This window comes from Anaerolineales bacterium (assembly GCA_025808555.1).
Lineage (GTDB): Bacteria > Chloroflexota > Anaerolineae > Anaerolineales > UBA11579 > JAMCZK01.
Genome location: CP075526.1, coordinates 2,096,093 through 2,211,435, shown reverse-complemented (window position 1 = coordinate 2,211,435; position 115,343 = coordinate 2,096,093). Strand labels below are relative to the sequence as shown.

The 115,343-nt window shown below is 59.7% G+C and carries 104 protein-coding genes and 2 tRNA genes (2 of these 106 running past the window's edge); 59 read left to right on the top strand and 47 right to left on the bottom strand.

All coding sequences use genetic code 11. The features are described 5' to 3' along the window. The 10 genes from KIT08_11010 to KIT08_10965 form a co-directional block, all read right to left on the bottom strand. Positions 1-283, bottom strand: partial view of a SpoIIE family protein phosphatase gene (locus KIT08_11010; GenBank protein ID UYN89611.1) — the 5' portion only. 428 nt of this gene lie to the left of the window's left edge; the window shows 283 of its 711 coding nt (coding positions 1-283); its start codon is at positions 281-283; its stop codon lies beyond the left edge, outside the window. Positions 284-329: 46 nt separating this feature from the next. Beyond that, positions 330-1,004 carry a hypothetical protein gene (locus KIT08_11005; GenBank protein UYN89610.1) on the bottom strand — a complete coding sequence of 225 codons (675 nt, stop codon included), beginning with the start codon at positions 1,002-1,004 and terminating at the stop codon, positions 330-332. Next, a complete protein-coding gene (locus KIT08_11000; protein ID UYN89609.1) occupies positions 1,001-1,615 on the bottom strand; it encodes a class I SAM-dependent methyltransferase in 615 nt (204 codons plus the stop codon). Before KIT08_11000 ends, KIT08_11005 begins: the two co-directional genes overlap by 4 nt. 10 nt (positions 1,616-1,625) lie before the next feature. Next, positions 1,626-2,993: a magnesium transporter gene (gene mgtE / locus KIT08_10995; GenBank protein ID UYN89608.1), complete on the bottom strand. Its 1,368-nt coding sequence runs from the start codon at positions 2,991-2,993 to the stop codon at positions 1,626-1,628. A gap of 24 nt (positions 2,994-3,017) precedes the next feature. Beyond that, positions 3,018-3,248, bottom strand: a complete 231-nt coding sequence (locus KIT08_10990) for an NIL domain-containing protein (GenBank protein UYN89607.1) — start codon at positions 3,246-3,248, stop codon at positions 3,018-3,020. Between the two features lie 22 nt (positions 3,249-3,270). Further along, a complete protein-coding gene (gene rlmN / locus KIT08_10985) occupies positions 3,271-4,353 on the bottom strand; it encodes a 23S rRNA (adenine(2503)-C(2))-methyltransferase RlmN (protein UYN89606.1) in 1,083 nt (360 codons plus the stop codon). Positions 4,354-4,372: 19 nt separating this feature from the next. Next, positions 4,373-5,149, bottom strand: a complete 777-nt coding sequence (locus KIT08_10980) for an HAD-IIA family hydrolase (protein ID UYN89605.1) — start codon at positions 5,147-5,149, stop codon at positions 4,373-4,375. A gap of 137 nt (positions 5,150-5,286) precedes the next feature. After that, positions 5,287-5,940: an ATP-dependent Clp protease proteolytic subunit gene (locus KIT08_10975; protein ID UYN89604.1), complete on the bottom strand. Its 654-nt coding sequence runs from the start codon at positions 5,938-5,940 to the stop codon at positions 5,287-5,289. Beyond that, positions 5,933-7,426 (bottom strand): trigger factor, encoded by a 1,494-nt coding sequence (gene tig / locus KIT08_10970; GenBank protein UYN89603.1) that lies wholly within the window; start codon positions 7,424-7,426, stop codon positions 5,933-5,935. Before tig ends, KIT08_10975 begins: the two co-directional genes overlap by 8 nt. Positions 7,427-7,555: 129 nt before the next feature. Continuing rightward, positions 7,556-7,637: transfer RNA gene (locus KIT08_10965), tRNA-Leu, on the bottom strand. A gap of 75 nt (positions 7,638-7,712) precedes the next feature. On the opposite strand from KIT08_10965, the gene KIT08_10960 reads away from it, so the two are divergent. The 8 genes from KIT08_10960 (at position 7,713) to KIT08_10925 (ending at position 14,959) form a co-directional block, all read left to right on the top strand. Next, the gene (locus tag KIT08_10960; protein ID UYN89602.1) at positions 7,713-8,141 is read left to right on the top strand and encodes a hypothetical protein; all 429 of its coding nucleotides are present in this window, start codon (positions 7,713-7,715) and stop codon (positions 8,139-8,141) included. Further along, positions 8,116-8,811 (top strand): response regulator transcription factor, encoded by a 696-nt coding sequence (locus KIT08_10955; protein UYN89601.1) that lies wholly within the window; start codon positions 8,116-8,118, stop codon positions 8,809-8,811. The genes KIT08_10960 and KIT08_10955 overlap by 26 nt, the downstream gene beginning before the upstream one ends. Before the next feature lie 33 nt (positions 8,812-8,844). Continuing rightward, positions 8,845-10,083: a PAS domain-containing protein gene (locus KIT08_10950; protein ID UYN89600.1), complete on the top strand. Its 1,239-nt coding sequence runs from the start codon at positions 8,845-8,847 to the stop codon at positions 10,081-10,083. A gap of 124 nt (positions 10,084-10,207) precedes the next feature. Continuing rightward, positions 10,208-11,209: a PstS family phosphate ABC transporter substrate-binding protein gene (locus KIT08_10945; GenBank protein ID UYN89599.1), complete on the top strand. Its 1,002-nt coding sequence runs from the start codon at positions 10,208-10,210 to the stop codon at positions 11,207-11,209. A gap of 419 nt (positions 11,210-11,628) precedes the next feature. Beyond that, positions 11,629-12,492 (top strand): phosphate ABC transporter permease subunit PstC, encoded by an 864-nt coding sequence (gene pstC / locus KIT08_10940; GenBank protein ID UYN90811.1) that lies wholly within the window; start codon positions 11,629-11,631, stop codon positions 12,490-12,492. Further along, positions 12,489-13,706, top strand: coding sequence for a phosphate ABC transporter permease PstA (gene pstA, locus KIT08_10935; protein UYN89598.1), 1,218 nt, complete (start codon positions 12,489-12,491; stop codon positions 13,704-13,706). Before pstC ends, pstA begins: the two co-directional genes overlap by 4 nt. A 1-nt stretch (position 13,707) precedes the next feature. Continuing rightward, positions 13,708-14,505 carry a phosphate ABC transporter ATP-binding protein gene (pstB, locus tag KIT08_10930; GenBank protein UYN89597.1) on the top strand — a complete coding sequence of 266 codons (798 nt, stop codon included), beginning with the start codon at positions 13,708-13,710 and terminating at the stop codon, positions 14,503-14,505. Positions 14,506-14,521: 16 nt separating this feature from the next. Then, entirely contained in the window at positions 14,522-14,959 is a 438-nt protein-coding gene (locus KIT08_10925) for an arsenate reductase ArsC (GenBank protein ID UYN89596.1), read from the top strand. On the opposite strand, the gene treS is transcribed toward KIT08_10925, so the two are convergent. The 6 genes from treS to KIT08_10895 all read right to left on the bottom strand — a co-directional run bounded on the left by treS (position 14,946) and on the right by KIT08_10895 (position 22,876). Then, entirely contained in the window at positions 14,946-16,574 is a 1,629-nt protein-coding gene (treS, locus tag KIT08_10920; protein UYN89595.1) for a maltose alpha-D-glucosyltransferase, read from the bottom strand. The two genes, KIT08_10925 and treS, sit on opposite strands and share 14 nt — an antisense overlap. Positions 16,575-16,764: 190 nt before the next feature. Continuing rightward, on the bottom strand, positions 16,765-17,952 hold the full coding sequence (locus KIT08_10915; GenBank protein ID UYN89594.1) for a carbohydrate ABC transporter permease: 1,188 nt from the start codon (positions 17,950-17,952) through the stop codon (positions 16,765-16,767). Between the two features lie 14 nt (positions 17,953-17,966). Next, on the bottom strand, positions 17,967-18,926 hold the full coding sequence (locus KIT08_10910; protein ID UYN89593.1) for a sugar ABC transporter permease: 960 nt from the start codon (positions 18,924-18,926) through the stop codon (positions 17,967-17,969). A gap of 86 nt (positions 18,927-19,012) precedes the next feature. Beyond that, positions 19,013-20,344, bottom strand: coding sequence for a carbohydrate ABC transporter substrate-binding protein (locus KIT08_10905; protein ID UYN89592.1), 1,332 nt, complete (start codon positions 20,342-20,344; stop codon positions 19,013-19,015). 125 nt (positions 20,345-20,469) lie between these two features. Further along, positions 20,470-21,498: a LacI family DNA-binding transcriptional regulator gene (locus KIT08_10900; protein ID UYN89591.1), complete on the bottom strand. Its 1,029-nt coding sequence runs from the start codon at positions 21,496-21,498 to the stop codon at positions 20,470-20,472. Positions 21,499-21,592: 94 nt separating this feature from the next. Next, on the bottom strand, positions 21,593-22,876 hold the full coding sequence (locus KIT08_10895) for an HlyC/CorC family transporter (GenBank protein ID UYN89590.1): 1,284 nt from the start codon (positions 22,874-22,876) through the stop codon (positions 21,593-21,595). Between the two features lie 23 nt (positions 22,877-22,899). Here KIT08_10895 and KIT08_10890 point away from each other — a divergent pair, with 23 nt between their 5' ends. After that, complete coding sequence (locus tag KIT08_10890; GenBank protein UYN89589.1) at positions 22,900-24,243, top strand: GGDEF domain-containing protein; 1,344 nt, start codon at positions 22,900-22,902, stop codon at positions 24,241-24,243. Here the strand turns inward: KIT08_10890 and KIT08_10885 are convergent, their stop codons facing one another. After that, positions 24,244-25,242 carry a tyrosine-type recombinase/integrase gene (locus KIT08_10885; GenBank protein ID UYN89588.1) on the bottom strand — a complete coding sequence of 333 codons (999 nt, stop codon included), beginning with the start codon at positions 25,240-25,242 and terminating at the stop codon, positions 24,244-24,246. A gap of 431 nt (positions 25,243-25,673) precedes the next feature. On the opposite strand from KIT08_10885, the gene KIT08_10880 reads away from it, so the two are divergent. From KIT08_10880 to KIT08_10860, 5 genes are read left to right on the top strand one after another with little or no spacing between them, the layout of a single operon-like run. Then, the gene (locus KIT08_10880) at positions 25,674-26,480 is read left to right on the top strand and encodes a sulfite exporter TauE/SafE family protein (GenBank protein ID UYN89587.1); all 807 of its coding nucleotides are present in this window, start codon (positions 25,674-25,676) and stop codon (positions 26,478-26,480) included. A gap of 23 nt (positions 26,481-26,503) precedes the next feature. Next, positions 26,504-27,280, top strand: a complete 777-nt coding sequence (locus KIT08_10875) for a TerC family protein (GenBank protein ID UYN89586.1) — start codon at positions 26,504-26,506, stop codon at positions 27,278-27,280. Next, entirely contained in the window at positions 27,280-27,969 is a 690-nt protein-coding gene (locus KIT08_10870; protein UYN89585.1) for a 1-acyl-sn-glycerol-3-phosphate acyltransferase, read from the top strand. The genes KIT08_10875 and KIT08_10870 overlap by 1 nt, the downstream gene beginning before the upstream one ends. Before the next feature lie 59 nt (positions 27,970-28,028). Continuing rightward, positions 28,029-28,475 carry a carbon monoxide dehydrogenase subunit G gene (locus KIT08_10865; protein ID UYN89584.1) on the top strand — a complete coding sequence of 149 codons (447 nt, stop codon included), beginning with the start codon at positions 28,029-28,031 and terminating at the stop codon, positions 28,473-28,475. Between the two features lie 10 nt (positions 28,476-28,485). Further along, positions 28,486-29,469 (top strand): XdhC family protein, encoded by a 984-nt coding sequence (locus KIT08_10860; GenBank protein UYN89583.1) that lies wholly within the window; start codon positions 28,486-28,488, stop codon positions 29,467-29,469. Positions 29,470-29,485: 16 nt separating this feature from the next. Here the strand turns inward: KIT08_10860 and KIT08_10855 are convergent, their stop codons facing one another. Next, a complete protein-coding gene (locus KIT08_10855; protein ID UYN89582.1) occupies positions 29,486-30,628 on the bottom strand; it encodes a thiolase domain-containing protein in 1,143 nt (380 codons plus the stop codon). Between the two features lie 145 nt (positions 30,629-30,773). Here KIT08_10855 and KIT08_10850 point away from each other — a divergent pair, with 145 nt between their 5' ends. Genes KIT08_10850 through KIT08_10800 form a run of 11 tightly spaced genes read left to right on the top strand, consistent with a single transcriptional unit; the run spans position 30,774 to position 44,880 of the window. Beyond that, positions 30,774-31,655, top strand: coding sequence for a xanthine dehydrogenase family protein subunit M (locus KIT08_10850; GenBank protein ID UYN89581.1), 882 nt, complete (start codon positions 30,774-30,776; stop codon positions 31,653-31,655). Next, positions 31,652-32,140, top strand: a complete 489-nt coding sequence (locus tag KIT08_10845) for a (2Fe-2S)-binding protein (protein UYN89580.1) — start codon at positions 31,652-31,654, stop codon at positions 32,138-32,140. The genes KIT08_10850 and KIT08_10845 overlap by 4 nt, the downstream gene beginning before the upstream one ends. Then, entirely contained in the window at positions 32,141-33,418 is a 1,278-nt protein-coding gene (locus KIT08_10840; GenBank protein ID UYN89579.1) for an amidase, read from the top strand. 10 nt (positions 33,419-33,428) lie between these two features. Beyond that, positions 33,429-35,099 carry an acyl-CoA synthetase FdrA gene (fdrA, locus tag KIT08_10835; protein ID UYN89578.1) on the top strand — a complete coding sequence of 557 codons (1,671 nt, stop codon included), beginning with the start codon at positions 33,429-33,431 and terminating at the stop codon, positions 35,097-35,099. Between the two features lie 6 nt (positions 35,100-35,105). Continuing rightward, complete coding sequence (locus KIT08_10830; GenBank protein UYN89577.1) at positions 35,106-36,350, top strand: DUF1116 domain-containing protein; 1,245 nt, start codon at positions 35,106-35,108, stop codon at positions 36,348-36,350. 7 nt (positions 36,351-36,357) lie between these two features. Then, positions 36,358-37,146 (top strand): cyclase family protein, encoded by a 789-nt coding sequence (locus KIT08_10825; GenBank protein ID UYN89576.1) that lies wholly within the window; start codon positions 36,358-36,360, stop codon positions 37,144-37,146. 4 nt (positions 37,147-37,150) lie between these two features. Then, positions 37,151-39,502 carry a xanthine dehydrogenase family protein molybdopterin-binding subunit gene (locus KIT08_10820; GenBank protein ID UYN89575.1) on the top strand — a complete coding sequence of 784 codons (2,352 nt, stop codon included), beginning with the start codon at positions 37,151-37,153 and terminating at the stop codon, positions 39,500-39,502. A 1-nt stretch (position 39,503) separates the two neighbouring features. Further along, positions 39,504-41,954: a hypothetical protein gene (locus KIT08_10815; GenBank protein UYN89574.1), complete on the top strand. Its 2,451-nt coding sequence runs from the start codon at positions 39,504-39,506 to the stop codon at positions 41,952-41,954. A gap of 18 nt (positions 41,955-41,972) precedes the next feature. Beyond that, a complete protein-coding gene (locus KIT08_10810) occupies positions 41,973-43,175 on the top strand; it encodes an amidohydrolase family protein (protein ID UYN90810.1) in 1,203 nt (400 codons plus the stop codon). After that, positions 43,172-44,056: a DUF2877 domain-containing protein gene (locus KIT08_10805; protein ID UYN89573.1), complete on the top strand. Its 885-nt coding sequence runs from the start codon at positions 43,172-43,174 to the stop codon at positions 44,054-44,056. The genes KIT08_10810 and KIT08_10805 overlap by 4 nt, the downstream gene beginning before the upstream one ends. Then, a complete protein-coding gene (locus KIT08_10800) occupies positions 44,044-44,880 on the top strand; it encodes an NmrA family NAD(P)-binding protein (GenBank protein ID UYN89572.1) in 837 nt (278 codons plus the stop codon). Before KIT08_10805 ends, KIT08_10800 begins: the two co-directional genes overlap by 13 nt. Positions 44,881-44,930: 50 nt before the next feature. Here KIT08_10800 and KIT08_10795 read toward each other — a convergent pair whose 3' ends face one another. After that, complete coding sequence (locus KIT08_10795) at positions 44,931-46,355, bottom strand: xanthine permease (GenBank protein UYN89571.1); 1,425 nt, start codon at positions 46,353-46,355, stop codon at positions 44,931-44,933. A gap of 179 nt (positions 46,356-46,534) precedes the next feature. Here KIT08_10795 and KIT08_10790 point away from each other — a divergent pair, with 179 nt between their 5' ends. From KIT08_10790 to KIT08_10780, 3 genes are read left to right on the top strand one after another with little or no spacing between them, the layout of a single operon-like run. After that, positions 46,535-47,740 carry a CoA transferase gene (locus tag KIT08_10790; protein UYN89570.1) on the top strand — a complete coding sequence of 402 codons (1,206 nt, stop codon included), beginning with the start codon at positions 46,535-46,537 and terminating at the stop codon, positions 47,738-47,740. A gap of 37 nt (positions 47,741-47,777) precedes the next feature. Continuing rightward, positions 47,778-48,995 (top strand): DNA polymerase IV, encoded by a 1,218-nt coding sequence (gene dinB, locus KIT08_10785; protein UYN89569.1) that lies wholly within the window; start codon positions 47,778-47,780, stop codon positions 48,993-48,995. Beyond that, a complete protein-coding gene (locus KIT08_10780; GenBank protein UYN89568.1) occupies positions 48,992-49,687 on the top strand; it encodes a hypothetical protein in 696 nt (231 codons plus the stop codon). Before dinB ends, KIT08_10780 begins: the two co-directional genes overlap by 4 nt. Positions 49,688-49,730: 43 nt before the next feature. On the opposite strand, the gene KIT08_10775 is transcribed toward KIT08_10780, so the two are convergent. Together KIT08_10775 and hisS are read right to left on the bottom strand one after the other, a co-directional pair. Continuing rightward, positions 49,731-49,803: transfer RNA gene (locus KIT08_10775), tRNA-His, on the bottom strand. Between the two features lie 42 nt (positions 49,804-49,845). Continuing rightward, a complete protein-coding gene (gene hisS / locus KIT08_10770) occupies positions 49,846-51,111 on the bottom strand; it encodes a histidine--tRNA ligase (GenBank protein UYN89567.1) in 1,266 nt (421 codons plus the stop codon). A gap of 82 nt (positions 51,112-51,193) precedes the next feature. Here hisS and xth point away from each other — a divergent pair, with 82 nt between their 5' ends. Genes xth through KIT08_10755 form a run of 3 tightly spaced genes read left to right on the top strand, consistent with a single transcriptional unit; the run spans position 51,194 to position 53,776 of the window. After that, positions 51,194-51,961 carry an exodeoxyribonuclease III gene (gene xth, locus KIT08_10765; protein UYN89566.1) on the top strand — a complete coding sequence of 256 codons (768 nt, stop codon included), beginning with the start codon at positions 51,194-51,196 and terminating at the stop codon, positions 51,959-51,961. Continuing rightward, positions 51,958-52,380, top strand: coding sequence for an SRPBCC domain-containing protein (locus tag KIT08_10760; protein ID UYN89565.1), 423 nt, complete (start codon positions 51,958-51,960; stop codon positions 52,378-52,380). The genes xth and KIT08_10760 overlap by 4 nt, the downstream gene beginning before the upstream one ends. 52 nt (positions 52,381-52,432) lie before the next feature. Then, the gene (locus KIT08_10755; protein UYN89564.1) at positions 52,433-53,776 is read left to right on the top strand and encodes a cytochrome P450; all 1,344 of its coding nucleotides are present in this window, start codon (positions 52,433-52,435) and stop codon (positions 53,774-53,776) included. Positions 53,777-53,840: 64 nt separating this feature from the next. Here the strand turns inward: KIT08_10755 and KIT08_10750 are convergent, their stop codons facing one another. Together KIT08_10750 and glk are read right to left on the bottom strand one after the other, a co-directional pair. Further along, the gene (locus KIT08_10750; GenBank protein UYN89563.1) at positions 53,841-55,070 is read right to left on the bottom strand and encodes a sigma-70 family RNA polymerase sigma factor; all 1,230 of its coding nucleotides are present in this window, start codon (positions 55,068-55,070) and stop codon (positions 53,841-53,843) included. A gap of 236 nt (positions 55,071-55,306) precedes the next feature. After that, complete coding sequence (gene glk, locus KIT08_10745) at positions 55,307-56,317, bottom strand: glucokinase (GenBank protein UYN89562.1); 1,011 nt, start codon at positions 56,315-56,317, stop codon at positions 55,307-55,309. Positions 56,318-56,360: 43 nt separating this feature from the next. Here glk and KIT08_10740 point away from each other — a divergent pair, with 43 nt between their 5' ends. Then, positions 56,361-56,738: a hypothetical protein gene (locus tag KIT08_10740; GenBank protein UYN89561.1), complete on the top strand. Its 378-nt coding sequence runs from the start codon at positions 56,361-56,363 to the stop codon at positions 56,736-56,738. Positions 56,739-56,797: 59 nt separating this feature from the next. On the opposite strand, the gene KIT08_10735 is transcribed toward KIT08_10740, so the two are convergent. From KIT08_10735 to KIT08_10720, 4 genes are read right to left on the bottom strand one after another with little or no spacing between them, the layout of a single operon-like run. Further along, positions 56,798-58,318 (bottom strand): aldehyde dehydrogenase family protein, encoded by a 1,521-nt coding sequence (locus KIT08_10735; GenBank protein UYN89560.1) that lies wholly within the window; start codon positions 58,316-58,318, stop codon positions 56,798-56,800. A 25-nt stretch (positions 58,319-58,343) separates the two neighbouring features. Next, entirely contained in the window at positions 58,344-59,234 is an 891-nt protein-coding gene (locus KIT08_10730) for a hypothetical protein (GenBank protein UYN89559.1), read from the bottom strand. An 18-nt stretch (positions 59,235-59,252) separates the two neighbouring features. Beyond that, positions 59,253-61,856 carry a DNA ligase D gene (gene ligD / locus KIT08_10725; protein UYN89558.1) on the bottom strand — a complete coding sequence of 868 codons (2,604 nt, stop codon included), beginning with the start codon at positions 61,854-61,856 and terminating at the stop codon, positions 59,253-59,255. 14 nt (positions 61,857-61,870) lie between these two features. Continuing rightward, positions 61,871-62,704 (bottom strand): Ku protein, encoded by an 834-nt coding sequence (locus KIT08_10720; GenBank protein UYN89557.1) that lies wholly within the window; start codon positions 62,702-62,704, stop codon positions 61,871-61,873. A gap of 64 nt (positions 62,705-62,768) precedes the next feature. Between KIT08_10720 and KIT08_10715 the strand changes: the two genes are divergently transcribed. The 4 genes from KIT08_10715 to KIT08_10700 all read left to right on the top strand — a co-directional run bounded on the left by KIT08_10715 (position 62,769) and on the right by KIT08_10700 (position 66,925). After that, on the top strand, positions 62,769-63,809 hold the full coding sequence (locus KIT08_10715; protein ID UYN89556.1) for a histone deacetylase: 1,041 nt from the start codon (positions 62,769-62,771) through the stop codon (positions 63,807-63,809). 65 nt (positions 63,810-63,874) lie between these two features. Beyond that, positions 63,875-64,804, top strand: coding sequence for a TIGR03560 family F420-dependent LLM class oxidoreductase (locus tag KIT08_10710; protein UYN89555.1), 930 nt, complete (start codon positions 63,875-63,877; stop codon positions 64,802-64,804). Positions 64,805-64,841: 37 nt separating this feature from the next. After that, positions 64,842-66,413 (top strand): PD40 domain-containing protein, encoded by a 1,572-nt coding sequence (locus KIT08_10705; GenBank protein ID UYN89554.1) that lies wholly within the window; start codon positions 64,842-64,844, stop codon positions 66,411-66,413. Further along, positions 66,410-66,925, top strand: a complete 516-nt coding sequence (locus KIT08_10700; protein ID UYN89553.1) for a nitroreductase family protein — start codon at positions 66,410-66,412, stop codon at positions 66,923-66,925. Before KIT08_10705 ends, KIT08_10700 begins: the two co-directional genes overlap by 4 nt. On the opposite strand, the gene KIT08_10695 is transcribed toward KIT08_10700, so the two are convergent. Both KIT08_10695 and KIT08_10690 read right to left on the bottom strand, forming a co-directional pair. Continuing rightward, positions 66,922-67,452 carry a DUF1697 domain-containing protein gene (locus tag KIT08_10695; protein UYN89552.1) on the bottom strand — a complete coding sequence of 177 codons (531 nt, stop codon included), beginning with the start codon at positions 67,450-67,452 and terminating at the stop codon, positions 66,922-66,924. The genes KIT08_10700 and KIT08_10695 overlap by 4 nt on opposite strands. Before the next feature lie 5 nt (positions 67,453-67,457). Next, positions 67,458-68,207: a DUF4239 domain-containing protein gene (locus KIT08_10690; protein ID UYN89551.1), complete on the bottom strand. Its 750-nt coding sequence runs from the start codon at positions 68,205-68,207 to the stop codon at positions 67,458-67,460. 103 nt (positions 68,208-68,310) lie between these two features. Here KIT08_10690 and KIT08_10685 point away from each other — a divergent pair, with 103 nt between their 5' ends. Further along, complete coding sequence (locus tag KIT08_10685) at positions 68,311-69,981, top strand: SulP family inorganic anion transporter (GenBank protein ID UYN89550.1); 1,671 nt, start codon at positions 68,311-68,313, stop codon at positions 69,979-69,981. Positions 69,982-70,029: 48 nt separating this feature from the next. Here KIT08_10685 and KIT08_10680 read toward each other — a convergent pair whose 3' ends face one another. The 5 genes from KIT08_10680 to KIT08_10660 all read right to left on the bottom strand — a co-directional run bounded on the left by KIT08_10680 (position 70,030) and on the right by KIT08_10660 (position 74,472). Continuing rightward, a complete protein-coding gene (locus KIT08_10680; GenBank protein UYN89549.1) occupies positions 70,030-70,473 on the bottom strand; it encodes a CBS domain-containing protein in 444 nt (147 codons plus the stop codon). 156 nt (positions 70,474-70,629) lie between these two features. After that, complete coding sequence (locus KIT08_10675) at positions 70,630-71,223, bottom strand: iron-containing redox enzyme family protein (protein ID UYN89548.1); 594 nt, start codon at positions 71,221-71,223, stop codon at positions 70,630-70,632. A gap of 51 nt (positions 71,224-71,274) precedes the next feature. Further along, complete coding sequence (locus KIT08_10670) at positions 71,275-72,234, bottom strand: polyprenyl synthetase family protein (protein UYN89547.1); 960 nt, start codon at positions 72,232-72,234, stop codon at positions 71,275-71,277. Positions 72,235-72,236: 2 nt separating this feature from the next. Beyond that, positions 72,237-73,043, bottom strand: coding sequence for a TatD family hydrolase (locus KIT08_10665; GenBank protein ID UYN89546.1), 807 nt, complete (start codon positions 73,041-73,043; stop codon positions 72,237-72,239). Between the two features lie 4 nt (positions 73,044-73,047). Next, entirely contained in the window at positions 73,048-74,472 is a 1,425-nt protein-coding gene (locus KIT08_10660; protein UYN89545.1) for a phosphoglucomutase/phosphomannomutase family protein, read from the bottom strand. Between the two features lie 134 nt (positions 74,473-74,606). Here KIT08_10660 and KIT08_10655 point away from each other — a divergent pair, with 134 nt between their 5' ends. From KIT08_10655 to KIT08_10625, 7 genes are all read left to right on the top strand, one after another. Then, positions 74,607-76,634 (top strand): glycosyltransferase family 39 protein, encoded by a 2,028-nt coding sequence (locus tag KIT08_10655; GenBank protein UYN89544.1) that lies wholly within the window; start codon positions 74,607-74,609, stop codon positions 76,632-76,634. Between the two features lie 118 nt (positions 76,635-76,752). Beyond that, positions 76,753-77,958: a cysteine desulfurase gene (locus KIT08_10650; protein ID UYN89543.1), complete on the top strand. Its 1,206-nt coding sequence runs from the start codon at positions 76,753-76,755 to the stop codon at positions 77,956-77,958. Then, on the top strand, positions 77,955-79,085 hold the full coding sequence (gene mnmA, locus KIT08_10645) for a tRNA 2-thiouridine(34) synthase MnmA (GenBank protein ID UYN89542.1): 1,131 nt from the start codon (positions 77,955-77,957) through the stop codon (positions 79,083-79,085). The genes KIT08_10650 and mnmA overlap by 4 nt, the downstream gene beginning before the upstream one ends. A 44-nt stretch (positions 79,086-79,129) precedes the next feature. Then, a complete protein-coding gene (locus tag KIT08_10640) occupies positions 79,130-79,396 on the top strand; it encodes a hypothetical protein (GenBank protein UYN89541.1) in 267 nt (88 codons plus the stop codon). Beyond that, positions 79,389-80,186, top strand: a complete 798-nt coding sequence (locus KIT08_10635) for a tRNA (adenine-N1)-methyltransferase (GenBank protein UYN89540.1) — start codon at positions 79,389-79,391, stop codon at positions 80,184-80,186. Before KIT08_10640 ends, KIT08_10635 begins: the two co-directional genes overlap by 8 nt. Next, on the top strand, positions 80,186-80,782 hold the full coding sequence (locus tag KIT08_10630; protein ID UYN89539.1) for a hypothetical protein: 597 nt from the start codon (positions 80,186-80,188) through the stop codon (positions 80,780-80,782). Before KIT08_10635 ends, KIT08_10630 begins: the two co-directional genes overlap by 1 nt. Continuing rightward, positions 80,782-81,393, top strand: a complete 612-nt coding sequence (locus KIT08_10625) for a CoA pyrophosphatase (GenBank protein UYN89538.1) — start codon at positions 80,782-80,784, stop codon at positions 81,391-81,393. The genes KIT08_10630 and KIT08_10625 overlap by 1 nt, the downstream gene beginning before the upstream one ends. On the opposite strand, the gene zwf is transcribed toward KIT08_10625, so the two are convergent. The 8 genes from zwf to tkt all read right to left on the bottom strand — a co-directional run bounded on the left by zwf (position 81,390) and on the right by tkt (position 92,203). After that, positions 81,390-82,892 carry a glucose-6-phosphate dehydrogenase gene (gene zwf / locus KIT08_10620; protein ID UYN89537.1) on the bottom strand — a complete coding sequence of 501 codons (1,503 nt, stop codon included), beginning with the start codon at positions 82,890-82,892 and terminating at the stop codon, positions 81,390-81,392. The two genes, KIT08_10625 and zwf, sit on opposite strands and share 4 nt — an antisense overlap. Then, positions 82,889-83,800, bottom strand: a complete 912-nt coding sequence (gene gnd / locus KIT08_10615) for a decarboxylating 6-phosphogluconate dehydrogenase (protein ID UYN89536.1) — start codon at positions 83,798-83,800, stop codon at positions 82,889-82,891. Before gnd ends, zwf begins: the two co-directional genes overlap by 4 nt. Before the next feature lie 36 nt (positions 83,801-83,836). Next, complete coding sequence (locus KIT08_10610) at positions 83,837-84,259, bottom strand: hypothetical protein (GenBank protein ID UYN89535.1); 423 nt, start codon at positions 84,257-84,259, stop codon at positions 83,837-83,839. Between the two features lie 198 nt (positions 84,260-84,457). Next, the gene (locus KIT08_10605) at positions 84,458-85,213 is read right to left on the bottom strand and encodes an enoyl-CoA hydratase/isomerase family protein (protein ID UYN89534.1); all 756 of its coding nucleotides are present in this window, start codon (positions 85,211-85,213) and stop codon (positions 84,458-84,460) included. 71 nt (positions 85,214-85,284) lie between these two features. After that, positions 85,285-88,038 carry an SUMF1/EgtB/PvdO family nonheme iron enzyme gene (locus KIT08_10600; protein UYN89533.1) on the bottom strand — a complete coding sequence of 918 codons (2,754 nt, stop codon included), beginning with the start codon at positions 88,036-88,038 and terminating at the stop codon, positions 85,285-85,287. Positions 88,039-88,140: 102 nt separating this feature from the next. After that, entirely contained in the window at positions 88,141-89,262 is a 1,122-nt protein-coding gene (tal, locus tag KIT08_10595; protein UYN89532.1) for a transaldolase, read from the bottom strand. Between the two features lie 57 nt (positions 89,263-89,319). Then, complete coding sequence (locus tag KIT08_10590; GenBank protein UYN89531.1) at positions 89,320-90,237, bottom strand: site-specific DNA-methyltransferase; 918 nt, start codon at positions 90,235-90,237, stop codon at positions 89,320-89,322. After that, complete coding sequence (gene tkt / locus KIT08_10585) at positions 90,185-92,203, bottom strand: transketolase (GenBank protein ID UYN89530.1); 2,019 nt, start codon at positions 92,201-92,203, stop codon at positions 90,185-90,187. Before tkt ends, KIT08_10590 begins: the two co-directional genes overlap by 53 nt. 220 nt (positions 92,204-92,423) lie before the next feature. Between tkt and KIT08_10580 the strand changes: the two genes are divergently transcribed. After that, positions 92,424-93,218, top strand: a complete 795-nt coding sequence (locus KIT08_10580; GenBank protein UYN89529.1) for a hypothetical protein — start codon at positions 92,424-92,426, stop codon at positions 93,216-93,218. A 5-nt stretch (positions 93,219-93,223) separates the two neighbouring features. Beyond that, the gene (locus KIT08_10575) at positions 93,224-93,916 is read left to right on the top strand and encodes a peptidase E (GenBank protein UYN89528.1); all 693 of its coding nucleotides are present in this window, start codon (positions 93,224-93,226) and stop codon (positions 93,914-93,916) included. Positions 93,917-93,973: 57 nt separating this feature from the next. Here the strand turns inward: KIT08_10575 and KIT08_10570 are convergent, their stop codons facing one another. Then, positions 93,974-94,633, bottom strand: a complete 660-nt coding sequence (locus KIT08_10570) for a 50S ribosomal protein L25 (protein ID UYN89527.1) — start codon at positions 94,631-94,633, stop codon at positions 93,974-93,976. Positions 94,634-94,889: 256 nt separating this feature from the next. Here KIT08_10570 and KIT08_10565 point away from each other — a divergent pair, with 256 nt between their 5' ends. From KIT08_10565 to erpA, 7 genes are all read left to right on the top strand, one after another. Then, entirely contained in the window at positions 94,890-95,219 is a 330-nt protein-coding gene (locus tag KIT08_10565) for a hypothetical protein (GenBank protein ID UYN89526.1), read from the top strand. A 24-nt stretch (positions 95,220-95,243) separates the two neighbouring features. Further along, positions 95,244-100,367: a tetratricopeptide repeat protein gene (locus tag KIT08_10560; protein ID UYN89525.1), complete on the top strand. Its 5,124-nt coding sequence runs from the start codon at positions 95,244-95,246 to the stop codon at positions 100,365-100,367. Continuing rightward, positions 100,364-103,432 carry a hypothetical protein gene (locus tag KIT08_10555; GenBank protein ID UYN89524.1) on the top strand — a complete coding sequence of 1,023 codons (3,069 nt, stop codon included), beginning with the start codon at positions 100,364-100,366 and terminating at the stop codon, positions 103,430-103,432. The genes KIT08_10560 and KIT08_10555 overlap by 4 nt, the downstream gene beginning before the upstream one ends. 332 nt (positions 103,433-103,764) lie before the next feature. After that, positions 103,765-104,217, top strand: coding sequence for an SsrA-binding protein SmpB (smpB, locus tag KIT08_10550; GenBank protein ID UYN89523.1), 453 nt, complete (start codon positions 103,765-103,767; stop codon positions 104,215-104,217). A gap of 15 nt (positions 104,218-104,232) precedes the next feature. After that, the gene (locus KIT08_10545) at positions 104,233-105,768 is read left to right on the top strand and encodes a histidine ammonia-lyase (GenBank protein ID UYN89522.1); all 1,536 of its coding nucleotides are present in this window, start codon (positions 104,233-104,235) and stop codon (positions 105,766-105,768) included. 16 nt (positions 105,769-105,784) lie between these two features. Beyond that, positions 105,785-106,315, top strand: a complete 531-nt coding sequence (locus KIT08_10540) for a hypothetical protein (GenBank protein UYN89521.1) — start codon at positions 105,785-105,787, stop codon at positions 106,313-106,315. Between the two features lie 71 nt (positions 106,316-106,386). Beyond that, complete coding sequence (gene erpA, locus KIT08_10535) at positions 106,387-106,875, top strand: iron-sulfur cluster insertion protein ErpA (GenBank protein ID UYN89520.1); 489 nt, start codon at positions 106,387-106,389, stop codon at positions 106,873-106,875. 69 nt (positions 106,876-106,944) lie between these two features. Here the strand turns inward: erpA and KIT08_10530 are convergent, their stop codons facing one another. Next, complete coding sequence (locus KIT08_10530) at positions 106,945-107,256, bottom strand: hypothetical protein (protein ID UYN89519.1); 312 nt, start codon at positions 107,254-107,256, stop codon at positions 106,945-106,947. A 30-nt stretch (positions 107,257-107,286) separates the two neighbouring features. Continuing rightward, positions 107,287-107,922 (bottom strand): SH3 domain-containing protein, encoded by a 636-nt coding sequence (locus KIT08_10525; GenBank protein ID UYN89518.1) that lies wholly within the window; start codon positions 107,920-107,922, stop codon positions 107,287-107,289. Positions 107,923-107,962: 40 nt separating this feature from the next. On the opposite strand from KIT08_10525, the gene KIT08_10520 reads away from it, so the two are divergent. Beyond that, positions 107,963-108,559 carry a zinc ribbon domain-containing protein gene (locus KIT08_10520; GenBank protein ID UYN89517.1) on the top strand — a complete coding sequence of 199 codons (597 nt, stop codon included), beginning with the start codon at positions 107,963-107,965 and terminating at the stop codon, positions 108,557-108,559. A gap of 57 nt (positions 108,560-108,616) precedes the next feature. Here KIT08_10520 and rsmD read toward each other — a convergent pair whose 3' ends face one another. Both rsmD and KIT08_10510 read right to left on the bottom strand, forming a co-directional pair. Then, the gene (gene rsmD, locus KIT08_10515; protein ID UYN89516.1) at positions 108,617-109,201 is read right to left on the bottom strand and encodes a 16S rRNA (guanine(966)-N(2))-methyltransferase RsmD; all 585 of its coding nucleotides are present in this window, start codon (positions 109,199-109,201) and stop codon (positions 108,617-108,619) included. Next, entirely contained in the window at positions 109,198-109,710 is a 513-nt protein-coding gene (locus KIT08_10510; protein UYN89515.1) for an acyl-CoA thioesterase, read from the bottom strand. The genes rsmD and KIT08_10510 overlap by 4 nt, the downstream gene beginning before the upstream one ends. A 413-nt stretch (positions 109,711-110,123) precedes the next feature. Here KIT08_10510 and KIT08_10505 point away from each other — a divergent pair, with 413 nt between their 5' ends. The 5 genes from KIT08_10505 to murA all read left to right on the top strand — a co-directional run. Next, a complete protein-coding gene (locus KIT08_10505; protein ID UYN89514.1) occupies positions 110,124-110,513 on the top strand; it encodes a hypothetical protein in 390 nt (129 codons plus the stop codon). Beyond that, entirely contained in the window at positions 110,510-111,022 is a 513-nt protein-coding gene (locus KIT08_10500; protein ID UYN89513.1) for a hypothetical protein, read from the top strand. The genes KIT08_10505 and KIT08_10500 overlap by 4 nt, the downstream gene beginning before the upstream one ends. 489 nt (positions 111,023-111,511) lie before the next feature. Continuing rightward, entirely contained in the window at positions 111,512-112,219 is a 708-nt protein-coding gene (locus tag KIT08_10495) for a hypothetical protein (GenBank protein UYN89512.1), read from the top strand. Positions 112,220-112,248: 29 nt separating this feature from the next. Further along, on the top strand, positions 112,249-114,129 hold the full coding sequence (locus KIT08_10490) for a VanW family protein (protein ID UYN89511.1): 1,881 nt from the start codon (positions 112,249-112,251) through the stop codon (positions 114,127-114,129). Beyond that, positions 114,129-115,343 carry the 5' portion of a UDP-N-acetylglucosamine 1-carboxyvinyltransferase gene (gene murA / locus KIT08_10485; GenBank protein UYN89510.1) on the top strand. It continues 84 nt past the right edge of the window, so 1,215 of the gene's 1,299 nt are visible here — the first part of the coding sequence; its start codon is at positions 114,129-114,131; its stop codon lies off the right edge, out of view. Before KIT08_10490 ends, murA begins: the two co-directional genes overlap by 1 nt.

Sequence of the window (115,343 nt, the reverse complement as noted above, 5' to 3'; positions counted from 1 at the left end):
TCGAGACGATGTTGAGCGTGGACTGCACCTGGCCGTTGCGATGGGTATAGAGGTAGTCGGAAGCGGCGCGCGCCGCTGCGCCGTCACGCACGCCCTCGGCCAGCAGGGCAATGACCTTGCGCACCACCATGGTGGAGATGAACTTGGCGCTTTTGCCGGAACGCTGGCCGTCGGCCAACACTACCGACATGCCGCCCGCCGGGCGCTCTACAACTTCGAGCGTGTCCCCGCTTTCGGACATGGCGTATTTGTTGATCTTGGCAACGCCGATCTGGATTTCCATTGGGGCGGATTGTAAATGATTCCGGTGGGTAGCGATGCCGAGCAGGCTAATCGCCAGATTGCAATTGGCGCAGTGCAGACTGCAAGTCACGCGGAACGGCGTGCCGTGCTATTGGATTTAGCCACAGCGCTTGGACGCCGGATTGATAGAGCACAATCCCGCTCAGGCGTGGATAGCGTTTGACGAACTCGGCTGCGCTGGCGAAGCCGCGGTTCTGGAAGTAGCCATCTTCCTTGCTCTCAGCCGCCTGGCGCAGTTGCACATGGGTGGCGGCCAGCTCCGCCTCGCCGAGGGCGTCGGCGGCTGCCAGCCATACCAGGTTGATGCTGCTGGGCGGCAACTGGCCGACCTTTTCGCAAACGATGGCGGCCAGCTTTTGCGGCCCAACGGCGACCCGCCGCACCTCGACATTGAATAGCGTGCGGGATCTGAACGTGACCGTAAAGTCTGGGCCGCGTTGCTTGGCTGCGGCGTAGTGGTCGTATTCGAGAGCGAAGTGGGGTGGCCTGAGGAACGTTGCCGCAGCCTGCAGCTCGGCGTATAGATCTTCCTGGCTGCCCGGGTGCTTGGCGTTGTTCAGCTTGGCGCGGATCTTGTTGCGATACGCATGGGCAAAGTCTCGGAAGCGGCGCGAGCTACGGAGCCAGCCTTCAAATTCGGCATAGAAATTGGGTTGCTTGTTGCCAAAGATCGCCTGAAGCAGGTCGCTGACCGCGCTCATTGCGGCTTGCAAACCAGCAGCATAACTTCTGAGCCGGGCGACGTAATGCGTTTCTCTTGCACGCTGAAGCCTTGCTGACGAATGGTCGCGCTGAAGCTGATGTTCCATTCACCTGCCTGGCCAGTGACGCGAAACAGCCAAGCTGCGGCGCGGCTAAGCCAATCGCCGCCTGTGATCCAGGCTGCTGGCAGCAGCACCAGGCTGCCGCCAGCAGCCAGTGTGCGTCGTGCCTCTGCCAGCGTACTGGCTTGGACTATATATTCGGTGGGGAAGGTGGCAACGACGTGCTGAAACGCGCGGGGAGCGAAAGGCAGCCTGCGTCCATCAGCGCGTACCAGCAGCGGGCGGTAGCGGGCTGCCTGCATGCGGCGAGCGGCCAGCTTGCCCATCTGCGCACTGAGGTCAATGCCGAACGGCGTTTGGCCTGCATTGCGCATAGCCACTTGCAAATGGCCGGGGCCATGGCCTAGCTCCAGAATGCGTCCTGACCCGAGTTCGGTCAGCACGCTATTCACCCAGCTGCGCCAGCGGCCCAGAGACACCAGCCAGGCCACCGCGTCATAGCTCCACGCCATCGGCTGGTAGAGCAGGTAGAAAAAGACGCGCAGCAAGGACTGCATGCTAGAGCTGTGGCAAGATCCAGGCCGCCAGCGTGAAGTAGATGATCAAGCCGGTGGCATCGATCAGTGTAGACATGAATGGGCCGGAGATGATGGTGGGGTCGATGCCCAGCTTGTCGGCCAGCATGGGGATCGTGGCGGCAACCGAGTTGGCCCATACGCAGATGATGGCGATGGTGAGCGCCACGGTAACCGCCAGGTGCCAATCCACGCCCCACAACAGGGCGCGCGCATAGCCTACAATGCCCAGCAAAACGCCGAGGGCAATCCCGGTGCGGAACTCCTTCCACAGCACCCACAGCAGCTCGCTGCGTTTGACCTCGCCCAGGGCCATGCCGCGAATGATGGTGGCCACAGTTTGTGAGCCGGCGTTGCCGCCTGTGCCGATCAGCAGCGGCACGAAGAATGCCAAAGAGACGACGGTCTTGATCTCTTCGTCGTAATGGCGCATCACCGTACCCGTCAGGGTCTCGGCGATGAAAAGCGTCAGCAGCCATGTAAAGCGCGAGCGCACCACCTGCGATATTTTCTGTGACCAATATGGCACATCCAGCAACGGGCCAGGCTCCACACCACCCAGCTGCAGAATGTCCTCGCCGGCTTCTTCTTTTAGCACATCGATCACGTCATCCAGGGTGATGACGCCCAGCATCTCGCCATTGTCGTTCACTACGGGAATGGCCGAGAGATTGTTATTGCTCATCGTGCGGGCCACATCTTCCTGATCCGTGCCTGCAGTGACAAAGATGACTTCGGGGTCCATCAGGTCTTCGACCAGCTTAGTGGGTGAGGCCACCACAAGCTCACGCATGCCCACTACGCCACACAGGCGGCGCTCCCGGTCGATCACGAAGACGTAGTACGGCACCTCGTGGTCAGGATGGATCTGGCGCAGGAAGTCGATGGCTTGCGTAGCGGTGGTGTGGCGGCGCATGGCGATGTACTCAGTGGTCATACGGCCGCCGGCCGTCTCGTCCGGATAGCCCAGCAGGGGGATGACGTCTTCCGGGTCCTCCATCTGCTGGAGGGCTTCGTTGGCCTGCTCTGGGGGCAGGTCACCCAGAATGTCTGCAACCTGGTCAGGCTGCATTTCATCAAGAATTTCGGAGAGCGTTTCGGTGGATAAGTGCTCGGCGGCGTCAACTGCTTGGGCATCGCTCAGGCGGTTGAACAGCTCAGCGACATCCTCCGGCGGCAGGAGGCTCACAAACTCCTCCTGATGCTCTTCGGATAGCTGGTTGTATGCCTCGATCTGGTCACCGAGGTTGAGGCCCTTAAACACTTCGAGTGCCTCTGTTATCTTCTCGTCTCGTAATAGCTCCTGGATGCGCTCCAGTTCGAGTTCGAAATCAGGCACTCGGTCGTTCATGGCAACCTCGAAAGATAGATGGATCTAATGCCCCAAGACTTGCACCTCAATTCCCTGCGACCTCAGCCAATCGATCGAAGACTCGATGATGGCCGAGCTGCCCACCAGCTGCACTTCAAGCCAGCCTTGGGTGGGGTTCACCTGGGCCTGCAGGATGTTGACAGTCAGCCCAACAAAATTGCGAATCAACTGAGTCACAACTGGGGTATTGACCGCTGCAGGCGGATAGATAAGGCGCACGACTTGTTCAGTCATCAGTGCGCTGATTGTACACCGTTTAGTTGCTGATTTGAATAGGCTGCTGCGCCTGAGATTCGGCCAGCTGGCCGCAGCCTGCCTGGATATCAATGCCGCGGCGCACGCGCACAGTGCAGGAGATGCCAGCGGCCTCCAGGATGCTACGGAACTCGGCGACGCGCTCGCGGGTCGAACGCTGGCCAGGGTAGCCGCGCGTGGGATTGAGCGGAATGACGTTGACGTGGCAGTTCAAGCCCTGCAGCAGCGCGGCCAGCTTGCGGGCTTGCTCAGGCGTGTCATTGACGCCATTGATCAGCGCCCACTCGAATGTGATGCGCCGCCCGGTACCTTGCACATAGTCGCGGCAGGCCTGGATAAGATCCTTGATGGGGTAGCGATTATTGACCGGCAGCATGCTGGCGCGCAGCTCGTCATCTGCAGCGTGCAGCGAGATGGCCAGGCCCATTTGATGCTTCTCGCTGGTGTAGCGCTTGATGGCGGGGATCAGGCCCACCGTCGAGATGGTGAAGTGCCGGCTCCCCAGGCCGAAACCATCCGGATCGTTCAGGCGGGCGATGGCAGCCAGGCTGGCATCGTAGTTGTGGAATGGTTCGCCCATGCCCATAAGCACCACGTTTGTCACGCGCTGGCCATCGCTTTTTAGCTGGCGGGCAAAGTACAGCACCTGCTCAACGATCTCGCCGCTGGTGAGGTTGCGGCGAAAGCCCATTTGGCCGGTTGCGCAGAATACGCAACCCATGGCGCAGCCCGCCTGCGTGCTGATGCATAGCGTGCGGCGGCCCTGGCTACCGTCACGATCGTCATAGCGCATGAGCACGGTTTCGATGGCGTTGCCATCCGGCAGTTTGAACAGCGTCTTGTGGGTCTGCTTGTCTGTAGAGTGCAGGGTGACGCTGGGCTGCAGATGGCTGAAACTGAAATGCTCGCCCAGCTTGGCGCGCAGGTCTTTGGAGAGGTTGGTGAAGTCCTCAGGCTTGGACCAGAGTTGTTTGTACAGCCCATCCCAGATCTGGGCAGCGCGGTAGGCAGGTTGGCCCCAGGCGCGCAACTGCTCGGCCAGGTCTTGCTGGCTTAGGTCGTAGATAAGCGGACGAGTGTCCATCTGCACTAGGGTACTGTGTTTAAGGCAGTTGTGCCAAAAGAGTTGCCAGGTCAGGCGCGATGAGATCGGGCGCCGGCTGCCAAGCGCGTGCCTCGGCTTCGCTGGTGATGCCGCTCAGCACCAGCCCGGTGCGGCAGCCAGCCGCCTGGGCGCCGGCAATGTCGGTGTCCACGCGGTCGCCGATCATCATGGTTTCCTGCGGAGCCACGCCCAGCGCGTCCATAGCAGCCAGGAAGCCGACGGTGCCGGGCTTGCCGATCACGGTGGGCTGCACGCCGGTGGCTGCCTGCAGGGCGGCCAAGATGCTGCCTGCGCCGGGCACCGGACCGGCGGGCGAGGGTAGCGTGCGGTCAGGATTGGTGCCGATGAAGACGGCACCTTGGGCGATCAGTAGGGTAGCGGTGCGCAGCTTCTCGTACGTCAGTTCGCGGTCGAGGCCAACGATGACGGCAATGGAGTCAGCGTCGCTGATGGTGAAGCCGCGCGACTCGACCGCTTGGCGCAGCCCAGTCTCGCCAATGACGTAGACATTGCCGCCCTGCGGGTACTGCATGTGCAGGTAGTGCGCAGCCGAATTGGCTGAAGTGTGGATCTGCTCTGGCTGCACATGTGCGCCAAACTTTTTGAACTTCTCAAGATATTGCTCGACTGTGAGCGTGGCGTTGTTGGTGACGAAGGCGGCCTTGAGCCCTTTGGCGGCGATGGCGGCCAGGTTGTCCGGCACGCTGCCGATGGCCTCAGTGCCGCGCCACAGCACGCCGTCCATATCCAGGAGCAGGGCTTTGAGGGGAGTCATAAGGATGGGATTATACGCAACTTCAGATTGTTACCTCACTTAGTGGCTAAACGGCTTCGCAATGACGGATAAAAACAAGAGCCGGGGCATCGCCTCGGCTCTTGTTTCAGTTTTTGTCAGCAAGTGCTGTGTATGCGTTACTTCTCAGTTAGTTGCTTCAGTTCGCGGGGCTGCAGCACCTGGTCCACCAGGCCGTACTCCACCGCTTCCTGGGCGGTCATGTAGGTGTCGCGGTCGGTGTCCTTCTCGATCTCAGCCAGGGTGCGGCCGGTGCGCTCCACCAGAATTTCGTTGAGGCGGGCGCGCTGGCGCAGGATCTCTTTCGCCTGGATCTCGATGTCGCTGGCCTGGCCGCCGCCGCCTTGCTGCCACGGCTGGTGCATGTGGATGGTGGCGTTGGGCAGCGCATAGCGGTGGCCCTTGGCGCCAGCGGTCAGCAAGATCGTGCCGAACGAGGCGGTGAAGCCCACGGCTACCGTGCTGATCTGGTTAGGGATCATCTGCATGGTGTCGTAGATGCCCATGCCGGCGTAGATGGAACCGCCGGGGGACGAGATATACATCTGGATCGCCGAATCCGGATCCTCATTGCTCAAGTAAATGAGCTGGGCGACTGCCAGATTGGCGGTCTGATCGTCAATGGGCGTGCTGATCAGGATGATGCGGTTCTTCAGCAACAGCGAGTAGATGTCAAACGCGCGCTCGCCGCGGCCGGTGGACTCGATCACCATGGGGATGACGGATTGCGGGGTGAAACCGGACTGACCGGTAATGCTATTAGGCTTATTCATTGTTATTTTCCTTTCCTGTATCTTCAACTGCGGGCTGGCTGGCCTGAGCCGGCGCGGCTTCCACAGCTTCGGGCTCCGCATCGGCCGCGGGTGCGGCTGCAGCCTCATCGGTACTGACGCTGGCAGCGGCAGTTTCCTTTCGGTGCTCGTCGCCCTTGCCGCGGCCAATGGCGTTAAGGCGGGCGAGGGTGCGGCGAATGACTTCTTCGCTCATGGTGCGGCTGACCAGGCTCTGGATATTGTCCCGGTTGTTGAGGAACTTGCGCATGTCTTGGGCTGAGACCATTTGCTGCAGCTGGGCCAGCTTAAGCTGGACAATGCCTTGCATCTCAGTTTCAGGAACTTCAATGTTCTCCTGGCGAGAGGCTTCCATGATCACCAGTGACTTCTTCAGGCGCTCTTCCACAACTGGCTCGACCTCTTTTTCAAGATCGTCCATGGTCATTTGGCGGCTGCCCAGGTAGGCGTCCATGTCCATGCCGCGGGCATTGAGGTCAGGCACCATATCCTCAATGTAATGGTGCACCTCGTGGTGCAGCATCTGGGGCGGGAACTTGATCTCGCTCTCGGCGATCATTTGCGTGACGATCTTGTCATCGTACTCATCACGTGCCTGGCGGTTCAAATTCTCGGTGAGCTGGCGCACGATCTCAGTTCGTAGCTCGTCCACGGTTTTGTATTCGCCTACGCTTTGCGCCAGGGTGTCATCCAGCTCAGGCAATTCGCGTGCTTTGATCTCTTCAACCTTGACTGCAAAGTTGGCCGTCTTGCCGCGCAGGTCTTCAAATTCAGAATCTTCGCCGAACGTGTGCGGGAAGCTTTTTTCTTCGCCCGGTTTTAACCCAATAAGCGTGCGAGAGAAGGCTGGGAAAGGCCATTCATTTTTGGTGTCTACATCCGTCTTCTCGACCACAACTGGGTAACTGCGCTCTGGCAACAGCTCGGGATCGCCCTCGGCTGCGTCCTGACGTGTGGCACTGAGCTGGATATAGACGATATCGCCTTCCTGCGCGGGGCGGTCGGCGGGGGAGAGCACTGCGTTCTGCTCACGCAGGTTGGTGAAGACTTTCTGGATATCCTCTTCGCTAGGCTGTTTTTCTTCAAACGCCATGCGGATTTTGTCGTAGTCGCCCAGCTTGACAACAGGTGACAGCGGCACGCGAAACTCGTAGACCGGCGGCGTCTTGTCTTCGTCGATCTTCTCCAGGGTGCCGGGGCCGTAAGGCTTCACGCCAGTTTCTTCGATCAGCTTGGGGTAGACATCATCCAGCATGATGTCAATGGCCTCGTCTCGAATGGCGGCTTCGCCCACCTGTTTTTCCACTACGTTGTAGGGGGCTTTACCGGGGCGAAAGCCAGGGATCTTGACCTGCTTTGCAATTTTGCGAGCCGCTTTTTGCTTGGCGCTCTGCATGGTCTCAGCTTCGATCTCAACCGTCAGATGCAGCTGATGGTCATCAGAGGTGGTTTGATTGGTGATCTTCAAGTCAATGCTTCCTTAAGGAATTTAGAACGAACGGGCGAGATTATAGCATGCGGGGATTTGCGAGACTATCAGAGTAATGTAAGCAAAACAAGAACCCCGGCAAAGCCGGGGTTCTTGTTTTACTTGTAATGGGGAAGGAGGGAGTCGAACCCTCACGCCTTGCGGCACATGATCCTAAGTCATGCTTGTCTGCCAGTTCCAACACTTCCCCGTGTGGAGCTGTGCGATTATAGCAATGCTTGCCGCTACCCGCGCGTTTCTGTGCGACGTGGATTATTATTGCGATATGTCTCGTGTGATCAAAACTGAGAACGTTGCCACAGACCGCACGCGCCTGATGAAGGCCATGGCAATTGCCATGCGCGAGCTGATTGCCAGGCAGGGCTTTGACAGCCAAGCGCGCGATCTGGCCGCGTTCATGGTGTTTGCCCTGGACGGCGTGACGCAGAGTGTGGAGCGCAGCGTGGGGCCGTGGGAGAAGCGCGGCTACTGGGTGAAGGCTGACCGCTTTCGTATGGATTGGGCCTGGACTGAGCCTACTGCCAAGAAACTGCGCCAGGCGCTGATAGCGGATGACATGGGCGGCATTGCCGAGGGGATAGCCAGCCTGGCTCAACGCCTGCAGGATATTGAAGTGCCTGCCAAGCATCGCCTGGGCACACCGTGGGTTGGGGCGTGGGAGAAATTGAATGCCGCAAAAAGTCCTGGTGGTTGAAGATGACGCCGCCATTCGTGAAGCGCTTACGTATAACCTGACCCGCGAAGGCTACGAAGTTCAAGCCGTAGGCGATGGCGCCGCCGCCGTGGCTGCCGTGCGCAAGGCCGAACCCAATCTTGTGGTGCTCGACCTCATGCTGCCTGAGATGGATGGCTTTGATGTCACCCGCGCACTGCGCGCAGACAGCAAAGTGCCGATCCTGATGCTGACCGCGCGTGATGATGAGATCGACCGCGTGCTGGGCCTGGAGCTGGGGGCGGATGACTACCTGACCAAGCCATTTTCCATGCGCGAGCTGCTAGCCCGCGTCAAAGCCATGCTGCGCCGCGTGCAGATGGAGCACAGCGAAGCTGAGCCGGCGGCTGGCGAGCAAGTCGTGAGCGGCAACCTGGCCATCAACATCACCCGCCATGAGGTCAAACAGGACGGCAAAGTGCTGGACCTCAAGCCTAAGGAATTTGAGCTGCTCATGTTCCTGATGCAAAACCGCGGCCGCGCCTACACGCGTGAGCAACTGCTGGAGAAAGTGTGGGGATGGGAATTCAGCGGGGGCAGCCGTACCGTGGATGTGCATGTGCGCTGGCTTCGCTCGCGCATCGAAGCTGACCCAGAAAACCCACAGCGCATCATTACTGTCCGCGGCGTCGGCTACCGCTTCGAGGGCTGACCTATGGGCCTGCGCGGCATAAACCTTGGCCGCATGCTGCTTGCGTTGGCCTTGCAGGCCGCGTTGCTTGTATTCTTGTATTCGCAAATAAAACCATTAGTCACTGACCCTGATGCCGTGTTGATGCTTAACCGCGGCTTTTGGTTTGCCGGGGTGCTGTGCGCATTGGTTAGCATCGCTCTGGCCTGGTCTCCGCAAGTTGAGCATGACTTTGATGTAGGGCGAGCAGAGTCTAGCGAATTGCGCCAGCAGCGCCAGTACCTTGAGGCTGTGCTGAATGGCAGCCCGGCCGGCATTGTGGTAGCCAGGGATGATGGCAAAGTGCTGCTGAGCAGCCAACGCATGCAGAGCCTGTTCGCCCTAAGCGATGATGAGATGCGTGCCGGCTCGCTGACCCATTTGCTGCGCCAGTATCAGTTCGTGGAGCTGTGGCAGGAGGCAGTGCGCACACGGGCCGCCCAAACCATAGTGTCTGAAGTGCCGCAGAGCCGGCGCATGTTACGTGCGGCTGTGCACCCCCTGGCGAATGGGCTTGATGGACACAGTTTGCTGGCGTTCGAAGATGTAACCGAGCTGCATCGCCTGGAGACTGTGCGCAAGGATTTTGTCAGCAATGTATCGCACGAACTGCGCACACCGCTCACATCGCTGCGCCTGCTAACCGAAAGCCTGCGAGGCGGAGCGATCAACGAACCGGCTACCGCAGACCGCTTTCTGACCCTCATGGAAACCGAAGTGGATGCGCTCACGGCCCTTGTCAGCGAATTGCTGGAGTTGGCGCGCACCGAATCCAAAGACGTAAAACTTGAGTTGACGTCAGTTGATCCCTGCGCATTGCTGAACGCGGCGGCTGCCCGCCTGCGCATGCAGGCCGAGCGCGCTGGGCTGCAGTTGACGGTGGAATGTGCAGACGACCTGCCTGCCGCGCTAGCGGACCTGCCGCGAGTCGAGCAAGTGCTGGTCAACTTGATCCACAATGCCATCAAGTTCACGCCTCGCGGCGGCCACATCACAGCTTCGGCTGCGGCTCGCCAGGGGGTGATGGAGTTTGCCGTGCAGGATACGGGGATAGGCATCGCCGCGGATGACCAGGCGCGCATCTTTGAACGCTTCTATAAAATCGACCCGGCCCGCAACCGCACTGGCACAGGCTTGGGGTTGGCCATCGCCCGCCACGTGGTGGAAGCGCATGGCGGCCACATTGGCGTAACCAGCCAGGAGGGTAGGGGTAGCCGTTTTTTCTTTACCCTGCCGTTGGCCTCAGCCAGTTAGCTGTTTCCTAGTTAACACATTCATAACAATCCCTTTAATCCGTTGCGCGGGGGGCTTAACCCTCGATTGATACCATGCGACTGTGTTCAAAACCCTGTTTCAGTTCCCTAAGGAGGAACTATCCATGAATCGTAAGCTCTACTTAGGCCTCTCCGCGCTGGTGATCGCAGGCGTGCTGCTGGCCGCCTGCGGCGCACCTGCACCTGCAGCCACCGAGGCTCCGAGCCAGGCTACGGCCGCACCTGCTGAGGCAACGGCACCTGCAATGGACCCGTTTAGTCCACTGGCTGTTTCGGGCGCCATCATCACTGCTGGCAGCTCCACGGTGTTCCCGCTCACTGAGCGCATGGCTGAGCGCTTCAGCGATGAAGGCTTCAGCGGCAGCATCACCATCGATAGCATTGGCTCTGGCGCCGGCATCGAACGCTTCTGCGTTGCCGGTGACACGGATGTTGCCAACTCCAGCCGCGCCATCCGCGAGTCTGAAGTTGCTTCCTGCCAGTCCATTGGCCGTGAGCCAATCGAGTTCCGCGTCGGCACGGATGCGCTCTCTGTTGTTGTGAGCCAGGCGAATGACTTCGTCACCGATGTGACCACGGAAGAGTTGGCCCTGATTTTTGGCGAGGCCACCAACTGGTCTGATGTTCGCCCCGAGTGGCCGAATGAGCCCATCCAGCGCTTTATCCCTGGCACGGACTCCGGCACCTTCGACTACTTTGTTGAGCATGTGTATGGCAATGACCCCAGTACCATTCTGGCGGCTAGCAACACCCAGCTAAGCGAGGATGACAACGTGTTGGTGCAGGGCATCCAGGGCAGCCCGTACGCGGTTGCCTTCTTCGGGTATGCGTACTATGCCGAGAATGCCAGCACCCTGAAGATTCTGAGCCTGGATGGCGTGCAGCCGGATGACGTCACTGTCGAAGACGGCAGTTACGGACTGGCTCGCCCGCTGTTCCTGTACACCACCGCAGACATCCTGAACGGCAAGCCCCAGGTGGCAGCCTTCCTTCACTTCTACCTCGCTTTTGTAAATGAGGAGATCGTCGAAGTGGGTTACTTCCCGGCCAGCGAGTCTGCTCTGCAGGCCGCACTGGATGCTTTCGACGCTGCTGTGGGCAACTAGCTTAGGCTAGCGTCACTTCTCCTTTCGCAAGATTGGGGCGGCCAGGCAGTCTGCTGGCCGCCCCAATCGCCTGAGTTGGGACAGTTATAATGAAATTCCATTTTCAAACTGCAGCGACCCCTAGCCCCATGGCTCCCACTCGCACCTCTGACCTTGTTTCCCTGAAGCGCAAGCCGCGCCTGCGCGAGCTCGTGATCCAGAGCCTGCTGTTCGTTTGCGGTTTGCTCTCCATTTTCGTAACCGCTGGAATTATTTATGAGCTGGGTAAAGAATCCCTGCTCTTTTTTGGGCGCACACAGTGGCAGCTGACCAATAAACCCATCGTTGTCAACATTGCCCCAACAGATACCCGCATCGAGGTTGGCCCGATTGGCACTCCCCTGCGCGAGGGCGACACTCTGCGCCTCGACCAGGAAGTAATGCACCTGATTGCTATCGAAGACAGCATCTATGTTGTGGAGCGTGGCGCGCAGGATACGCCGCCCGCCGCGCATGCCGCCGGCGCTGTAATACATAAAGGCGTTGACCCCAGCCTGGCTGAATTTTTTACCGGCACCACCTGGGCGCCGCACGCTGGGCAGTTTGGCGTACTTCCGTTACTGAACGCCACGCTGATGGTCTCCGGCATCGCCATCCTTGTGGCCCTGCCACTGGGGCTGGCAACCGCCATCTATCTCAGTGAATACGCCTCCCCACGGGCGCGCAATACGCTAAAGCCCATTCTTGAGATCCTGGCTGGCGTACCTACAGTGGTATACGGCTACTTTGCGCTTACCTTTATGACGCCATTGTTGCGAACTATTTTTGGGCAGAACGTCGTGCAGATCTACAACACCGCCTCCGCCGGCATCGTTATAGGTATCCTGATCCTGCCCCTGGTGAGCACCATCAGCGAAGACGCCCTCAACGCCGTGCCGCGCTCGCTGCGTGAAGCTGCCTACGGATTGGGCGCTACCAAGCTGGAAACCGCCGTGCGCATCGTACTGCCGGCCGCCTTCTCTGGCATTGCGGCCGCGGCCATCCTGGCCATCTCCCGCGCTGTGGGCGAGACCATGGTGGTGGCCCTTGCGGCTGGCGCCGGGCCAGCTTTCACCTTCAATCCATTCCAGGCCGCTGAGACGATGACCGGGCATATCGTGCGCATCAGCGGCGGTGACCTGAGTTACGACTCACTGGATTACAACAGCATCTTCGCCATTGGTCTCATGCTTTTTGTGATGACTCTGGCACTCAACATTTTTAGCCAGTACATTGTGCGCCGCTTCCGTGAGGTGTACGAGTGAGCGACTCTAATCTGCTGCAGCGCCACCGTCGGGGGCGCGTCTGGCTGGTGGTGTTTCAGGTTGCATTGCTGGTGGGCATCGTGGCGCTAGGTGCACTGCTCTTCAACATCCTTAACGGCTCATTTGGTTATGTGGCCGTAGAAGACACCATTCCTCCGCAGGACTTGGCTGTGAATGGCGTGCCCCTGGAAGAGCAGGACAAAGAAACCCTGATCCAGGTACTGCAAGCGCACATTTCAGCTGGCTTGTTCGCTCGCTACGAATTTGAGAAACCCTTTGCCGAGCGCTCAGCGGGGGAGGTGTACGACCTGATCCTGGAGCGTGTGATTGAGCCAAAGTTCGTGGCGCAGTGGTCGCTGTTCGAGACCCTTACCGATGGTGACGCCATTCGCCAAACGGCTGCTCAGGAATTTCCCAATGCCCGCCTGGAGTTTCGCAGCTGGCTGAACGGCCACTTCCTGCGCGCTCCGCAGTCGAGCTATCCCGAGATAGCCGGTGTGCGCACCGCGGTGCTTGGCTCGTTGTGGACCATTGCGATCGCGGTGCTGTTTGCCTTCCCGGTAGGGGTGGCTGCGGCAGTCTACTTACAGGAATATGCGCCCGACAATCTAATCAATCGCATTATCCAGACCAATATAACCAACCTGGCGGGCGTGCCATCCATCATCTATGGCATTTTGGGCTTGGCCATTTTTGTGCGTGCATTGGGGCACTTCACCAGCGGGGTGGCCTTTGGCGCCAGCGATCCGAGCACTGCCAACGGACGCACCATTCTTTCTGCGGGGCTGACGCTGGGCATGCTGGTACTGCCGCTCATCATCATCAACGCTCAGGAGGCGATCAAGGCGGTTCCCAGCTCGCTGCGCCAGGCCAGCTTTGGCCTGGGCGCAACCCGCTTGGAGACGGTCTGGCACCACGTGCTTCCCAATGCCATCTCGGGCATTATGACCGGCACCATCCTGGCCATCTCGCGTGCCATTGGCGAGACCGCTCCGCTGGTCGTGATCGGCGCGTCCACCTTCATCCAGGTGGATCCCGAAGGTCCATTCTCCAACTTCACAACGCTGCCCATTCAGATCTACCAATGGACGGCCCGCCCGCAATCCGTGTTCCGCAATCTGGCTGGCGGCGCAAGCCTGGTGCTGCTGGGCCTGCTGCTCACACTGAACGCCACTGCCATTATTTTGCGTAATCGCTATCGCAGGAGCCTGTAGCATGACCGATACTGCAACAGCGGCCGTCACAACCGCAGCCATTGATACCAAAGACCTGAGCATTTACTACGGCAGTTTTCAGGCTGTACGTGATGTGAGTATGGATATTCAACCTAACCGCATCACCGCCATCATTGGCCCTTCAGGCTGCGGCAAGAGCACTGTTTTACGTGCCTTCAACCGCATGAACGAGCTGATCCCGAACGTCAACACGACCGGTGAGGTGCTCTTCCGCGGCCAGAACATCTACAAAGCCGATGTTGACCCGGTGGAGGTGCGCCGTCACATCGGCATGGTGTTCCAGAAGCCTAACCCGTTCCCCAAGTCGGTCTACGAGAATGTAGCCTGGGGCGCACGCATCAACGGTTTCAAAGGCAATATGGATGAACTGGTGCACAGCAGCCTGCAGGCCGCCGCACTGTGGGACGAAGTCAAGGACAAGCTGGACCAGAGCGGCCTTTCGCTCTCCGGCGGCCAGCAGCAGCGCCTGTGCATTGCCCGCGCCATCGCCGTGCGGCCAGATATCATCCTGATGGACGAACCCTGCTCCGCATTGGACCCGATCGCCACCTTGCGCATTGAAGAGTTGATGCGCGATCTGGCCACCGCCTACACCATTATCATCGTGACCCACAATATGCAGCAGGCTGCCCGCGTGTCTGACCGCACGGCGTTCTTCTCATTGTCTGAGGATGGCAAGCGGGCTGGCATGCTGATGGAATATGGCGATACTAAGACTATGTTTACGCGCCCTGAACAAAAAATTACTGAGGATTACATTACCGGCCGGTTTGGCTAAACCGGTGTGATGCAAAATGCAGCGAAGAAAAGTTCTGTTCCTGTGCACAGGCAATACCTGCCGCTCGCAAATGGCAGAAGCGATTGTGAACGCGCGGCTCAGTGACCAGTGGCAGGCCTTTAGCGCTGGTGTTCAACCCGCAGCAGAGATAAATCCGTACACCGGCAAAGCTTTAGCCGAAGTCGGGATCGTGCATCTTGGGCAACCCAAGCACCCTGACGTATTCAAGGATCAGGCTTTCGACCTGGTGGTGACCTTGTGTGATGACGCGGCCGAGAATTGCCCGGTATGGCTTGGCCCCGGCCGCAAGCAGCACCTCGGCTTCCCTGACCCCGCAACTGCCCGCGGCAGCGAGGAGCAGGTGCTGCCGATTTATCGCCAGGTGCTCAAGGACATCACTGCCAAGGTGCCTGCGCTGCTGGTGCGGGAGTTCCCGCAGCCTACGTCAGCTTAAGCCATTCGTAGCCGTGGCCGGCCAGCTTCAGGCTTAGGCGGCCATCGACAAGCTCGCCCGTGGCGCGACCCGTGAACAGATTGGGCGGCGGGAAGAACAGCGGCCGATCCGGGATCTCTACCCACAAGTCAATTTCCTGACTGCTCAAGTTGTTGAGGATCAGTAGCTCTTCGCCTTCATGGCGGCGGTAATACGCGGCCACTTGGGTGGGGTGCGAAGTGTTGGCCCATTCAAAGCTGCCCCAGCCAAAGGCGCGGTGGGTTTTGCGCATCGCAATCATGTTTTTTGTCACGTAGTAAAGCGAGGCTAAATCACTCATTTGGTCTTCAACGTTCACATGCGTCGGATCATAAGGAGCAGAATCGATTACCGGCGAATATGCCGTGGCGCTGGGGCTGAAACCAGCTTGGTTACCCTTGCTCCATTGCATTGGAGTGCGAACGCCATTGCGATCCTCTAGCCAAATGTCATCGCCCATGCCAATCTCGTCACCGTAGTACAATATTGGCGAGCCGGGCAACGTAAAAAGTAGGGAGTTCGCAAGGGTGATCTTCCTGAAATCGTTGTCCAGTAGCGGTGCGAGGCGCCTGCGGATGCCAAGATTGAGGCGCATGCGTGGTTCTGGTGCGTATTGCTCCCACATCCACTGACGCTCCTCTTCAGTGACCATCTCCAGAGTGAGTTCGTCGTGGTTGCGTAGGAACGTGCACCATTGGGCATTTGGCGGGATCTCGGGTGTACGTTCCAGGATCTCTCGAATAGGCGTGGTGTCTTCCCTGCGCATAGCCATAAAGAGCCTTGGCATGATCGGAAAATGAAAGGCCATGTGCATCTCGTCCCCTTCGCCGAAGTATTCGCGCACATCTTCCGGCCATTGATTGGCTTCCGACAGCAGAATACTGTCAGGAAAATTTTCGTCCACAAACTGGCGTAGCTTTTTAAGATATAGATGGGTCTCTGGCAGATTCTCGCAGTTGGTACCCTCACGCTCAATCAAATAGGGGATTGCATCACAGCGGAACCCATCGACGCCTAGATCAAGCCAAAACTTGGCCACATGCATCATTGCATCCTGAACTTCCGGGTTGTCGTAGTTCAGATCGGGCTGTGAAGAGTAGAAACGGTGCCAGTAGTAGCGCTTGGCTTCTTCGTCCCAGCTCCAGTTGGAATCCTCGGTGTCTAAAAAGATGATTCGTGCGTCTTGGTATTTGTCCTGGGTATCGCTCCAGACATAATAGTCGTGCTTGGGATTGTCTGGCCCTTTGCGCGCCTCCTGGAACCACGGGTGCTGGTCAGAGGTGTGGTTAAGCACCAGGTCAGCTATTACGCGAATGCTGCGCTTGTGCGCCTCGTCCACCAGCTCTTTGAAATCGTGCAGAGTGCCGTAGTCAGGATGGATGTTGTAGAAGTCGGCTACATCGTAGCCATCATCCTTGAGGGGGGAGGGGAACATCGGCAACAGCCAAATACAGTTGATGCCCAGGTCTTGAAGATAGTCCAGTTTTTCTATCACGCCACGGATGTCACCGTGGCCATCGCCATCGCTGTCCTTGAAAGCCCGGATGTAGAGCTCGTAGAAGATGGCGTCTTTGTACCAAAGGGGTGTGGGTTGCATGAGACAGGTTACTCCGGAGTCCAAATACTCAGATGCATTGAGATAGTCTTTGCGAGCGATGCACTGCAATGCAGTGGAAGCGAAGCAATCCCCAAGCTTTTCCATTCAGCTCGGGGATTGCTTCTGCGCCGCTTCGCGGCGCCTCGCAAAGACGTAGGGACAGAATTCTAAATCAGCTGGCTGTTGCTTCCTATCCCTTGACCGCGCCGGCCAGCAGGCCGCGCACGAAGAAGCGCTGGAAGCCGAAGAAGACGATCATCGGCAGCAGCATTGAGAGGAAGGCCGAGGCGGTCAGCAAGTGCCAGCCGCCGCCCAGGGATTGCACAAGCCCGTTGATCTGGTAGGTCAGCACCGGCTGGCGGCCAGAGAGGAACACTAGCGCTACCAGCAGATCGTTCCATACCCACAGAAACTGGAAAATAGCCAATGATGCCAACGCCGGCAGCGAAAGCGGCAGCGCCAGGCGTGTGAAGGCAGTCCAGTGGCTTGCGCCGTCCAGGTAGGCGGACTCGAACAGATCGCGCGGCAGCGAGCCGATGAAGTTGCGCATCAGGAAGATGGCATACGGCAGGCCAAAGCCCGTGTGGAATAGCCACACGCCCAGGAAGGTGCTACCGAGCCCAAGTTGCTGATACAGCTTGGATATCGGCACCAGGGTCATCTGAAGTGGCACGATCTGCAGACCAACCAGCAACGCGAACAGCCACATGCGCCCGGGGAAATGCAGCCACGAGAAGGCATAGGCTGCTAGGGCGGCGAAGATCAGCGGCAAGATGGTGGCCGGGATGGTGACGATGAGCGTATTGACGAAAGCCCGAGCCATGCCACGGCTGTTGCCCAGGTCGGTTGCGAAATCGCAGGTCAGATCGGTGGATTGTGTGCCTGCAGCGCAGTCCTCAGCATAGCTGGTGCGCCCGCGGTAGCCCACCAGCGCATCCACATAGTTGTTCAAGGTGAAGCGCGGGCGCTCTTCCACGCCGGCAAAGCCGCGTATCTGGGTCAAGATGTCGGCGAGCTGTTGTGTAGTGGGGCGCTCGTCCTCGGGCACATGGATGCTGCCATCCGGCAACGTGTTGTTGAAGGTGGCGGCCAGCTGCACCGAGCGGCGAAACAGCGCCACGTACTCCGGATCGCTAAAATCCGCGCTCGGAATCGCGTCGCCTTCTGGCCCATGGCAGCCGGCGCAGAATTCCGTGTACTCGGCGCCAGCCTTGGGGGCCGAGAATGCGGTCCACCACCCGCTGGTGTTGGCGTCTTGCACAGGGCGGAATGAGGTGACCAGCAGGCCAAGGGTGGGCAGCAGCCAGAGCACCACCATGCCGATCACAATGACATGCAAGGGCAGGCTGGCCAGGAAGCGTTTCATGCGTTCGCTCATGGTGTCTCTATGCGCTAGCGCATAGCCTCCTGTTCTCTGAAGCGTTTGATGTTGAGATACATAAAGGGAATAATCGCCAGAACCAGCACCATCGCCACGGCGGTGCCGCGCCCGGTTTGCTGGTTGACGTACATCTCTGCATACATGCGGTTGGCGATCACATCCGTGCTGTAGTTGCCGCCGGTCATCACGAATACGACGTCAAAGATCTTGAGCGTATTGATCACCATCGTAGTGATGACCACTACGATGGTCGGCAGGATGACGGGGACCGTGATCTTCCAGAAGGCGGTCCACTCGGTGGCGCCGTCCATGCGGGCGGCTTCCAGCAGTTCGGACGGCACGCTCTTGATGGCTGCCGAGAGGATGACCATGCAGAAGCCCGCCCACATCCAGATGCCTACAACGATCAGCATGAAGGTGTTGAGCGGGATGCGCGTCATGAACGAGATGGGTTCGCCGCCCAGCCCGCGCACGATCGCATTCAGCAGCCCGATCTGGGTATTGTCGGTGCCGAAGTGGTAGACGAACTTCCAGATCACGCCCGCGCCCACGAACGAGATCGCCATTGGCAGGAAAATGACCGATTTGGCCAATGACTCGTACTTCACCTTGTCCGAGAGCACGGCCATCAGCAGGCCAAGCGCAACTGCGCCGGTGACGAGGCCAAGGATCCATTTGAGATTATTGCCAAAGGATGAGATCCAGAACGTACGCCATATCGTGGCGGCACTGGTCGTATCTAATTCGCTGGTCAAGGCGTAGCGATAGTTCTCAAAAATGCCCCAGCAGGGGCGGCCCTGTACACAGGCGCTGGATGCCCAGTTCAGCGAATCTTTGTCCAGCAGGCTGAGGTAGAAAGTATTGAACGCTGGATAAACAATGTAAACCAGAATAATGATAAGAGCTGGCGCCAGATACAACCATGGCGCTATGCGGCCTTGCCGCATGATGTTGGGAATGCGCTCACTCACAAGAGGTCTCCTCTCCGCTTGCAGCCTGGCGCCGCCAGGTGCCAAAGGCCCCAGGGCATCTGCCCTGGGGCCTTTGTTGTGTTGCGCTAGTTGCCCTGGTCGGCAGCCTGAGCTTCAGCTGCACCCGCCAGTGCGGCGTCAATGCTGGAAGCGCCGCTCACCACGTCCACGATGGCGCGCCACTCAGCCGAGCCGAAGCTGGGCTGGATGGAGTCGCCGATGTCAGGCGTGGCAGCGCTGGCGCCAGCCAGCACATCAGCCAAAGCAGCGTTGATCGGGTCAGCATAGTTGCCGGCCGAGCCGCTGTTGGGGGACAGGCCAAAGCCAGTGGCGGCCCAGTGGGCGCCGCCCTCGGCGCTGGTCAGGTACGCCACAATGGCGCGCACCGCCGGCGTGTCGGCAAAGGCCATCATCCAGTCCGCACCGCCCTGCACGCCATCGGCGCCGGGGAAGTGGAAGAAGCTGAAGTCAGTGCCGAATTCAAGCTCGGGGTACTGGTCAGCAACTACGCCGCCAGCAAAGCCAGACTGCTTGACCATCATCGCCTCGGGCGGATCGCCGAAGGGCTTGATGATCGCATCCAGGAAGCCGGTGCTCAGCGAGCCCTCGGCGCCGCCAACGGCGTAAGCCGGGTCAGTCGCCCAGCCGCTGTAGATCTCATACGCAGCGGCAACCCCGGCGTCATTGTAGGCGATCGAGCCATCCAGGATGCCATTCACATACGCGCTGCCTTGGGTGGCCAGCAGAATGTCCTGGATGAAGTCGGATGCGGTCCAGCCGGTGGCATCACCGCTTTCAAAGCCCATGGAGAACGGAACATTGCCGTCGGCAACCATCTGGTCAGCCAGGGCGACAAAGTCATCCCACGTGGTGGGAACGCTGTAGCCAAACGCGTCAAAGTTAACCGGGCTGTACCACACGATGGACTTGGGGTCGGCCTTGACCGCTACACCCAGCCAGCCGCTACCCGAAGTGGCCATCCAGGCGGGGGCGTAGTTGCCTGCATCCGCACCCAGGCTGTCCAGAGCGACCAGTTGGTCGCCATAGGAGCCGATCGGGCCAACGGTGGGCCAGAACACCAGATCCCATGCGTCACCTGATTCGATGCGGGTTTCCAGCAGAGCCTGATCACGTGAAGACTCGGGGACGATGGTCAAACCACAGGCCTCCACGATCGGGGCAATGGCAGCGTGGAAGCTCTCTTCCTCGGCGCCAGACCATTGGTAGAGAATGGTGACCTCATCGCCAGGGGCTGCGCCGTAGCACATGTCGTCCATAGGCTCGTCCGGCGCATCAGTGGAGGGGGCCATCGTCGGCTCAGCAGGGGCTTCTGTGGGGGCGGGCGCACCGGCGCCGCAGGCAGCCAGGATCAGGCTGAACACGGTCAGTGCAAGAAAAAACTTCAAATGCTTGGACATACTTACTTCTCCTTCCGGATAGTGACTCAATGAAGCACGCGCCTTATAGCTTAGACGCATTCAGTTTCGGTTTCTAGCGACAGTACCTCCTTTTTTGTGAAGTGGCATGCTTTCAAAAATCAGGATTATGACGTGGCGATGCTTGATGAACGAACGACGAGGTCTGTTTCGAATAGATAGCCAGGCTGATCCAATTTGCCCCATTTCAGCAAGTGGAGTAAACGCTCACACGCCATCATGCCCAGCTTGTAGCCCGGCAGGCGCACGGTGGTGAGCGGGGGGTCGTAGAACTCGGCCAATGCGATGTCGTCAAAGCCGACGAATGCCATGTCCTGCGGAATGCGCAGGCCGGCGTTCTTGGCCGCCAGCATGGCCCCCAGGGCCACAACATCGCTTGCCACGAATACTGCTGTGGGCGGGGTGGGCAGGGTGAGCAATTCGTTCATGGCTGCCAGGCCGCTGCCGGGGGTGTAATTGCCTTCTTTGACATAGCTCTCATCCACTTGCAGCCCGGCTTGTTCCAAAGCGTTCTGGTAGCCAAGGCGGCGCTGCCGGGCAGATGTGTAGCTCAGGTTGGCGTTGGTGATGATGGCAATGCGTGTGTGGCCCAATTGCACCAGGTGGCGTACTGCCTGCTCCGCACTGCGCGTAGCGTCAATATCCACGAAGGGGATGAGGCTGCCGGGCATCTGGCCCAGCAGCATGATGTGCACGCCATCCTGCATCAGGCGCAAGAGATCAGGGTCGTCCTGGCGCGGACCAGACAGAATGATGCCGTCCACGTGGTTCTCGCTGACCAGGTGGCTATAGCCAACCGGGTCAGCTGGATCAACCTGCTTCAGTAGCACGTGGTATCCATGTTTCATCGCGGCTTGCTCTATGCCGAACATAACTCGTGTGAGAAAAGCGTCTGCATATACCTGTTCAGGTGACTGGCGCAGCACCAGGCCAATGGTGTTGGATTTGCCGCTGGCTAGCTTGCGGCCGGCAGAGTTTGGTGAGTAATTGAGCCGCTTGGCGACATCGCGCACTCGTTGGCGGGTTGCCTCGCTGATGGCGATACCCGACAGGTTATTAAGCACAACAGAAACAGTAGCCCGGGAGACACCCGCAGCTTTAGCAACGTCGTGGCTGGTAACTCTGTTATTGGTCAAAGCTAAAGCGTGTTAGTTACGCGTGTTAGTAAATATAATCGATTGTAAATGAATGTCAAGGCAAGCTAAAAGCGGGCGGGCTAGAAAAATCGCTTTATTGCTGAATTGGCAGCACGCGCTGGACAAGCAACAGCTCGATCCGCATTTTGTTCATTTGGCGCACGGTGAAGCTGAGGTTCTCGTATTGCACTACTTCGCCCACATTAGGAATCCGGCCAAGCAGGGCCATCACTAGACCGGCGGCCGTGTTGTAGGCTTCGTCTTCTTCGATCTGCACGCCAATCACATCACTGAGCTCGTCCACTGGTGTAGCGCCTGCTACCAACCAGGTCCCTTTACCCAACGGGTTGATGTCGCCGCGGCTGACTTGGTACTCGTCGTTGATTTCGCCAACTATAACTTCGAGCACATCTTCCAGAGTTAGTAAACCCGCAGTGCCTCCATGTTCATCGAGCACGATTGCCATTTGCGAACGCTCGGTGGTCAGGCGCTTATAGATATCAGGCAGAGTAGCACTTTCTGGCACCAATACCACTTGCCGCGCAAGGTCCTTGATCGCAATGGTATCGTCCCCCCAGATGAGATCTTTGATATGCGCATAGCCAATTACGTTGTCTAGATTGCCTTCATATAACGGATAGCGGGAGAAACCGCGTTCCGCGGCCTGGTTGAGCGCTTCTCTTGGGCTCAGCGAGGCATCAAGCGCGGCAACTTCTGTGCGCGAGGTCATCACATCATGGGCCTGGCGGTCACCGTACTCAAAAACACCGCTTACAAATACTGCTTCGCTCAGTTGGAATACGCCTTCAGCTCGGCCTTGTTGCAGCAGCTGCTCGATCTCTTCTGAGCTTGTGCTTGGGGAGTTCGCGCTGCGGGGCAACAGCCGCAGAATGGCGTCTGTTGAGATGGACAGCAGTTTCACCAGAGGAGAAGTTAGTTTTTCCAGCCACTTCAGCGGGCGATACAGACGTGTGGCCATGCGCTCAGGATTGCGCAAAGCAAGCTGCTTGGGCACCAGCTCGCCGATAATCAACGTGACATACGTAATCATCAGCACCAACAGCAACAAGGCCAATTGCTGCGCATACGCCTGCAAAGCCGGCACTCGTGCAAACCATGTCGCGAGGATCGGCGCGATGGAAGCTCCACCATATGCCGATGCCAAAGAGGTGACCAGGCTGATGCCCACCTGCACCGTGGCCAGGATATGGCCAGGGCGTTCTTTGACCTTGATAACTTCAGTTGCAGCTTTGTCGCCCTGGTCGGCGATGATTTTAAGGCGATGCTTGCGAGAGGTGACCAAGGCCAGTTCGGCTGCGGCAAAATAGCCGTTCACTAGGATAAGGATGACAATAACAATGAGCTCGGTTGTTACCAAAAGCGGTATGCTCCAAAACTAATATGCGCATAGCCATATCAGTTTATCTGTACAAAACAAAGAATTTTCACGATAATAGCACAAGCCCTACCCAAGTTAGTTTTTCTGGTCTGATGGAAAACTTATTAAACGCTAGACATACACAGGGGGGGCGGCTACGCAAGTGGTTGGTAGCTGTATTGGTATTACTTCTCTATCTTCCCGTTGTTCCAATCTTGTATGGCTATGTCGGTACAGTAGGCCTGGCAGTGGGGCTGGTGCCCTGTATTTTTTGGGGTATTTGGCTTGGCCCATACCCTGGTGCATTTACCGCGTTCATGCTCGCCGTGCCTCACTACCTGATTTTGCTGGATCTGGGCCAGTCAATGCATCCCCAGGCGCGGTTGGAATTGGTGGCTACCCATATCGTCATGGCCACGGTCACCTACTTTCTTGCCAACGGATTCCATCTCCGTAACAAACTCGCGGCACAACTGGCCGAATCCGAGATTGCTAGGGCGCGCTTTAGAGGCTTGTTTGACCGAACCACGGATATGGTTTTCATTACGGATCTGGATCTCATCATCCTGGATGTGAATGATGAAGCCCTTCTCCTGCTGGGATATAAACGTAAAGAGCTCATTAACGCCTCATACCGCAAAGTAGTTGTGCCAGAAGAGCAAGACGACCTCACCACCCGGGTGACCAATGCCGTTAGCAACAGGGCGCGTCTGCCAATCTATGAGCGCACTTACCTCACGAAAGAGGGGCAGCGCATTCCAGCTGAGGTTGACGCGGGCGTGTTTTCCAATAGCCAAGGAATTCCCTTGCATTACCAGGCCATTGGACGAGATATCCGTGTTCGCAAGGCCACGGAAGTGGAGCTATATCACAAGGCCACTCACGATGAGTTGACCGGGCTCTACAACCGCTCCATGTTTCCAGAGGCTTTGTGGCGTGCGCTCGAACGCGCCAAACGAAGCAATCGAAAGCTGGCGGTGCTTTTTGTTGATCTTGACGGCTTCAAGAAAGTCAACGACATGCATGGCCATGCCATGGGTGATCTATTGTTAAAAGCGGTTGCCAAACGGCTTCGCGAAACACTTCGCACTACTGACACTCTGGCGCGCCTGGGTGGCGATGAATTCGGCATTATTTTGGAAGACTTGATCGTGCGCAACGAAGCACAAAAAGTGGCTACTGCGATCGAAGCCACACTAAGCCAGCCATTCATCATTAGCAAGCAACCAGTGCAGATCGGGGCCAGCTGCGGTGTGGCCGTTTTCCCCGACGACGAAACTGACCCTGACAAACTGGTGAGCCTGGCGGACATGAAAATGTACAAGCTCAAAGGTAAAAAGTATGCCAATAAGGCAGCCAGGGCTTAGCTAGTCGCTGCGATTATCCGAATTTTCAAAGACTTCATAATAGCCACGGTCCAACTCATCATCACTTAGATGAGCGTAGCGCTGCGTGACCTGGATGTTCTTGTGGCGCGCCAATTCCTGCGCCATCTTGAGGTTGCCGCCAGTGCCGCGCAGCACCGCAGTTACAAAATAATGGCGGAAACTGTGTGGCGAGATTGTTCCTTTGGCCTCGTCTCCCAGCGCCAAGGCCACATGGCGGGCAATGATATTACGCCCGGTGCTGGGCGTGATGGCTTTGACCTTCTTGCTGCCGGCGCCTTTGTCATGGCGGGCAAAGAGGGGCAGGCTGCCCAGCTGGCGGCCGCTGGCGCTGTCCAGGCTGCCACGGGCCTGCAGATAGCTGCGGATGGCGCCGATCGCCCGGCGCGAAAAGCGCACCATCGCCTCCTGGTTGCCTTTGCCGATCACGATGGCTTTGCCTTCCTGCATCTGCATGTCGCCACGGGTCAGCTTGCACGCCTCATGCACGCGTAAGCCCGTCTCGCCAAGTGTCAGGATGAAAGCTTTGTCGCGCTTATTGCGCAGTGCCTCAATTTCATCCTTGGCAGGCAACCGGTCAAGCGTATCCGCATAGTCCAACATTTGTTCTATTGCTTCACGTGGAAACTGCGGCAGGCGGGGGCCAGGGCGCCGGCCGCGCTGGCGGATCAGCATGCGTACGCGCGGCAAGTTGGGTTCCGCCAGGCGTTCAGCAGCCAGGAACTCATAGAAGCCAGCCGCAGCCTGCAGGCGTAGGCGCTCGGTCGCTGGTGACTTATTCTTTGAATAGGCTGCAAAGTGGGCCACCGCATCCTCGTTTAGAGTAGATAAAGGAGCATCTGCAGCCAGACCCTCGGCCCGCATACAATCCAGGAAGGCCTGCATGGACTTCTTGTAGGTCAGCAGCGTGTTATGGCTCCGGGCCAGTTTTACGCTGTCCAGATATCGTTCCACAGCATCTTGAATGGTCAGGGTGGGCATCAGTTTTGGCCTCGTTTTGTGGTTGCGGTGCGCTTTTCGTCGAACTATAGTGTTTCTGTATCAAGTTTCGGCGCGCTACGAGCGAATAGGCTTGTTGGCTCAAGCCATAAACCCAATCCAGCTCTCTCTCCCCAGTATAGCATAATTTGCGATAATAATACTTATCGAAACCAAAAGGCTGGCTGTGCAGCTTTTTGCATATGACTGGCCTGCTCTACTGAACATAGAAACCTTGACATCGAACACTGCTTTTGTATCTTTCTCGGCTCAGGTGCTGTAAGTTTGTATCAAACTGCTACAAAAGTTTTAACTTTTAACAGTCTTGTTGCCACCCTCCCCCGCAAGCATGATGATTATTAAAACTTTTGCTCCATTCAAGAAACTTAGGGCATTAGGGGATAGCGAGACGGCAGGACTATAATTTCACTCTTATGGACCAGATCCCTCAATACTCCCTTGTACTATTGGCTGGTGTGGTGGCCGGTGTGATCAATACATTAGCCGGCAGCGGCTCACTAATAACCCTACCGGCCTTGATCTTCCTTGGCTTGCCTGCCAACGTGGCCAACGGCACCAACCGGGTAGGCGTGGTGCTGCAGAACATCGTGGCCGGCGCCACCTTCAAGCGCAGCGGCTCACTCGATCTGCGCGGGGCCATGTTGCTGAGCATCCCCAGCGTCATCGGCTCCATCATAGGCGCCCAGATCGCCGTCAATCTGGATGAGCGCCTGATGCGCCAAGTGATTGGCGCAGTCATGGTGGTCATGCTGATCGTGATGGTGTTACGCCCCGAACGCTGGCTTCAGGGCACCCTGCAAAGCCTGCCTAAAAGCGGCTTCACCTGGATGCAAGGCCTAAGCATGTTCGTGATCGGTTTGTATGGAGGGTTCATTCAAGCCGGAGTTGGCATCTTCCTGCTGGCGGCACTGGTGCTCTCGATTGGCTACGATCTGGTACGAGCCAATGCCGTCAAGATCGTGGTCATTCTTGTGTTCACCTTCAGCTCGCTGCTGGTCTTCGCCAACAACGCTCAGGTGGACTGGGTGGCTGGACTAGTGCTGGGTATGGGCAACATGATCGGCGCTGGCTGGGCCGCCCGTAAGGCCGTCACCAAGGGCGCCAGCTGGGTGCGCTGGGTGGTGCTAGCTACTGTAGCCCTATCAGCCATCTACCTCCTCGTCCCTCAGGAAACTGTGGACGCGGCTCTTAACAGCATGCTCTCCGGGCTCGTACGTTAGCTTTTGGCCTTATAATCCGCGCTATGGACTTGCTAGCGACCCCCGAAGCATGGATCGCACTGCTCACCCTGACCGCACTCGAGATCGTGCTGGGCATTGACAATCTGGTTTTCATTTCAATTCTTGCCGCCAAGCTACCCAAAGAACAGCAGCACCGCGCCGAGCGCATCGGCCTGGGCCTGGCTATGTTCATGCGCATCGCCCTGCTGCTTTCCATCAACTGGATCATTGGGCTTACCGCTCCATTGTTCACCATCGCCGGGTTCACCATCTCTGGCCGCGATTTGATTCTGCTGGCCGGCGGTCTGTTCCTGATCGCCAAGAGTACCTTCGAGATCCACGACAAACTGGAAGGCGAAGAGGAGCACAAGACCGCTAAGGGCGGCCGCGGGGTCACATTCTCCAGTGTCGTGATCCAGATCCTACTCCTTGACGCGGTCTTCTCGATCGACTCTGTCATCACTGCCGTTGGCATGGCCGACTCGATCTATGTGATGATCACCGCGGTGGTGCTCGCGGTCATCACCATGGTGCTTACCGTTGGCTTCATTAGCGATTTCGTGCAGCGCCATCCCACCGTCAAAATTCTGGCGCTCTCTTTCCTCATCCTGATCGGCTTCTCTTTGGTAGTTGAAGGCCTGCATCAGCACATTCCAAAGGGTTACATTTACTTCGCCATGGGCTTCTCCATCTTTGTTGAGTTTCTCAATCTGCGTTTGCGCTCACGCAAGCAGAAGCCTGTGCAGCTGCGCGCAACGCCTACACCTGTTAAAACCGGAAAGAAAAAGAAAACCGCCTGATGCTGAAGTCGTTCAAGTTTCATTTTGTCCGCACTGTGATCGTGTTTGCATTGCGGCTATTGACTTCAACGCGGCTATATAACCTGAACAACATCAACCAGGCCGAAGGTGGCAAAGCCATAGTGGCTGCCAACCACCTGGGCATGCTGGATGCCGCCTACGCTTTCCGCATGGTAAACCGCAAGGACCTCATCATGGTCGTTGCGGAAAAGTACAAGAAATATGGTTTCTTCCGCTGGCTGGTCAAGACGCTCAATCTCCTATGGCTTGAGCGCTATGAAGCTGATTTCGGGACTCTTAAGGAAACACTACGTCGTTTGAATCGCGGGGGTATCCTGTTCATTGCTCCGGAGGGAACCCGCAGTAAGACTGAAGCGCTGCAGAATGCAAAGCCCGGTGTAGCCTACCTGGCTTCAAAGAGCGGCGCACCCGTAATTCCTGTGGCGCTTTGGGGCACAGAAGACCGCGTGGTTGGCCAGAACCTAAAAAAGCTCAAGCGGTCAGAGATCGTGCTCAGTGCTGGCAAGCCTTTTGTTATTCCTCCCCTGCCGAAAGAGAACCGCGCCGAGTTCCTGCAAGCGCAAACTGATGAGATCATGGCGCAAATTGCCGCCTTACTGCCGGAGAAATACCGCGGCGTATATGCAGATTCACCCCGCGTGGCTGAGCTACTTCAAAGTAACAAATAAGTTTTTGTTCGCTAGAATTGATTTGGCTATGCGCATTTCAATTCTTGCCTGGAGACGACATGCAAGTAAAAGGATCCACTACCATCGCTGCCCCTCAGGAAAAAGTTTTTACCTATCTGACCAACCCTGAGTTTGTTTCAAAATGTGCCCCCGGACTTGAAAGCCTGGAAGTGATCGAGGAAGGCAGAAAGTTCAAGGGCACCGTCTCCGTTGGGCTTGGCAATTTGAAAGTGCGCTTCAGTGGTGACCTTGAATTCACTGAGATCGTGGCGCCCTCAAAAGCTACATTGAAAGCCCATGGCGCAGCCCCCGGCAGCGCAGTGGACGCCACCGCCACGATGCTGCTGAGTGACGCCGGCAATGGCGTAACTCAGCTGGATTGGACGGCCGACATCAGCGTGCTGGGCACCATTGCTGCTCTCGCCTCGCGCATGATGGGCAGCGTAACCCAGAAGCTCAGCGGCGAATTCTTCGACTGCGCCAAGAAGCAGATCGAAGCCAGCTAGCGGAGTTGCCGTGCGCGAACTGCTGCCCGATGTGGAGCACTGGCTGGCCCAGGGTGAGCGCGTTGCCCTGTGCACGGTCATCTCCACCTGGGGCTCCGCGCCGCGCCAGGCTGGCGCGGTCATGGCCGTCAGCGAGAGCGGTGGCCTGGTCGGCTCAGTGAGCGGCGGCTGCGTAGAAGGCGCAGTACTGACGACTTCCAAGGAAGTGATTGCAACCGGCCAAGCGCAGTTGCTGCACTTTGGCGTGCAAGATGACACTGCCTGGGAAGTGGGCCTTGCCTGCGGCGGCGAGATCGACGTCTTCGTACAGCCACTTGACACACAACTGTTCGCTCTTCTATTGCCTCGCCTCAAAGCAGACGAGCCGATGACCCTCGCCACCATCATCAAGGGCGACGGGATCGGCGGCCAAACTCTGGCAGACGAAGCCGGCCAGGTGCTCGCCCACAGTGGCAGCGGCCCGGCAGCGCGCACTGCGCGCATACCCAGCCTGGAAAATGACGGTACAGTTTTTGTCACTCCGCTGGTCGCCTCCCCCACTCTGATCCTGGTGGGGGCTTCTCATATAGCTGCCGCCTTGGTGAACATTGCTCACATGATGGAATTCCGCGTCGTGGTGATCGATCCACGCAAAGCCTTCATGAGCGAAGAGCGCTTCGCCAACGCAGACAAGCTGGTACCGGTGTGGCCGCAGCTTGCCTTCGATGACCTTGGCATCACCAACACAACCGCCATCGCTTTGCTGAGCCACGACCCCAAGATCGATGAGCCGGCGCTGATGCTGGCACTGCGCAGCCCAGCCTTCTACGTGGGCGCGCTGGGCAGCCGCCGCGTGCAAGCCCAGCGCCGCGAACGCCTGCTGAAAGCAGGGCTCACTGAGCAAGAGCTGGCCCGGCTGCATGCGCCCATTGGGCTTGCCATTCAAGCCAAAACGCCGGAGGAGATCGCTCTCTCCATCATGGCCGAGGTCATCAAAAACTATCGGGCTGAGTAACTCAGCCCGATAGTTTTTAGTTTCCCAGAATGTGCGTCACCACCGTTGACGCAACCCCGCCAATCGATTGCATCATGCCAACCTTAGGCCGGCGTACCTGGTTCTTGCCAGCCCGCCCGGTGAGCTGCAGCACCAGTTCGCAGGTCTGATACAGCGCCGTGGCGCCAATCGGATGACCGCGCGCTTTCAGCCCGCCCATCGTTGTGATCGGGATCTTGCCCTTGAGGCCGATCTTGTCCTCGTGCGCTAGGCGCCAGCCGCGGCCGGGGGCGGCAAAACCAGCCGCCTCCAGCTGCAAAGCAGACATGATGGTGAAGGCATCATGCACTTCGAACAGGCTGATGTCTTCGTGCTTCACGTTGGCCGCCTTGAAAGCTTTCTCGGCAGAGATCTGCGCTGCACGCAGTTGGAGCGGGCTTGGGCGGTCCTCTAGCCTGAAGTAGTCTGTGGCAACGCTTGAAGCTAACATTTGCACTGGCGTCTCAGTGAAGGCGCGTGCCTGGCTCGTGGGGGCAAGGATCACAGCCGCCGCGCCATCACAGATCGGCGCACTGTCGTACAAGCGCAACGGCGCATAGATCACTCGCGACCCGCGCACGGTTGCCGCGGAGACCGGCTTGCGGAACATGGCGTAGGGGTTGCTCTTGGCATTCCTGTGAGCATTGACCGCAAAATTAACGAAGCCATTCTTTGGAACCTTGTAGCGCTCAATGTACATACGCATTAGCTCGGCATTGCGGTTGATCATATTGGCGCCCAGCGGCACTTCCAGCTTGGCGTCCAACGCTTTGGCCAGGGCCGGCACAGCACTGCCTTCGCTCATCTTTTCTGCGCCTACAACCATCGCCAGGTCTACATCCCCGCTAGCGACTGCCAGATAGGCCACTCGCAGCGCGGCGGCCCCGCCCGCCGTGGCCGCGCCGATTCGCAGAGCCTCAACCCCATGCAGGCCAGCTTCATCGGCGAACAAGGCGCCAAGATGCTTCTGATTCTGCAGCTCATCCGCCAGCATGTTGCCGACATAAAGCGCCTCGACGCCGATCACTCCGGCGCTCTGCATGGCGTCTCTCATGACAGAGGATGCCATTTGGCTCAGGCTGTCCGGATTTGCCTTCACCACTGGCAACTGAGAAGCGGCGACAATGCTTACAGGTCTCATATGTGCCATGATGACAAAGAATAGAGCAACAAGCAAGGGACAAACGACCTTTGCTACCATCAGGCATTCGTTGAGTTAAGCAGTTTGTAGTACGATTAATATTCCAGTCGTGTTCACTTTTTTCTAAGAATGGCGAAACGAACGCATGAAACCTGCTCCCTTTGAGTACCATGCACCCACTACTCTGGAAGCCGCGCTTGAACTCAAAGCCGAGCACGGAGATGACGGAAAGCCATTGGCGGGCGGCCAAAGCCTGATCCCAGCCATGAACTTTCGGGTGGCACAGCCCAGCCTATTGATCGACCTGAACCACGTGCCTGAACTGCGCCATATCTCCAAACCCAACGGCGCAGTACACATTGGCAGCATGACTCTGCAATCTACGGCGGAGCGCGACCCGCTGGTGGCAGAGCACGCGCCGCTGCTGCACGAAGCCATCCCCAACATTGCCCATCCCCAGATCCGCAACCGGGGCACCATCGGCGGCAGCCTGGCACATGCCGACCCGGCCTCAGAGCTGCCTGTGGTAGCGCTGGCCCTGGGCGCCCGCTTCCGGGCGCAGAGTAAAGCCGGCGAGCGCTGGATCGAAGCCAAAGACTTCTTCGCTGGCCTGTTCGCCACGACTTTGCAGCCCGACGAGTTGCTGGTCGAGATCGCTTTCCCGACAAAAATGGCACGCACGGGGTACTGTTTCACCGAGGTGGCCCGGCGGCACGGGGACTATGCCATGGCGGGACTGGCCGCAGTAGTGACTCTGGGCGCAGACGACAAGGTCAGTGAGGCCCGTCTGGTGTATTTAAACGTGGGCGATGGCCCGCTGGACGCCGCCAACGCGGCATCCAGCCTGGCCGGCGAGGCGCCAAATGCGGCCGCCTTCAAAGAAGCCGGCCGTATTGCCAGCCAGGAAGATATGTCGCCTTACGGGAACATCCATGCTACGCCAGAATACCAGCGCCATCTTTCAGCTGTACTGACTGAACGCGCACTGCATACCGCCACCGAACGAGCAAAGGCCGCCCACGCATGAGCCCTACTCACCCTATTCAGGTAAGCATCAACGGCAAGACGATAGAGAAACGGGTTGAGCCGCGTTTGTTATTGGCTGACTTTATTCGTCATGAAGCCGGGCTCACCGGCACACATGTGGGCTGCGAGCATGGTGTATGCGGCGCGTGCACCATCTTGTTTGATGGCAAGCCCGTGCGCAGCTGCATCATGCTGGCGGTGCAAGCCAACGGCCACGACATCACCACCGTAGAAGGCCTGGCTGTGAGTGAAGACAAGCTGCACCCCATCCAGAACGCCTTCTGGGAAGCGCACGGTCTGCAGTGCGGCTTCTGCACTCCAGGCATTCTGATGACACTGGTGCCTTTCCTGCAGGAGAATAAGAACCCCAGCGAAGCTGAAGCGCGCGAAGCGATCAGCGGCAACCTGTGCCGCTGTACGGGCTATCAGCACATTGTGGACGCTACCCTGTTGGCTGCCAAGAAGCTCAGAGAGGCGGAGAGCTAGATGAAGACCAAGCCCGGCAGCCGCCAGGCGGTTGATGCTTTGCTCAGCCGCCTCCATGCATTTGAAAACTTGTATTCCGAGCGCGAGCCTCGGGTGCACGCTTTTGTCAGCGAAGATAGTCGGTTTAAGCGCCTGCAGCGTCAAGGCACCGCGCTTGCGAAGAGATACAAACAACCTGAGAAACGGCCTTCCCTTTATGGGATGCTTCTTGGTGTAAAAGACATCTTCCATGTGGATGACTTCGCAACCAAAGCGGGCAGCCACTTGCCGGCGCGTGCTTTGGGAGGCAAAGAATCCATTGCAGTCAGCGCGCTGAAGCGGGCCGGTGCCTTGGTGGCGGGCAAGACCGTTACGACCGAGTTCGCCTACTTCACGCCCGGCCCCACGCGCAACCCACACAACCCTGACCACACACCCGGCGGCAGCAGCAGCGGCTCGGCCGCGGCTGTCGCCGCGGGCCTGGTGGATATTGCCCTCGGGACACAAACGATCGGCTCAATCATTCGCCCTGCCTCGTTCTGCGGCGTGGTGGGCTACAAGCCCAGCCACGGCCGCATCTCGACTGAGGGGGTTATCCCGCTGGCGCCTTCTCTGGACCACGTCGGCCTGTTCGCCCAAGAGGTTCCGTTCATTAAGCAGGCCGCCAAAGTAGTCATCCAAAATTGGACCGACGCTCCGCGCCAGGACAAACTCAGCATCGCGATCCCCACCGGGGAGTACCTTTCCCATGCCTCCAAAGAGATGCTGGCGCATCTTGAAAATGTGGCTGAGCGCTTACGCCAGGCGGGTTATCACGTCAAACGTGTCAATGCTCTGAATGAATTCGCACCCGTTGTGCAGCGCCATCGTCTCATCCTGGCCGCTGAGGCCGCCCAGACCCACGCACTCTGGTTCGGGCGTTATTCTCATCTATATAGTCCCAAACTGGCCGAGTTGGTCAAAGAAGGCCTGGCAACTCGTGCGGCTGACTTGGACAATGCGTTAGATGCCGCTCGCGGCCTGCGCCACGACCTGGGCGCGCTGATGAACTTGCACGGCTTTGACCTCTGGCTGACGCCTTCTGCCGTAGGCTCCGCCCCCTTAGGTCTGGCCAGCACAGGTGACCCGGTGATGAACCTGCCCTGGACGCAAGCCGGCATGCCAGCCCTCAGCCTGCCAACCGGGTGGGACACAGCCGGTCTTCCGCTAGGCACACAGCTCATTGCGCCATACGGCCGGGATGAACAGTTGCTGGCTTGGGGGGCCGAAATCGAAACTGCCCTGGCGGAGAGCAAGTGAGCTGCTCATTATGAGTACAACTAAAAGTGAAGTTCGCCCCGGCGCATATTACGACTCGGTCGTATTGATGCAGCTGCAGCGCAAGCTGGCTGCCCTGCCGGGGGTAGAAGATGCCGGTGTGGTGATGGCCACGCCAGCCAATCTGGAGCTGCTGGCTGACAGCAATCTACTGGAAGCAGCCGGCAAAGCTGCCCGTCCGGAAGACTTGCTCATTGTGGTGCGCGCCGCCAGCGAAACCGAGGCCAGCACCGCCCTCTCACAAGTAGATGAACTGCTCAAGCAGCGCAGCAGCGGTGGCGGCAATCAAAGCTACCGCCCACGCAGCCTGGATGCTGGCGTGCGCAACCTGCCTGCCGCTGAATGGGTGCTGATCTCGGTGCCCGGTCGCTACGCGGCCAAGGTTGCGCATGAGGCGCTGGACCACGGCAAGCATGTGTTCCTGTACAGCGACAATGTTGAACTCAGCGATGAGATCGCACTCAAGCAGCGCGCCGCTGAGCTTGGCCTGTTGGTCATGGGGCCAGACTGCGGCACAGCCATCATCAACGGGGTTGGGCTGGGCTTTGCCAACCGCGTGCGCCGCGGCCCGGTGGGCCTGGTAGGCGCATCCGGCACTGGCCTGCAAGCGCTCACCGTTGGCATCCACAACTACGGCGGCGGCGTCTCGCAAGCCATCGGCACCGGCGGGCGTGATCTCAAAGCGGAGGTTGGCGCGGCTAGCATGCTGCAAGGCCTGCGCTACCTGGCCGCTGACGAGAGCACCAAAGTCATCGTGCTGGTCAGCAAGCCACCGGATGAGCAGACTTCCGCGCGGCTGCTGACTGTGGCGCAGTCAGCTGGGAAGCCTGTAGTTGTGGCTTTCATTGGCTTTGCCGCCCCCGCCGAGCAGATCGGCAATGTGCACTTCGCAACCGGGCTAGACTCTGCCGCGCGGATTGCCGTAGCCCTGAGCGAGGATGCAATAAGCCCCACCGCGGTCGAACCGCGCACGGGTTACTTGCGCGGCCTGTTCGCTGGCGGTACGCTGGCCTATGAAGCCCTTAATGGGCTGCAGAATTTCCTGCATCCTCTATATTCGAATGTGGCTATACGCAATTCGCAGAAACTGGCTGACCCTTTGCACAGTCAAGCCCACACGATCATTGACCTGGGCGAGGATGTGTTCACGGTTGGCCGCCTGCACCCGATGATGGATAACGACCTGCGCCTGCGCCGCCTCAAACAGGAATCTGAAGGCCCTGAGATTGGGCTTATCTTGCTTGACATTGTGCTCGGTGAAGGCGCACACGCTGACCCCGCCAGCGAGCTGGCTCCAGCAATTGAAGCGCACTGCAAAGCGCGCCCAGACCTGGAGTTTGTGGCACTCGTAGTGGGCACAGATGATGATCCGCAACATACCAGCGAACAGATCGCCAAGCTGGAGGCTGCCGGCGCACGCATCTTCCGCGAAACCTCGCAAGCCGTAGATTATGTAGCTGCTCGCCTGGCCGTTGCTCCATCTTCGGCCGCCAAGCCATTGCAGCCATTCGGCGAGCCGCTGGCAGCCATCAACGTGGGCGTGGAAAGCTTCTACGACAGTTTGCAGGCCCAAGGTGCGCACGCCGTACAAGTAGATTGGCGCCCGCCCGCTGGAGGAAACGAGAGCCTAGCAAGTATTCTTGAGAAGATGAAGGGCAAATAGGTAGAGATGGTAGACATCAGCAAAGCAAATCAGCAAGCGGTTTCCAAAATGATGGAGGCGCGCCCCATCCTTAAGGGTGTGGCGCTGGCAAAAGACGTCATTCCAGACATGAAGCCGAATCTTCTGCTGCACGCCGGCCCTCCCATCAGCTGGGAGCGCATGTCTGGGCCGCTGCGGGGGGCGGTCATTGGCGCGCTGATCTTTGAAGGCCTCGCCAGGAACGAAGCTGAAGCTGTGGCATTGGTGGAAAAAGGCGAGATCGAATTCGACCCTTGCCACCACCACGACACAGTCGGGCCGATGGCCGGCGTCACATCGTCCTCTATGATGGTCTACATCATTGAGAACGAGACTCACGGCAACAAAGCGTACTCCAACCTCAACGAAGGCTATGGCAAAGTGCTGCGCTATGGGGCCTTTAGCGAAGAAGTGATCGCCAAGCTGCGTTGGATGAATGACAGCATGGGTCCCTTGCTCGCCAAAGCCATCGAAGCCAGCGGCGGCATTGATATCCGCGCCCTATTGGCCGAGAGCCTGCACATGGGCGACGAAGGCCACAACCGCAACAAGGCCGGCTCCATCATCTACACTGCCAAGCTCGCCCCCTGGATCGCCAAGGTGGCGGCGGACAACGAAGTCGAGTCCGAAGTGCTCAAGGCGCTGGGCGACAATGCGCTCAGCGTGCTGAACCCGGTCATGGCGGCCTGCAAGGCGATGTCTGCCAGCGCTCACGGGGTAGAAGGCAGCACCATGGTCACCACCATGGCGCGCAACGGCACCGACTTTGGCATGCGCGTTAGCGGCCTGGGCGAGCAGTGGTTCACCGCCCCTGCCGAAATACCGGATGGCCTGTACTTCCCCAGCTTCACCAGCAAGGACGCTAACCCAGATATCGGTGACAGCACCATTACCGAGACGGCCGGCATCGGCGCGTTTGCCATGGCGGCTGCACCTGCCATCGTGACCTTCGTGAGCGGCACGCCGCAGGACGCGCTCAACGCCACATTGGAAATGTACGAGATCACCATTGCCGAACACAGCCACTTCACCATCCCACAGCTCGAATTCCGCGGCACCCCCACCGGCATCGACATCCGCAAAGTCGTCGAACTGGGCATCACGCCGCGCGTCAACACCGGCATTGCCCATCGCGAAGCCGGCGTGGGCCAGGTGGGCGCGGGCCTGGTGCGCCCCCCGATGAAGATCTTTGAAGATGCGCTGGTAGCGTACGCCCAGCAATACAACCTTTAGGAGAATGATGAAAATCCACGATCTGTCCCAACCCTTGAACCAAGACGCCTCGTTCTGGCCGTTCTATCCCCCGTTCGAGGTCAAGTACATCAAGCGCAAGAGCGAGCATGGCGTCAACGCTCAGTACATCATGACCAGCAATCACATGGGCACGCATCTGGACGCGCCCAAGCACTTCGTCACTAACGGCAAAACGATCGACCAGCTGCCTTTGGACTGGTTGTACGGCGAAGGTGTCATCGTTGACCTCAGCAAAGAGCTGGACGATCTGGATGTGTTCACGCCCGAGATGATCGAGAAGAAAGCCGAGATTAAGAACGGCGACATCCTGTTCATTCACACCGGCTGGCACAAGTACTCCTTCTATAGCCCTGAGGGTGACGAGGAGCGTTACATCCAGCGCCATCCCGGTCCGCACCACAGCATCTGTGAATGGCTGCTCGACAAAAAGATCCACCTCTGGGGCGTGGACATGATCTCCACTGACCACCCCATGAACCTGCCCATCGGCCGCTTCCTCGGCAAGGGCGGGCTGGAGCACTGGGCCAAGGTACGTAAGCTGGTTGAGAAGAAGCTAGGCAGCTCCGAGAAAGTCGACGAGATGTTTCCTGCTGAGGCCTACCAGCTCACTCACAACGCACTCTTCCCGCATGACTGCTTCCATGTCGAGAACCTCGGCGGCGAGATCGGCAATCCCGCCTTGCACAACAAGCGCTTGATCCTCGGCGCCTTCCCGTGGAAGTTCCAGGGTGGCGAAGCCGCCTTCTGCCGCGCCGTAGCCTTCACCCAAGAATAGGCCAATGACGACGCGTTACTTCGGCCAACGGATAAAACGCAACGAAGACCCCCGCCTGCTCACCGGGCGGGCGCTCTTCGTTGACGATGTGGACTTGCCTGGCATGGCGCACGTTGCCTTCGTGCGCAGCCCCTATGCGCACGCCCGTATCAAATCCATCGACGCCGAAGCGGCGCGCCAGCACCCCGGCGTGATCGCCGTCTACACCGCTACCGACCTGGGTAGCTTCTGGCGCACCGGCGTGCTGAACGTAGGCCTGCCGCCTATCAAAGACGCCTACCTCAACGAACGCATGCATCCAATCCTGGCCAAGGACAAGGTGCGCCACGTAGGCGAAGTCGTTGTGTGCATCGTGGCCGAGTCTCGCTACATTGCCGAGGATGCCGCCGGCCTCGTGATGGTGGACTATGAGCCGCTGCCCGTGCACATTGACCCGCGCAAGGCGCTGGAGGATGGTTCAGCGCTCATCCACGATGATCTGGAAAACAACATCGCCGCCCATGTTGTGCAGGAAAAAGGCAACTACGAGAAGGCCAAAGCCAAAGCTGACCTGGTCATCAAGCGCGAATTCTTCTATGACCGCGGCACCGCCGCGGCCATGGAGAACCGCGGCATCGTCGCCGCCTGGGACGCCAAGGCCGGCAAGCTCACCATGTGGGATACCACCCAGGCGCCGGTCATCATCCGCAACGGCATCGCCGGCATGCTCGGCCTCTCCGAGCACCAGGTGCGCCTGATCGCGCCGTTCATCGGCGGCGGTTTTGGCCCCAAGATCCTCATGTTCTATCCGGAGGAAATGCTGCTGCCATGGATCAGCATGCAGCTCAATCTGCCGGTGAAATGGATCGAAGACCGCGCGGAGAACTTCTACTCCACCACTCAAGAGCGCGGCCAATTCCACGAGTCAGAGATGGCGCTTGCCAAAGATGGCACCATCCTCGGCGTGAAAGACGTTTTCTGGCACGACAATGGCGCCTACGACCCCTATGGACTGACCGTGCCCATCAACACGCAGTGCACCCTGCTCAACATGTACAAGGTGCCGGATTATTACAGCGAGTTCACCGCGGTCTTCACCAACAAGCCTATTGTCAGCCCTTACCGCGGGGCGGGCCGCCAGCATGGCGTCTTCGTGATGGAGCGCCTGCTGGATGCCGCTGCCAAAGAGCTGGGCATCGACAAAGTGGCTATCCGGCGCAAGAACCTCATCCCGCCGGAGGATTTCCCCGTCAAGCACCAGATCATCTATCAGGATTTCAGCGAGCTGACCTACGACAGCGGAAACTACGAGCCGGTGCTGGACAAGGCGCTCAAGATGATCGAGTACGACAAGTTCTACAATGAGCTCAAGCCCGCGGCCGAGAAGGCTGGCAAGAAGCTCGGCTTGGGCATCGTCTGCTATGTGGAGGGCACCGGTATCGGCCCTTATGAGGGCGCCCGCATTCAGGTACAAGCCAACGGCCGCGTCAGCGTGGCCACCGGTATCGGCACGCAAGGTCAGGGCCACTACACCAGCTATGCCCAGATCGTGGCCGAGCAGTTGGGGGTGCTCGTAGATCAGATTGACCTGGTGACTGGTGACACTGACCAGTTCCATTGGGGCGTCGGCACCTTCGCCAGCCGCGGCGCGGTGGTGGCTGGCAATGCCATCCACGCCGCCGCCAAGCGCGTGCGCGAGAAGATCATCGCCAAAGCCATCGAGGAGTTTGAAGGCGAAGTCACTGCTGACAAACTGGAGCTGGTCGACGGCAAGGTGCAGATCCTTGGTGCGCCGGAAACCGCCATTCCTCTCGGCCTGCTGGCCCAGAAGGCGAACCCGATGCGCGGTGCGGTGAAGCCCGGCACCGAGCCCGGCCTGGAGGCCACCGACTACTTCGGCCCCGAGATGGGCACCACTGCCTACGGCGTGCACGCCATGATTGTAGAAGTGGACCCTGACACAATGATGATCGACATCCAAAAGTACGCCGTGGTTCACGACTGCGGCGAAGTCATAAACCCACTCATCTTGGACGGCCAGATCCACGGTGGCGTTGCACAAGGATTAGGCAACGCCTTCTACGAGCAGTTGGTCTTCGACGAGATGGGCCAGATCCTCAATGCTTCGTTCATGGACTACCTGCTCCCTGCCGCACAAGATGTGCCGCGTATGGAGACTGACCACACAACCACTCCCTCCCCACTCAACCCCATGGGTGTCAAAGGCGCGGGCGAAGCCGGCGCCATCCCGGTTGGCCCACTGGTAGCCCAAGCGCTGGAAGACGCGCTGAACATGCCCGGTTTCGAGATCCGCGAGATTCCCCTAAGCCCGCTGCGGCTATGGGAGCTGGCGCGCGAGCACACAGCAAACCAATAGCATGCCAATCTTCGCGGTTGCTTGTGCAATACTGCTTGTAGCCGTCAGCTGGCTAGTGCTACGCCACTCTGTCAGTCATCTGTCAGGCAATCAGCGTCTCTCCTTTCTTGAAGAGTTATTCCCTACTAAGCCTACTGCGCACTACTTCATAGGGGCGCTTTTAGGGGCATTGATAGCATGCAGTCTGTCAGCCCACTATTCGCTTTTCTGGCTGCGCACACCCCTCGCTAGAGTCGCTATTCTGCTAACCATCTTCCCAGTTTTTACAGCACTTTTAGGAGCATTTTTTCAAAGAGCTAGCAAAGCCTTCAAGCCAACTCCTCCAGCAAAGATTCTAGGATTGTGGGCCTTTGCTTTTATCTTCCTGGCAGCCTTCCTATCCACCCTCACCACATGGCAATCAGTGCTACCGCCTGGGATTGCCAACCCACACTACGAGTTGCAATTCTCAAGACCTCCAGGAATATCTACACAGTCCGAGCCTATTGAACTTGTTGAAGTAAAACTCTATTCCGCTCTTGGCCCAGCTCAGAAGCTGCCTTACGGTGCTTGCCGCGGTGATCAGGCTCAAGGCTGGACGGGAACTGAATTAGCCTCAGCAGACAGTACCCAAGATCAGTCTCTCCTGATTTGTCACTTTGTGGCACAGCCGGGTGACTATCTTGAAGTTTTACTGAGCTCATTGGGCACCGAACAACAGGCTGTAGACATCTGGGTCAACGGGCTGCATTACACACAAATCAGCCTGGATGGAAGTCTGCGGTTTTTGCCCATCACACTTCCAACCACCCCACATTCAATTGCTGCAACCGTTATCGATAACTCGGCAAGACTGGCTCTCCCGGGACTTGCCCTCTTTATACTATTCAGCCTTGCGATCCACAGGAACTGGCTCACATTCCCAGCACTTGCGCTGGCAGTATTCGGCCTTGCGTCAAGCATTGTGTTTTTGCGCAATGCCTGGGTAGTTGAAGATCAGTTCATCACAATGCGAGTGGTCGAGAATCTGGTCCATGGGTACGGCCCAAATTTCAACGTCGGGTATCGTGTACAAGCATTTACTCATCCTCTATGGATGCTGTTGCTCTCGGCTATATACCTCCTTGCCAATCAAATTTCGCCAGCCGCAGATTTCCTCTCCCTGTATTACATAACTGCCATAACCAGTCTCGCTTTAGCAGCCCTTTCCCTAGCCCTGATCTTTCGGATTGGCAATTACAGGGATCCGCTCGTTGCATTTATTGGAGCTTCTCTGCTCTTGCTCTCAAAGAGTTTTGTGGACTACTCGCTCTCCGGCTTGGAGAATGCCTTGGTTAATGTCCTACTGCTCAGCTTTATATTGCAGCTCTACTTGGACAGCCGCAATGAACAAAAACTTTTCTGGCCATTCTTTACCGCAAGCTGTGCGGTTATCACTCGGCAAGATACTCTTCTTCTCCTCCTGCCCTCACTCGTATATTTGTTATGGAAACACCGCCATAAACTGCAAGACTGGTCTGGCGCAGTATTGGGCCTGTTCCCTGTTTTTGTCTGGCACGCCTTTTCAATTGTTTACTACGGCTTCCTAGTTCCAAACACCGCGTTTGCAAAACTAAACACCGGAATCCCGCGCATCGAGCTGATCGAGCAGGGGCTGGCCTTTTTTGCCAATGCGGTGCAGTGGGATTTAGTTGCGTTACTCGCAATGGCTTTTGCTTTGGCCATAGCAGCTTTTCAACGCGAGCCGCGGCGAGGCGTCATTGCAGTGGGCATCCTGACCTACCTGCTATACATTATGTGGATAGGTGGTGACTTCATGAGTGGCCGCTTTCTGGTGGCCCCACTGGTCATGTCTGTGGGAATCCTAATCACCTACCCTTATCAAAGGGTAACCCTGGCCGCAATGGTTGCGATCGCGTTAGTTGGATTGTTCAACGAGCGCTCGCCACTGTATGCCAATCTAAATTATGGGCAGACTATCCCGGTAGAAGCTTATTATGACGAACAAATAGCTGATGAGCGTGCTGTATTCTTTGCACAAACATCTCTCTTGCGCAATTTCTCTGGCCAGGAGTTGGCCAGGAGTCATTGGTTGGATTGGCGCACAACTCCAGACTTGGCGAGGGATGTGCTAGTGCTGGATAGCATCGGATTGGCGGGATATAGACTTGGCCCAAACTATGTTCTGATCGATGAATACGCCCTGGCTGACCCGCTGCTCTCAAAACTCCCCGCGAACTTTACGGAGAATTGGCGTATTGGGCACTTTGAGCGACGCGTCCCCAATGGATACAGACAGACCCTCTTACTAAACAAGAATCAGATTGAGAACCCACACCTTGCCGCTTTTTGGGAAAGACTTTCTCTGCTGGTGCAGGGCGATATTTGGTCGTTGCAACGCTTTACGGTTATATGGAAAATGAACACTGGTGAGTACCAACATTTGCTAGACTCATATATTGATTCCCAATAGCAGGAGCCTGTGATGCCATTGCCTAAGATTCTTATCACCAACGCCCAGCTTCGCAACCGGCCAGCCGGCGAAACCTTCTCGCTGCTTGTGCAAGATGGCCGCATCGCCGCTATCGACAAGGTCATCAAAGGCAGCGCCGATATAGAACTAGATGCTGGCGGCAATCTGGTGACCGAATCCTTCGTCAACGCCCATTTGCATCTCGACAAGGTCTATACCCTCGACCGCATGGATGAGCTGGCCCTGCAAAGCTACCAGGGCGCCGGCATGGGCAAGGCCATGAACGCCATCGAACTCGCTAGCCGGGTCAAGGCCGAATACGACGAGAGCTGGATCCTGCCCAACGTAAGAAAAGCGCTCAAGCTTGCAGCGAAGAATGGCAACACGCATATCCGCGCCTTTGCAGATGTAGACACCAAGGCCAAACTAATCGGCGTAAAAGCGCTCATCAAAGCCCGCGAAGAATTCAAGGGCATCGTAGATGTGCAAGTCGTCGCCTTCCCGCAAGACGGCGTGGGCCGCGAGCCCGGCACCGAGGAATTGATCCGCGAGGCGATGAGGCACGGCGCCGATGTGGTCGGCGGAATTCCATGGATCGAATTCACCGATGCCGACGCGCAACATCATGTAGATGCCATGTTCGTCATCGCCAAGGAGTTCGATAAGCCTGTCTCCATGCTTGTGGATGATGCTGGCGACGCTGGCCTGCGCACGCTGGAGATGATGGCGCTGGCCGCGATCAAACAAGGTTGGCAAGGCCGCGTGCTGGCCCACCATGCGCGTGCCATGGCACTATATCCAGTGCCGTATTTGCAAAAAGTAATCGCGTTGCTCAAGCAGGCACGCATGTACGTGGTGAGCGATCCGCAAACCGGTCCGCTGCATGCGCGTGTCAAAGAGTTACTGGAAGAGAATGCCTACGTCTGCCTTGGGCAAGACGATATTTCCGATGCGTATTATCCTTATGGCCACAACAACATGCTGGAGGTTGCCTTCCTGGCCTCACACCTGCTGTGGATGACATCACGCACCGAGATGGAGACACTCTACAGCCTGGTCACCACCGAAGCGGCCAAAGCAATTGGCTTGCAAGACTTTGAGATCAAAGTTGGCGCACCGGCAAACCTGGTGGTGCTTGACGCTCCCAACGTGCGCGAAGCATTGCGCTACCACCACGCGCCTGTCCACGTAATCAGCCACGGCGCGCTGATCCAGCAATGAGCGCAACGCCTGATCGGCGTCTGCGTGCAATCTCCATTGCCCCCGCTGCCCGCCGCTGGTTGGAGAGTACCCAACACGCCCGTGTACTCTACGCCTTCGAAAGCGTCGTCAACTTGGTCAACGAGGATGCCCATGTGCTCTCGCTGGTCAGCGCAGACCTGGGGGATGGACCGTTCTCCATTGTTCTTGAAGATTTTCCTTCGGATGTTCAGGCGGACGCCAGCCTGCTGGTTTTCGAAAATGGCTTGTGGCTGCAGGACTGGCTCATCGATGCCGAAGAGGCGCCGCTGTGGCAACCGACGCCAAACTGGCAAACCCTGGGTTCGCAGCCCGCGCTCCTTGCGCCAGCCGCTCGCCAGATCGCGGAGTTGTTGGCCAAGCATTCACCTGAAGACAGCCTGGCCCGCCTGGTGTTGAACCCGCTGGCCAGCTCATCGCTGCCAGTACGCATTCTGCAGGCCGCCGAGCAGAACATCCCGCTGCTATTCGCGGCTCTAAAGCAGCCAGACGGCGCCAAGTTGCGCGAGGCTGCCAAAAAGCTGGCCGGGCTCGGCCCGGGCCTCACGCCAGCCGGTGACGATCTGCTGCTGGGCGCGATGTACGGCCTGTGGGCCACCCAGCCGCCGATCGCCGCCGAGCAAACCGCCCAGGAGATCGCTGCCATCGCAACCGAACGCACTCATGCCCTCTCTGCCGCCTGGCTGGCGGCCGGCGCCCGCGGCGAGGCCGCCGCGCCTTGGCACCAGCTCATCGATGCGATTGCTGCGCAGAACCCTAAGGCGATAGAGATAGCTGTGATGAGAATTCTGCCCACCGGGCACACCTCTGGCGCCGACGCGTTGGCCGGTTTCCTTGGCGTGCTGGAAGGATGGCAACCGTGATCCTGGTGACAGGCGCAGGCGGCAAGACCGGCCGCGCCGTGCTTGCTGCACTGCACGCCCGCGGCGCAAGCACACGTGCCCTGCTGCGCAAGATTGCTGAGGTTCCTGCCAGCGAAGTAATGCTGGGCAACCTGGCAGAAAGTTCAACCATTGCGGCTGCACTGCAAGGCGTTCAGGCCGTTTATTTCATCGCTCCGAATGTGTATCCAGACGAAGCTAGTCTGGGAGCGGCTTGGATTGCCGCGGCTAGGGCTGCCGGCGTACGTAGGTTCGTGTATCACTCGGTGCTTTATCCCCAGATCGAAGCCATGCCCCACCATTGGCAGAAACTACGCGTGGAAGAAGCACTGATTCAATCTGGTCTGGATTTCACTATCCTGCAGCCCGCCAGCTACATGCAAAACATCCTGCCCTATCTGGAAGATATGCGGGCGCACGGGGAATACAGCGTGCCTTATTCGCCCCATGCCTTGTTTACTCCGGTGGACCTGCACGACGTGGCTGCGGTAGCCGCACACGTTTTGCTTGAGCCCGGCCATAGCGGTGCAATGTATCCGTTGGCCGGACCGGAAGCCCTAAGCTCAGTCCAGATGGCCAGGCAAGTTGCGGGGCTCATCCAAAGAAGCGTGGCTGCTGTGCAGCAACCACTATCGGAGTGGCTGGCTGCCAACCAGCATTTGCCCGCCTATGCGCGCGATACTTTAGCAGCCATGTTCGCCTGGTACGATCAGCACGGTTTTGCCGCCAGCGCCACTACCCTGGCATCTCTGCTCAGGCGCCCGCCCACTCGGTTTGCCAGCTTTCTGCAGCGTGAGTTGAAATAAAAGAGCAGCGCAATGCGCTGCTCTTTTTTTGATTCAGTGAAACCAAACTACTAGCGGCGGCTCTTGGAGCGAGCAGCCTTCTTGACGGCCTTCTTCTTGCTAGCCGTAGCACGGCTTTCCCCACCAGGGGAAAAGATCAGGAAGATGGCGTTGAGCAAAATACCCAACACGGCCGCAGTGGCGATCGCCGGCAGGCCGCTGGGGAAGATGCCCTGCAGGAACGGGATGGGCAGGAAGCCACCATCGTAACCAATGTTGCCGCCGATGCCCACCACCATGATGATGGCGCCAACGGCCAGGTTGCGCGGGTCGAACATGCTCACCTTGTGCTCCTGCATCAGGGCGATACCCTGCATGCCGATCACACCGAACAGGTAGATGGCCAAGCCACCGCTCACAGCCAGGGGCACAGCGCTCACCAGCGCGGCCAGCTTGCCAACGAAGGCCAGCAGGATGGACAGCGCGCCAGCGGCGATCAGAGCCGGGCCGGAGTAGTTGCGCGTGATGGCCATCAGCGAGTTGTTCTCGCCGTAGTTGGTGCCAGCGGTGGCGCCCAACAGGCCATTCACCGCGTCACCCACACCATCCAGGATCAGGTTGAAGCCAATGTGCTTGTCCAGTTCATACTTCTTGGCCTTGCGCTCCTCAGCGAAGCGGTCAACGTAGAGGCTGATCTGGTACAGGTGCGCAGTGGATTCGGGGATGGTTGCAATCGCCATGATGGCAATGCTGAACACCGCCGTCGCCACGAACGCGCCGCCGAAGGCGGGGAAGGTGAAGTGCGGCAGCTGGAACAGAGGGGCCGAGGCCACGCCGGCAAAGTTCACCGAGCCCGGAGCTAGCACGCCAGAGAGAGCGATACCAGCCACCGCTCCGAGAAGCACAGGCAGCATGCCCAGGAAGCCACGGTTCTGCAAGTAGACCGAGAACAGAATGGTCACCAACAACGTAGCCAGGGAAACGCCCCAGTTGGCAGCAGCCATGCCCAGAGCGGCGAAGGCCAGACCGAAACCGATGATGGCGGCCACGGAGCCAGTCACCACTGGAGGCAGCACCTTGTCGAGCGCGCTCTTGCCAACTGCGCGGATGATGAAACCAAGCACGATGTTGAGCAAACCGGTGACGATGATGCCGGCCTGCATGGTGCTGATCACCTCATCCGGAGCGGGCACACCAAAGGCCGGCGCAGCGCCGGTCATGGCGGTCACCACCGCTACGTAAGCGGCGATGTAGCTGAAGCTCGAGCCATAGAACAGCGGGATGAACTTGCCGATGCCCATCTTGGACAGGATCAGGGCCACGATGGTGGATACACCGGAAGCGAACAGCACGGTGTTGACATGGAAGCCACACAAAGCAGCCACCAAAACGGTGGCCGGGAACATGGTGATGACGTGCTGGAAGCCCAAAAGAATAAGCTGACCCATGGGCGGGGTCTCATTGGGCAAATAGCCCATGCGCTGATTAGCAGCCATATACTCTCCTCAAAAATAGTGAATAAAAGCGGGACCTACTGTAGGAAGAAACAGTATGCAAGACGCCCCCACGCACCTCCTTCGGTTGAAAGATGTTCAACATACTGCAAGTTTACAACCCACAGAAACATCAAAAGCTACGCCGAAAGATAATAGAATATATGAACTATAATCAGCCTATGACCGCTAAAATGACTGGGATGCTGGACGGAATTCGTGTGCTTGACCTGACGCGGGTGTTGGCTGGCCCCTACTGCACCATGCTGCTGGGCGATATGGGCGCCGATGTCATCAAAGTTGAGGCGCCCGGCAAAGGCGATGACACCCGCCAATGGGGCCCGCCGTTTACCGAAGGCGGCATCTCCGCCTATTTCATCTCCGCCAACCGCAATAAACGCAGCCTGACCCTGAACCTGAAGAGCCCCAAAGGCCTCGAGATCCTGCGCCAGCTGATCGCCGCCAGCGATGTTCTGGTAGAGAATTTCAAGCCCGGCACGCTGGAACGCCTAGGCCTGGGCTATCCGGAGCTGCAAGCGCTGCGCAAAGACATTATCTATTGCACGATCAGTGGCTACGGCTACAGCGGGCCTGATAGCCACAAGCCCGGCTATGACTTCATCGCCCAGGCGCGCGGCGGCCTGATGAGCATTACCGGCCCGGCTGATGGCGAACCTGTCCGCGTCGGTCTGGCCATTGCCGACCTGCTTTCGGGGATTTATGCGTGCAATGCGATCACTGCCGCGCTTTTCGCACGCGAGCGCCAGAAAACGGGGCAGCGAATCGATATTTCGCTGTTCGACGCCCAAGTGGGCACATTGTCCTATGTGGCCAGCAACTATCTGATTTCGGGCAAACCCCCGCGCCGCTATGGCAACGGCCACCCCAATATCGTGCCCTACCAGTCCTTCAAAGCCAGCGATGGCTACTTCGCCTTCGCCAGCGGCAACGACGGGCAATGGACCAAGTTCTGCGCGGCCGCTGGCCGCCCTGAATTGGCGCAAGACGAGCGCTTCGCTACCAATCCCAAGCGGGTCGAGAACCGCGAGGTGCTCATCCCTGTGCTCGAGGAGCTCTTCGCCACTCGGCCAGTGGCCGAGTGGCTGGCGATGTGCGAACAGGCAGGTGTGCCTGCCGGCTCCATCAACACAGTTGACCAGGTCTTCACCGATCCGCAAGTGTTGGCCCGTGAGATGGTGCTGCACGGCCAGCTAAGCAATGGCGAGGCGATCAACATGCTGGCCTCGCCGCTCAAAGTGCCCACTAGTCCCATGCAACTTCGCTATCCACCGCCAGCGTTGGGCGAGCACACTGCCGACATCCTGCAGCACGAGCTAGGCATGGATGTGGCTGCCATCGAGCAGTTTAAAGAGCAGGCTGTGATCTAGAGCCCATCCAGAGTGTGGCTATACGCAATCCGGTCTTATGCACGCCGAGATACACTCGCCTCCGCGCACTATCATCCACCTAGATCTGGATGCCTTCTTCTGCGCAGTGGAAGAACTGCGCGATCCCAGCCTGCGCGGCATTGCGTTCGCGGTAGGCGGCAGCCCCGAGGGCCGCGGGGTAGTGGCCACATGCTCGTACGCCGCTCGTAAGTTCGGCATTCACTCCGCCATGCCCATGGCCCGCGCCCTGCGCCTGTGCCCTGAGCTCAAGATCGTCCGCCATCACTTTCGAGATTACACAGACATGTCACACAAGGTGATGGATCTCTTGGGCAGCTATTCAGACTTGGTGCAACCCATCTCGATCGATGAAGCTTTTATCGACATCAGCCACTTGCCTGAGCCAGGCTTGGTGTACGCCAAACAATTGCAAACCCAGATCCGCGATCACCTGCACTTGCCTGCCTCGCTAGGCGTTGCCAGCAATAAGTTAGTAGCCAAAATTGCCACCAACGTGGGCAAGGCCAGCGTAAAAACTGGCAACTACCCATTTGCCATTCAGGTGGTGCCCCACGGGCAGGAAGCCGCTTTCCTCGACCCGCTGCCAACTGATGCTCTATGGGGCATCGGGCCAAAGACTGCCGAACGCCTGGCTGCGCTGGGTATGCGCACGGTTGGCGATATTGCCCGCTACCCGCTTCAGGACATGGTGCGCCTGCTTGGCCAAACCGGTTCAGCGCTGCACTTTCGCGCTCAGGGCATTGACGAAAGCCCGGTGCATGTAAGCCACGAGACCAAGTCTGTCAGCCATGAAGAGACCTTTGCGCGCGATATCAATGACGAAGCCGAGCTGTTGCAGGTTCTCAGTCATCAATGTGTTTCCATCAGCAAGCAGCTGCGCAAGCTCAACCTGCACTGCAATACAGTCGCCATCAAAATCCGCTGGCCAGACTTCAGCAAGATCACCCGCCAACTCACCCTGCCTGACCCAACCTCGGATGCCAAGCTTATCGAAGAAGCCGCCCGCAAGCTTTGGGCCGCCCACTGGAGAGGCCGCAAAGTCAGGCTGCTGGGTGTGCGTGCCAGCAATCTCACTCCGCCCAGCTTTCAGCCCAAACTATGGGACTGGAACCCGAAAGAGTTTGAAAAACAAGAGCGCCTGGACACTGCCCTCAAGAGCCTGCAGGACCGCTTTGGGGCTGGCAGCCTGGTGGCCGCCAGCGGCCTGAGGAAAGAGAAGGGCGAGCGCCAATGATGCAGCCCGGCACGCACATTGGCACCCTGACCGAGCAAAGCTTGCACGCGGGGCTGAAACGCTGGTTGGCGAAGCCGGGCGACGCATTTGAGCAGCGCGTGGACGGCTACCAGATCGACATTGTGCGTGGCAGCCTCCTCATCGAGATCCAGACCGCCAACTTTAGCGCGCTCAAGACCAAGCTCGGCCGCCTGCTGGAGAATCACAAAGTAGTGCTAGTGCACCCAATTGCTCAGGACAAATGGATCGTGCGCAAGAACAAGCGCGGCAAACAACTCAGCCGCCGTAAATCGCCCAAGCATGGGCGCATTGAAAATTTGTTTGATGAGCTGCTGTATATCCCCCACTTGGCGGCGCACCCTAACTTCTCTTGCATGGCGGTATTTACGCAGCAGGAGGAGATCTGGCAGGATGATGGCGCTGGCAGCTGGCGGCGCAAGCACTGGAGCATTGCAGACCGCCGCTTACTTGAGGTCACTGGCAGCCATCGCTTCCGCAACTTGAAGGACTACCTGCGCCTGCTGCCACGCGAGCTGCAAAGCCCATTTACACACAAGCAGATGGCGCAAGCCATGGGCATTCCGATATGGCAAAGCACGCGGCTCAGCTACTGCATGCGCAAAATGGGCGCGTTGGAGAACGTAGGCAAGCAAGGCCAGGCGCTGCTGTTAGCGCCACGCAGCCTTTCCTAGCTTAAATCACAAATCGGCCTAGGGGCCGATTTGTTTTCGCCAGGGTGGATGACGGGAGTTGAACCCGCAACCACCGCATCCACAATGCGGTGCTCTGCCGATTGAGCTACATCCACCAAGAAGACGCTATTTTATCATGGAGACTGTTGGTTTGCGGGCTAGGCCAGCAACTTGCCCAGCTCAGCCGCCAGGTCAGCACGAGCCATACTGCGCTGGTCACCAGTCAGCAAGTCTTTTACGCTTACAGTTTTCTGTGCAAGCTCGTCTGGGCCAAGCACCAGCACCACCCGCGCCCCGCTGCGGTCAGCCTGCTTGAACTGCTTTTGCAACTTGTCAGCCTGCAGGTGGCTCGTCACCTTGAGTCCGGCGGCACGCAGCTCACTCGCCAATGTCAGGGAGGCTGCCAGTCCATCCGCGTCGAACACGGTGACATAAATCGGCGCCCGCCCGCTGACATCCGGCGCGTGGCCTAGCGCCTGCAACAGCAGGCTGATGACCACATTGCCCACAGCAAAGCCAACCGCCGGCACCGGGTCACCGCCTACGGCATTCACCAGATCGTTATAGCGTCCGCCGCCGAAGATGGCGCGGAACTCGCCGGCGGTATCCCAGGCTTCGAAGACTGTGCCGGTGTAATAGTCCAACCCGCGAATAATATGAGGCGCGTAGCGCACATAGTCAGCCGCACCCTGCGCTTCTACAGCCTTGAAGAAACGCTGCATTGATTCGGACTTTTGCCAAAGCTCCAGATTCCCCAGCAGCTTCTCTAAGCCCAACATCTGGGCCGCATCCAAGCCCAGCTCTTTGCCGCGCTCCTGCCAGGCTTCGGCACTCAGCTTGTCCTTACGGTCGATCAGGCCAAAGACTTCGCTGCGCAGGTCCCCGGCAATCCCCAGGGCTTCAAGCTCGGCCTGCATGAGCTGACGATTATTGACCAGGATCTGCGTCTCATTGGCGTTGAGCCCGATCGCCTTCAGGAACGTAGCTGCGATCGTGGCCAGTTCGGCATCGGCTTCGGGCGAGTCTTCGCCCACCATGTCGATGTTCCACTGGAAGAACTCGCGCGTGCGCCCTTTCTGAGGCTTCTCGTATCGCCAGAACGGGCCAAAAGACCACCAGCGCAGCGGGTAGGTAAGCTGGCGCTGACGCGTGGCTACCATGCGCGCCAAGGTTGGCGTCAATTCCGGGCGCAGGGTGATGCGTTCGCCGCCGCGGTCCTCGAAAACGTAAGACTGCTTCTCAACCAGCTCAGCGCCAGACTTTGCCGCGTACAGCTCAAAACGCTCAAGGAACGGGCCGTCATACTCCTGATACCCGAAAGATTCAGAGACCTGACGCATCTTGGCGTACAGCCAGGAGCGTACCGCCATGTCTTCCGGGTAGTAGTCTTGTGTGCCGCGTACAGCCTGGATAATGTTCGCCATGATGTGGCATTTTAGCATGCGCACTCGCCCGCTGCTCCGCCGCAAGCACCTCAGGTAGAATCAGCACCACGCAGGAGGCTGCATGAAACTGATTAGCTGGAACGTAAACGGGCTGCGCGCCCATCTCAAGAAAGATGGCTGGAAGTGGATCCTGAAGCAGAAGCCGGATGTGATCTGCCTTCAAGAGATCAAGAGCAAACCTGAGCAGCTTACCGATGCCCAGATGGAAACCTTCAAAGGCTACACCGTAGCCTGGAACCCGGCTGAGCGCCCTGGTTACAGCGGTGTGGCCACTATGGTGGCCAAAAAGAGCAAGGAAGACATCATTGGTTTTGGCGTGCCCAAGTTTGACATCGAGGGCCGCGTTATTCAAACCCGCTTTGACGACTTCACCCTGCTGAACGTTTACTTCCCCAGCGGCACCACCGGCATGGAACGCGTCAAATTCAAGCTGGAGTTTTACGATGCGCTGCTCAAGCACATCAAGAAGTTGCACAAGGCGGGCGAGAATCTGATCCTTACGGGTGACTTCAATACCGCTCACAACGAGATCGATCTCGCCCGCCCAAAGGAGAACCAGAGAACCTCAGGCTTCATGCCGGAAGAGCGTGCCGCCCTGGGCCTGTTCTTTGATGCGGGGCTGGTGGACACGTTCCGTGAGTTGTATCCCAATAAGCAGCAATTCAGCTGGTGGACGGCGCGCTTTCCCAGCGCTCGCCAGAACAACATCGGCTGGCGCTTGGACTACTTTCTGGTCTCCAAGCCTTTGCTCAAGAAGGTCAATGACATCACCATCTTTGACAAAGTAACCGGGTCAGACCATTGCCCGGTCATGCTGGAACTGAAATGAGCGGTAACACCATCGCCATCACACAGTACATCCCCAACGCCAGCCCACAACAGGTCTACGCGGCCCTCACGACGGTCGAGGGCTTGGCGCGCTGGTGGTGGCCGCACATCAGCGACACCTCCTATCGCATTGATGCCTGCGTAGGCGGCGAATATGACATCCGCTCGGTTGCCGCTGGCATCGGTGCGCGCGGGCGCTTCACCGCCCTCGATCCCAATAGCAATCTGCGCTTCACCTGGAACTGGATGAATGACGGCATCAGCACTGTTGAGGAAGAAGTTGAGATACATATCCAACCCGCCGACAACGGCGTGACGCTTAGTCTCACCCACTGCCTTGCCCCGCAAGCCGGTGACGGCGCTGACCTGCGCCAGGGCTGGAGTGATGTGCTGGCACGTCTGGCTATCTTGTGGGAATAGCCGTTAACCCAATGTTTAAGTGACAATGTTCACAAAGGCGTATACTGCCTTCATGATCAATACCGAAACAGTCAGCACTCCTTCCAAACTGCCCACCCCGCCCATGCTCAGTGGCGGATTGCCTTACATTGGCCATGCCATCGAGTTTTATCGCGACCAGGAAGCGTTCTTCCGCCGCGGCTACAACAAGCATGGCAATGTTTTTGGCATCAAGCTGCTCGGCCAACCCATGGCCATCCTTGTCGGGCCTCAAGAACAATCTTTCTTCTTCAAGAGCACTGACAAAGAATTGAGCATGGAGAAGCCATACCAGTTCCTGGCCGCCATGTTCGGGCGCATTGCCTTCCTCGGCTCGCACGAAACTTACAAGTTGCACCGCCCGATCCTGCACAGTCTCTTTACTCGTGAGCAGATGGCCAGCTACCTGCCCGTTATGAGCCAAGTGGTGAATGAATGGCTGGGGCGCTTGGGCGACAGTGGTGAAATCGAACTGACTGAAGAAATGACGCACATCGTCAAAGAAGTGGCTGGCCGCTGCTTCCTGGGCGAAGATGTTCACCGCCGCCTGGAAGCCGAGGGTTTCTGGGAGCAGTACGATGCATTGAGCGAATCGCTCGACCCACTGCTCTACAACTTGCCCCTGCCCAAGTTCAAGCGCCGCGATGCCGCCAAGGAGAAGATCAGCGCCATCCTGCAGCCACTCATCGAAGAGCGTCGCAAGCAGCCTGTAGCCGACGGCTTCCAGTATCTGCTGGAACAGCCTGATAACTCCGGCGAGCCGCTGCCGGATGAGATCGTGGCCAACTTCTTCGCCGCCCTCATGTTCGCCGGGCATGAGACCACTGCAGGCCAGGCCGCCTGGCCCATCATCCACCTCATCAACGATTCACAGCACTGCGCCCGCGTGCAGGAGGAAGTGCAACGCGTCCTCGGCACCTCAGCCGAAGTGAACCACGTTCATATGCGCGAGATTGCCCAGATCAACGCCGCCGTTCAGGAAACCGGGCGCCTGCGCCCGTCTGCCGAGACGCTGATCCGCGAAGTGCAGGAAGACATCACTTTGAACGGCTATCGCATCCCCGCCGGCTGGTTTGTGATGACCTCCACCGCGGCGGCCCACTTCATCCCCGAGTACTTCACGGAGCCTTACGCCTACGACCCCGCCCGCTTTACCGAGCGCGGCGAGGGCCGCGGCTTTGAGCTCATCACCTTCGGCGGCGGCCTCCACAAATGCACGGGCATGAACTTCGCCCGCACCGAAATGTCCATCATCCTGGCGCTGCTGTTCCGAAAGTACGACCTCGAACTGGTAACCCCGTTCGAGTCGATCGGCGTGAACCGGGGCGGCTCCAGCAAGCCCACCTCCACGCTTGTACGCTATAAAAAACGTAGCTAGACAGCAAGCCACCAAAAAAGCCGCCGCACATACGTGCGGCGGCTTTTTACTACAACGTCAACGTTTAGTTGACGTAATCCTTTAGACGGGAGCGTACACGCGGGTCACGCAGCTTGCGCAGAGCCTGGGCCTCGATCTGGCGCACACGTTCACGCGTGACACCCAGCTTGCGGCCCACATCGCTCAGGCTATGCACCTTGCCGTCATCCAAGCCGAAGCGCAAGCGCAGAATGCGCGCCTCACGCAGCGGCAGGGTTTCGTCAATGGTGCGAGCCAGGTCCTGCTCCAGAAGGGACTGGGCGGTGCTTTCCTCTGGCGAGGGGGCAGTCTCATCTTCGATGAGCTCGCCCAGCACTGAGTCCTCGTCGCTGCCTATCGGGGTCTCCAGCGAGTGCGGCTGGTAGCCGGCGGTGGTGATCAGCTCGATCTCCTCAGCGCTTACTTCCAGCGCCTCGGCCAGCTCAGCCAGCGTGGCCTCACGCTTCAGCTCCTGTTTCAGCGTGTTTTTCATGCGCATCATCTTGGCGATCTTGTCGCCCATGTGCGCAGGAATGCGGATGGTGCGCGACTTGTTGGAGATCGCCCGCGTGATCGCCTGGCGGATCCACCAAGTAGCATAGGTACTGAACTTGAAACCACGGCGGTAGTCAAACTTCTTGGCCGCGCGCATCAGACCAATGTTTCCTTCTTGGATGAGGTCGATGAGCGGCAGGCCACGGTTCATGTTCTTCTTGGCGATGCTGATCACCAGGCGGCTATTTGCCACGATGATGTGCTGGCGGGCATCCCAGCCCACCTGCACCGCCTCTTGCAACTCAGCCCGCTTGGCCGCGCTCAGGCCTTTCTGGGCCAGTTGAGTGCGGGCCTTGTTGCCGCGCTCCATCTTTTTGGCCAGATCCACTTCCTCGGCGGCTGTCAACAGGGGCACACTGGCCGCTTCGTTGAAGTACAGGCGCACAAGGTCCCCGGTCTCGGCCTCGGCCAGCGGGTCATCCGGCGCGTAGATCTTGCTGCGCTCGTTGGTCGGCTCTTCGTCTTCGACGTCTTCATCAGCCTCGGAGAGCTCAATGCTGTCGGTATCCTCATCCTCCACGAGGGGGATGCCTTCGTTCAGCAAAGCCTCAAAGATCTCCTCCAAGTGCTCAGACTGGCGCTGCTCGCCCGGCACGAGTTGCAGCACATTGTCAATGCTTACAAAGCCCTGCTTGCGTCCAAGCCGGATCAAACGCTCCAGAGCCTCATCTTCATTCAGCGAGATTGCCTCGTTTTCAAATGCTTCGATCGTATTGCTCATTCGATACTATGCCTCCGTATTCTTCAGAGTCTTCCAGTTCACGAAACCTTACATTTGTGCTAACGGCACAGACGCCAACAAAGTGACACAACCCATAGCCGAAAAAAGGGCCTACACAGCCCTTCTCACTGAGTATTCAGTTTTTTAGGCTATTTGGCGTATAGGGGCGATTCCACTACGCACATCATTGTGCGGGTGGCGTATTAATGAAATGTTTGCCGTAGATTAGTGTAAGCTTAGGAAGGCGAGCCTGCCTGCTGCCGTGCATAAGCCGCCGCACCCAGCAAAGCAGCCGTGGGCTGCAGGATCATGTGGACGGGGAAACGAGAAAGATACTCCTCATAACCCACCTTGCCCAGAAAGAACTTCATAAAGTCATAACGCTGCAGCGCCGGCAGAATGCGCGGCGGGATGCCTCCACCCACATACACGCCGCCGGTTGCGCCCATCCCCAGGGCCAAGTTGCCGCTGGTGGCTCCCAGGATCTCCACAAACAGCTTCAGCGTCATCTGGCAGATCTCGCTGCCTGGAGTCTGCTCCAGGGCGTGCTTGACGATGATCGCATTGTTGTCATCACCCTCCGCCGCTAGTTCCCTGGCCAGCCATTCGGGTTCGCTGGCATGCCCGCTAGCTTTGAGGAAGCCATATAGATTTGGAAAGCCTACCCCCGCACACACATGCTCAATAGCCACTTGCCCAAACTGAGGCCGCAGCCACTGCAGCAACTCATGCTGCAAGTCCGTCTCCGGAGCAAAACTGGCGTGGCCGCCTTCGGTGGCATAGGCAGTGTAGCGCCCGCCGGCCCAGGTGAGATAGCCAATACCCAAGCCGGTGCCCGGAGCGATCACAGCAATGCTGCCGCCCTGCTCCGGCACGCCAGCCTGGAAGGTGTGCATCTCAGCGGGCTGCAGAAAAGGCACTGCATTGGCCAATGCCTTGAGGTCGTTGATCAACCAGGCAGACTGCCAACCAAACTCAGCGCACAGTTCAGCGCCGTCTACTTCCCAATCCAGATTGATCATGCGTACATGGTTATCGATCACAGGGCCGGCCACGCCAAAACACGCTGTACGAATGTTTATTGATTTATCGCCAAGATACTTGCGCACAATGGCGTGCAGGCCATCATGCTCCGCATTCAGATAAGACTCGGTGAACTGAGGCCCGGCCTGCAGATTGCTGCTTTCAAAAAGGGCAATGTTCGTCTTGGTAGCGCCGAGGTCACCGGCGAGAATGTAGTCCGTCATACGGGCGGCATTATAATCCCGCGTAAGTCTCCACAACCCTGCGATGAACCCAGTTACTCACGGCCTGCTCCAGAAGCTTGACGACCCGCACCTTACCGCCTTCGCCACAGACTGGGACACAGTCACTGAATTGATCATTGAGATCTATCAGCAGAAATCGCTCACGGTCGAACAGCAGCAGATCTTCTTCGAAGCGCAGGAGCGCTTGCAAGCCGCCTACCCAATTCTCGCGGCCGAGCTTGAGCCGCACTGGCGCGCCGCCCGCATCAAAGGCGAGCTTGTGGTCGGCGATCCATTCCTCGCCGTATTGAGCAAGCGTTCAGCCAAAGAGTTTGTCGAGAACTGGGACGCGATGCGCACGCTGCCCGCCGCACGCGAGGCCCTGAACATGCTGCTGATGGCACGCATAGAAAGCAGATAAAGGAACAAAAAGAGACGGCCGGTCGGCCGTCTCTTTTTGTTCTTCACTTAGCGTATCCGCTAGTCTGCAAACTTGATCCCCTGAGCCAACGGTAACTCTTTGCCCCAGTTGATCGTATTCGTCTGGCGGCGCATATAGGCCCGCCATGAATCGGAGCCGCTTTCGCGGCCGCCGCCGGTTTCCTTCTCGCCGCCAAACGCGCCGCCGATCTCGGCGCCGGAGGTGCCGATATTGACATTGGCAATGCCGCAGTCGCTGCCGCCAGAGGAGAGAAAACGCTCGACCGTCTGCATGCTGTCGGTGAAAATAGCGCTACTCAAACCCTGCGGCACGTCATTATGGATCTGCAGGGCTTCGTCCACGTTCTCATAGTCAAGGACATAGAGCACGGGCGCAAAGGTTTCTTCTTTCACCACGTCCGTCTGTTTGGGCATGCGCACGATCGTAGGTTCAACATAGTTACCTGGGCGCTCCATGCGCTTGCCGCCGGTCAGCACTGTGCCGCCAGCCTCGTTGGCGCGCTGTAGCGCGGCCTCCATCTTCTCCACCGCGGCCGGCGTCACCAGCGGCCCCATCAAGGTGCCTTCGTCCAACGGATCACCAATGCTGACCTGGCCATAGGCCTTCACCAGACGTTGGGTCAGTTCATCCACAATGCTCTCGTGCGCGATGATGCGGCGCGTGCTGGTGCAGCGCTGGCCTGCAGTGCCCACTGCGCCAAACAGGATCGCGCGCACGGCCAGATCCAAGTTGGCGTCCTCGGCCACGATGATGGCATTGTTGCCGCCCAGCTCCAGCAGGGTCTTGCCAAAGCGGCCGGCCACCGTCTGGTTGACGTGGCGGCCCACTTTTGTCGAACCCGTGAATGAGACCAGCGGAATGCGCGGGTCGTTGATCATCAACTCGCCCACTTCCTGGCCGGTGCCGATCACCAGGCTAAAGATGCCGTTCAGCCCATGGTCAGCCATAACGCGGTTGCAAATATGCTGGGTGGCGATCGCGCTCAGCGGCACCAGTTCCGAGGGTTTCCAGATGACTGTGTCGCCGCAAACGCTTGCCAGCGTGGAGTTCCACGACCATACTGCGATGGGGAAGTTAAATGCGCTGATGACGCCCACCGGGCCGAGCGGATGCCACTGTTCGTACATGCGATGGTTGGGCCGCTCGCTGTGCATGGTCAGGCCGTACAACTGGCGGCTTAACCCCAGCGCGAACTCACAGATATCGATCATCTCCTGCACTTCGCCCAGCCCCTCGGCGCGGATCTTGCCCATTTCCAGCGAAACGAGTTCGCCCAAAGGCTCCTTGAGCTCGCGCACGGCTTCGCCCAGATCGCGCACCAGCTGCCCACGCTTGGGGGCTGGCACATTGCGCCAGCCTTCGAACGCCTGTTGGGATGCCTTGACCACCTGGTCATAGGCCGCGGGCGTAGCTTGAATCACCTTAGCGATCGGCTCCCCAGTGGATGGGTTATATGAAATGAGTTCGGTGCCCGCTTTATCGTCGATCCATTGGCCTTCTCCAAACGAGGCCCCGGAATTGACGTCTTGAAGGTTGAGTTTTTGAAGGATTGATTTCATAGCCAGAATTTAACCACACTTGCTTTCACAGCACCAAGCGGTACTCGACGGATGGAGTTGTCTTCTCATCGCCACATGAAGCATGCACAGGCGCACCTTCGGCCCGCTCCACCAGCAATTCGCGCTCATCGCTGTCAGTTGCGAATTGCACTCTCCAGCGGTTTGCGCCCTCTGGCCGGCTGGCCAGCAGTCTCAAGCCGCCCTCTCGCTGCATGCTGAGTTGCTCGCGCAAGATGAGTTCTGCGGCCTGGGCAGGCTCTGCCCAGGCGGTATAGCCGCGACAATACCTCACAGGCACATTGCCTTCGGCAATGGCCTGCGCCACACCCAGCGCATTGTCAGCTCGCAAGCGGCCGTAGGAACGGCCGCTGGGGAACGCCAGCAGATTGGCGGCAAAGCGGTGGCCGCCGTGGTGACTGCTCTCCCACACAGCATTGCCAAACTGAGCATGCAATGTGTTGTACACGGCGATCCCGTGCAGCACGCAGCAAGCATCTCGCTGGCCGTTGGTACATACCAGCAAAATCTGCTCGTTGGTACGATTGGCTTGGTATTGCTCAGCCCCGGCAACGATCGAGCTCAGATCCAACTCAGCCAGCTCTTCGTAACTGGCAAACTCAAACTTGTACAGAACAGGTTGCTCGCCAAGCCCCGCGGCAAAGAATCGCAAGCGCTCAGCGTGGTCCTTTTGCTTGATCAGTAGCAGGCGCGCACCCGGGATCTGTTTGAGCTGCTCATCCACTTCTTGACGAATACCAGGGTCAATGCTGCTCTCCTCCCACGCCTTGTTGCCCCAGCGTGGCGTATATTCCAGCATGAACCAGACCTGGGCCTTGGGCGCAGTGCCAGCCATGGGCTCATTGGCATTCAGCGAAACAAGTGAACAAGGAAGGTTATTGACGGGTGCAATGCTCATAGGTAGATTCTAAATCACCTACGCTTTAAGTACTTGCTCGATCAGTCCAAAATCTGGCAGCGCAGTGCGGGCCGCAAAGAAGCCCGCCCACGGATCGCCGTCATTTGAAAGTCGCTGCATGATGTTGCTGACGTTGAACTTGTCTGCTCGGAAGCTGGGGTCCTCAAGCTCCTCCCAAGCCAGGGGCGCCGCCAGCGGCGCCCCTGGTTTGGCGCGCAGCGAATATGGCGCTATCCCCGTCTGGGCATAGCGGTTGCGCAAATAGTCCAAGAATATGCGCCCTTTACGCTTGTCTTTGCGGATCTGTGTTGTGAATTTGGGATCGCGCCGCTCTAGCGTGGTGCACACGGCCTTGGCGAACAACAGCACGGTATCAAAGTTGTGCTGCGGCACCAGCGGCACACACACGTGCAGGCCGCGTGAACCGGTAGCCATCACAAAGGATGGCAGCCCCATTTCCGTCAGCATACGGCGCATGTCCCGCGCCCCGCTCACCACAGCATCCCAGCTGTCGTCAGTGGATGGGTCAAGATCGAAGACAATCTTGTCAGGCTGATCCAACAGCGGCGCCTGGCTGGTCCAGATATGGATGACGAACGAAGCCAGTTGCGCCAGATATACCAGCGTGGCCGCGTTGTTGATCATGACCTGCAATTGCGTCTCGGCCGCGCTGGCACTGGTGCGCACTTCAACCAGGCTAACGAACTTGGGAAAATACTCCGGCGCCTCTTTATGAAAGAAACCTTGTGCGCGGATTCCATCGGGAAAGCGCTGCATGCTGATCGGCCGGTTGGCCACATGCGGCAGCATCACCGGGGCGATCTGTTCATAATAGTCGATGACGCGGGCCTTGTTCACATCCGGAAAGAGCATTTTGCCCGGGTTGGTGATCTTGATCTTCTGCCCCTCCACTTCGCGGGTCTCATCCCCCGCCGCCCGCGGCTCCTCGGCGGGTACTGGCTGCGCTGCTGGCTGGGCAGGCTCTGCAGTCGTCGCCTCACGACGGACGCTGCGTGCATCCTTGTCTGTGCGAAGGCCCAGATAACGCGGGTGGCGGATCTTGGTCAGCTTGGTCCATTCTCCAAAGCCCACTTGAACCACCAACTCGGGCCGCACCCATTGAACATCTTGTAAGGGCAGCAGATCATCTGGCATGAACGGGTTGTCATTTGTTGCCAGCGAATCAAGCTTCCGGCGGATATCGCGAATGGCCTCGTCTGAATAGCCGGTGCCCACCCCACCTACAAATTGCAGCTTGTCGCCGCCTTCGGAGTAATAGCCCACCAGCAGCGCGCCGAAGCCGCGCATACCGCCGGCGGGCAACGTAAAGCCGCCGACCACAAATTCCTGTTGCCGTACACACTTCCACTTCAGCCAGCTCTTAGAGCGGCTGCGCTGGTAAGGCGCGTTGCTGTCTTTGGCGATCACACCTTCCTGCCCACTGGCACAGGCTTGCTGAAATAGCTCAAGCCCGCCGCCTTCCTGGTACTCCATATAACGCAGAGGATCGTTGTATTCCACCAGGCCGCGCAGCAGTTGCTTGCGCTCCAGTTGGCTCAAGCGCGTAGTGTCATAGCCTTCATAGTAGGTAACGTCGAACAGATACATGAAGACCGGGGCGTCTTCGATCAGCTCCTTGCTCGGTCTTTGCACATGCATGCGCTTTTGCATCTGCTCAAAACTGGCGCGTTGCCCTTCAAAGGAGACAATCTCGGCATCGGCCACAAAGTCGCCGCGGCCATGCTGCTTTAGTGCTGCGGCCAGTTCGGGGTATTGCTCAGTGATGATGAGCTTGTTGCGCGAGAGCATCTGCACCTGCCCACCCTTGCGATAAATGATGGCTCGTTGCCCGTCGAGCTTAGGCTCGTAGATCCAGTTTGCCCGCTCAGTTGGCCGGTCTTCAGGCGATGCCAGCATCGGCTCCTTCCACCCTGGAAAGCTGTCAGGCACAAGTTTGTCCAGCGTTTCAGGCTGTAGGCTGCGCAGCGCGGCAGGCAGCTGCGCACGGCTGCCTTCCTCCTCAAGCTCCTCGATGCTCTTACCGCTCTTTACTGAAAGGGGCAGATCAGCCACGATGTCGTACTCAGGGTTGGCGAAGGAATCCTTCATCTTCACCATCAGCCAGTTTTCTTGCTTGCCTTCGTACTTGGTACGCACGAGAGCAAATTCGCCTTTAACCTTTTCCCCTTCCAAGCGGACTTCCACCAGCCCGGCATCAAGCGACTCTTTCATGCTGAACGGCTTGCGCTTCGTGCCACGAATATTTGTATACACCCCCTGATCCCACAAAATGATGGGGCCGGCGCCATACTCTCCCTTGGGGATCACGCCTTCAAAATCCAGATACTCCATGGGGTGATCTTCGGTGCGCACGGCCAGGCGCTTGACGACGGGGTCATACGAAGGGCCTTGCGGCACAGCCCACGACACCAGCACGCCCTCGATCTCAAGGCGCACATCGTAGTGCAGGCGCGTAGCATCATGCTTTTGGATGCAAAAACGCGCCTGGTGCGGGCCAAGTGATACGGCGCCGGACGCAGCGTCACTTGGCCGGGGTTCGCTGGTTTTGGAGAAATCGCGCTTATTGCGATACTCCTGAAGGCTTTGTTGTGGGTCTACCACGCCTAACCTGTGCGCTAGGCGTCTACACGAGCCTTGCTGGCTTCAATGCTGGCACGCAGCGAGGCAAGCAAGTCATCATCCTTGGTCTGCTCCGGTGCTACGCCAACCACCTCAGGCGTCATACCCTGCGCCTTTTGCTCAATGATGCGCTTGATCTCAGCCGTGAAAGTATCCTGATATTTCTCGGGCTCAAAGGGTTGCGTAAGTTGGTTTACCAGATTCAGCGCCAGGTCCAGCTCATTCTCTTTCACTTCGTCAGCACCAGGCAGGTTGAGCCCCTCAGACTCGCGCACTTCTGATTGGTAGCGGATCTGGTTAAGGATCAGGGCGTCGCCTTCCGGCTTGAGAATCGCCAGGTTTTCCTTGGTGCGCAGAATGAACTTGGCGACGGCCACCTTCTTAGAGCGTGTCAGCGCCTCGCGCAGCAGGCTGTACGCCCGCGCCGCGTTCTTGTCTGGGCCCAGGTAATATGGCTTGTCAAAATACACGCTGTCGATCTCGTCTTCATTTGCAAATGACAGGATCTCAATACTCGAAGTCTTCTTTGGGCTGGCGTTCTTGATATCTTCATCTTCGATCACAACATAGCGACCGTCTTCCACCTCAAACCCTTTGACGATCTGGTCATATGGCACTTCCTGCCCATCGGCCGCGGCCACACGTAAGTACTTGATACGCGAGTGATCGCTCTTGCGCAATTGGTTGAAAGAAAGCTCGTTCTCACGCGTGGCGGAGAACAGCTTTACCGGAATATTGATGAGCCCAAAAGCGATAGCGCCGGACCAAATAGCCCGTGCGCCAGCAGCTGCCTTCTTGCTTTTCTCTTCTGTTGGATTTCCTTCTGTCATGGCGAAACTCCTTTATTTGGGAGGTAAAACAATTTTAGCCTATCAAACATTCTATAATCACTGCATGAGCGCTCCCATCGCCTACTTTTACCCTGAGGGCCACAGTGCCCATTCGCAACCCAACCACCCGGAGCGTCCCCAGCGCGTTGAGACCATCCGCCTGGCCTTGGAAGAAGCCGGGTTGTGGCAGCTAGGCGCCGAAGTGCCGGCTGAGTCACTGGCCGCCGATGTTCTTGCCGCAGTCCACAGCGCCGATATGCTGCAGACGATCCAACAGCATGCTGCCGAACAGCGCAATCTAGACGCAGACACCTTCACCACCCGCCACAGCTGGCCGCTCGCGCAAAATGCCGCCGCCGGAGCCGTGGCGGTCGCACGCGCGGTCTGGCGTGGCGAGGCCCAAACCGGTTTCGCCCTATCTCGCCCACCCGGGCACCATGCCACCCGCACGCAGCCCATGGGGTTCTGCCTGCTCAACAACGTGGCGTTGGCCGCTCAGCATTTATTGCAACGCGAGGGCGCAGCCCGCCTTGCCATTCTGGATATGGACGTCCACCACGGCAATGGCACGCAGGACATCTTTTACGATCGGGCGGATGTGCTCTTCTGCAACACGCAGCAGTTGCCGCTGTGGCCAGGCACCGGCCGCCTCGAAGAGCGCGGCACCGGTGCCGGCCTGGGCTTCACCGCCAATCTGCCGCTGCCGCCCGGCAGCGGCGATGCTGCCTTTGACGCCGCCTACGGCGAGCTGTTCCCCGCCTTGCTGGATAGCTTCAAGCCTGAAATGCTGCTGGTGAGCTTTGGCTTCGATTCGCACTGGAAGGACCCGCTGGCCAATTTGCAGGTCAGCGCCGCCGGCTACGGCCGCGCTGTCGCATCCCTGCGCAACTGGGCGCAGGAGAACTGTGAGGGCAAGATCGCCCTCATTCTCGAAGGCGGGTATGACCTGGAAGCGGCGGCCGCCTGCGGGCAGGTTGCCGCGCAAGCCCTCCTGGGCCAACCGATCACCGATGGAATTGGCCTTTCAACAGATGCCGAAGGCGAAGAATGGAAGCCAGTATTCGATAAGGCCAGAAACCTATTCCTGGCTACCCAAGAGCGCTGATAGGTAGAATTTCTTATCTGCGTCTGTCTGCGCTCATCCGCTGCTAAGCTAAGCAAGGAGACAACATGGAACTTTCAATTATGATCGAAGGCCAAGACGGGCTCACCTGGCAGCGCTGGCAGCGCCTGGCGCAGGCCGCCGAGGATCTTGGCTACGCCGGGCTCTATCGCAGCGACCACTACACCAACATGAACCCGCCTGAAAAGGATTCGCTGGAGCTATGGGTTTCGCTGACCTGGCTGGCCAGCCACACCCAGCGCATCCACTTCGGCCCGCTGGTGGCACCATTCTCTTTTCGCCACCCCAGCATGACCGCCCGCATGGCCGCCGCCGTGGATGACCTTAGCGGCGGCCGTCTGGTACTCGGCCTCGGCGCCGGCTGGCAGGAGCGCGAGCATCACATGTTCGGGCTGGACCTTATGGAAATCCCCGAACGTATGCGCCGCTTTGAAGAAGGGCTGGAAGTCGTTACCCACCTGCTGACCAGCGACGCGCCCGTCGATTTTGACGGCACGCACTACCAGCTCAAAGAAGCGATCCTGCTGCCGCGGCCACAGCGGCCGGGCGGCCCGCCCATCCTTGTCGGCGGCAACGGCAAGCACCGCACGCTCAAGCTTGCCGCCCGTTACGCCAAAGAATGGAACGGCACCAGCCAAACCCCGCAAAGCTTCGCCGAACGCATGCCCCTGCTGGACAAGTATCTGGCGGAGCAAGACCGCAAGCCCAGCGATGTCAAGCGTAGCATGATGACTCGCGTCGTCTACGCCACCAACCAAGTCGAGCTGGACAAGAAGCTGGCGGGCACGCCGTTCAGCGCCGAAGAATGGCGCGCCCGCGGTGCACTGGTCGGCGAAGCCGGCCAGCTGCTGGAGCAACTGGCGGCGCTGGCCGCGGCCGGCTGCCAGCAGGTGATGCTGCAATGGCTGGATCAAGACGATATTGCCGGGCTGGAATCGCTGGCGGAGCGCGTGCTTCCGCAGGCAGGCGCTCTATAGCTCATGCCAGCCTAAGACGGATGGTCTAGGCTTAGCTATGCGCATACTACGCTGGGCTCCACTGCTAACAGCGGCCTGCTTGCTGGCAGCCTGCACTGCCGCGCCCCAGGCAACGATAGCGGTCAGCTCGCCCAGCCCTACTCCCACTATATCTACGGATGAAGAACCGCAACTGGCTGCCGCCGAAGATGTGCTCGCCGCGCTCAGCTGGCGAGAGGCAAGCGAATTTCCAGCGCAGGTACTGAGCGGCTGGTCGTTCGGCTTCCGTGAGCATGACTATTGCCTTACTGGGCCTTATCGCTGGCTGGATAGCGAGCATCTTCTCGTGCTGCCAGTTGTGGCGCAGCCGCAGTATCCTGACGGCACGTACTCGCAATGGGCACACCCTATGGTTGTAAGCACAGCCAGCCACCATGTCTGGCCGCTGGCCGAAGCGCAGCAATACTGCCTGCTGCCGGTTTGGTCTGCTGCATTGCAACGCGTGATTGAAATCGCCGGGGATGTGGTGCAGCTGCGCGATGTGGATGGCAACATCACCGCCAGCTTTGCGGGCCGCGCGCCGCTCAGCCTGGCGCCCAGCGGATTGCGTTTGCTGGCGGGCGACGCGTGGATCGACCTGGAGACGGGCGCGAGCGTGCCGCTTTCTGACGCCTGGATGGCGGTAATCCACTCCAAGCCGGCCTGGTCTGCAGATGAACAGCGCATCTTCGGTTGCTGTTTTCAATATGCTGACGTGCAGACAGGCGATGCCTGGCAGCAAGACAGCTTTGACGGCTTCTTTGTTGTGGGACGCGGCAGTGGGCCTGGCGAAGAACTGTATTCCCGGGCATCTTGGGCGCCAGGTGAGCGCCAGGCCTTTATTGAAGAAGTGGCGCTTTGGTTCCTGCAACTGCCCGAATCAAAACAAGCCATCCCCATCTTCGATCCTGCCGAACAAAATTACATCAGCCTAATAGACGAGCTGGATATTGACTTACCGCCATACTGCTCCGCGCTGTCCTCGGCCGGTGCCGCTTACCTGTGGATTCGCTGCTTCACGCAAGAGCGCAATGAGATTTCAGCGCATACGGAAGCGTACGTGGTCGCCCTGCCCAGCCTGGCGGTAACCGCGGTTGCCGGGCAGCCAGAGTTGCTAGCTTGGTCAGCAAACGAAGCCTACGCGGTGTACACGCGCAACGCAGGAGTCGCCGCGGCAGAGGTCTGGCTGCTGAACGCAGCCAGCGGTGAGAACACGCGCCTGCTGCTGCAGCCTTCAAAGTCTGTGGCCTGGCATCCAAGCCAGCCAAGTGGCGTCTTGTACACAACCCGCAAGGCTGTGCTGGGTGTCTTCAACCAAGATACTGGCGCCAGCCGCCAGATCCAGCTTGACTTTGCGGTTGAGCATGTAGCTTGGCAGCCAGAAGGCAGCGCAGTGGCTTTTATAGCGGCTGACGGCAGCCTGTGGTGGCTGGCAGATGCCCTTGACCCTGCTACTATGCCTCAGCAACTCACCCCACCTCTGCCAGATGTTCATACGCTACGCTGGTCGCCGGATGGACGGCGGCTTGCGTTCGTCAGCGGCAACGAACTTCACGTTCTAACTCTCATCGAAGGAGAAGTTCAACCATGAAAGTATCTGAAGCCATCCGCCGTAAGCGCGCCATTCGCGACTTCACAGATGAGCCGTTGCCTGACGAGGTAGTGCTGGCCATCCTGAAGGCGGGCCGTCGTTCTCAGTCATCCAAGAATCGCCAAGCCTGGCGCTTCCTCGCCATTCGCCAGCGCGAGACGCTGCGCCAGGTCAGCAAACTGGGCCAGTTCGCCGGCCACCTGGCGGGCGCGGCCCTGGGTGTGCTCATCCTCACGCCCCCACCCGAGAAGTTCTACGGTGCTCTATTCGACGCGGGTCAGGCTGCTGCCTATATGCAGCTGGCCGCCACCGAATTGGGCGTGGGCTCATGCCTGGCCACGCTCTACGACAGCGACAAGGTCGCCGCGCTGCTTGGCATCCCCGAAGACTGGCAAGCGTTGATGGCTATCTCCTTCGGTTATCCGGCTGAGAAAGAGAAGCTGCGTCTGGCCAAGCTTCTCAAAGGCCGCAAAGACTTTGATGAACTCGTGAAATGGGAGAAGTGGTCCTAGCCGGTCATCTTGCGCAAGATACGCTCGATCGTCAACGGCGTGCGCGAGGTGATTTCTTTGCCATAACGGCGCTCGATCCAGCCGCCAGGGTCCATGGGCATGCTGGTGTCAGTGATGCTGCATAGCGCCTTCTCGGCATAGTGCACAAAACGGAACGGCTTACCCTCTGGCTGGAACGGTAAGTCAAAACCCAATTTTGGGCGGTGCTTAAAAAAGGTGATCAGCAAGTAAGACCTTTCGCCATGCAAAGTGCCTGCGAAAGGCTGAGCTGCCAGAAGCCTGGTCAGCTCTTTCTCGCTCTTGATGATCGTCGTCGACTTATAGCCCAGCCTGGGCCAAGCGGCCTCCAGTTGGCTTTCCCATGCCTTCACACTGGCTTTGGAGGATTCAAAAATAATGTTGCCACTGGAAAGCACAGATTCCACACCGGCAAACCCTTCTTGCTCAAAGACCGCTCGTAGATCTGTATTCTTCATATTCGGGAACGCCGGCGCGATTCCGCGCAACAAGGCAACGTACTTAGCCATGCAGGCTAGTAATCTTCTTCAATATGCTTGAGAGCAATTGAAAACGGCGCAGGAGTAAGCTGCATATGCCCCTTGAAGGGATTATCCAGTTCTTCGATCAACTGAAACACCATGGCCTGTAAAAAGCCGATCACGAAGGCAGAGAACAAGCCATACAACGCCATCTCGAACGGCATGATCAGGAAAGTGATCAGGGCAAAACCAGACGCGATGTAAATAAAGTACTTGAGAAATCGCGGCAAGCGGTTGCGGCTTTCATTCGTACGCTCGGTGCGCAATTGGGCCACTTCGCCATAATGCTCTACTATCTGCTCGAAAACAATCGAGTCGTGCTCGTCATCGAACTCAACGCTTTGAATGACCTCTGAGATCTTACGTAGCGCTAAGCCACTTTGCACATTGCGCTCTCCTTTCGCAAGTTGGCGAAAATTGCCTTGGACCACTAAATTGATGTATTCGCGGATACTGGCTTTCATTCGCTCGGTCAACTTGGCGTCTCGGAAGTACAAGCTAAGACGGAACAATTGCTCCAGCGCCTGCGCTTCTTTGCCAATCAAGCCAGAGATGCGGTTGTATTGGCTCCACACCTCAAACACAACAAAAGCCGCCAAAATGCCATACAGCGTGCCAAACACGCTCAGAAAGGAGCCCAGCCCACCCAGGTCATTCAGATATAAGGGAGTGTTCCAGTAGACGCGCGCCAGCCAGTACAACAGGGAGCAAGCGATGGCAAACAATAATGAGTTGCGCAGCATGTCTTATTGTAGCTTGCTCTCTTGACGTGGGCGCTCTATTGCTGCCAGGATTATTCAGAATAGTGGTATAGTGCCGGCGTTTTTCACAAAAAAAGGACTGTAAATGCCGCGGCGCTCGCTTGTCCAACTCTATCGTTCTGAGTTCTCAAACTACACTCCCACCAAGTTCCGACAAGACCTGCTAGCCGGCCTCACAGTCGCCGCCGTGGCCCTGCCATTGGCGCTGGCCTTCGGCGTGGCTTCCGGCGCCACGGCCGCTGCCGGGCTGGTGACCGCCATCATTGCTGGCCTGGTGATCGGCGCCCTCTCCGGCGCGCCGTACCAGATCAGCGGGCCCACCGGCGCCATGAGCGCCGTGCTGATCGTGCTGGTCAGCCGCTACGGGCTGGATGGCATCTGGGCCGCTGGCCTGCTTTCGGGCATTCTGTTGCTGCTGATCGGCCTGCTCAAGCTGGGCCGCTTCATTGCCTTCATCCCCTCTTCAGTCATTACGGGTTTCACTTCAGGCATTGCGCTCATCATCTTCATCGGCCAGATCGATAATTTTCTCGGTATCCACACTGCCGAAAAAGAAACTGCGCTGCAAAAACTATTCGGCTACTTTCAGGGTGGTTTTACGCCTAATTGGCAAGTGCTTGTGATCGGCTTGGTGGTCATCGGCCTGATGCTGCTGTGGCCGAAGAAGTGGGACCGCATCGCGCCTGCATCGCTGCTTGGCATCATTGCAGCCACAGTGGCCGCCGCGGTCACTGGCTGGGAGGCAGAACAGATCGGCGCCATTCCACAGACTCTGCTATTGGCTGATCGTTTCAACCCGCTCACCTTTGACTGGAGCCAGCTGCCTGATCTGCTGCCTCCCACGCTCACCATCACTGCACTCGGTGCGGTGGAGTCTTTGCTGTGCGGCGCGGTGGCCGCCAATATGACCGGCATCCGTTTGCAAGCCAATCAGGAATTGATCGGCCAGGGCGTAGGCAATATGCTGCTTCCCTTCTTCGGTGGTGTGCCAGCTACGGCTGCCATTGCGCGTTCCAGCGTTGGCATCAAATCCGGCGGGCAGACGCGGCTCACCAGCATTATCCATGCCCTGGGCTTGCTGCTATCCATGTTCCTGCTCGCTCCGCTAATGGCGCGCATTCCGCTGGCTGCCCTGGCCGGAGTGCTCATGGTCACCGCCTGGCGTATGAACGAATGGCACGCCATTCGTTTCATGTTCAGCCATCGCTTCAAGACCGACATTGCCGCTTTTTTGATCACAATGCTGGCCACGATCAGCCTGGATCTCACCCAGGCCATCCTCATCGGCTCATTGCTGGCCGGTGCGATCTTTCTCAACCGCATCGCCAGTCTGGAAGTCGAGATCAGCCCGGTAGACCCGGCCCGCTTGCAGCAACGCGGGCTCACCCTCACGCAGCAATGTGAGCATATGTATGTCGCCTTCGTTACCGGGCCGCTTTTCTTTGCCGCTGCGTCCGTTTTCAGCGAAGCTTTTTCCGGCTTGCACAAAACGCACGCCTTGGTGCTCTCCATGCGGGGAGTGCCACTACTGGATACTGCCGGATTAGAGGCGATACGTCGCCTGCATGAAAAGGTCCGCGATCAGGGCGGTACGCTCATGTTTGCAGGCGTGCACGCCAGCGTCAAAGCAATGCTGCAACGCGGCGGCCTTGTAGATGAGATAGGTGAGCAGTATTTCTTCTGGAGCAGCGATCAGGCTCTTGTGGCTGCGAATCAAAGCCAATGTGCTCACTGCAGCAATAAGCCCGCGCAGTGAGCATGCCCTCAAGGGGCATGCTCACTTGAGGAGGGTAAGACGCTGAAGCTAAACAGCCGCTACAGCCACGGGCTCTTGATCCAACAGGCGCATGAACGCCCGAAAGATGTCAGACTCCGTGATAATGCCAACCAGCTTGCCGTCTTTCACCACCGGCAGTGCGCCGATCTTGTGTTGCAACATCAGTCGGGCTGCTTCGGTGAGCGCCGTGTCCGGGCTCACCGTATACGGCTTGCGCGTCATTAATTTCTCCACGCCGATCCGCTGCAGCAAATAGCTGATCTCATGAATACTGAGGCCGGTGGCATCCGATGGGTTCGCCTCGCGTAAGTCACCATATGTGACGATGCCCACCAATTGGCCATTCTCCACCACAGGTAGGCGGCGGATATGCTTCTCTCGCATGAGCGCGGTTGCCTCCGGCAACGTCGTGCCGGACGGCACAGAGATCACATCCTTTGTCATCCAATCTGATACTTTATGAGTGTCCATATGTACCTCCTCGTTACGCCCTACTCTACGCGCTGCACGAGAAAGTCAATAGATACAAATGTCCCAAGAATGTCACAAACTGACTTTACACTGAGGGAATAGTGCCAACAAAAAAAGCCGAGCTTTCGCTCGGCTTTTTGGTTTACGGGGTAAAGACTACATTGCGCAGTGCTTGTCGTAGATGTCAGTCAGCGCATCCCACAAGGCGGCGCTCATCTGCTCGCAAGCAGCCAGGGCCTCAGCCTGCTCCTCGCTGTTCAGGCCATTGATGGCGGTAAGCAGCTTGGCGGCTTCGTGGTGGTTGGCCGAGTGCACTTCAAAGTAAGGCTCGGTATTGGCGGGCAGGCTGTAGTGGGCGCGCAGGCCGTCCAGCTTGCTCTTGGCGGTATCGGGCTGCTGCGCCTCAAAAGCGTACAGGGCGCCCAGCGCCGTAGCCGGCTTGGCAAACAGGGCAGCCGAGTCGGCTACCAGCTTGCTCACCGCGGGCAGCTCAGCTGCGCCAACCTCGGTCTCCAGGCCGGCGGCAAAATCCTGCCACAGTTCGGCATGCTCGCGCTCTTCCTGCGCGGTCTCCGCGTCGTTCAGAGTCTCCCAGCCGGCAGGCATGGTGGCGATGAAAGCGCCATACTCGCGGGCATAGGTGCGCAGTGCGTCCACCGGCAGCTCGCCGGATTCCCAAGCCTGGTAGAAGGGGTGCTTGAGCAGCGCCTTCTTTTCAATACGCTGGTTAAGTTGCTCTTGCAGAGTCATATGGCTCCTTTGTTTCAGACGAATAAGGGAATAGTTTAGCGAAAACTCAGCTTAATGCAAGCGCTGAACCACATATTCAGCCAGGTCAGCCAGGCCGTCGCGCTCGTCGCAAGCCGGCATGCTTTCCAACGCATCCAGCGCCACGCGCACATAGCGGTGAGCTTCCTCGTTGGCCTGCTCCAGCGCTCCGCTGGAGCGAATGTCGCCGATCAGCGCTTCCATCCGCTCCTCTTCCAGCTCGTGGCCGTCCAGCAGAACTTGCACGCGCTCGTCAGCAGGCTTGCCTTGCAGATAATACAGGGTCGGCAGGGTGAACAAACCATGGCGCAAGTCACTCGCCACCGGCTTGCCTAGCGTAGCTTCGTCAGAGGAGAAGTCCAGAACATCATCCACCAACTGGAAGGCCATACCAATGCTGTTGCCGTAGGTGTTTAGCAACTCACCATATTTGGGGAAGACACCCGCCAGGTGTGCAGGTGCCTTGGCCGCCAGCTCGAACATCGAAGCGGTCTTGGCATAGATGCGTTGGTCGTATTCCTCCCGCGTGGGATACGTGTTGCGTGTGAAGATCTGATTGACTTCGCCATTGACAATGATCGAGAGCGTCTTGGCGAACATCTGCATCACTTCCACAGACTCAGCCTGCGAGCCCAGCCAGGCGGCCTGCGAGAACAGGAAGTCACCCGCCAGGATCGTTGCGGCCGAGTTCCACAGTGCATTCAATGTGGGTTCGCCACGGCGCAGGGTGGCGCCATCGATCAGGTCGTCGTGCACCAGTGTGGCAGTGTGCAGCATCTCGACCGCAGCCGCCACCGTGACGGCGTGCTTGTGCGGCGCGTTCAGCATGCCCGCCACTAGTAGGGTTACCGTGGGGCGTACCCGTTTGCCGCCCGAGTTAAGCAACTGCTCCAGGGCATAGCCAAGCTCAGGATGGTATCCGTCGGCCACCCGGCGCATGCGCTCCTCAACTTCAGGGAGCTGTGCTTGCACCTGGGCGTGAAAGTCCAGCATAGTCATTGCTGCGCCTCAATACCAAATAAATGACGGGCATTGGCGGTGGTCGCCGCACAGATCTCTTCATATGGCAAGCCCTTAAGTTCGGCCAGCTTCTCGGCCACCAGCTTGACCCGCGCAGGCTCGTTGCGCTGCCCGCGCAGCGGATGCGGCGAAAGGAACGGGCTGTCCGTTTCCACCAGCACGCGTTCCAGCGGCGCGTGCTTGGCGATCGCCTGCAGTACCGGCGCATTCTTGAAAGTCAGCGGGCCGGTGAAGCCCAGAAAGTACCCGGCCGCCACGGCTTTGTCGGCCATGGCCTGGTCGCCTGAGAATGAATGCAGCACCCCGGGACGCGCAGCCAACCGCGAACCGCTGGCCGCCAGGCCAGCCTGCCATTCAAGCAAAATAGCCAGCAAGTCTTCGCTGGCCTCACGGTTGTGCACGATCACGGGCAATTCCATTTCTGCTGCCAATTCTAACTGAGCTTGCAATACTTTCTGTTGCACATCATGCGGAGCTTCATCCCAGTAATAGTCCAGGCCGATCTCGCCTATCGCAACTACCTTCGACTGCTGCGCCAGTTGGCGCACCTCTTCTTCGCTGCTCGCACCCCACTGCGTGCTGCTGTTGGGGTGCACGCCCACAGCAGCATAGACACAGGTTGTCTGCTGCGCCAGGGCGACTACCTTGGCGGCGTTGGCGATATCAGTGCTCGGATTCACGATCACATCCACACCGGCCTCCTGCGCCCGAGCCACTACGTCAGCCCGGTCACTGTCAAAGGCGTCAAAATCCAAATGGCAATGCGTATCGATCAGTGTCATTCATTTACTGCGTAATACCTGCTACGCGCAAACCATCTTGCAAAATAGCCTGCACTTTATCGACATGTGTGGTCTCGGTGTACACGCGGATTTTCGGCTCCGTGCCAGAGAAGCGCACCAGCAGCCAGCCACCATCTTCCAGATTGAACTTGAAACCATCCGTAGTATCCAGGCTGGTCACTCTCAGGCCGCCCATCGTCTCAGGCTTGGCGTCCACAATCAGTTTTTCCACCGCGGCACGGTCGCCCTCGAACAAGCTATCAATGCGGTCGTAATAATGCGCGCCTACCTTGGCGAACAGCCACTCGATCAGCTCCGTCGGTTTCTTGTTGAGCTTCACCATCATGTCGAGCACATACAGGCCAGCCAGGATGCCATCGCGTTCCGGCACATTGCCGCGGAAAGCATAGCCGCCCGACTCTTCGCCGCCGATCATGGCGCCCACTTCCATCATCTTGGGAGCCACATACTTGAATCCCACGCCGGTGTCGTACACCGGCACATCGTAGAGCTTGCCCAGCTTGTTCAGCATCGTGGTGGTGGAAAGCGTCTTAACGATCGGGCCACGCTCGCCGCGCACTTCCAACAGGTAGTACGCCAGCAAGCCATAGGCGCGCAATTGGTCGATGAACTGGCCCTTCTCGTCGCCCAGCCCCATGCGGTCCGCATCGCCATCCGTGATCAGCAACACATCCGCCTCGTTGGCTACGGTGGCGGCCAGCCCGGCATCCACATTGGGTTGTATCGGCTCGGGGCGCTCCATCTCCGGATAGATGGGGTTGCGCTCGTTATGGATCTCCAGCACGCGCGTTTTGCCGCCTGCCAGCAGACGCGGGAACCAGCCAGCTCCATTACCCCACATGGTGTCCACCATCACGGTGAAGCCCGCATCTTTGATGGGCTGCAGGTCAATCAGCTTTTGCAAGTGCTCAATGTATTTGGGAGCCGCATCAAAGATCTCGATCAATCCCTGCGTTTGGGCGTCTTTAAAATCCAGGCTGCTCACGGCGGCCAGCGTATCGGGGATGGCGGCTTCGATCTCAGCCAGACCCTCAGGGTCAATCGCGCCACCGTTCTCGTCTCGCACTTTAAAACCATTGTCAGTCGGCGGGTTGTGCGAAGCGGTGATGTTGATTGCACCGCCAGCCTTCTGGGTCAGCACGGCGTAAGAGATCACTGGCGTGGGCGTGGCTTCCTTGGTTAGCCAGGCTTTGATGCCGTTACCGGCCAATACACTCGCCACACTAGCGGCAAAATTCTCAGAATGAAAGCGCTTGTCATACCCCACCACAACGCCCATGGAGGCCTTGTTGTGGTTCTTGATGTAGGTCGCATATCCCTGGGCAGCGCGCTGTACGGCGTCAAACGTGTAATCCTTGGCGATCATTCCACGCCAACCATCAGTTCCAAAGCGAATATCTTTGGCCATTCAGCTTGTCCCTTTGTAAATGTGATTTTTAGTACAAGCTGATTATAGCAGAATGCCACGCGAACTCAAAGCCTGTCAGCAGCCTGACGCCCTCCACGCTAGCCGCCCAGCAGCTTTCCCGTATACTCAGCGGGATGAGCCATACCAAACGAACCGCCAAAAAGACACCTAAACGAGTGGCCCAGCCAGCCTTGGCTTCCCGCCTGCAGGAAACCGCCCCTCAGCTAACCACTCTGGCACTCTGGGGCATGCTGCTAGCGGTGCCGGCCGTGCGCTTTTGGAACCTGAAGGATTTGCAAGCCGAAGTATTTGGCGATATTAGCACCGCCACCATTTACGTATGGGATATCGTGCACGGCCGCTGGCCCTTCTACATCCCGCTCAGTACCGGCCCCCTGTTCCACTACTTTGCCGCCCCGGCTGCGTTGCTGTTTGGTTTGAACTATCTTAGCCTCAAGCTCACCTCGGTCCTCATCAGCCTCGGCGCTTTGGCGTTCACCTACGCCCTTGCCCGGCGCTTACTCGGGCCGCTCTTCGCTACCCTGGCCACTTTCATCGCCGGCATCTCCTATTGGCTTCTCATTCACAGCCGTCTTGGCAATGTGCCCATCGTGGTGCCGCTGCTGGCGGCCTGCCTCGCCTGGCTACTGGTCTGCTACATCCAGCAGCCGCAGCGTCGTTGGCTGCTGTGGGCTGCCTTCGTCTCCATCCTTGGCCTGTACACCTACCCCGGCGCCTACCTGCTACCTGCCGCTCTGCTCCTATCCATGCTGGTCTTGCATTTCACTGGGCCGCGCGTACACACGGGCGACTGGCTGCGCGTGATCGCCATGCTACTCCTCCTGGCGTTACCTTATATGTGGATCGTGTCGCAGAATGCCGTAGCCTTCACCTCTGAGGGCTACCTCGGCGGAAAGTTCGAGCTCAGCGCAGCCGGTCTGTGGCAGCTGGTCCAGAACGGACTAAAAGCGCTGGCCGCTTATAACATCAAGGGCGATAGCATCAGCCGTGTCAACATCGCCCACCGCCCTCACCTGGATCTCCTCAGCGGTCTATTCTTCCTCCTCGGCATCATCTTCTGGTTGCGCCAGCCGCGCCGCCGCGAGGGGCTGATCCTGCTCATCATCTTCCTGCTGATGCATGTGCCTTCCATGCTGGTGGTCGCCAACAGCAGCGAGGTGCCGTCCGCCACCCGCACCCTCGGCGCGGCGCCACTCGCCTATCTCTTCGTGGCCAGCGGGTTGTGGCAGCTTTCCATGTGGCTACAAACACGGCTGAGCAAAATTACATCTGCGGTCATCGTCACTGCACTCGTGGCGTTAATCGCGGTCCTCAACCTGGGGGGCTACTTCGGCGCATATATCAACGGCCTGCCTTATCGCAATACGCCTATCGCCCGCCACATTACCGACTATGCCAATTTGCTGCCTGAGAACACGCAGATCTACCTGGTGGGCTGCTGCTGGGAATCCAGCATGCCCGAACCCATCAGCATCCATGATGAGATGGATCGCCCGCAAAACTTTCACTACATCCAGCCCGACGAGTTGAACTGCACCGCGCTGGAAGCCACCCTGCAAGGCCCTGCAGTGCTTATCTGGAGCTATCGCGAAAGTCTGCCCGCCGCGCAACTGGAAACCTGCGCTGAGCGCTTTCCTGCCCAGCTGTACACCAGCCGCGCCGGCTTGCCCATGTTTCATGCTGCGCCAGTCCAAGGCCTGCGCATCATCGAGCCGGTCGCCGGCCTCGAAACCCAATGGGTGGAGTTCAACGGCAGCCAGGCGCTGGTGCGCTACTCCTCGCTGGACGGTGGCCGCATTGAAGACGCCCTCGACGGCAACTTTGACTCGCTGATGCGCGGCGCCGACGCCAATCCCTTCGTCCTTGAATTTGACTTCGAACCGCCGCGCCAACTCCGAGGACTGGAACTCACTCTCGCAGGTATACACTCCTTTGAAGTCAGCCTGTTCCTGACGTATGAGGACGGCACCTTGCACGACCTCAAGCAAAGCTATGCCGACCTGCCTTCAGATCCCACCGTCAGCATTGAGCTGCCCGCCACTGAAGCCGAGTTAGCTACTCTGCACATCGAGATCAAAGATCTCGCGCCTGAGCCAGCCAACGGATATCACATCCATATCCGCGAGCTCTGGCTGGAATAGCCCCTGCAACCGGCTATCTGTGAATTCTTGCCTTCAGTTTTTGTTTCAAGGTTCATCTGCGGCGTGGCGTAGCCACGCATCTGCGGCAAGGTTTACTCCCCGCTATAATCACCCCGTTATGAACGCGCCTGCGCGCCGCTACTTTGACTACGCTGCCACCACGCCGCTCGATCCGCGCGTTTGGGCAGCCATGCAGCCCTACTTCGAGGCCGAATTTGGCAACCCGTCTTCCGTCCACGGCTATGGTCAGCGCGCCGAAGCCGCCGTGGAACAGGCCCGCGGCCGCCTGGCCGCCGCCCTCGGCTGCCAACCTGAGGAGCTCCTTTTCACCTCGGGCGGCACAGAGAGCAATAACCTGGCCCTGCGCGGCGCAGCCTTGGACGCCCGCCGCCAGCGCGGCGCCAATCGCCTGCTGGTCAGCCCGGTGGAGCATCCTGCCGTGGCCCGTACGGCCGATCAGTTGGCGGCCGAGTTCGGCTTTGAGCTCGTGCGCCTGCCCGCAGACGAATACGGCATGGTGCATCCGCAAGATGTCACCCGCCTCCTAACCGCTGATACCGCCCTGGTTTCAGTCATCCTGGCCAATAACGAGGTTGGCACACTCAACCCCATCAGCGAGGTTGCTGCCATCTGCCGCGAGCGCGGCGTTGCGTTCCACAGCGATGCCATCCAGGCGCCTGCTCATGTCCCTCTCAATGTCACCGAACTCGGTATTGACCTTCTCAGCCTGGGAGCCCACAAGCTGTATGGCCCCAAGGGTGTCGGCTTGCTCTTTGTGCGCGCCGGCACACCACTACTGCCTATTCAAACCGGCGGCAGCCATGAAGCCGGCCTGCGCGCCGGCACGCACAATGTGCCTTACATCGTCGGCATCGCCGTGGCGTTTGAGTTGGCCCAGACAGAGATCGATCAATCGATTAATCGATTGATCGATTGGCGCAACACAATAATCAATTCAGTCTTGAATGATATTGACGACTCGAAATTGACCGGGCATCCCACCCAACGACTCGCCAACCACGCCAGTTTTGTGTTCAAGGGTGTGGATGGCAACGCATTGCTGATGCTGCTGGATGACGCTGGCTTCGCCTGCTCCTCCGGCTCGGCCTGCAAGACTGGCGACCCGCAACCCAGCGAAGTTTTGCTGGCCATGGGCATCACGCCAGAATGGGCAAATGGTTCCCTGCGCATCACGCTGGGCAAGCACACCACCCAAGCCGATGTAGACGCACTGCTCACCGCTCTACCCGCTCTCATCGAGCGAGCACGCAAACTTGAGAGCGCTCATCAGCGTTCATCTGTGGCTAAAGGGTTTAGCTCATGAGTAAGCCCAAAGTCGTCGTCGCCATGAGCGGCGGAGTGGATAGCTCCGTCGCGGCCGCCTTGCTCCAGCAACAGGGCTACGAGGTCATTGGGATGATGCTGCGCCTGTGGAGCGAGCCGGGGCGCGAAGCCAGCAACCGCTGCTGCACCCCAGCCGCCATGAGCGTCGCCCGCCGCGTGGCAGGCCAGCTAGGCATCCCCTTCTACGCCATCAACGCCCAGGATGAATTTCACGATGTGGTCGTGAACTACTTCCTGGATGGCTACGCCGCGGGTGGCACGCCCAACCCCTGCCTCGTCTGCAACCGCCAGATCCGCTGGGAATTTTTGCTCAACCGCGCCCTGGCCCTCGGCGCTGACTACATGGCCACCGGCCACTATGTGCGCCTCACCCGCAACCCAGGCGAGCCGGTGCGCCTGTTCGAAGCCGTAGACACCCACAAAGATCAGTCCTACGTGCTGCACGTGCTCAACCAGGCCAAGCTGCAGCACGCCCTGTTTCCTCTGGGCGAGCTGACCAAGCCTGAAGTGCGCGCCATCGCCGCCGAGCTCAAGCTACCCGCCGCAACTTCAAAAGAAAGTATGGACCTGTGCTTCCTGGCCGGTCAGGACTATCGTGACTTCCTGCATCGCCACCAGCCGCAGCTCATCCAACCCGGCGAGATCGTCAACATGGCTGGCCAGCCCATCGGCCAGCACGAGGGCCTAGCCAGCTACACCATCGGCCAGCGCAAAGGGCTGGGCATCGCCGCCGCCCAGCCGCTCTACGTCATCGCCAAGGACACCGCCAGCAACCAACTCGTCGTAGGCACGCAAGAGGAACTGGGCGGCAGCCAGCTCACCACAGAGCCAATGCACTGGGTCAGCTGGCAGGCGCCCAGCCAGCCCTTCGAAGCCGAGGTCAAGATCCGTTACAGTGCCCGTAAGGCGCCCGCCCGCGTCAGCCTGCTGGCGGATGGCCGCGCCACTATTGAGTTTGCCCACCCCCTGCGCGATATCACGCCTGGCCAGGCCGCGGTGATCTATCGTGACGGCGAAGTCCTGGGCGGTGGTCTGATTGCGACACCCAAGACGGAATCCACAGATGAGCACAGATACAAAACCGGTAAAGCTGATATGGTTATCTGATTTCATTGCCTAAGCATCTGTGTTTATCTGTGAAATAAATTGTCATGACTCTCCCCTCCTTCGTGCTCGGCGCCACCATCGCCACCCTGTTCGGCGCAGCCTTCCACCTATGGCGCGGCGGCGGCATGGGCCGCCTGCTGCTCTACCTTGGCCTCGCCTGGGCTGGATTCTGGGGCGGCCACATCGCCGCTCAACAAATGGGCTGGACTCTCTTTCGCCTTGGCCCGCTGTTCCTCGGCATCGCCGTGCTGGCCAGCCTGGCGGCCCTGGTCGCCGGGCACTGGGTATTCGTGGTGCAGCCGCGTGAGTAACGCGCCCACCGCCCGCGCCGGCGATCTGGCCTTTCTTTCCGGCCCGCGCGGCCACTCTGTCACCGTCAAGCTCACCACCGGTGAGCGCATGCAGAGCATGCACGGCGTCATCCCGCATGAAGACATCATCGGCCGCCAATGGGGCACGCAGATCAGCACCCACCGCGGGGTTATCTTCACCATCCTGCAGCCCGCTCTGGATGATCTACTGCGCGATATTGAACGTGCCAGTCAGGTGATCTACCCAAAAGATATCGGCTATATCCTGCTCAACCTTGGCGTCGGCCCCGGCACCCAAGTCATCGAAGCTGGCACAGGTTCTGGCGCGCTCACCGTAGCGCTGGCCCACACCGTTGGCCCAAACGGGCACGTCTACAGCTACGAGAACCGCGCCAAGGCTCAGGATATGGCGCGGCGCAACCTGCAGCACCTCGGCTTGGACGAGCGCGTGACCCTGCACCTGCACGACATTGGCGAAGGCTTCCTGGAGAAGAACATCGCCGCCATTTTTCTTGACCTGCCCAATCCCGAGGACTATCTGGCCCAGGTGCGCGCCGCCCTGCAGCCGGGCGGCTTCTTTGGCTGCATCCTGCCCACCACCAATCAGGTCAGCAAAGTGCTCGAGTCGCTCAAGCAGCACTCCTTTGGCTTCGTTGAGGTTTCAGAACTCATGCACCGCTACTACAAGGCCAGCGCCGGCCGCCTGCGCCCCGCCGACACCATGGTGGCCCACACCGGCTTTCTGATCTTCGCCCGCTGCCTTGCCGAAGGTCTGCACGCGGAGCGCTGATGACAGGCAAACAACGTCGTCGTTTCCCGTACGCCCGCCGCCCGCTGGCCGAACGCCTGCAAAGCTTCAGCCAGCGCAAGCCACGCGGGCCGCTGGTGCCCGGCCGTTCGCTCAACCCGCGCCAACAGAAAGAGCTGCAGCGCGCCAACCACCTGCTGGCTGTCGGTGACCATGTCGCCGCCGCCCGCATCTTTGCAGACATGGCTAGCCGCGCCTACGACCGCAGCATCATCTATCCTTCACCCATGCTCTACCTGCAAGCTGCCCACGCGTACCTGCTTGGCGAGCAAGTCCAGCCTTCCGTAGAGAGTGCGCGCAGTGGCCTCGAGATGCTCGCCGGCCAGCAACGCTGGACGCAACTGCACAGCGAAAGCCAGCGCTACCTCACTGAGTTGGGTCTGCAGCACAGCCCCGAAGCCAGAGAACTGCAAGCCTGGCTTGCCGAGCTGACCCCGCAGCCGCTGCCTGATTCGCCCGCACCCAACCCAGACATCTGCCCCTACTGCGGCGCCCACGGCAGCCTGGAGCCGCTGGCGGCTGGCCGCGCCAACCGCTGCCGCTATTGCGCCAGCGTGGTGCATATCCAGGCGGGCTGATGGTCAGCATTCCAGATTTCAGCGAAGACGAAATTCGTCGCCGCCTGTCCGCTCGCCACGCCGACCCGGAGATAAATGTGATGAACGAGGGCTACGAGGTGAGCACGCCACGTCCGGCGGCCGTGCTTCTGCCTCTCCTGCGCCAGGACGATGAATGGCATCTGCTCTATATCCTGCGCTCGGTGCACGAGGGCGATATGCACAGCGGCCAGGTGGCCTTTCCCGGCGGCCGCTGGGACCCGGGCGAAACGCACGCCGAGCAAGCCGCGCTGCGCGAAGCCCACGAAGAGGTCAACCTGCCGCCGGACCAGGTGCGCCTGCTCGGCAACTTGGAAGATTTCATCACCATCAGCAGCTACCGCGTCACGCCCGTTGTCGGCGTCATCCCCTGGCCCATCAAGCTCGACCCGCAACCAGGCGAGGTGCAGCGTATCTTCACCATCCCGCTACCCTGGCTGGCCGACCCCGCCAACCGCGAGGAACGCGAACGCACTGCGCCCAATGGCGCGGTGGTGCGCGTGGCCTACTTCACGCAATATGATCGTGAGTTGTTATGGGGTGTTACCGCGCGGATAACGCTAATATTCCTGCAGGCTCTCGGCCTCGCCTAGCCCGGCACCTCCTCCATGTCGCGCCAGCTATAGCCGTGCTCCCGAATAAATTTGTGATTCTCCTCCGGCCCCCAACTGCCCGGCGCGTATTGCGGCAGCTTGCTATTGGGCTGTGCCTGCCAGGCCTGCAAGACCCCGTCGATAAATTTCCACGCTTCCAGCACTTCATCGCTGCGCGTGAACAGCGTAGCGTCGCCGTGCATGCAGTCCAGCAGCAGACGCTCATACGCCTCCGGCGTGCTGGCGCCAAACGCGTCTGCATACGAGAAGTCCATCTTGACCGACTTGAGTTTGTTGTTCGGCCCGGGTACCTTAGCGCCGAAGGTCAGCGTGATGCCTTCGTCCGGCTGGATATTAAGCACCAGCCGGTTAGGTGCATCCCCGGCCATGTTCTGCGCGCCGAACAAGGCAAGCGGCACCTGACGATACTGGATGGCGATCTCGGTCACGCGCTCAGCCAAATGCTTGCCTGAGCGGATGAAGAACGGCACGCCGGCCCAGCGCCAATTGTCGATGGCCACCCGAATGGCAAGGAATGTCTCGGTCTGCGAATCCGTCGCCACGCCTTCATGCGCCAGGTAGGCGTCGACCTGCTTGCCATCCTGCTTACCCGCCCCGTATTGTGCTCGCAGCGTGCTCTTGAGCGCTTCGTCGCCGGTCAGCGGGCGTAGCGCCCGCAGCACTTTGACCTTCTCATCGCGCACCGCATCCGCATTGAACGCCACGGGCGCCTCCATTGCAGTCAGCGTCAGCAGTTGCAGGGCATGGTTCTGCACAATATCGCGGATGACCCCGGCGCTGTCAAAATAGGCCGCCCGCCCATCCACGCCGATCGTCTCCGCAACCGTGATCTGCACGCAGTTCACATAACGGCGGTTCCACAGCGGCTCAAAGATGCCGTTGGCAAAGCGGAAGAACAAAATATTCTGCACCGTCTCTTTGCCCAGATAATGGTCAATACGAAAGATCTGCTCTTCGTCGAAGACCCGGTGGATGATGGTCTCCAGTTCCTGCGCCGAAGCCAGGTCATGTCCATAGGGTTTTTCGACAATGATACGAGTCCATCCGCGGTCATTCTGGGCCAGGTTAGCCTCGCCCAGGTTGGTAATGATCTCGTCATATACACTGGGCGGCGTAGCCAGGTAATACAGGCGATTGTGCGCGCCCAGTTCCTCCAGCTTGGCCTTCAGGCGCTCGTAACCCGGCTTCTCGCCAAAATCGCCATACACATACACCATGCGACCCAGCAGGCCGTCCAAAGCGGCTTTGTCCACAGGTTGCGTGCGCGCAAACTTCTCTATGGCTACACGCATTTCGCTGCGAAGTTTGTCGTCGCTCCACTCGCGGCGGCCCACGCCAATGATGCTGGTCTCCGGCGGCAGCTGGCCGTCCAGGGCAAGCTGGTACAGCGCCGGCACCAGCTTGCGGTGCGCCAGGTCACCAGTGATGCCGAAAATAACTAGAGCCGCAGCGCTGGCACGCCCGTTCTTGCTGCTCATTCGGCCTTCTTCACCGCATGGCCGCCGAACTGGTTGCGCAGCGCTGCGATCAGCTTGTTGGCGTAGCTTTCCGGCTGCCGGCTGGCAAAGCGCTGCATCAGCGACAAGGTGATCACCGGCGCGGGCACATCCTGGTTGATCGCCTCAAAAACAGTCCAGCGTCCTTCGCCAGAATCTTCTACATAGCCAGCAATATCTGTGAGTTTTGCGTCAGATTCCAGTGCGCGGGCTGCCAGATCCAGCAGCCAGGAGCGCACTACCGTGCCATACCGCCACATCTCAGCGATTTGGTGCACGTCCAGCCCAAACTCCTCTTTGGTCGCCATCAGCTCAAAGCCTTCAGCATAGGCCTGCATCAGGCCGTACTCGATGCCGTTGTGCACCATCTTGACGTAGTGCCCAGCCCCGCTCGGCCCCACATGGCCCCAGCCCTTGTCCTCGGCTGGCGCCAGCGCCTTGAAAACCGGCTCCAGGCGGCTGACTGCACCCGCATCCCCACCGATCATCAAGCCATACCCGTTCTCCAGCCCCCACACGCCGCCGCTGACGCCCACGTCTACAAAATGGATGCCACGCTCAGCCAGCATAGCCGCCCGGCGCATGCTGTCCCGAAAGTTGGCGTTGCCGCCGTCAATGATCACGTCACCGGCGGCCAGCTGGCCAGCCAGCGCTTCGATCGTGCTTTCGGTGGCTTCGCCCGCCGGCAGCATCAGCCACACCGCCCGGGGTGCCTCAAGTTGGCCCACAACCTCATTTAGCGAGAATGCGGGCAGCAGCCCAGCCTCCTGCTCTAGCTGGCGCGTGGTGTCTTCGCTCAGGTTGTAGCCCACTACCTGGTGGCCTGCTTTCAGCAAGCGGCGGCTCATGTTGCCGCCCATGCGGCCCAGGCCGATCATGGCAATCTTCATAACAACTCCTGTGTACAACTTCTGTGTAATTCCGCGCTACTTCTCAGCGGCGCGCTTTTCGGGCGCAGCTTTCTTGGGAGCCTTCTTAGCCGGCGCCTTGGCGCCTGCCGGGCGCACTCTCCTAACATGCCCTTGTGCCACTTTGCGGATCAAGCCCAGCGGCAGCGGCTTATCCAGCGCAAAGCGTAAAGTACCTTTGGAAACCAGGTAGGGCCTGACGGCTCGTTCCGTCTCTGCTGGCAGGGGCGGAATGGGATACACGGCGACATGCTGGCTGTGCCCGGCAAAATACATCAGCACCTTGCCATCCAGCTTGTAGCCGGCAATGCGATAGCTGACAGATTCGCTGGCTGTGGGTGCAACATCCTTGATGATCTTGCGAATGGCAACCAGTTTCTCTTGCGTACCTTTTGGAAACGTTTTGATGTACTCAGCAACACTCGCAGGAGCAGAGGCCATGGCAACCTCCTCAGGTCACTGCACTACTATAATCTATCCACCGAGTTGAACATTTTGAGGTCATTCCGAGGCGGCGTTTTTAGTTATGCAGATTCAAAATACATGCAAGCCGAGGAATCCTTTAGGGCAGGCAAAAACCAGCCGATTTCCAATTCGTAAAGGTTCCTTCCCCCTTCGTATGCACTATGCGAATACAGCCTACTTGCGATTCAAAAAGCGGGCAACCGCCTGGCGGCGATACTCGGTGTCCCACAGGAACGAGAACAGGCGGCGCTCGGCGTGCCGCGCCACCAGCGGGCTGGCCACCGCGAACTGCAGCAGCCGCTTGGCCGCCTGCACCGCTTCGGCCGGGTGCTGGGCCATCTCGGCCGCCAGCGTGCGGGCCGCCTCCAATGCGCCACCCGGCGCGCTGAGATGGCCCACCAGGCCGATGGCTTTGGCCTCGTGGGCCGGCAACACCCGCGCCGTGGTCAGCAGCTCCAGCGCGGTGGGATAGCCCACCAGCTGCAGCAGGTAGCGCGCCCCGCCCCACGCTGTGGTGATGCCCAGCTTGGCATGCACGAAGCCAATATCGGCATCCTCGGCCATAATGCGCTGGTCACACGCCACGGCGATCTCGGCCCCGCCGCCCCGCGCCGGGCCATTGATGGCGGCAATGGTCGGGCAATGCAGGCCGCGCAGCGCGCCCAGGGCCTTGCCCATCACGGTCGCCAGGCGCATGCCATCCTTGCGTTTGGTGTATGGCGCCAGCGCCTTCAGGTCGCCACCGGAGACGAAGGTCTCGCCCGCGCCGGTAATGATGAGGGCGCGGATATCCCTGGCAGCTGCGACGCGTTTGATGGCGGCTGCAAACGCGTCCATCGCCGCCCAGTCCAAGCCGTTACGCACTTGTGGTCGATTGACCAACAATGTGGCAATCGAGTGATCGTCAAGTGTGAGTTCAATACCGCTCATAAGCAAGTTAGGTTCTTAAACACAACGAGGCGCAATCGGTTGCGCCTCGCTGAGGTCTTAAAACAACTCTACTAATAACAAGTGCCTCCGCCAGCTGCGCCAGCAACAAACGGGAACCAGTTGCATCCAGCCGCGGAACAAGCAGCGAAGTTATTGTTGTAATTTGAACAAACGATATTTGTGCCCCCGCCAGTCGGCCCGTCATCGGGGATGTCATCGCAGCGCAGGGCTATCGGGTCCCAAATTTCGCCCGTCGGGCAGGTTGGCGTAGCGGTAGGCTCAAAGGCACACACCGGCACAGTCTGCGTCACAGTCCAGCAGCCTTCTGAGGTTGTGCTGGTAGGCTGGCAGGTTTGCGTGCGCGGGTTGAGCGTATAGCCGAGCGCACAACCACCACAACCCGCCTGCACACAGAAGCCCAGCTGGTAGTCAAAGTACTGGCCCGGGCCACACCCCATAGGAGGAGTGGAGGTGGTTGGGAAGCAGGCACCAAACGCGCTGTCATAGTACATGCCCTGCGGGCATTGGCCATCTTGCGAAGGCACTCCCGCACCGGCAGCAGGCACGCAGGCCTGCTGGGCCGTGTCGAAGTAATAGCCCAGCGGGCATCCATCTGTGTTGCCCGGTCCAGGGTCACAGAAGGTGCCGCCTGCAGCGGCCGCAAAAGCAAAACTCTGCAAGCGGGAAGTGCCGGTCTGGCCGTCGGCGCAGGTGCTGCCGTCATTGCCTGGGTTACCCACACAGCAGTTCAAGCGCGAGCTGAAGGTGTAGCCCGGCGCGCACCCGCTGCCGGGGCCATCGGTCGGCACACAAGTCTGCTGGCGGCTCTCATAGTAGTAGCCAGGGCCGCACGTGCCGTCAGGCAGATCCACACATTGCAGCGTGCGTGAGTTGTAGTATTGGTTGGGGCCACATTCAACAGCCACATTGCTGTCGGGGTTATTGGCTGTACGCGTGATGGTGACGGGGTAACACACGCCATCATATTGGTTGTAGACGGTTCCCTCAGGGCAGCCATTCACATCCTGCGTCTCACACGCGCCCGTCAGCGGGTTGCGAGCGCTGCCGTCATCACACGTTTCTGGGCGCCCCTGGATCGGCGAGCAGCACATGATGTTGCGGTCATAGAAGTAGCCCGGCCCGCACAGGCCGCCGCCGTCATCGTTGGTGGGCGGTTGGCAGGTGCCGCTGGTGCGGTCGAACACGAACGGCTCGGGGCACACCGGCTGGTCATCACCACCACCGTCAGGCACGCAGGCTTGCGCCGCGGCACTGTACGTGGTGCCCTCAGGGCAGCCAGACTGGCCATCCGGCACACATTGCATCTGCGCCGTGTCAAAGCTCCAGCCATCAGGGCACGATGCTTCCTGCGGGAGGCACTGGCCGGTAGCCGGGTCAAACACCAGCCCTTCGGGGCAGTACGCTGCCGCGGCTTGCAAGGCCGGCGCAGCCTGAGGCGCAAATGCCTGCAGCCCATTCGGCTGCAGCCCAGCGAGCTGCACCGCGCTTTGCGGCTCGAAGGCTACCAGCTGCATGACTGGCGCGCTAGGCTGCTGGAAGCCAACCAGAGCCTGCCCCTCCGGCGTGGGCGTGAAAGCCGCCAACTGCGGTGAGGGCAGCGCACCCTGCGGCGCAGGACACGCCGAAATGCTCACCAGCGTGCCTTGTGATTGAGCCGTGCCTTCGCAGATCCAGCGGCCGGGGTAAACCGTGGAGTCGAAGCAGTTGTACGGGATGCCATTGATCGTCACGTCATAATCAGCAGCCGACCGGCCGCCGCCATCAATTGTGAAGCGGATATAGCCATCCCTCGGGCAGGCGAAGCCCAACCACTCCAGATCCGTGGTGTTGTCCTCGCCATTGGACGGCGTGCAATCGCCGCCGGGATTATCGGGATCGGTGCACAGTGGCGAGTACGCGGGTTGGCAGTATGGCGCGCGTGTGCCCGCGGGCACACCCTGCCCGATAGGCACACAGCGGAAGCCGACTTCGTTGAAGGCTTCCTCCGGGTCAAGGGCAAAACGCGCCGCCGATCGCAGATCTGGTGCAGCATCCAGATAGCTGCCACCACGCACCACTTTGAGCTCGCCCTCTTGCGGGCCTTGCGGGTTGCTGCTCACGCCCAGTTCGTAATATTCAGGGTCGTACCAGTCGGCCGTCCATTCCCACACGTTGCCGGCCAGGTCATTGGCCTCGTAGATGCTCTCGCCCAGTGGCAACTGGCCGATCTTCTCAGTGATGGTGTCGAGGATACAGTCTCCACCATTGGCGCGGTCACATAACGGCTCGTCATCACCCCAGGGATACAGCGCTGCCAACTCGCCGCGGGCGGTCTTCTCCCACTCGGCCTCACTTGGCAAGCGCGCATTCAGCCAGCCACAAAAGTCTTGCGCCTGGAACCAGTTCACGCCCACAACAGGATGGTCGCGGTACTCCGGGTCGCTATAGTGCTGGGTGGCCGTATCGGCCTCGGGATCATCCTCATCCTCGATCACAATTGGCGAGGTGCACTGTCCGGCTTCCACACACTGCGCATACATATCGTTGGTGACTTCATTGCGATAGATATGGAAACCGTTCAGCACCACGCGCCGCGCCGGCAGCTCATCCTCGCGCGCTTGCGTGTCCTGCTCCGGGTCGCTGCCCATAATAAAAGGCCCGCCGGGCACAAACACCAGCAGGTCCTCTATGGGTATCTCAAGATCAGGAGTAGCGGTGGGCTGGAACTCTATCGGACTTCCGGCGCTGCCGCCGCAAGCCGCCAAGCCCAAGGCCAGCAGCAGGATCAGACTACATTGTGAAACAGACACGCGGAATGAGTTCATGAGCCTCTCCTCATTCAAGACATAACGCTATTTTGGGCGAAGTGTTACCAGTATACGCCCCATACCAGCCCGCCCCTTCTTGAGTGGGCTGGGTATTCTGTACTAGCGAAATTCGCCCGCACGCTGGTCGATCGTGGCGAACAGGTCGGCGATCGCCTTGCTGAAGGCGGCCACACCCTCCTGCTCCACCTCGTCGGTGGCCTTATCCAGCGAGAGCCCCAGCATCTCCAGATTGGCGAGCTGGAAGCGGGCCTCATCCAGGCCGTCTTCAATGCTCAGCGTGGCCGCCGCATGGTTCTTGGCCGCTTCCAGGGTCTGCGGGGGCACTGTGTTCACGGTGTCTTTACCGACCAGGGTGTCCACATACAGCAGGTCAGGGTATGCGGGGTTCTTGGTGCTGGTGGAAGCCCACAACGGGCGCTGGCGGCGGCCGCCCTTCTGGGCGATGGCTTCAAAGCGCGGCCCAGAGAAGCGTTCAAGAAACAGCCTGTACGCCAGCTTGGCGTTCGCCACGGCGATCGTGCCCATGAGGGCATTGGCTTTGCGAGCGGTATCGCCGCCCTGCTCTGCCAATGTTTCCAGCCAGCCATCCACCTTGGTGTCAATACGCGAGACAAAGAACGAGGCCACCGAGGCAATGTGCCCGATGGGCAGGTTGTTGGCGATCCGTTCTTCCAGGCCGGCCAGATAGGCATTGATGACTGCGTCATAGCGCTGCAGCGAGAAGATCAGGGTGATGTTGATGTTGATACCGCGCGCGATAGAAGCTTGGATGGCAGGGATGCCCTCGGCGGTGGCGGGGATCTTGACCATCAAGTTGGGCCGGTCCACCAACGCCCACAGGCGCTGGGCCTCGTGCTCTGTGGCGGCCGTGTCATGCGCCAGGTCCGGATGCACCTCGATGCTTACGTAGCCATCGCCGCCGCGCGTGCTGTCATACAGCGGGCGGAACAGATCGCAGGCCGCCTGAATATCCTGGACCGTCAGCGCGTCGTAGATCTCCGCTGTGGTCTTGCCGGCCCGTGCCAGCTCGGCCAGTTGGGCATCGTAGTCCTCGGACTTGCCAATGGCGTTGTTGAAGATGCTGGGATTGGAGGTGACGCCATAAATATCGCCGCGCTCGATCATAGCCTTCAGCTCACCATTGTCCAGCAAGCGGCGTTCGATGTTGTCGAACCACAGGGACTGGCCCAGGGCATACAGTTTTTGCGGATTAGTGGTCATAAGGCTCCTTCTGGTTTCCACTCGGAGAGAAATTGAAGAGAACGCTCTGTTCTCAACTCATTCTCCTTTGACGAACTCTACATCTTTCCCCTTAAAGCGTTCCTTCATTACATCGATCGCCTCTTTGTTACTGTCCACCAGCAAAAACCGGCGACCCAGCTCCAGCGCAGCGGCACCGGTTGTGCCACTGCCGGCAAAAAAGTCGAGCACCAGGTCACCCGGATTCGATGAAGCCGTAAGAACGCGGCGCAGGATGCCCAGCGGCTTCTGGGTAGGGTACCCGGTTTTTTCTTTGCCGGTGGGGCTTACGATGGTATGCCACCAGGTATCCGTGGGCAGCTTGCCGCGCTCCGCCTTGGCCTCACCGGCCAAGGCTGGCGCCATGTAAGGGATGCGCTCGATGTCCTCAACGTTGAAGGTATAGCCCTTATTATCTTTGACATAGAGCAGGATATTGTCGTGCTTGGCCGGCCAGCGGTCCTTGGCGCGGCCGCCGTAGTCATAGGCCCAGATGATCTCGTTCAGGAAATTTTGGCGGCCAAAGATCTCGTCCAGCAATATCTTGCAGTAGTGCACTTCGCGGTAGTCCACATGGAAGTACATGCTGCCGTCCGGCGCCAACACGCGGTGTGCCTCACGCAAACGCGGCTCCAGAAATTCCAGATAGTCGTCGAAGGCATCGTTGAAGGCCCGGCTGCCCAGCACGGTGGTGCTGTAGCGCTGGCCTCCAAAACCCACCCGGTCGCCATTCTCGCTGCGCTCCGTGCGCAGGCGGCTGCGGGCCTGCTTGCGGCCGGTGTTGAACGGCGGGTCAATGTAGATCAGGTTCACGCTCGCGTCGGGCAGGCCGAGCAGCACGGCCAGGTTATCGCCATGCACTACGCGGGCCTTTACTGCCAGCTTGCGGCGTGCTGGCACCGGGCTACCTCTTCTTCGGCAGCAGGGTGCGGGCGTGCTTGAGCACGTTGGCGGCATTGAAGCCCAGCTTGCGCATGGCCTCGTCGCCCGGCGCCGAGGCGCCGAAGCGCTCGAGGCTGACATGCGCCGTGGCCCACTGCTGCCAGCCCTGCGCTACGCCCGCCTCCACCGAGAGGCGGGCAGTCACGGCCGGCGGCAGCACCTTCTCACGGTAGCTCTTGGACTGGGCTACGAACAGCTCCCAGCTGGGGAAGGAAACCAGGCGCACAGTGACGCCGTCCTTGGCCAGCTTGCGGCCGGCTTCGATGATGAGCGGCACTTCCGAGCCGGAGGCCATCAAAATAATGTCAGGCTTTTTCTTCTTGCCCCAGTCAGCCAGCACATAGGCGCCCTTATGCAAACCCGTGGCAGCGGCAAACTCCCCGCCGCGCCCGCGTTCCAGCGTGGGTAGGTCTTGCCGGGAGAAGATGAGCGTGGTCGGGTTCTTGCGGTCACGCACGGCAGCGATCCAGGCCTCGCGCACCTCGTTGGCATCCGCCGGGCGGATGACACGCATGTTGGGGATGGCGCGCAAAGCGGCGAGATGCTCGACCGGCTGGTGGGTCGGCCCATCCTCGCCCACGCCAATGCTGTCATGCGTGAAGACCCAGATGCTGGGATACGGCGAGAGCGCCGAGAGGCGCATGGAGGCGCGCATGTAATCCGAGAAGACCAGGAAGGTTGCGCCGAAAGGAATGATGCCCGGCGTCAGGCTGAGCCCGTTGACGATGCCGCCCATGGCATGCTCGCGCACGCCATAGTGGATGCTGCGCCCCTCTGGCGTGTTGGGCTGGAAGTCTGGCGCGGAGTTGATGAAGGTCTTGGTTGACGGATGCAGGTCGGCCGAGCCGCCCAGCAGATCAGGCAGCTTGTCGGCGATGGCATTGATGACCTTGCCGGAGGAAACCCGCGTGGCCATGCCCTTGGCATCCGCCGGGAATACTGGCAGCTCCGCGTCCCAGCCTTCGGGCAGCTCACCGGCCAGGATGCGTAGCAACTCGGCGTGCTGCTGCGGATGGGCGGCCTTGTAACCAGCCAGCCTGCTCTCCCAGGCGGCTTTGAGCTCAGCCCCCTGCTCCATCGCGCCGCGGAAATGCTCCAGCGCCTCGCCGGGGATGAGGAAGCGTGGCTCCAACGGCCAGCCGAGGGCGCGCTTGGCGCCGTCGAGCTCTTCGTTGCCAGGCGGTTCGCCGTGGGCCTTCTCGGTGCCCTGGCGCTTGGGCAGACCAAAGCCGATAATGGTCTTGACCCTGATGAGCGAGGGCCTCGGGTCGGCCTGGGCGGCAACCAGTGCGGCGTCGATGGCTTCGACATCGTTGCCATCCGCCACGTGCTGCACATGCCAGCCGTAGGACTCAAAGCGCAGGCCCACATCCTCTGTGAAGGTCAGGTGGGTGCTGCCATCGATCGAGATGTTGTTGTCGTCGTACAAGAGGATGAGCTTGCCGAGCTTGAGATGCCCAGCCAGCGAGGCGGCTTCAGCGGTGATGCCTTCCATCAAGTCGCCATCGGTGACGATGGCATAGGTGAAATAGTCAAAGATCTCATGGCCCGGGCGGTTGAAGCGCGCCGCCAGGTGCGCCTGGCCGATAGCCAGGCCGACCGCATTGGCGAAGCCCTGGCCCAGCGGGCCGGTGCTGGTTTCCACCCCGGGGGCAACCCAGTACTCCGGATGGCCGGGGGTCTTGCTCTCCCACTGGCGGAAGCGCTTGATCTCCTCCAGAGAGAGCGGATAGCCGGTGAGGTGCAACAGCGAATACAGCAGCATCGAACCGTGGCCGCCAGACAGCACAAAGCGGTCACGGTTGGCCCATTGGGGGTCTTTGGGATTATGGCGCAGGTGGCGGGTCCACAGCGCGTAGGCCATGGCCGCCGCGCCCATCGGCAGGCCCGGGTGGCCGGAATTGGCTTGCTGCACGGCATCCGCCGAAAGGAAGCGAATGGTGTTGATGGCTAACTGTTCGAGGTCTTTGGGAGTTGACATAGGCTTAGAAGATTTTACTCCACGCGCTGCGAGGCACTTTTATGAGAATGACCTGCGGCGGGGGGAGCGCTTTGGTCATTCTCATCAAGGTGGTTGACAGCCGAGCCATAGTGATGCTTATACACCGAGTAGGCACTTTGCAATGCCAGATGCATGCTTGCATCAAGGACTTGCAAGCCATTGCGGGACAGAAAGCCACATATAGTAAGATTACTGCGCCATGGCTCGCGAAGTTAAATCCCAGTTCCCCATTTTTGGCGATTGGCGCGGCACGCGCGAGACGCTGCACGCTTATTGCAAAGTAGCCAGCGCCATCCGCGCCGCCTTGACCCCTGAGCAGCCGCGCCACGGCCATCTGGGCCTGCGCGTTTACACCTCCGGCCTGACCACGACGCCGATCTCGTTCCCTGAGGACCCGGCCCAGACCTTTGCGCTGAGCCTGGATCTGCGCAATCATTACTTCATCCTGAGCACCAGCGGCGGCCATGTGCAGCAACTGCGCCTGAGCGAAGGGCTGAGCGCCACCCAGCTGGGCAACGAGCTGCTGGCCCGCCTGGGGGAACTGGGTATGCAAGGCAAAGTGCCCGCCAAGAGCTATAGCAGCGATGTCAAGCGCGACTACGCGCTGGATGAGGCTGAGCGCTTCCTGGCCGCTCTGCGGCTGGCGAACCAGGTATTCGAAGATGCGCGCAAGGAGCTGGGGCAGGCCTCAGACGCAGTGCAGTTGTGGCCGCGCCTGTTCGACCTCTCGTTCGTGGCTCCTGCGAATGACGAGGATAAGAGCATTACCTTCGGCCTGGCTCTGCAACCCGGCAACGAATATTTTTATGTCAGCCCGCATCCGTTTGACAAGGCGCTGACGCAGCAATCACTGCCCAACGGGGCGCGCTGGAACACGGATGGCTGGAAGGGCGCCATGCTGCCCTACAGCGAAGTGGCCGGCAACGCAGACGGCGCCGAGCGCGTGCTGGCGTTCCTGCAGGCGGCCTACGCGTTGCAGCTCCCCACCCTGTAATCAACATGAACCAGATCATTGCGGTTGGCGCCGGCTCCAAGGCGATTGGCCGCCGCGGCCTGCGGCTGGAGCGCTACCTACTGGACGCCAGCGAGGCGCGCAAGCCGCGCGTGTGCTTCCTGCCCACGGCAGGCGGCGACCTGCCGCAACACATTAAGCGCGTCACGCGGGTCTTCACTGAGCTTGGCGCGCGCGTCTCGCACCTCACATTGATCCAACCCAACACGGCCGACGTGGAAAAACTGCTGCTGGCGCAAGACCTGATCTGGGTCGGCGGCGGCAACACGCGCAACATGCTGGCGCTGTGGCGCGCCTGGGGCGTGGACGCTGCGCTGCACAAGGCCTACCAGCGCGGCGTTGTGCTGGCGGGCGGCAGCGCCGGCGCCATCTGCTGGTTTGAGCAAGGCATCACCGACTCGGTGCCGGGCAAGCTGCTGCCGATGGACTGCCTGGGCTGGCTGCCAGGATCGTGCTGCCCGCATTATGACAGCGAGAGCGGCCGCCGCCCTACCTACCGCAAGCTGATCGCGGCGGGCAAAGTCAAAGCCGGCCTGGCGCTGGATGACCAGGCGGCGGCGCACTACATCAACGGTAAGTTGCACAAGGTGCTTGCCTACAGCCGCGGCGCACGCGCCCACTGGGTGCAACGCAAAGCAGGCCGCTTGCAGGAAACGCTGCTGGATAGCGAAAGCAAATAAGATAAAAAAAAAAAGAGCCCGCCAAATGGCGGGCTCTTTTTAGCTTGCAAATAGAGTCTACTTCTTGTCGGCGTCGCCGCCAGCGGCCGGCGCAGCAGCAGCCGGAGCAGCCGCATCGGCGGCGGCCGGGGCGCCGTCACGCGGGGCGCTCTCGGCTTCCGTCACCGGCGCACTGGCCACCACGATCAGCTCATCCGGGTCGCTCAGCACGGTCACATTGGCCGGCACTACCAGGTCACGCACAAAGATGCCGTCACCAAAGTTCTCCAGGCTGGAAACGTCAACATGGAAGCGGTCGGGCAGATCCTGCGGCAGGGCTTCCACTTCCACGTGCTCCAGACCGTTCACCAGCAGACCGCCCAGGTTGCTGATCACCGGCGCCTTGCCTTCCAGCACCACGCTGACCTCGGCACGCACGGTTTCGGTCAGGGAGACGACCAGGAAATCGACATGGGTCAGTTCGCGCAGGATCGCATCGACCTGGAAATCACGTACCAGCACATTGTGCTCTTCACCTTGCAGGTCGATCAAGACCAGGCTGGAGTAGTTGATGCGCTTGAGGATCTTTGAAGTTTCGCGCAGATCAAGCGTAACGGGGATCGGCTTATCAACATGGCGGCCGTACAGCACAGCGGGCAGCTTGCCCTCGCGGCGCAGCTTGGATACCTTCTTGCCCACCACATCGCGCTTGGTGGCCTTTAAAGTGAAACGTTCCATTCTTCCATCCTTGGGATGCCTCTCACAAACTCGCAGGTAAGCGGCAAGTCGATTACCGTGAGCAAGTTACCAATCATCCCGCTAGACCATTCCGCGAAAACGTCTCCGCTACGGAGACGTAAGTTGCAACGGCAACTTCTCGGAATGCAGAGAGGCATTTTAGCCCAAGCCGGCCCCGCCGTCAATTGCCGCCTGCCCAAAATAGGCACACTTCTTGCAACATGGGGTTCACTTTGGTCTTTTCTCGGAGGAAGACATGTACGTACTGAACCAATCTGACACCCTGCTGTTGATGGCCGCCGCCCTGTTCTTCTTTGGCATGTGTGCTCTGGCCATGGGGCTTTTCATCCTGGTCACTCGCACCCACAGCAAGGAAGTAAAAAGCCTCAGCAAGCACGCCGCCCACCTGGTGCAAAAAGGCATTGCGGAAGATGTGGCCCAGCTTGTCACCGGCGCCAGCGCACTGCTTGAAGGTGTGCAACAAATGGTCAAGACCGCTACCGGTGTTGGCATCTTCCTGACTTCGCTGGGCCTGGGACTGATGGCCGGCGGATTCTGGGTTGTGCTGCAAGTCAACTGGTCCTAAACCCACACGAAACGGAAGCACGCAATGAGCTCTTTCATCGCCGACCTCAAGACCCGCCTGCCCCAAAGCGAATGGCCGCTGGTAGTGGCCGCCCTGCGCAACGAGCCCACCCTGTGGGCTGAGCTGCAGGATGCAGGTTTTGGCGCACAAGCCCTGGAAGCCGCCGGCACGCAACGCAACGCGTGGTCGCCGGCCTTTCTGGGCTTGCTGCGCCTGGGCCAGGCCGGCTTGCATGAAGAGCTGCGCGCCAAGCTGATGGACGCGGTAGCGGAGAAGCTGCGCTACCAGGCCGCCAGCGCCTACGAGCAGGTGAGCACGCAAGGCGCAACCAACGCGCCGGATGTGGAGCAAGCCGCCCTGCTGGCGCTGGCGCTGCGTGAGCGCCGCCGCGTGCTGGGCAACTGGGAGCAGCTGGCCCAGGACCTGAGCATTGCCCCGGCTGAATTCTGGAAGCTGCCGCTGGCGGCGCTGTTCGGCATGCTGCCTCAACCGCAGGAACTGCTGGCCGCCCTGCTGAGCGCGCCGAATGCAGAATTGCACAAGCTGGGCTTGCACGCCCTCACCAGCAATCCGCTGACGGTGGACGAGCAGAGCGCGGTGCTGCTGGAAACGATTGCCGACTATCCCATCCCACAATTCCTGGCCGTGCTGCGCCAACTGGCCCATATGCATTTGCCGCTGGCCCGGCAAGCTGCCCGCTTTGCGTTGCACAAGCTCGAGAACGAGCCGCAGGGCGAGGGCAGCGAACTGAGCCAGATCGAGCGCCTGCTGCTGCAGGCCGAGATCCGCCAACTGAGCGGCCAGCCGGAAGACGCTGCCCCGCTGCTGCATGCCGCGTGGGGCGCGGCACAGCGCGTGCAGGCTGAACTGGCTGGCAAGCTGGCCGAGAACGCCGCCGTGCACGCCGATGCGCCCGGCCTGGCCGCCATGCCGGAGAGCGCAGCGGCCGCCGCCAAGAGCGCCGGCAGCAAGCACCCGGCCGCCCTGATTGCCGCGGCGCGCGTAGCGCTGAAGTCGGGCGATGTGGCCGAAGCCCAGCGGATGGCTGCTGCAGCCCTGGCCGCAGCACAAGACAGCGCCGCGGGCGAGAACGCCACCTTGATGCGCCAACTGGGCGAGATCTTTGTGGACCTGAAATTGGGTGAAGCCGCCCGCCAGGCCGCCGAACTGGCAGTGCAGCACGCCCCCAACGATGCTGACAGCGCCGCCTTCCTGAGCCGCGTGATGACGCTGTGCAATGAGCCCGAGCGCGCTCTGCAGGCCGCCCATCTGGCGGCCGCTTTGGCGCCGGAGCGCAGCGACCTGCGCCGCCAGCTGGCGAAGGCCCTGCAAGCCAGCCAGCAAGGCGCGGCCGCGTATGGCGAATGGCAAGCAGTGCTGGCGCAGGATGAAGAGCCCACGCTGGATGATCTGTTCGGCCTGGCGCAATCGGCGCTGGATGCCGATGAGATCGGCGAATGCATTCAGGCCTGCCAGCGCGTGCTGGCCGTGCAGGCCACCCACGGCGGCGCGCATGCGCTGATGGGCAAAGCCCTGGTGGCCCAGGGCGACGCTAACAGCGCCATTGAGCATTTGCGCCGCGCCACCGAGCTGGCTCCCGCGCAACACGAGGCCTGGATCGTACTGGCTGAACTACTGCGCGACCAGGGCGATGTGCAGGCGGCGCGTGACACGCTGTTCAACGCCCAGCAGTTCACCAAGCCCAACCCGGAATTGCAACACCTGCTGGGTGAGATCTATTTGACGCTGGAAGAGAATGAGGCCGCCCTCGGCGCCTTCTCGCGAGCTGTGGAATTATTGGCTGAGCCCGCCGCTCAGCCCAACACCGTATTGGCCCAGAACACTATTCTGCAATTGGGCCGCCTGCAACGCGTGCTCGGCCACAGCAACCAGGCCCGCCACACACTTGAGCGCGGCGTGCAGAGCTACCCGCAGCACGCAGGCTTGCAGCACGAGCTGGGCAAGCTGCTGCTGGCGCTGAAGGAAGCCCCCGCCGCGCTGGCCGCCCTGCAGGTGACCCTGCAAGCTGAACCGGCGAATAGTGAAGCTTTGCTGGACGCCGCGCAGGCCCAGTTGCTCACCGGCGCTGCCGCTGAGGCCGAAGGCCTGCTGCGCACTGCGCTGGAGCAGCGCCCGCTTGCCATGGCCACCGCCCTGCTGGGCGAAGCCCTGGCGGCGCAGGCCAAGCACGGCGAAGCCATCCATGAATTCGAAGCCGCCCTGCGCTCTGAACTGGCGCAGGAGCCGGGCTGGAACAAGCGTCTGGTGCTGGGCAAAGCGCTGGCGCAGGCCAAGCAAGGCGAGCACGAGGAAGCATTGCGCGTCCTCGAAGCGCTGGATGTGACTAACCCGAATGACCCGGATGTATTGCACGCCCTGTGCATGGCGTACAGCCATGCCGGGCGTACCGAGGAAGCCTTCCAGATCGCCAGCAAGGTCTACATGACCAGCGGCAAGGATGAGCACGACGTGCTGTGGTTCGCCAACCAGGCCGAAGCGCTGGGCAAGAATGAAGACGCCCGCCGCGCCCTGGGCAAGGGCATCGCCGAGCACGGCTCGGCGGCCCACATTCTGCGCCTGGCCGAGCTGGAATGGCAGGACGGCACACACGAGAAGGCCGTGGATACGCTGGCCGCCCTGCTGCGCAGCGCTAACGGCGCTGCGCTGGCCAAGGCCGGTCGCTTCCTACTGGAGCGCCGCGCTGCAGCCACGAGTGTGTCATATTTCAAGCGCGCCCTGGAGCTGGAGCAGACGCCGGCCCTACTCGACGCGCTGACCGAGGCCTACGAACATAGCCAGCAGTGGAACGAAGCCCTGGCTACGATCGAGAAGAACCTGACCGCCGAGCCAGGCCAGCCTGCTCTGCTGGCCCGCAAAGCGCGCATCCTGCAGGCTGCAGGCCGCCCGCAGGCCGCCCTGGAAGTGCTGGAGCAAGCCATCGAGCGCATGCCGGACGACCTGGGCCTGCTGGCTAACAAAGCCCGCCTACTGCGCGCCGCTGGCGAATGGGCGGCTGCCCTCACGGCTGCCGAGAAAGCCTTTCATCTGGATCACAGCCACCAGCCGCTGCTGCAGTTGGCCGTAGAGTTGGCGCTGGCCACGCTGCAGCCCGAGCGCGCTCGCGCCCTGCTGGCTGAGGCCACGCCCAACAGTGCGCCGGATGCGGAACTGGCCTGCTTGCAAGCCGAGCTGGCCCTCGACTCCAATGAAGAGCTGGCCGCGGCCAAGGCGCTGGCGCCCGCCCTGGAAAGCGACCAGCCCGGCCCGCGCGTGCTGGCTCTGCAATCGCAGATGGCCGCCCGCCGCGGCGACCGCACGCAGGCCGAGCAATATTTGAATACCGCGCTGGAGATGGTGAACACCAAATTCAGCGAACCGCAAGATGCCTTGACCCTCATCAGCCTGGCGCGTGCCGCGCAAGGCTTGTTGAACTATGAAGCCGCAGTGAACCTGCTGCAGTTGGCCGTGAAGCTGGTACCCGGCCAGGCCCTGGCGCAGTTCGCGCTGGGTAAGGCCATCGTGCAGCGCGCCGAATGGCAGCAGCTGTGCGCCGCCAGCAATGCGCTGGCCGCCCCGGGCGCAGACAGCACGAGCCCGGAGGTGTATGCTGCAGCCCGGGCGGCATTCACCGCTGCGCTGAGCACGGCGCCGTTCGCCGGCGCACGGGCTCAACTGGAACACTGGCTGGCGCGCGCCGCCCTGCGCTTCGGCAACAACGCCGATGTAGAGGCCCTGCCCACCGGCTACCCCAGCAGCGCCGGCGAAGCCGCCGCGCTGGTGTATGCCGCCCACATGCGCGGCGACCTGCGCACAGTGGAAGCGAACGCCAAAGGCTTTTGGCGTTCGCCCGAGGTGCTGGTAGAGCGCGCACTGGCCTTCGGCGATGCCGATGCCAGCAGCGCGCTGAAGTGGATGCTGGGCGCGCTGGAGCAGAAGCCGCACCTGGCGCCGTATCACGCCCTGGCGGCTCGCTTCGCCCAGCAGGCCGGCCAGGCGCAGACCGCCCTGGAGCACATTCGCCAGGCCATCGCCCTCTCGCCCGTGCAGGCGATGTGGCAAGCCTTCGCGGGCAAGCTGCTGCAGCAGGCCGGCGCGCTGGCGGACGCCATCGACTATTTCGAACACGCCGTGGCCATGCAGCCGCAAGACGCTGAGCGCCACTTTGAACTGGGCCAGGCCCAGCTCGACGCTGAGCAGTACCCGCTGGCGCAGAAGTCCCTCGAGCAGGCCGCCAAACTCCAACCCAAATCCGCCGCATACGCGCTGGCGCTGGCCCAGGCTTACAAGCTGGCCGGTGACTTGAAACAGGCCGGCGAGAAGGCGGCCGCCGCCCAAAAGCTGGCCCCCAATTCCAACGCGGCGCTGGTGCTGCAGGCCGAGATCGCCCTGCACAACAACGAGACCGCCACCGCCAAGAGCCTGGCTGAGAGCGCCCTGCGCCTGGCCCCGACGGACAGCAAGGCGCTGAGCCTGTACGCCGAATGCCTGCACGCCGTGGGCGAAGTGGACGACGCGCTGGCGGTGCTGGAACGCTCGGAGCAGTACGCCCAAGACAAGCTGCCCATCCAGCTGCGCCGCGCCCAACTGCTGCCGGCCGAGAAGGGCCTTAGCGAAGTGCTGCGCCTGAGCAAGGCCAACACCGAACGCCCGGATGTGTACCTGACCCTGTCTGAGATGCTGGCAAACACCGGCGAGACGCTGGACGCCATCCACGCCGCCCAGCGCGCCGCCAAGAAAGCCGACAGCTTACCGCTGCCGCAGCAAGCCCGCCTGCACCTGCACCTGGGCAAGCTGCTCAAGGCCAGCGGCCAGCTGGATCAATCCTTGCATCATCTGGATGAGGCCGCCGCCCTGGCGCCGCATCTGAGCGACGTGCAGATCGAGCGCGGCCAGGTGTTCCTCAGCCGCCGCCAGTTCAAACAGGCCATGCAGGCCTTGGAGCTGGCCGCCGCTGCCGCGCCGCACAGCCCGCAGCCGCACCTGCAGGCTGCCCAGGCGCTGAAGGATGTCAAAGACTACACCGCAGCCGAAGCCGCGCTACGCAAGGCGGCCCAACTGGCGCCGCGTGAGCGCAGCATCCAACGCCAGTTGGCGGCGGTGATCGCCCTGAACCTGATCCACCAACCGCAGGAAGTGAGTGCGCTATGAACGACACTTTGAAGAAACAACTCTCCACCGGCAAGCCGGTTGATCGCGCCACAGTACTGACCCTGCTGCAGGTCGCGCTCAACGCAGGCGAGATGCGCTTTGTGCGCCAGGTGGCGGAGGACTGGCTCAACGCCTATCCTTACGATCTGCATGTCGAGTTGCTGCGCGCTCAGGCCTTGATCAAGGACGGCAAGCCCGAAGTAGCCTTCAAAGTGCTGCGCCGCTTGTGCGAGCTGGACCCGGAATTCGTCGAGGCACAGGAGCAGCTGGCCAAGCTGGCCCGCCGCATCAAACCCACCGTGGCCGAGGCGGCTCGTGCTGCGGCCACCATTCTGCGCCGGCCCTTCCAGATCCCCAGCGATATTCAGCCTTGGGCTCAGAGTGTGCTGCGCGCCCAGCAAGCCTTCAAAGTTGGCGACCTGGAGCAGGCCGAGCTGCATGTGCAAGCCGCCCTGCTGGCCGAGCCACCCTCGCCATTACCCGGCTTGCTGCATATTCAGATTGCGCAGGTACAGGGCCTGACCTGGCTGGCGATCGAAAATCTGGTCGAGCTCTACAGCGGCATCTGGCCGCATTGTTTGCAACTGCGCCTGCTACACGCGAACTTCCTGGTGGAAAGCGGGCAGGAGAATGCCGCGGTCGATGTGCTGCACGACTGCGCCGCCGAAGACGTGAGCGGCCAGGTGGCCCGCCGCGTGTGGGGCGCCGGACACCGCTTTGCGGTGCTGTGGCCGGCCTCGCTGCAGCACGCCATCAGCACGCCCATCCCTGCCAAAGTGGCGGCGGGTCTGGGATGGAACCAGATCGATACGCTGACTTTTGCAGAGCCGGCTGAGGCCAAAGCCTTCGAGCCAGCCCTTGAGGCGGTGCATGTGCCGATGTTGGATGCTGAGTCTTTGAAGACCCGCGAGGTCAAGAAAGATTTTGCCAAAGGCATCAAGACCAAGAACACGTTGCTGAACGAAGAAGCTCACACGCCAATGTTCAATGGACGCGAGCTAAAGTCTGGCAAGGTTAAGGCCGAGTTCGCCAAGTCCATCGATATTGACGAAGCGCTGGAATTTAGCATGCCGTCCGTGGCAGCCGATGAGCCGGTGAGCCACGGCCTGCTTAGCGACGAACTGGCTGCCGACATAGCCGCCCAGGCGCAAGCCGAAGCCAAAGGCATCTTAGGGGCCAGCGAGGCGCACGCGCCGGGGCTCGCCGACCACGAACCGGAGACGGACTATCTGGTGGAAGCGAAGGCCGCAGAGTTCGGCGAGGGCGAAGCCCACGCACCCGGCTTCGACGCAGAACCGCAGGCCGAATTCACACCGGACTTTGCGGAAGCAAAGTCTGAACCGCTACAGACGCGCAGTGACGAAGACATCAACGAAGCGTTGCACCACGCTCTCTCCGCCCTGCCCGAAACCCTGATCGATCTGGAAGAGATCAACACCGCCACCGCCGAGTCGCTGCGTCTGCGCGCCGATGGCCGTTATCCAGCGTACATACTGCTCAGTTCCAAAGATAATCTGGTGCGCCAATACGGCATGGAGGGCTTCGCCACTGTGGACGCCAGCCTGCGCGCCGTGGCCGCCGCCACCGATGCGCTGCCCAAATGGGGTTCTTATGTGATCTACGCCGATGACGAAGCCTGCATGGCCTCGTTCGGCCTTAAGTCGGTCAACGCCAACGATCCGTGGGCCATCAAGCATTTATTGGCCGACCTTGACGAAGCGCTGCGCCAGAACGGCGAGATGATCGGCGCCCTGCTCATCGTGGGCGGGCCGAAGATCGTGCCCTTCCACCATCTGCCTAACCCGGTAGATGATGATGACAAGGATGTACCCTCCGATAATCCATATGCCAGCCTGGACGAGAACTACTTCGTGCCCACCTGGCCGGCTGGCCGCCTGCCCTCCGGCAACGAAAAGGATCCTGCCGCACTGCTGAAAGCGCTCAACCGCATCGAAGCCAGCCGCGAGACGGTGGTTGCGCAGCAAGACCCGCTGCGCCAGCTGGTGATGCGCCTGCTGATGATGTTCGGCTTGTGGAAGCCCAAGCGCAGCAGCTTCGGCTACACAGCCCAGGTGTGGCAGCGCGCTTCGCACTCCGTGTACCGCACCATCGGCGAACCCCAGCGCCTGAGCCTAAGCCCGCCTACCGAAACGGGCAAGCTACCCAAAGAAGCTGGCAAGGCGCTGCAGGTGGCGTACTTCAACCTGCACGGCGTGGAGGACGGGCCGGATTGGTACGGCCAGCGCGACCCGCTGCTGACCCCCACCGGGCCGGACTATCCAATCGCCATGAGCCCCAGCGATGTGGTCAACCATGGCCGCGCTCCGCAGGTGGTATTCAGTGAGGCCTGCTTCGGGGCCAACATCTTCAACAAGACCGTAGACAATGCCCTGGCGCTCAAGTTCATCGACTCGGGCAGCAAAGCGGTCGTGGGCTCCACCGTCACCTCGTATGGCGCAGTCTCCACGCCGCTGATCGCGGCGGACCTGCTGGGCCAAACCTTCTGGCGCCTGCTCAACGAAGGCCACCCGGCCGGCGAAGCCCTGCGCCGGGCCAAGATCGCCATGGCGCAAACCATGCACCGCCGCCAGGGCTACCTGGATGGCGAGGACCAGAAAACGCTGATCTCGTTCGTGCTATATGGCGACCCGCTGGCCCAGGTCAGCGCGGATGCCACGCTGCCCAAGCGCATCCTGCGTGCAGAGGCCAGCGAGATGAACACGGTGTGCGATCTGCCGGATGCGTATGGCCTGGGCGACAACATCCCCATGGAAGCCCTGCCCGAGGAAACCCTGGCCACTGTCAAGGCGGTGGTGAAGGAATACTTGCCGGGCATGCAAGGCAGCGAGGTCAGCGTGAGCCATGAGCACACCAACTGCCAGAACCACAACTGCCCGCTGCCGCATGACCACAACACAGGCGCCAAACGCACGATTTTGGCGCCCAGCCGCAGCTTGGTCACGCTGAGCAAAAAGGTGTCCAGCGCCGGTCGCATGCACCCCAAGTACGCCCGCATCACCATGGATGCACAAGGCAAAGTGGTCAAGCTGGCGGTGAGTAGGTAGTTATTAATCTGCTACAAAAAAGAGAAGCGCAGCATGCTGCGCTTCTCTTTTTTTGTCGTTCCAAGCGCAATGAAGACATCGCGCCTGTTTCCGTCATTGCGAGGATTGCGCAGCTAAGTTGCGCTGACGAAGCAATCACCAATATTGTCCAACGGCTTGACACACCCTTGCACCACCAAACACTCTGAGTTATAGATGCCACCATGCCACTGAGAGCACTCAGCGCCCCTAGTTGTTAGTTGTTAAGTTATTAATTTTTGACCCCCGCTCCCTTTCGCGCAATAACTTCTCATCCTCACAACCTGTCAGATGCGGCATAGTAGAATCACACGATGGCTGAAAAAGTAGTCGCTCGCAACCGCAAGGCCAGGCATGATTACGTCCTCAAGGAGAAATACGAAGCCGGCATGGTCCTGATGGGCAGCGAGATCAAGTCCATACGCGCCGGGCAGGTGAGCCTTAAAGAGGCGTATGTGCGTACCAATGGGCGCGATGCCTATCTGGTCAATGCCCACATCGCCCCCTACCACCAGGCCGGCAAGGACGGGCACGAAGCGCTGCGCGAGCGCAAGCTGCTGCTGCACGCCGATGAGATCGCCGACCTGTACGAAGAGGTCAAGCGCAACGGCAGCACCATCGTGCCACTGCAGATCTATTTGAAAAAAGGCCGCGCCAAACTGGAAATTTCGGTGGCCAAGGGCAAAAAGAAGTGGGACAAGCGCCAAGACATTGCCAAGCGCGACGCCGAGCGTGAAATGGCACGCGCCATGAAGAACCGCGAATAACCAAGCAGGAGCCGCATGCCCAGACCCAGCATTGAAATAGACGGCGAGCATCTCAGCCTGCATGACGTCGTGCAGGTAGCCCACGGCCAGGCAGACGTTCGCCTGGCGTCCGCGGCCCGCCAGCGGGTAGCCCAATCGCAAGCCTGGGTGGATGACATCATCGCCCACGGCAAGCCGGTCTACGGCATCAACACCGGCTTCGGCATCTTTGCCGATAAGCAGATCTCTCCCGAAGACGCACGCACCCTCAATCGCAATCTCATCCTCAGCCACGCCACCGCCACCGGCCCGGAACTGCCCGCCGAGGTGGTACGCGCCGCAATGCTCATCCGCGCCAACACGCTGGCCGCCGGGCACTCCGGAGCGCGGCCTGAGCTGATCGAAACCTTGTTGGCGATGCTCAACAAAGGCGTTACGCCCATCATCCCCTCGCAGGGTTCGCTCGGATCGTCGGGCGACTTAGCGCCGCTCTCGCAGCTGGCGCTGGTGCTCAGTACTGACGCGGCTGACCGTGGCGAAGACTCTGGTTGGGCGACGTATGCCGGACAGCGCATGGACGGCAAGACGGCCATGGCCGCGGCCGGCATCCCGCGGCTGGTGCTTGGCCCCAAAGAAGGCCTGGCCATTACCAACGGCGCAACCTTCTCGGCCGCGCTGGGCGCGCTGACCCTCGTGCTGGCTGAAACGCTGCTGGATACCGCCTCCCTGAGCGCCGCCATGGCGCTGGAGGCAATGCAAGGCGCATCCGCCGCGCTGGATGCGCGGCTGCACGCCGCCCGCAAACAGCCCGGCCAGATGGCCGTGGCGGAACGCATGCGCGCCCTCACCAAGGGCAGCACCCTGCTGGATACGGCGGGCCGCGTGCAGGATGTGTACTCGCTGCGCTGCGCGCCGCAGATCCAAGGCCCGGCACACGACGCGCTGGCCTATGTGCGCACGGTCATCGAACGGGAGATCAATGCCGCCACCGACAATCCCCTGCTCTTTAATGGAGACAGTATTTCCGGCGGCAACTTCCACGGCGAGCCGGTGGGCATGGCGCTGGACTTCCTCAAGATCGCCCTCAGCGAGATCGCAGCCGTCTCCGAACGGCGCAGCTTTCTGTTACTCGACAGCAAGATGAACGGCGGCCTGCCCGCGATGCTGGTGGCCTCTCCCGAAGCGGCCGGCCTCAATTCCGGCATGATGATGCTGCAATACACGGCCGCCTCGCTGGTGCTCGAGAACCAGACCCTGGCCGCGCCCGACTCGGTGCGCTCACTGCCCACCAGCGCCGGGCAGGAGGACCACAACGCCAACTCGATGACCGCGGCGCGCCACGCCTGGCAAGTGGCGCACAACTGCGCCCATGTGCTGGCGGTGGAGCTGACCCTGGGCGCACGCGCCCTGGAGCTGCGCCTGCGCCAGCACCCGGAGGCGCAGGCCGGCCGCGGCACGGCCGCGGCGCTGGCATCCATCCGCCAGCACGCCCCTGCCCACGAGGGCGACGCCCTGTGGGCGCCGGGTGTGGAGCGCGTCAAGGCCGCGCTGCTAAGCGGACAATTGAGTTAAAGCAGAGGAGGATGCGATGAAATTCGTAAAAACCATTCAACAATTTGGGCAGTTACTCTTTTTGTTCATGTGGTTTCCTTTTACCTGCATCTTTGCTGGAATGGCTGCCGAAATGTTTGGCGATGTAGGAATTCGCTTTGCCGCTTGGGTCGATAACTACCTGCCCGGGCTCATCAGCATCCAACCCTCAGGCCTTTCGCGTCTGAGCGAGATCGCGTTGACTATCACCATCGGCTTGTCAATCGTTAGCATGCTGCTCATTTTTGGCGCGCCAGCCCTTGCCGGCATTCTGAACCGCCGCGTCCTTCAAACCGGCAAGGCGGCCACTGCCAGCATTGTAAGCATGACCCAAACCGGAACCTATATCAACAACAATCCCATGGTGCGCTTTGTGCTGGAGGTGGAGCCTGGCGATGCCAGCCCCTTCCACGCCGAAACCGAGCGGTTGGTGCAATTGACCGAGCTGGGCAGCCTCAAACCCGGCGACACGGTCTCCGTGCGCTACAACCCCGAGACGAACGAGGTAGCCATCAGCAGCGTAAACTGAGCCAGGCAAGAGGTTGACACAGCCTGTGGGATTGATAAAATAGACGGGTATCACTTTGAAAAGGAGCTTTCATGGCACTCGCTGAAACCCAGATCAACGCTCAACCGATGGTTGAGTCCCCTCAATTGACGATTACTGCCCCGGCAGCTGAAGCTGTGCGCGGTTTGATGGCTCAACGCAACCTGGAAGACCACGCCCTACGCGTGTTCGTTCAAGGTGGCGGCTGCAGTGGCTTCCAATATGGCATGGCCCTCGAATCCACCGTGCGCGACAGCGACGTGGTGGTGGAGCAGCACGGTGTGCGCGTGGTGGTGGACGAAGTCTCCGTAGGCTACCTGCGCGGCGCCAGCATTGACTATGTCAACGATGTGATGGCCAGCGGATTCAAGATCGAGAACCCCAACGCCACCTCGGCCTGCGGCTGCGGCCATTCCTTCCGCACGGACGGCCAGGACGCCCCTGACCACCATGGCGACGCCGGTTGTGGTTGCGGTGGCAGCCATGCCCACGGCGGCCACTCGCACGCCAGCGGCGCAAGCTGTGGCTGCGGCGGCCACTAGCACCGACAACTTCAAGAATAAAAAAAAAAGCTGCCCTGTTGGGCAGCTTTTTTTGTTGTCTCGCTGGGCTTAGCGCTTTTTGCGCTGGATCATCACCGTGAGCAACGTGGATACCAGCACCAGCGCGAACAAGGTTACGCGCAGCGCGCCACCCTGATCCGGGTTGGTAAGGCCATTCTGCATCAGGAACAGCGCATTCAGGCTCAGGTAGACTGCCACCGCGCCCCAGCCCGCGGCCATCTTTGCCTTGCCTGCGGTCAGCGCCCACAAGGCCAGCAGCAGGCTGGCCACCACACGCATCGGTTCAAACTGGCCGGTGGCCAGATGCAGCGCAATGTCGCCCAGCTGCACCAAGATCAAGGCAATACTAAAAGTCCTCATACCTTCTCTCCTCAACTCTCTTTCGGAAAACTAGCGCTCACGCAGATAGCTTACTGCGGCGGCGAACAGGCCCATCAGCCCCACTCCGGTAATGAGCATGCCCACTGGCACGCCTCCCACCCGGCCGGTGCCGGCTTGCTCAAACTCGGGGATCTCCAGCGGTTCCGGCGGGGTAAAAGTGGGCATGCGTGTGGCGGGGATATCCAGCACGAACTGGGCCGCCAGCGTGGGGTCAATGGTGGGCGTGACGCGCGGAGTCGGCGTGGGCGGCGGCTCAATGATGTTGAGCTGCGCGGTGCCGAAAAGGGTGACCAGCGGGGCATATACCCAAGCCACGCCTTCGGCGACGGCGGGGTAAAAGACCTGGATCCATTCACCAGCCACTGAGCGGCCCTTAGCGGCGACTTGCTCGCCGCCCACCAGCACGCCCACCGTGGGATAGTCCGTGCCCGGGCCACTGCGCACGTTCACCTGCACATGCGATGGGTCCACGATAATGTAGGCGCCCACCGGCGTGCCGGTAACGGTGGCAATGGAGACAGTCGGCTGCTGGAGCTCTGGCGCTGCGTAGGCCGGGGTGAGCAAAGGCGCGGCCAGTAGGCTGAACACGCCGGCCAGCATGACGGCACAACTAATGGAGAAGATACGTACAGATAAGGACTTCATGCGGAGGCTCTGATTATAATCAGCCGAGGATGAGCGCGCGATGAAAACCAAACGATACAACGGCGACCTTGACCATGAGGAGATGGCTTCAACCCTGGCCAACTTCTTCAACCGCGGCGGGCTCTCAGCGCAATCGTCTGTGCGCGGCGATACGGCGTATGTGAGCATCGCCACGCGCGACAACCGCGCCAGCGGCGGGCGCACAAGCCTGGCCGTGGCGCTGGCCAAGCGCGGCGAGCGCATCGAAGCCAGCGTGGGCGAGCAATCGGTGCTGGGGCTGGCGGGCAGCCTGGGCGCCAGCGCCCTGCTGACCTGGCTTAACCCAATGAACCTGCTGGGCCGGCTGGATGATATTGCCGCCGACATCGAGAACCTCTCGCTGGAACAGCAGGTATGGAAGCTGTTGGACCGCATGGCGGCCAACGGCGGCGCCAGCACGCAGTTGGCGCGGCGCCTGCAGCGCATGGCGTGCAGCTATTGCAACACGGCCAACGCGGTTGGCGAGGGCCGCTGCGTGGCGTGCGGCGCGCCTATGGGCGACGTGCAGCCGAGCGGTTGCCCGAAGTGCGGCTTTGTTGTGCTGGCGAAAGAAAAAGAATGCCCGAATTGCGGGCAGAAGCTGAAGCGGGCCGTGTAGCCCCCACCCGCTCGCCTAAGCTCGCGTCCTCTCCCACTGGGAGAGGACGGGCTAATGTCAATCAGCATTTGAGTCTACGGGTGAGGGTATCCGCTCGTAAAACACCAGCAGCACATTGCCGTACTTACGCTGGTCGAATTCTTCTAAATTCTGCAACTCAACAGCTTCATATTCGGTGGGGTCGATCTGCACGATAACCCAGGCGTCATCCACCAGCCAGCCGGGCGCGGCGTCGAGCGCCAACAGGGCGCGCTTCCACAGGTCGTGATATTGCGGCGGGGCGATGAAGGCGTAGTCAAACTGGCGGTCCGGCGGCGCGGCCAGGTGGGCGAAGGCGTCGGTCTGGCGCACCTCGGCGCGGGTCTGCAGTTTGGCGGCGGTGAGATTAGCGTAGATGATCTCAGCGGCGGCGCGGCTGTTATCGATCAGGCGGGCGTGACCGGCGCCCTGGCTGAGCGCTTCGATGCCCACGGAGCCTGTACCGGAGAAGAGATCAAGAAAGGCGGCGCCGGGCAAGCTGGGGCGCAGGATATTGAAGAGGGATTCTTTGGCACGGTCGGTAATGGGCCGGGTGCCGTCACCGGGCACAGATTTGAGGCGCAGCCCGCGGGCCGTGCCGGCGATGATGCGCGGCGCGCTCATTGCGCGTCTTTGCCGAAGAAGGAGCGCTCCTGCTTGGCCTGCTCGAGGCGGTACTTCTGGCGGGCGGCGCCCTGCTCCATGCGCTGGCGCTGGAAGTCGGTCTCGGCTTCCAGGGGCGGCACGCGCACCGGCTTGCCGTCCTCGCCTAACGCTACGTAGACCAGGTAGGCGGTATTGGTATGCCAGCTCTCGCCCGTAGTGGGGTTCTCGGCGTGCACGGAGACTTCAGCCTCCATCGAGGTGCTACCCACATAGCTGACCTCGGCGTGGATGATGATGAGATCGCCAATGCGGATGGGATGCTGAAAGGTCATGCGGTCGACCGCCACGGTGACGACGCGCTGGCGGCTGTGCTTCATGCAGGCCAGCGCCCCAGCCTCGTCGACCAGCTTCATGATGTGGCCACCATGCACGTTGCCGAGGATATTGGCATCGTCAGGCTGCATCAGCTGGGAGATGGTAATGCGCGAGGCGGAGACGGGTTGGGGAACGGTTTGTTCTCTCGTCACGGGTGAATTATAGCTTCGAAAAATCTGCCACACCAAGAATGGCTAACCGCACCAGCAGCAGCCAAGACGCTTGATAACAGAAGCATTTTCAAACAGATGGTCCCCCTCAACAAACAGGCCATGAGCGAAGCCAAACACAAACCGTTCTCTGCACTTGCGGAACAGGAAAATATCATCGTTATCCGGGCGAGTTGCTTAGGAAACACCTTAAAACGCCCGTAGAAACGCACAATTAAGTAGGGAAACAGCCTACGCCTGCAAACGCCCCACAAATCATGATATAATACTCGCATATTCAAATATCATTATGTTCTACATCAGGCGGGCGGCGACCCTTGGCGCGGTCGCATGCCAGAATAGGCATTGACATAATTTGAAGACTAGGTTATAATTCAAGCATATCAGGAGGCAATATGAGCACACGCTCTTTATCGGACCTTGTTCTAGATGAGGCAAAGCTAGTCGAAGAATTGCTGGCTGCAACTTTGCGCCCGCTCGTGAGAATCAGCCGCTCGGGTGAACTCATACTTGAGCCAGCTTTTCGCTCCCTATCTCTGGCTCAAAAAGTGCTGACAGTAATCGCGGCAGCAAAAGCGATGAAGCTTTTGGAAATACGCGACAGCGAAGAGATTGGGCCAACTGAGATTGCTTTGCTTGCCGGAATTCCAGTCGGGTCAGTGAAGCCATCTGTTCGGGCTCTTCTGAACAATGGGGATGTTGAGGCCACTCCGGGTGGACGCTATACAATCCCGTTACGAAATCTAAATTTACTCTCAAGCATGCTACAAGGAGGACAGCGATGAAACAGGACGATATTCTCTCAGCGGCCTCGGCGGCGCAGAAAGCTGTTACGGATATTCCTACTGAATTCCGCGGGCACGCCTTCCAGGTCGTTTTCGAAAAGCTCCTTGCCTCAGATAATGTCGCAAGCGGCACTACTCCTACCCCAAAGCAAGTAGTAAGCTCCGGGAAACACGGAGAACAGGCTGGCGTCGTTGAAGCAGTATTAAGTTCAGACATCGACTTCTCGGAATTCGATAAGTACATAAATAATGGGTCGTGGCTAGAGCGTTCGCTTATTGTTTTGTACATGGTCGAACAGCAACTAGGCGCAAGGTCGCTGACTCCGCCAGAAATAGCTAGGATTCTGAAGGAAAAGCTAAGAATCCCCAGCGTATACGCGCCGAATATCAATAGAGCAATTTCCACGAAGATGAGCCATTTTGTCCGGAGTCCGGAAGGGCAAGCATACAGGTATTCGCTGTCAAGCCTAGGCCTTAACAAAGTCAAGTCGATGATTGAGAGAGAGTAGAGATGAACATTCAAGAATTGCTAGCCTGGGCAGAAGAACAAGTAAAGGCCCTGCCTTCCGAATACAGGGTTGCTGCGTTTCAAGAGCTACTGGGTTATAAACTTTCCGCCAGGCAGCCCGAATCTGCGTCAACTTCCGCGCAAGTCTCCCAAGGTCCAACTGCGCCAGTAGTTAGCAATTGGATCTCACAAGTCCTTAGCAATCTGCCACCCGATTTTGCAGTTAGTGAAAGGGGATCGGAAGAGCAAAGGGTAGCTTGGGCAGTACTGCACCTAGTTGCCGCTGGCTCGCTTGCTGTGAACAAATCGATTGGAGAAGAAATCAGACTAAAGCTCAGCGTACACCCACCTAGTCGTCAGAACATCAATCGGGCACTCCGAAAACTCACACCTAAGTATCTCTCTCGAGAGCAGCACGGACGAGGTTTAGCATACTTCCCTAAACCTACCATACGAGAATTATTTGGAAATCTTACCTAAGAGGAACAAAATGAACATGTCATTTGAGGATTTCCGAGATGCAAGTAAATTATGGGAACAGGGAGAGCCCGATCGAGCTGAACGAACAGCTTTTTACGCGTTGAAGGGTTTGGGCATCGAAACCTTTTCGTTATCTGATTTAGAGGACTGGTATGCACAGTTAGGGTTACCCAAACCCAACAGAACACGATTGGGCAAAAAAATACGGCAGTCTGGGCGTATTATCAAAGCTAATGGCCAGGGTTCTTTTCGGCTCCATCCCAAGTCAATCCAAGATTTGGAAACAGAATACAGCGATCTGGAGAATGGAAGCACGTCAAGAAACGCTCACAGGTTCATAGATCCGAAACGACTCGATGAGATAAGAAGACTCACGACGCATAGCTTTGATTTCGCTCGCCTTATTAGACTTTGCGAAGAACTGGACCACAACTTTGTTAGTCAAAATTACTATGCGACTGGAATGTTGCTGAGATCGGTCTTGGACCATGTTCCCCCAGTTTTTGGCTGCAAAACATTTAGTGAAGTAGCAAACAACTATGGGACCAGGTCGTTTCGTGAGCTGATGGCTTACCTTGAAAATGCATCGCGGAAACTTTCCGATTCCTATTTGCACACTCAAATCCGAAAGAAGGAGAAGTTACCCACAGCAACTCAGGTCAACTTCTCTCAACCCTTTGATGCACTTCTTGAGGAAATTGTTCGTATCAATAGCTAAAGTTGGCAGCGAAACGATACAATTTCCCCATGTCCACCACGGCCTATCCGCAATCGTATAGCCCTGTCCCGCCCCGCTTCGTAGCACAGGCGGCTGCGGCGTTGGCCGCGGCCGCTGGGCTCCTGGCGCTAGCCGCCTTCCTGTTCTCGACCATCTTCGGGTTGATGTACCTGGGCCGCGTATACCCCGGCGTGAGCGTGGGCGGCGTGGACATCGGCGGCATGCGCCGCACCGAGGCGATCGCTTACCTCAGCCAGCAGCTCACCTACCCGCTCAGCGGGCAGGTGACGCTGACCTATGGCGAACAGAGCTGGAGCTACAGCCCGGCTCAGTTAGGCCTACTGCTGGACGCAGAGTCCAGCGCCCAGGCGGCCTACGGTTTTGGCCGCAGCTGGCTGCCGTGGGAGAACATTGCAGAGAAGATCCAATCACTGCGCGGCGGCGCACAGTTGGCGCCGCGCCTCATATTTAATGGCGACCAGGCTCAACTGGCCTTGCAGGGTTTGGCGAGCCAGTTCAATCGCCCTACTATAGAAGCACAACTGAGCGTAAGCGGGCTGGATGTGCAGGTGCAGCCGGGCCAGGTGGGGCTGACGCTGGATACCGAGCGCACGGGCGCCTTCCTGGCGGCCACGCTGTTGGATATGCAAGATGTACGCGTGCCGCTGGCGGTGGTGGAGCAGCCGCCGCGCATTCTGGATGTGAGCGCGCAGGCCGAGATCGCCCGGGGCATCTTGAGCCAGCCGCTCGTGATCGCCCCTGGGGGCGATTACGAGAAGGACCCCGGCCCCTGGACGCTGGAGCCGGAGCAGCTGGCCGGCATGCTGAGCATTGAGCGCGTGGAAGGCGCGGATGGCGCGCACTATCAGGTGGGCCTGCAGGCGGACAAGCTGGCAGCCATCCTGCTGCCACTGTCTGCGGATGTGGCCGCCAGCCCGCGCAATGCACGCTTTATTTTCAACGACGAGACGCGCGAACTGGATATCTACAAATCGGCCGTGATTGGCCGCCAACTGCATGTGCAAAACAGCATTGACCACATCAACGCCCAACTAGCCCAGGGAGCGCACCAGATCGATCTGCAATACACCTATACTGAGCCCACGGTGCTGGACGACGCCAAAGCGGCCGACCTGAACATCCGTGAGCTGGTGACGGAAACGACCACCTATTTCTACGGCTCCAGCCCTGAGCGCATCCAGAACATCCAAACGGCCGCCGAACGCTTCCACGGGCTGCTGGTGCCGCCCGGCGCGGTGTTCTCGATGGTGGACAACATTGGCGACATCAGTCTCGATTCTGGCTTCGCCGAAGCGCTGATCATTTTCGGCGGGCGCACGATCCAGGGCGTGGGCGGCGGCGTATGCCAGGTGAGCACCACCCTGTTCCGCGCCGCGTTCTTTGGCGGCTTCCCCATCATTGAGCGCTATGCCCACGCCTACCGCGTGAGCTACTACGAGTACAATGCCGCCGTACAGCGTGACCCGCGCTTAGTGGGCCTGGACGCTACAGTGTATGCGCCAGTGGTTGACTTCAAGTTTCAGAACGACACTGACAGCTGGCTGCTGATGGAAACCTACGTGAATCCGGCGGCGCGTTCCATCACCTGGAAGTTCTATTCGACCTCGGATGGGCGCAGCGTAGAGTGGAATACCACCGGGCCGCGCGATATTGTGCCGGCGCTGGACGATAAGTACGAAGAGAACCCTGATTTTGCCACTGGCCAGATCAAGCAAGTGGATTATGCTGCTGAGGGCGCTACGGTGCGCGTGACGCGCACGGTGTACCGCAATGGTGAGGTAATCAACGAAGATGTCATCACGACAAAATACCAACCCTGGGCAGCTGTGTACCAGTACGGCCCCGGCACGCCGGGCATGCCGCCTGCTCCACCATCCTCTGGAGATTAATGAACACCTGGGCAATTGACGGCGGCGAACCACTGCGCGGCGAGATCAGCGTGCGTGGAGCCAAAAACTCCATCACTAAGCTGCTGGTGGCGTCGCTGCTGAGCGAGGAGCCCAGCTACTTTAGCAATGTTCCCAATATTGGCGACCGTGACATCACGGAAGAGATGTGCGCCGCGGTGGGTGCACAGTTCAATGCCGATGGCAACAGCCTCAAGGTCGGCACTCCCAAGATCACCAGCAACATCATCAGCAAGGAACTAGGAGGCCGCAACCGCCTGGCGATCATGCTGCTCGGCCCTCTGCTACACCGCACCGGCAAAGCGGTCATCCCGGCCGCGGCGGGCGGCGACCAGATCGGCCCACGCCCGGTGGGTTTTCACCTGCAGGGCATCCAGCGCATGGGCGCCCGCGTAGAAGTGAAAGACGGCAACTATGTGATCGAGGCGGATGGTTTGCACGGCGCCGAAATCACGCTGGACTATCCCAGCGTCACCAGCACCGAGAACCTGCTGATGGCCGCCAGCATGGCGCGCGGCCGCACAATCATCCAGAACGCGGCCATCGAACCTGAAGTAGTAGACCTTGTGAGCTACTTGCAAAAGATGGGCGCCATCATTGACTATCAGGTAGACCGCACCTTTGTGGTGGAAGGCGTAAACAAGCTGACCGGCGCCAAACACAGCCTGCTGCCTGACCGGATCGTGGCGGCATCGCTGGGCGCGGCGGCGGTGGCCACGCGCGGGGATGTGTTCGTGCGCAACGCCCGCCAGCAAGACATGCTGACCTTCCTCAACACGTTGCGCCGCGTGGGCGGCAAGTTTGAAGTGCAAGACGATGGCATTCGCTTTTACTACGACGGGCCGCTGCAGGCCATTCACGTGGAGACCAGCGTGCACCCGGGCTTCATGACCGACTGGCAATCGCCCTTCTTGCTGCTGCTCACGCAGGCCGAAGGCATGTCGGTTGTGCACGAGACCGTCTTCGAAGACCGCTTTGGGTATGTGAAAGCGCTGCAGGACATGGGCGCCGAGATCGCCCTGTACGACAGTTGCCTGGGGCACCGCTGCCGTTTTGCGAGTAGCAGCTACAAGCACAGCGCCGTTATTAAGGGTCCAAGCCAACTGCGCTCGGCTGAGGTGGTGGTGCCTGACCTGCGGGCAGGCTTTACTTATCTGATCGCCGCCATCATGGCCAAAGGCAAATCACGCGTGCAC

Coding starts and splice junctions, on each gene's coding strand:
- KIT08_11005 (UYN89610.1), bottom strand. CDS start 1,004: ATGAGCGCGGTCAGCGACCTGCTTCAGGCGATCTTTGGCAACAAGCAA.
- mgtE (UYN89608.1), bottom strand. CDS start 2,993: ATGAACGACCGAGTGCCTGATTTCGAACTCGAACTGGAGCGCATCCAG.
- KIT08_10990 (UYN89607.1), bottom strand. CDS start 3,248: ATGACTGAACAAGTCGTGCGCCTTATCTATCCGCCTGCAGCGGTCAAT.
- rlmN (UYN89606.1), bottom strand. CDS start 4,353: ATGGACACTCGTCCGCTTATCTACGACCTAAGCCAGCAAGACCTGGCC.
- KIT08_10980 (UYN89605.1), bottom strand. CDS start 5,149: ATGACTCCCCTCAAAGCCCTGCTCCTGGATATGGACGGCGTGCTGTGG.
- KIT08_10975 (UYN89604.1), bottom strand. CDS start 5,940: ATGAATAAGCCTAATAGCATTACCGGTCAGTCCGGTTTCACCCCGCAA.
- KIT08_10960 (UYN89602.1), top strand. CDS start 7,713: ATGTCTCGTGTGATCAAAACTGAGAACGTTGCCACAGACCGCACGCGC.
- KIT08_10955 (UYN89601.1), top strand. CDS start 8,116: ATGCCGCAAAAAGTCCTGGTGGTTGAAGATGACGCCGCCATTCGTGAA.
- KIT08_10950 (UYN89600.1), top strand. CDS start 8,845: ATGCTGCTTGCGTTGGCCTTGCAGGCCGCGTTGCTTGTATTCTTGTAT.
- KIT08_10945 (UYN89599.1), top strand. CDS start 10,208: ATGAATCGTAAGCTCTACTTAGGCCTCTCCGCGCTGGTGATCGCAGGC.
- pstC (UYN90811.1), top strand. CDS start 11,629: ATGCACCTGATTGCTATCGAAGACAGCATCTATGTTGTGGAGCGTGGC.
- pstB (UYN89597.1), top strand. CDS start 13,708: ATGACCGATACTGCAACAGCGGCCGTCACAACCGCAGCCATTGATACC.
- KIT08_10925 (UYN89596.1), top strand. CDS start 14,522: ATGCAGCGAAGAAAAGTTCTGTTCCTGTGCACAGGCAATACCTGCCGC.
- treS (UYN89595.1), bottom strand. CDS start 16,574: ATGCAACCCACACCCCTTTGGTACAAAGACGCCATCTTCTACGAGCTC.
- KIT08_10915 (UYN89594.1), bottom strand. CDS start 17,952: ATGAGCGAACGCATGAAACGCTTCCTGGCCAGCCTGCCCTTGCATGTC.
- KIT08_10905 (UYN89592.1), bottom strand. CDS start 20,344: ATGTCCAAGCATTTGAAGTTTTTTCTTGCACTGACCGTGTTCAGCCTG.
- KIT08_10890 (UYN89589.1), top strand. CDS start 22,900: ATGCGCATAGCCATATCAGTTTATCTGTACAAAACAAAGAATTTTCAC.
- KIT08_10885 (UYN89588.1), bottom strand. CDS start 25,242: ATGCCCACCCTGACCATTCAAGATGCTGTGGAACGATATCTGGACAGC.
- KIT08_10880 (UYN89587.1), top strand. CDS start 25,674: ATGGACCAGATCCCTCAATACTCCCTTGTACTATTGGCTGGTGTGGTG.
- KIT08_10875 (UYN89586.1), top strand. CDS start 26,504: ATGGACTTGCTAGCGACCCCCGAAGCATGGATCGCACTGCTCACCCTG.
- KIT08_10870 (UYN89585.1), top strand. CDS start 27,280: ATGCTGAAGTCGTTCAAGTTTCATTTTGTCCGCACTGTGATCGTGTTT.
- KIT08_10865 (UYN89584.1), top strand. CDS start 28,029: ATGCAAGTAAAAGGATCCACTACCATCGCTGCCCCTCAGGAAAAAGTT.
- KIT08_10855 (UYN89582.1), bottom strand. CDS start 30,628: ATGAGACCTGTAAGCATTGTCGCCGCTTCTCAGTTGCCAGTGGTGAAG.
- KIT08_10850 (UYN89581.1), top strand. CDS start 30,774: ATGAAACCTGCTCCCTTTGAGTACCATGCACCCACTACTCTGGAAGCC.
- KIT08_10845 (UYN89580.1), top strand. CDS start 31,652: ATGAGCCCTACTCACCCTATTCAGGTAAGCATCAACGGCAAGACGATA.
- KIT08_10840 (UYN89579.1), top strand. CDS start 32,141: ATGAAGACCAAGCCCGGCAGCCGCCAGGCGGTTGATGCTTTGCTCAGC.
- fdrA (UYN89578.1), top strand. CDS start 33,429: ATGAGTACAACTAAAAGTGAAGTTCGCCCCGGCGCATATTACGACTCG.
- KIT08_10830 (UYN89577.1), top strand. CDS start 35,106: ATGGTAGACATCAGCAAAGCAAATCAGCAAGCGGTTTCCAAAATGATG.
- KIT08_10825 (UYN89576.1), top strand. CDS start 36,358: ATGAAAATCCACGATCTGTCCCAACCCTTGAACCAAGACGCCTCGTTC.
- KIT08_10820 (UYN89575.1), top strand. CDS start 37,151: ATGACGACGCGTTACTTCGGCCAACGGATAAAACGCAACGAAGACCCC.
- KIT08_10815 (UYN89574.1), top strand. CDS start 39,504: ATGCCAATCTTCGCGGTTGCTTGTGCAATACTGCTTGTAGCCGTCAGC.
- KIT08_10805 (UYN89573.1), top strand. CDS start 43,172: ATGAGCGCAACGCCTGATCGGCGTCTGCGTGCAATCTCCATTGCCCCC.
- KIT08_10800 (UYN89572.1), top strand. CDS start 44,044: ATGGCAACCGTGATCCTGGTGACAGGCGCAGGCGGCAAGACCGGCCGC.
- KIT08_10795 (UYN89571.1), bottom strand. CDS start 46,355: ATGGCTGCTAATCAGCGCATGGGCTATTTGCCCAATGAGACCCCGCCC.
- KIT08_10790 (UYN89570.1), top strand. CDS start 46,535: ATGACCGCTAAAATGACTGGGATGCTGGACGGAATTCGTGTGCTTGAC.
- dinB (UYN89569.1), top strand. CDS start 47,778: ATGCACGCCGAGATACACTCGCCTCCGCGCACTATCATCCACCTAGAT.
- KIT08_10780 (UYN89568.1), top strand. CDS start 48,992: ATGATGCAGCCCGGCACGCACATTGGCACCCTGACCGAGCAAAGCTTG.
- hisS (UYN89567.1), bottom strand. CDS start 51,111: ATGGCGAACATTATCCAGGCTGTACGCGGCACACAAGACTACTACCCG.
- xth (UYN89566.1), top strand. CDS start 51,194: ATGAAACTGATTAGCTGGAACGTAAACGGGCTGCGCGCCCATCTCAAG.
- KIT08_10760 (UYN89565.1), top strand. CDS start 51,958: ATGAGCGGTAACACCATCGCCATCACACAGTACATCCCCAACGCCAGC.
- KIT08_10755 (UYN89564.1), top strand. CDS start 52,433: ATGATCAATACCGAAACAGTCAGCACTCCTTCCAAACTGCCCACCCCG.
- KIT08_10750 (UYN89563.1), bottom strand. CDS start 55,070: ATGAGCAATACGATCGAAGCATTTGAAAACGAGGCAATCTCGCTGAAT.
- glk (UYN89562.1), bottom strand. CDS start 56,317: ATGACGGACTACATTCTCGCCGGTGACCTCGGCGCTACCAAGACGAAC.
- KIT08_10740 (UYN89561.1), top strand. CDS start 56,361: ATGAACCCAGTTACTCACGGCCTGCTCCAGAAGCTTGACGACCCGCAC.
- KIT08_10735 (UYN89560.1), bottom strand. CDS start 58,318: ATGAAATCAATCCTTCAAAAACTCAACCTTCAAGACGTCAATTCCGGG.
- KIT08_10730 (UYN89559.1), bottom strand. CDS start 59,234: ATGAGCATTGCACCCGTCAATAACCTTCCTTGTTCACTTGTTTCGCTG.
- KIT08_10720 (UYN89557.1), bottom strand. CDS start 62,704: ATGACAGAAGGAAATCCAACAGAAGAGAAAAGCAAGAAGGCAGCTGCT.
- KIT08_10715 (UYN89556.1), top strand. CDS start 62,769: ATGAGCGCTCCCATCGCCTACTTTTACCCTGAGGGCCACAGTGCCCAT.
- KIT08_10710 (UYN89555.1), top strand. CDS start 63,875: ATGGAACTTTCAATTATGATCGAAGGCCAAGACGGGCTCACCTGGCAG.
- KIT08_10705 (UYN89554.1), top strand. CDS start 64,842: ATGCGCATACTACGCTGGGCTCCACTGCTAACAGCGGCCTGCTTGCTG.
- KIT08_10700 (UYN89553.1), top strand. CDS start 66,410: ATGAAAGTATCTGAAGCCATCCGCCGTAAGCGCGCCATTCGCGACTTC.
- KIT08_10695 (UYN89552.1), bottom strand. CDS start 67,452: ATGGCTAAGTACGTTGCCTTGTTGCGCGGAATCGCGCCGGCGTTCCCG.
- KIT08_10690 (UYN89551.1), bottom strand. CDS start 68,207: ATGCTGCGCAACTCATTATTGTTTGCCATCGCTTGCTCCCTGTTGTAC.
- KIT08_10685 (UYN89550.1), top strand. CDS start 68,311: ATGCCGCGGCGCTCGCTTGTCCAACTCTATCGTTCTGAGTTCTCAAAC.
- KIT08_10680 (UYN89549.1), bottom strand. CDS start 70,473: ATGGACACTCATAAAGTATCAGATTGGATGACAAAGGATGTGATCTCT.
- KIT08_10675 (UYN89548.1), bottom strand. CDS start 71,223: ATGACTCTGCAAGAGCAACTTAACCAGCGTATTGAAAAGAAGGCGCTG.
- KIT08_10670 (UYN89547.1), bottom strand. CDS start 72,234: ATGCTGGACTTTCACGCCCAGGTGCAAGCACAGCTCCCTGAAGTTGAG.
- KIT08_10665 (UYN89546.1), bottom strand. CDS start 73,043: ATGACACTGATCGATACGCATTGCCATTTGGATTTTGACGCCTTTGAC.
- KIT08_10660 (UYN89545.1), bottom strand. CDS start 74,472: ATGGCCAAAGATATTCGCTTTGGAACTGATGGTTGGCGTGGAATGATC.
- KIT08_10655 (UYN89544.1), top strand. CDS start 74,607: ATGAGCCATACCAAACGAACCGCCAAAAAGACACCTAAACGAGTGGCC.
- KIT08_10650 (UYN89543.1), top strand. CDS start 76,753: ATGAACGCGCCTGCGCGCCGCTACTTTGACTACGCTGCCACCACGCCG.
- mnmA (UYN89542.1), top strand. CDS start 77,955: ATGAGTAAGCCCAAAGTCGTCGTCGCCATGAGCGGCGGAGTGGATAGC.
- KIT08_10640 (UYN89541.1), top strand. CDS start 79,130: ATGACTCTCCCCTCCTTCGTGCTCGGCGCCACCATCGCCACCCTGTTC.
- KIT08_10630 (UYN89539.1), top strand. CDS start 80,186: ATGACAGGCAAACAACGTCGTCGTTTCCCGTACGCCCGCCGCCCGCTG.
- KIT08_10625 (UYN89538.1), top strand. CDS start 80,782: ATGGTCAGCATTCCAGATTTCAGCGAAGACGAAATTCGTCGCCGCCTG.
- zwf (UYN89537.1), bottom strand. CDS start 82,892: ATGAGCAGCAAGAACGGGCGTGCCAGCGCTGCGGCTCTAGTTATTTTC.
- gnd (UYN89536.1), bottom strand. CDS start 83,800: ATGAAGATTGCCATGATCGGCCTGGGCCGCATGGGCGGCAACATGAGC.
- KIT08_10610 (UYN89535.1), bottom strand. CDS start 84,259: ATGGCCTCTGCTCCTGCGAGTGTTGCTGAGTACATCAAAACGTTTCCA.
- KIT08_10605 (UYN89534.1), bottom strand. CDS start 85,213: ATGAGCGGTATTGAACTCACACTTGACGATCACTCGATTGCCACATTG.
- KIT08_10600 (UYN89533.1), bottom strand. CDS start 88,038: ATGAACTCATTCCGCGTGTCTGTTTCACAATGTAGTCTGATCCTGCTG.
- tal (UYN89532.1), bottom strand. CDS start 89,262: ATGACCACTAATCCGCAAAAACTGTATGCCCTGGGCCAGTCCCTGTGG.
- KIT08_10590 (UYN89531.1), bottom strand. CDS start 90,237: ATGCCGCCAACGTGCTCAAGCACGCCCGCACCCTGCTGCCGAAGAAGA.
- tkt (UYN89530.1), bottom strand. CDS start 92,203: ATGTCAACTCCCAAAGACCTCGAACAGTTAGCCATCAACACCATTCGC.
- KIT08_10580 (UYN89529.1), top strand. CDS start 92,424: ATGGCTCGCGAAGTTAAATCCCAGTTCCCCATTTTTGGCGATTGGCGC.
- KIT08_10575 (UYN89528.1), top strand. CDS start 93,224: ATGAACCAGATCATTGCGGTTGGCGCCGGCTCCAAGGCGATTGGCCGC.
- KIT08_10570 (UYN89527.1), bottom strand. CDS start 94,633: ATGGAACGTTTCACTTTAAAGGCCACCAAGCGCGATGTGGTGGGCAAG.
- KIT08_10565 (UYN89526.1), top strand. CDS start 94,890: ATGTACGTACTGAACCAATCTGACACCCTGCTGTTGATGGCCGCCGCC.
- KIT08_10560 (UYN89525.1), top strand. CDS start 95,244: ATGAGCTCTTTCATCGCCGACCTCAAGACCCGCCTGCCCCAAAGCGAA.
- KIT08_10555 (UYN89524.1), top strand. CDS start 100,364: ATGAACGACACTTTGAAGAAACAACTCTCCACCGGCAAGCCGGTTGAT.
- smpB (UYN89523.1), top strand. CDS start 103,765: ATGGCTGAAAAAGTAGTCGCTCGCAACCGCAAGGCCAGGCATGATTAC.
- KIT08_10545 (UYN89522.1), top strand. CDS start 104,233: ATGCCCAGACCCAGCATTGAAATAGACGGCGAGCATCTCAGCCTGCAT.
- KIT08_10540 (UYN89521.1), top strand. CDS start 105,785: ATGAAATTCGTAAAAACCATTCAACAATTTGGGCAGTTACTCTTTTTG.
- erpA (UYN89520.1), top strand. CDS start 106,387: ATGGCACTCGCTGAAACCCAGATCAACGCTCAACCGATGGTTGAGTCC.
- KIT08_10530 (UYN89519.1), bottom strand. CDS start 107,256: ATGAGGACTTTTAGTATTGCCTTGATCTTGGTGCAGCTGGGCGACATT.
- KIT08_10525 (UYN89518.1), bottom strand. CDS start 107,922: ATGAAGTCCTTATCTGTACGTATCTTCTCCATTAGTTGTGCCGTCATG.
- KIT08_10520 (UYN89517.1), top strand. CDS start 107,963: ATGAAAACCAAACGATACAACGGCGACCTTGACCATGAGGAGATGGCT.
- rsmD (UYN89516.1), bottom strand. CDS start 109,201: ATGAGCGCGCCGCGCATCATCGCCGGCACGGCCCGCGGGCTGCGCCTC.
- KIT08_10505 (UYN89514.1), top strand. CDS start 110,124: ATGAGCACACGCTCTTTATCGGACCTTGTTCTAGATGAGGCAAAGCTA.
- KIT08_10500 (UYN89513.1), top strand. CDS start 110,510: ATGAAACAGGACGATATTCTCTCAGCGGCCTCGGCGGCGCAGAAAGCT.
- KIT08_10495 (UYN89512.1), top strand. CDS start 111,512: ATGAACATGTCATTTGAGGATTTCCGAGATGCAAGTAAATTATGGGAA.
- KIT08_10490 (UYN89511.1), top strand. CDS start 112,249: ATGTCCACCACGGCCTATCCGCAATCGTATAGCCCTGTCCCGCCCCGC.